105 protein-coding genes and 1 riboswitch (1 of these 106 running past the window's edge) are annotated in these 114293 nt (G+C 59.4%); of the genes, 70 read left to right on the top strand and 35 right to left on the bottom strand.

Translation table 11 applies throughout. The features are described from left to right. From BMY73_RS14210 to BMY73_RS14190, 5 genes are all read left to right on the top strand, one after another. Positions 1 to 887 carry the 3' portion of an AI-2E family transporter gene (locus tag BMY73_RS14210; protein WP_062380064.1) on the top strand. Its footprint begins 187 nt before the window's first position, so 887 of the gene's 1074 nt are visible here — the last part of the coding sequence; its start codon lies off the left edge, out of view; it ends in the stop codon at positions 885 to 887. 281 nt (positions 888 to 1168) lie between these two features. Continuing rightward, on the top strand, positions 1169 to 1873 hold the full coding sequence (gene hda, locus BMY73_RS14205) for a DnaA regulatory inactivator Hda (RefSeq protein WP_062380066.1): 705 nt from the start codon (positions 1169 to 1171) through the stop codon (positions 1871 to 1873). Between the two features lie 13 nt (positions 1874 to 1886). Beyond that, positions 1887 to 2663, top strand: coding sequence for an NAD-dependent deacylase (locus BMY73_RS14200; RefSeq protein WP_092407831.1), 777 nt, complete (start codon positions 1887 to 1889; stop codon positions 2661 to 2663). Between the two features lie 75 nt (positions 2664 to 2738). Then, positions 2739 to 3428, top strand: coding sequence for a C40 family peptidase (locus BMY73_RS14195; protein ID WP_062380069.1), 690 nt, complete (start codon positions 2739 to 2741; stop codon positions 3426 to 3428). Between the two features lie 88 nt (positions 3429 to 3516). Next, complete coding sequence (locus BMY73_RS14190) at positions 3517 to 4053, top strand: C40 family peptidase (protein ID WP_062380071.1); 537 nt, start codon at positions 3517 to 3519, stop codon at positions 4051 to 4053. A gap of 851 nt (positions 4054 to 4904) precedes the next feature. Here the strand turns inward: BMY73_RS14190 and BMY73_RS14185 are convergent. Next, on the bottom strand, positions 4905 to 6251 hold the full coding sequence (locus BMY73_RS14185) for a PQQ-dependent sugar dehydrogenase (RefSeq protein WP_092407829.1): 1347 nt from the start codon (positions 6249 to 6251) through the stop codon (positions 4905 to 4907). A 151-nt stretch (positions 6252 to 6402) separates the two neighbouring features. Then, positions 6403 to 6622, top strand: a riboswitch (cobalamin riboswitch). A gap of 109 nt (positions 6623 to 6731) precedes the next feature. Between BMY73_RS14185 and cobO the strand changes: the two genes are divergently transcribed. The 11 genes from cobO to BMY73_RS14130 all read left to right on the top strand — a co-directional run bounded on the left by cobO (position 6732) and on the right by BMY73_RS14130 (position 16484). Then, a complete protein-coding gene (cobO, locus tag BMY73_RS14180) occupies positions 6732 to 7343 on the top strand; it encodes a cob(I)yrinic acid a,c-diamide adenosyltransferase (protein WP_062380075.1) in 612 nt (203 codons plus the stop codon). Then, on the top strand, positions 7340 to 8641 hold the full coding sequence (locus tag BMY73_RS14175) for a cobyrinic acid a,c-diamide synthase CobB (RefSeq protein WP_092407827.1): 1302 nt from the start codon (positions 7340 to 7342) through the stop codon (positions 8639 to 8641). Before cobO ends, BMY73_RS14175 begins: the two co-directional genes overlap by 4 nt. A 99-nt stretch (positions 8642 to 8740) precedes the next feature. Then, the gene (gene bluB, locus BMY73_RS14170) at positions 8741 to 9391 is read left to right on the top strand and encodes a 5,6-dimethylbenzimidazole synthase (RefSeq protein WP_092407825.1); all 651 of its coding nucleotides are present in this window, start codon (positions 8741 to 8743) and stop codon (positions 9389 to 9391) included. Beyond that, on the top strand, positions 9388 to 10296 hold the full coding sequence (cbiB, locus tag BMY73_RS14165; protein WP_092407823.1) for an adenosylcobinamide-phosphate synthase CbiB: 909 nt from the start codon (positions 9388 to 9390) through the stop codon (positions 10294 to 10296). Before bluB ends, cbiB begins: the two co-directional genes overlap by 4 nt. Then, the gene (gene cobD / locus BMY73_RS14160; RefSeq protein ID WP_092407821.1) at positions 10289 to 11293 is read left to right on the top strand and encodes a threonine-phosphate decarboxylase CobD; all 1005 of its coding nucleotides are present in this window, start codon (positions 10289 to 10291) and stop codon (positions 11291 to 11293) included. Before cbiB ends, cobD begins: the two co-directional genes overlap by 8 nt. Continuing rightward, a complete protein-coding gene (locus BMY73_RS14155) occupies positions 11290 to 12768 on the top strand; it encodes a cobyric acid synthase (protein ID WP_092407819.1) in 1479 nt (492 codons plus the stop codon). The genes cobD and BMY73_RS14155 overlap by 4 nt, the downstream gene beginning before the upstream one ends. Beyond that, entirely contained in the window at positions 12768 to 13289 is a 522-nt protein-coding gene (gene cobU, locus BMY73_RS14150) for a bifunctional adenosylcobinamide kinase/adenosylcobinamide-phosphate guanylyltransferase (RefSeq protein ID WP_092407817.1), read from the top strand. The genes BMY73_RS14155 and cobU overlap by 1 nt, the downstream gene beginning before the upstream one ends. Continuing rightward, the gene (gene cobT / locus BMY73_RS14145; RefSeq protein WP_092407815.1) at positions 13286 to 14338 is read left to right on the top strand and encodes a nicotinate-nucleotide--dimethylbenzimidazole phosphoribosyltransferase; all 1053 of its coding nucleotides are present in this window, start codon (positions 13286 to 13288) and stop codon (positions 14336 to 14338) included. The genes cobU and cobT overlap by 4 nt, the downstream gene beginning before the upstream one ends. After that, positions 14335 to 14907, top strand: a complete 573-nt coding sequence (cobC, locus tag BMY73_RS14140) for an alpha-ribazole phosphatase family protein (RefSeq protein ID WP_092407813.1) — start codon at positions 14335 to 14337, stop codon at positions 14905 to 14907. The genes cobT and cobC overlap by 4 nt, the downstream gene beginning before the upstream one ends. Further along, the gene (locus BMY73_RS14135) at positions 14908 to 15642 is read left to right on the top strand and encodes an adenosylcobinamide-GDP ribazoletransferase (protein WP_092407811.1); all 735 of its coding nucleotides are present in this window, start codon (positions 14908 to 14910) and stop codon (positions 15640 to 15642) included. Positions 15643 to 15932: 290 nt separating this feature from the next. Then, complete coding sequence (locus BMY73_RS14130; protein WP_062380093.1) at positions 15933 to 16484, top strand: glutathione peroxidase; 552 nt, start codon at positions 15933 to 15935, stop codon at positions 16482 to 16484. A gap of 108 nt (positions 16485 to 16592) precedes the next feature. Here the strand turns inward: BMY73_RS14130 and BMY73_RS14125 are convergent, their stop codons facing one another. The 3 genes from BMY73_RS14125 to BMY73_RS14115 form a co-directional block, all read right to left on the bottom strand. Continuing rightward, the gene (locus BMY73_RS14125) at positions 16593 to 17891 is read right to left on the bottom strand and encodes an OmpP1/FadL family transporter (protein ID WP_062380095.1); all 1299 of its coding nucleotides are present in this window, start codon (positions 17889 to 17891) and stop codon (positions 16593 to 16595) included. Between the two features lie 139 nt (positions 17892 to 18030). Then, positions 18031 to 18522: a hypothetical protein gene (locus BMY73_RS14120; protein WP_062380097.1), complete on the bottom strand. Its 492-nt coding sequence runs from the start codon at positions 18520 to 18522 to the stop codon at positions 18031 to 18033. A 278-nt stretch (positions 18523 to 18800) separates the two neighbouring features. Next, entirely contained in the window at positions 18801 to 19025 is a 225-nt protein-coding gene (locus BMY73_RS14115; RefSeq protein ID WP_062380099.1) for a hypothetical protein, read from the bottom strand. Between the two features lie 259 nt (positions 19026 to 19284). On the opposite strand from BMY73_RS14115, the gene BMY73_RS27985 reads away from it, so the two are divergent. From BMY73_RS27985 to BMY73_RS28590, 3 genes are all read left to right on the top strand, one after another. Further along, positions 19285 to 19563, top strand: a complete 279-nt coding sequence (locus BMY73_RS27985; protein WP_139214227.1) for a hypothetical protein — start codon at positions 19285 to 19287, stop codon at positions 19561 to 19563. Between the two features lie 530 nt (positions 19564 to 20093). Next, the gene (rmuC, locus tag BMY73_RS14110; protein WP_162770499.1) at positions 20094 to 21458 is read left to right on the top strand and encodes a DNA recombination protein RmuC; all 1365 of its coding nucleotides are present in this window, start codon (positions 20094 to 20096) and stop codon (positions 21456 to 21458) included. Between the two features lie 255 nt (positions 21459 to 21713). Next, positions 21714 to 21836, top strand: a complete 123-nt coding sequence (locus tag BMY73_RS28590; RefSeq protein WP_256571180.1) for a PA1414 family protein — start codon at positions 21714 to 21716, stop codon at positions 21834 to 21836. 168 nt (positions 21837 to 22004) lie between these two features. On the opposite strand, the gene BMY73_RS14105 is transcribed toward BMY73_RS28590, so the two are convergent. From BMY73_RS14105 to speB, 3 genes are all read right to left on the bottom strand, one after another. Continuing rightward, positions 22005 to 22274, bottom strand: a complete 270-nt coding sequence (locus BMY73_RS14105; protein WP_092407809.1) for a hypothetical protein — start codon at positions 22272 to 22274, stop codon at positions 22005 to 22007. Positions 22275 to 22541: 267 nt separating this feature from the next. Further along, positions 22542 to 23921, bottom strand: coding sequence for a sodium:solute symporter family protein (locus tag BMY73_RS14100; protein WP_092407807.1), 1380 nt, complete (start codon positions 23919 to 23921; stop codon positions 22542 to 22544). Between the two features lie 212 nt (positions 23922 to 24133). Continuing rightward, entirely contained in the window at positions 24134 to 25084 is a 951-nt protein-coding gene (speB, locus tag BMY73_RS14095) for an agmatinase (protein ID WP_062380107.1), read from the bottom strand. A gap of 187 nt (positions 25085 to 25271) precedes the next feature. Here speB and BMY73_RS14090 point away from each other — a divergent pair, with 187 nt between their 5' ends. Both BMY73_RS14090 and BMY73_RS14085 read left to right on the top strand, forming a co-directional pair. Further along, complete coding sequence (locus BMY73_RS14090; protein ID WP_062380109.1) at positions 25272 to 26165, top strand: LysR family transcriptional regulator; 894 nt, start codon at positions 25272 to 25274, stop codon at positions 26163 to 26165. 12 nt (positions 26166 to 26177) lie between these two features. Further along, complete coding sequence (locus BMY73_RS14085; RefSeq protein WP_092407805.1) at positions 26178 to 26768, top strand: tRNA-uridine aminocarboxypropyltransferase; 591 nt, start codon at positions 26178 to 26180, stop codon at positions 26766 to 26768. Positions 26769 to 26771: 3 nt separating this feature from the next. Here the strand turns inward: BMY73_RS14085 and BMY73_RS14080 are convergent, their stop codons facing one another. The 3 genes from BMY73_RS14080 to BMY73_RS14070 all read right to left on the bottom strand — a co-directional run bounded on the left by BMY73_RS14080 (position 26772) and on the right by BMY73_RS14070 (position 29702). Beyond that, positions 26772 to 26996: a DUF6316 family protein gene (locus BMY73_RS14080; protein WP_062380111.1), complete on the bottom strand. Its 225-nt coding sequence runs from the start codon at positions 26994 to 26996 to the stop codon at positions 26772 to 26774. A 704-nt stretch (positions 26997 to 27700) separates the two neighbouring features. Next, positions 27701 to 28315, bottom strand: a complete 615-nt coding sequence (locus BMY73_RS14075; RefSeq protein ID WP_092407803.1) for an NAD(P)H-dependent oxidoreductase — start codon at positions 28313 to 28315, stop codon at positions 27701 to 27703. After that, positions 28308 to 29702: a class II fumarate hydratase gene (locus BMY73_RS14070; RefSeq protein WP_062380114.1), complete on the bottom strand. Its 1395-nt coding sequence runs from the start codon at positions 29700 to 29702 to the stop codon at positions 28308 to 28310. Before BMY73_RS14070 ends, BMY73_RS14075 begins: the two co-directional genes overlap by 8 nt. Positions 29703 to 29963: 261 nt before the next feature. On the opposite strand from BMY73_RS14070, the gene BMY73_RS14065 reads away from it, so the two are divergent. From BMY73_RS14065 to BMY73_RS14035, 7 genes are all read left to right on the top strand, one after another. After that, a complete protein-coding gene (locus BMY73_RS14065; RefSeq protein WP_062380116.1) occupies positions 29964 to 30497 on the top strand; it encodes a DUF2059 domain-containing protein in 534 nt (177 codons plus the stop codon). Between the two features lie 13 nt (positions 30498 to 30510). Beyond that, the gene (locus tag BMY73_RS14060; RefSeq protein WP_062380118.1) at positions 30511 to 30807 is read left to right on the top strand and encodes a BolA family protein; all 297 of its coding nucleotides are present in this window, start codon (positions 30511 to 30513) and stop codon (positions 30805 to 30807) included. 320 nt (positions 30808 to 31127) lie between these two features. Next, on the top strand, positions 31128 to 32108 hold the full coding sequence (locus tag BMY73_RS14055) for an oxygen-dependent tRNA uridine(34) hydroxylase TrhO (protein WP_092407801.1): 981 nt from the start codon (positions 31128 to 31130) through the stop codon (positions 32106 to 32108). 36 nt (positions 32109 to 32144) lie between these two features. Next, positions 32145 to 32747, top strand: coding sequence for a DsbA family protein (locus BMY73_RS14050; protein ID WP_162770500.1), 603 nt, complete (start codon positions 32145 to 32147; stop codon positions 32745 to 32747). 10 nt (positions 32748 to 32757) lie between these two features. After that, positions 32758 to 34572 carry an ABC transporter ATP-binding protein gene (locus tag BMY73_RS14045; RefSeq protein ID WP_092407857.1) on the top strand — a complete coding sequence of 605 codons (1815 nt, stop codon included), beginning with the start codon at positions 32758 to 32760 and terminating at the stop codon, positions 34570 to 34572. A gap of 272 nt (positions 34573 to 34844) precedes the next feature. Continuing rightward, the gene (locus tag BMY73_RS14040) at positions 34845 to 37310 is read left to right on the top strand and encodes an EAL domain-containing protein (RefSeq protein ID WP_092407799.1); all 2466 of its coding nucleotides are present in this window, start codon (positions 34845 to 34847) and stop codon (positions 37308 to 37310) included. Positions 37311 to 37347: 37 nt separating this feature from the next. Further along, entirely contained in the window at positions 37348 to 38145 is a 798-nt protein-coding gene (locus BMY73_RS14035; RefSeq protein WP_062380127.1) for an iron-containing redox enzyme family protein, read from the top strand. Positions 38146 to 38152: 7 nt separating this feature from the next. Here BMY73_RS14035 and BMY73_RS14030 read toward each other — a convergent pair whose 3' ends face one another. The 5 genes from BMY73_RS14030 to BMY73_RS14010 all read right to left on the bottom strand — a co-directional run bounded on the left by BMY73_RS14030 (position 38153) and on the right by BMY73_RS14010 (position 42925). Continuing rightward, entirely contained in the window at positions 38153 to 39079 is a 927-nt protein-coding gene (locus tag BMY73_RS14030; RefSeq protein ID WP_092407797.1) for a GGDEF domain-containing protein, read from the bottom strand. A gap of 244 nt (positions 39080 to 39323) precedes the next feature. Then, positions 39324 to 40070, bottom strand: a complete 747-nt coding sequence (locus BMY73_RS14025) for a YciK family oxidoreductase (protein WP_092407794.1) — start codon at positions 40068 to 40070, stop codon at positions 39324 to 39326. 85 nt (positions 40071 to 40155) lie between these two features. Beyond that, positions 40156 to 40827: an N-acetylmuramic acid 6-phosphate phosphatase MupP gene (gene mupP, locus BMY73_RS14020; RefSeq protein ID WP_062380133.1), complete on the bottom strand. Its 672-nt coding sequence runs from the start codon at positions 40825 to 40827 to the stop codon at positions 40156 to 40158. 3 nt (positions 40828 to 40830) lie between these two features. Continuing rightward, positions 40831 to 41529, bottom strand: coding sequence for a bifunctional 2-polyprenyl-6-hydroxyphenol methylase/3-demethylubiquinol 3-O-methyltransferase UbiG (gene ubiG / locus BMY73_RS14015; RefSeq protein WP_062380135.1), 699 nt, complete (start codon positions 41527 to 41529; stop codon positions 40831 to 40833). Between the two features lie 67 nt (positions 41530 to 41596). After that, the gene (locus BMY73_RS14010) at positions 41597 to 42925 is read right to left on the bottom strand and encodes a TRZ/ATZ family hydrolase (protein WP_092407792.1); all 1329 of its coding nucleotides are present in this window, start codon (positions 42923 to 42925) and stop codon (positions 41597 to 41599) included. A 215-nt stretch (positions 42926 to 43140) separates the two neighbouring features. Between BMY73_RS14010 and mtnA the strand changes: the two genes are divergently transcribed. The 15 genes from mtnA (at position 43141) to BMY73_RS13935 (ending at position 63549) form a co-directional block, all read left to right on the top strand. Then, entirely contained in the window at positions 43141 to 44217 is a 1077-nt protein-coding gene (gene mtnA / locus BMY73_RS14005; protein WP_092407790.1) for an S-methyl-5-thioribose-1-phosphate isomerase, read from the top strand. A gap of 304 nt (positions 44218 to 44521) precedes the next feature. After that, positions 44522 to 47314 (top strand): DNA gyrase subunit A, encoded by a 2793-nt coding sequence (gene gyrA / locus BMY73_RS14000; protein ID WP_092407788.1) that lies wholly within the window; start codon positions 44522 to 44524, stop codon positions 47312 to 47314. A 113-nt stretch (positions 47315 to 47427) separates the two neighbouring features. Continuing rightward, positions 47428 to 48513 carry a 3-phosphoserine/phosphohydroxythreonine transaminase gene (gene serC / locus BMY73_RS13995; RefSeq protein ID WP_062380143.1) on the top strand — a complete coding sequence of 362 codons (1086 nt, stop codon included), beginning with the start codon at positions 47428 to 47430 and terminating at the stop codon, positions 48511 to 48513. Beyond that, entirely contained in the window at positions 48513 to 49607 is a 1095-nt protein-coding gene (gene pheA, locus BMY73_RS13990) for a prephenate dehydratase (RefSeq protein ID WP_062380145.1), read from the top strand. Before serC ends, pheA begins: the two co-directional genes overlap by 1 nt. 17 nt (positions 49608 to 49624) lie before the next feature. Beyond that, positions 49625 to 50737 (top strand): histidinol-phosphate transaminase, encoded by a 1113-nt coding sequence (gene hisC, locus BMY73_RS13985; protein ID WP_092407786.1) that lies wholly within the window; start codon positions 49625 to 49627, stop codon positions 50735 to 50737. A gap of 40 nt (positions 50738 to 50777) precedes the next feature. Next, entirely contained in the window at positions 50778 to 52985 is a 2208-nt protein-coding gene (locus tag BMY73_RS13980) for a bifunctional prephenate dehydrogenase/3-phosphoshikimate 1-carboxyvinyltransferase (protein WP_256571182.1), read from the top strand. Continuing rightward, positions 52982 to 53671, top strand: a complete 690-nt coding sequence (gene cmk, locus BMY73_RS13975; protein WP_062380149.1) for a (d)CMP kinase — start codon at positions 52982 to 52984, stop codon at positions 53669 to 53671. Before BMY73_RS13980 ends, cmk begins: the two co-directional genes overlap by 4 nt. A gap of 121 nt (positions 53672 to 53792) precedes the next feature. After that, positions 53793 to 55478, top strand: a complete 1686-nt coding sequence (gene rpsA / locus BMY73_RS13970; RefSeq protein WP_062380151.1) for a 30S ribosomal protein S1 — start codon at positions 53793 to 53795, stop codon at positions 55476 to 55478. A gap of 360 nt (positions 55479 to 55838) precedes the next feature. Next, positions 55839 to 56138: an integration host factor subunit beta gene (gene ihfB / locus BMY73_RS13965; RefSeq protein ID WP_037011901.1), complete on the top strand. Its 300-nt coding sequence runs from the start codon at positions 55839 to 55841 to the stop codon at positions 56136 to 56138. A gap of 18 nt (positions 56139 to 56156) precedes the next feature. After that, the gene (locus BMY73_RS13960) at positions 56157 to 56396 is read left to right on the top strand and encodes a lipopolysaccharide assembly protein LapA domain-containing protein (protein WP_062380152.1); all 240 of its coding nucleotides are present in this window, start codon (positions 56157 to 56159) and stop codon (positions 56394 to 56396) included. Between the two features lie 225 nt (positions 56397 to 56621). Next, positions 56622 to 58055, top strand: coding sequence for an MBL fold metallo-hydrolase (locus BMY73_RS13955; RefSeq protein ID WP_092407783.1), 1434 nt, complete (start codon positions 56622 to 56624; stop codon positions 58053 to 58055). A 227-nt stretch (positions 58056 to 58282) separates the two neighbouring features. Continuing rightward, entirely contained in the window at positions 58283 to 59656 is a 1374-nt protein-coding gene (locus BMY73_RS13950; protein ID WP_092407781.1) for a phosphohexomutase domain-containing protein, read from the top strand. Between the two features lie 246 nt (positions 59657 to 59902). Continuing rightward, entirely contained in the window at positions 59903 to 60919 is a 1017-nt protein-coding gene (locus BMY73_RS13945) for an MraY family glycosyltransferase (RefSeq protein ID WP_092407779.1), read from the top strand. Positions 60920 to 61026: 107 nt separating this feature from the next. After that, positions 61027 to 63021 carry a polysaccharide biosynthesis protein gene (locus BMY73_RS13940; protein ID WP_092407777.1) on the top strand — a complete coding sequence of 665 codons (1995 nt, stop codon included), beginning with the start codon at positions 61027 to 61029 and terminating at the stop codon, positions 63019 to 63021. 198 nt (positions 63022 to 63219) lie between these two features. Next, on the top strand, positions 63220 to 63549 hold the full coding sequence (locus BMY73_RS13935) for a ComEA family DNA-binding protein (protein ID WP_062380161.1): 330 nt from the start codon (positions 63220 to 63222) through the stop codon (positions 63547 to 63549). Between the two features lie 93 nt (positions 63550 to 63642). On the opposite strand, the gene BMY73_RS13930 is transcribed toward BMY73_RS13935, so the two are convergent. Next, positions 63643 to 64440, bottom strand: a complete 798-nt coding sequence (locus BMY73_RS13930; protein ID WP_062380163.1) for an NAD(P)H-dependent oxidoreductase — start codon at positions 64438 to 64440, stop codon at positions 63643 to 63645. 84 nt (positions 64441 to 64524) lie between these two features. Between BMY73_RS13930 and BMY73_RS13925 the strand changes: the two genes are divergently transcribed. Next, positions 64525 to 65442, top strand: coding sequence for a LysR family transcriptional regulator (locus BMY73_RS13925; RefSeq protein WP_092407775.1), 918 nt, complete (start codon positions 64525 to 64527; stop codon positions 65440 to 65442). Between the two features lie 72 nt (positions 65443 to 65514). On the opposite strand, the gene BMY73_RS13920 is transcribed toward BMY73_RS13925, so the two are convergent. Further along, positions 65515 to 66231, bottom strand: coding sequence for an SDR family oxidoreductase (locus BMY73_RS13920; RefSeq protein ID WP_092407773.1), 717 nt, complete (start codon positions 66229 to 66231; stop codon positions 65515 to 65517). Positions 66232 to 66362: 131 nt separating this feature from the next. On the opposite strand from BMY73_RS13920, the gene BMY73_RS13915 reads away from it, so the two are divergent. Continuing rightward, entirely contained in the window at positions 66363 to 67292 is a 930-nt protein-coding gene (locus BMY73_RS13915) for a LysR family transcriptional regulator (protein WP_092407771.1), read from the top strand. A gap of 174 nt (positions 67293 to 67466) precedes the next feature. Here the strand turns inward: BMY73_RS13915 and BMY73_RS13910 are convergent, their stop codons facing one another. Then, positions 67467 to 68276 (bottom strand): phytanoyl-CoA dioxygenase family protein, encoded by an 810-nt coding sequence (locus BMY73_RS13910; protein ID WP_092407769.1) that lies wholly within the window; start codon positions 68274 to 68276, stop codon positions 67467 to 67469. A 555-nt stretch (positions 68277 to 68831) separates the two neighbouring features. On the opposite strand from BMY73_RS13910, the gene BMY73_RS13905 reads away from it, so the two are divergent. The 12 genes from BMY73_RS13905 (at position 68832) to BMY73_RS13850 (ending at position 82317) form a co-directional block, all read left to right on the top strand. Then, the gene (locus tag BMY73_RS13905; RefSeq protein WP_062380172.1) at positions 68832 to 69683 is read left to right on the top strand and encodes a transporter substrate-binding domain-containing protein; all 852 of its coding nucleotides are present in this window, start codon (positions 68832 to 68834) and stop codon (positions 69681 to 69683) included. Positions 69684 to 69691: 8 nt separating this feature from the next. After that, positions 69692 to 70339, top strand: a complete 648-nt coding sequence (locus tag BMY73_RS13900) for an amino acid ABC transporter permease (RefSeq protein ID WP_092407767.1) — start codon at positions 69692 to 69694, stop codon at positions 70337 to 70339. Then, positions 70336 to 70995: an amino acid ABC transporter permease gene (locus BMY73_RS13895; protein WP_092407765.1), complete on the top strand. Its 660-nt coding sequence runs from the start codon at positions 70336 to 70338 to the stop codon at positions 70993 to 70995. Before BMY73_RS13900 ends, BMY73_RS13895 begins: the two co-directional genes overlap by 4 nt. Positions 70996 to 71057: 62 nt before the next feature. Then, positions 71058 to 71810 carry an amino acid ABC transporter ATP-binding protein gene (locus BMY73_RS13890; protein ID WP_092407855.1) on the top strand — a complete coding sequence of 251 codons (753 nt, stop codon included), beginning with the start codon at positions 71058 to 71060 and terminating at the stop codon, positions 71808 to 71810. 64 nt (positions 71811 to 71874) lie between these two features. Continuing rightward, positions 71875 to 74259 carry a xanthine dehydrogenase family protein molybdopterin-binding subunit gene (locus tag BMY73_RS13885; RefSeq protein ID WP_092407763.1) on the top strand — a complete coding sequence of 795 codons (2385 nt, stop codon included), beginning with the start codon at positions 71875 to 71877 and terminating at the stop codon, positions 74257 to 74259. Then, positions 74256 to 75083: an FAD binding domain-containing protein gene (locus BMY73_RS13880; protein ID WP_092407761.1), complete on the top strand. Its 828-nt coding sequence runs from the start codon at positions 74256 to 74258 to the stop codon at positions 75081 to 75083. Before BMY73_RS13885 ends, BMY73_RS13880 begins: the two co-directional genes overlap by 4 nt. Beyond that, positions 75083 to 75562, top strand: a complete 480-nt coding sequence (locus tag BMY73_RS13875; protein WP_062380188.1) for a (2Fe-2S)-binding protein — start codon at positions 75083 to 75085, stop codon at positions 75560 to 75562. Before BMY73_RS13880 ends, BMY73_RS13875 begins: the two co-directional genes overlap by 1 nt. 23 nt (positions 75563 to 75585) lie before the next feature. Next, the gene (locus BMY73_RS13870) at positions 75586 to 76272 is read left to right on the top strand and encodes an SRPBCC family protein (RefSeq protein ID WP_062380191.1); all 687 of its coding nucleotides are present in this window, start codon (positions 75586 to 75588) and stop codon (positions 76270 to 76272) included. 361 nt (positions 76273 to 76633) lie between these two features. Further along, positions 76634 to 77899: an amidohydrolase/deacetylase family metallohydrolase gene (locus tag BMY73_RS13865; protein WP_062380193.1), complete on the top strand. Its 1266-nt coding sequence runs from the start codon at positions 76634 to 76636 to the stop codon at positions 77897 to 77899. A 16-nt stretch (positions 77900 to 77915) separates the two neighbouring features. After that, the gene (gene hpxZ / locus BMY73_RS13860) at positions 77916 to 79490 is read left to right on the top strand and encodes an oxalurate catabolism protein HpxZ (RefSeq protein ID WP_082060742.1); all 1575 of its coding nucleotides are present in this window, start codon (positions 77916 to 77918) and stop codon (positions 79488 to 79490) included. Continuing rightward, a complete protein-coding gene (locus tag BMY73_RS13855) occupies positions 79487 to 80710 on the top strand; it encodes an amidase (protein ID WP_062380195.1) in 1224 nt (407 codons plus the stop codon). Before hpxZ ends, BMY73_RS13855 begins: the two co-directional genes overlap by 4 nt. Continuing rightward, positions 80710 to 82317, top strand: coding sequence for a gamma-glutamyltransferase family protein (locus BMY73_RS13850; RefSeq protein WP_238591791.1), 1608 nt, complete (start codon positions 80710 to 80712; stop codon positions 82315 to 82317). The genes BMY73_RS13855 and BMY73_RS13850 overlap by 1 nt, the downstream gene beginning before the upstream one ends. Before the next feature lie 16 nt (positions 82318 to 82333). Here the strand turns inward: BMY73_RS13850 and BMY73_RS13845 are convergent, their stop codons facing one another. Continuing rightward, a complete protein-coding gene (locus BMY73_RS13845; protein WP_218190156.1) occupies positions 82334 to 82768 on the bottom strand; it encodes a MarR family winged helix-turn-helix transcriptional regulator in 435 nt (144 codons plus the stop codon). A gap of 509 nt (positions 82769 to 83277) precedes the next feature. Here BMY73_RS13845 and BMY73_RS13840 point away from each other — a divergent pair. Together BMY73_RS13840 and fabF are read left to right on the top strand one after the other, a co-directional pair. Then, positions 83278 to 84084, top strand: a complete 807-nt coding sequence (locus BMY73_RS13840) for an SDR family NAD(P)-dependent oxidoreductase (RefSeq protein WP_092407759.1) — start codon at positions 83278 to 83280, stop codon at positions 84082 to 84084. A gap of 42 nt (positions 84085 to 84126) precedes the next feature. Then, positions 84127 to 85401, top strand: a complete 1275-nt coding sequence (gene fabF / locus BMY73_RS13835) for a beta-ketoacyl-ACP synthase II (protein ID WP_092407757.1) — start codon at positions 84127 to 84129, stop codon at positions 85399 to 85401. 46 nt (positions 85402 to 85447) lie between these two features. On the opposite strand, the gene BMY73_RS13830 is transcribed toward fabF, so the two are convergent. From BMY73_RS13830 to dsbD, 4 genes are all read right to left on the bottom strand, one after another. Next, complete coding sequence (locus BMY73_RS13830) at positions 85448 to 86014, bottom strand: TetR/AcrR family transcriptional regulator (protein WP_092407755.1); 567 nt, start codon at positions 86012 to 86014, stop codon at positions 85448 to 85450. A gap of 125 nt (positions 86015 to 86139) precedes the next feature. Beyond that, the gene (gene dsbG, locus BMY73_RS13825) at positions 86140 to 86922 is read right to left on the bottom strand and encodes a thiol:disulfide interchange protein DsbG (protein WP_092407753.1); all 783 of its coding nucleotides are present in this window, start codon (positions 86920 to 86922) and stop codon (positions 86140 to 86142) included. Continuing rightward, the gene (locus BMY73_RS13820; RefSeq protein ID WP_092407751.1) at positions 86919 to 87758 is read right to left on the bottom strand and encodes a TlpA disulfide reductase family protein; all 840 of its coding nucleotides are present in this window, start codon (positions 87756 to 87758) and stop codon (positions 86919 to 86921) included. Before BMY73_RS13820 ends, dsbG begins: the two co-directional genes overlap by 4 nt. Further along, the gene (dsbD, locus tag BMY73_RS13815) at positions 87758 to 89491 is read right to left on the bottom strand and encodes a protein-disulfide reductase DsbD (protein ID WP_062380209.1); all 1734 of its coding nucleotides are present in this window, start codon (positions 89489 to 89491) and stop codon (positions 87758 to 87760) included. Before dsbD ends, BMY73_RS13820 begins: the two co-directional genes overlap by 1 nt. A gap of 245 nt (positions 89492 to 89736) precedes the next feature. Here dsbD and BMY73_RS13810 point away from each other — a divergent pair, with 245 nt between their 5' ends. Both BMY73_RS13810 and BMY73_RS13805 read left to right on the top strand, forming a co-directional pair. Then, positions 89737 to 90420: a response regulator gene (locus BMY73_RS13810; RefSeq protein WP_062380211.1), complete on the top strand. Its 684-nt coding sequence runs from the start codon at positions 89737 to 89739 to the stop codon at positions 90418 to 90420. Next, positions 90417 to 91745: an ATP-binding protein gene (locus BMY73_RS13805; RefSeq protein ID WP_092407749.1), complete on the top strand. Its 1329-nt coding sequence runs from the start codon at positions 90417 to 90419 to the stop codon at positions 91743 to 91745. Before BMY73_RS13810 ends, BMY73_RS13805 begins: the two co-directional genes overlap by 4 nt. A 91-nt stretch (positions 91746 to 91836) precedes the next feature. Here the strand turns inward: BMY73_RS13805 and BMY73_RS13800 are convergent, their stop codons facing one another. From BMY73_RS13800 to BMY73_RS13775, 6 genes are all read right to left on the bottom strand, one after another. After that, positions 91837 to 92673: a substrate-binding periplasmic protein gene (locus BMY73_RS13800; RefSeq protein ID WP_256571179.1), complete on the bottom strand. Its 837-nt coding sequence runs from the start codon at positions 92671 to 92673 to the stop codon at positions 91837 to 91839. 45 nt (positions 92674 to 92718) lie between these two features. Continuing rightward, positions 92719 to 93387 (bottom strand): amino acid ABC transporter permease, encoded by a 669-nt coding sequence (locus tag BMY73_RS13795; RefSeq protein WP_062380218.1) that lies wholly within the window; start codon positions 93385 to 93387, stop codon positions 92719 to 92721. Then, on the bottom strand, positions 93384 to 94025 hold the full coding sequence (locus BMY73_RS13790; protein WP_092407747.1) for an amino acid ABC transporter permease: 642 nt from the start codon (positions 94023 to 94025) through the stop codon (positions 93384 to 93386). Before BMY73_RS13790 ends, BMY73_RS13795 begins: the two co-directional genes overlap by 4 nt. Further along, a complete protein-coding gene (locus tag BMY73_RS13785) occupies positions 94025 to 94825 on the bottom strand; it encodes an amino acid ABC transporter ATP-binding protein (protein WP_092407745.1) in 801 nt (266 codons plus the stop codon). The genes BMY73_RS13790 and BMY73_RS13785 overlap by 1 nt, the downstream gene beginning before the upstream one ends. A gap of 62 nt (positions 94826 to 94887) precedes the next feature. Beyond that, positions 94888 to 96195, bottom strand: coding sequence for a M24 family metallopeptidase (locus BMY73_RS13780; protein ID WP_092407743.1), 1308 nt, complete (start codon positions 96193 to 96195; stop codon positions 94888 to 94890). Positions 96196 to 96265: 70 nt separating this feature from the next. Then, positions 96266 to 98302, bottom strand: coding sequence for an NADH:flavin oxidoreductase (locus BMY73_RS13775; RefSeq protein WP_092407741.1), 2037 nt, complete (start codon positions 98300 to 98302; stop codon positions 96266 to 96268). Between the two features lie 127 nt (positions 98303 to 98429). On the opposite strand from BMY73_RS13775, the gene BMY73_RS13770 reads away from it, so the two are divergent. The 3 genes from BMY73_RS13770 to BMY73_RS13760 all read left to right on the top strand — a co-directional run bounded on the left by BMY73_RS13770 (position 98430) and on the right by BMY73_RS13760 (position 100184). Continuing rightward, complete coding sequence (locus BMY73_RS13770) at positions 98430 to 99125, top strand: TetR/AcrR family transcriptional regulator (RefSeq protein ID WP_092407739.1); 696 nt, start codon at positions 98430 to 98432, stop codon at positions 99123 to 99125. 165 nt (positions 99126 to 99290) lie between these two features. Continuing rightward, positions 99291 to 99668: a termination factor Rho gene (locus BMY73_RS13765; RefSeq protein ID WP_092407737.1), complete on the top strand. Its 378-nt coding sequence runs from the start codon at positions 99291 to 99293 to the stop codon at positions 99666 to 99668. 84 nt (positions 99669 to 99752) lie between these two features. Further along, complete coding sequence (locus BMY73_RS13760) at positions 99753 to 100184, top strand: HhH-GDP family DNA glycosylase (protein ID WP_092407735.1); 432 nt, start codon at positions 99753 to 99755, stop codon at positions 100182 to 100184. A gap of 74 nt (positions 100185 to 100258) precedes the next feature. Here BMY73_RS13760 and BMY73_RS13755 read toward each other — a convergent pair whose 3' ends face one another. After that, positions 100259 to 101158: an NAD(P)-dependent oxidoreductase gene (locus BMY73_RS13755; protein WP_092407733.1), complete on the bottom strand. Its 900-nt coding sequence runs from the start codon at positions 101156 to 101158 to the stop codon at positions 100259 to 100261. Positions 101159 to 101265: 107 nt separating this feature from the next. On the opposite strand from BMY73_RS13755, the gene BMY73_RS13750 reads away from it, so the two are divergent. Further along, the gene (locus tag BMY73_RS13750) at positions 101266 to 102117 is read left to right on the top strand and encodes a LysR family transcriptional regulator (RefSeq protein WP_092407731.1); all 852 of its coding nucleotides are present in this window, start codon (positions 101266 to 101268) and stop codon (positions 102115 to 102117) included. Positions 102118 to 102131: 14 nt separating this feature from the next. Here BMY73_RS13750 and BMY73_RS13745 read toward each other — a convergent pair whose 3' ends face one another. Continuing rightward, positions 102132 to 103586 (bottom strand): MFS transporter, encoded by a 1455-nt coding sequence (locus BMY73_RS13745; protein ID WP_092407729.1) that lies wholly within the window; start codon positions 103584 to 103586, stop codon positions 102132 to 102134. A 244-nt stretch (positions 103587 to 103830) separates the two neighbouring features. Between BMY73_RS13745 and BMY73_RS13740 the strand changes: the two genes are divergently transcribed. Then, positions 103831 to 104589, top strand: coding sequence for an SDR family NAD(P)-dependent oxidoreductase (locus tag BMY73_RS13740; protein WP_092407727.1), 759 nt, complete (start codon positions 103831 to 103833; stop codon positions 104587 to 104589). A 151-nt stretch (positions 104590 to 104740) separates the two neighbouring features. On the opposite strand, the gene BMY73_RS13735 is transcribed toward BMY73_RS13740, so the two are convergent. Continuing rightward, positions 104741 to 106150, bottom strand: a complete 1410-nt coding sequence (locus tag BMY73_RS13735) for an alginate export family protein (RefSeq protein ID WP_092407725.1) — start codon at positions 106148 to 106150, stop codon at positions 104741 to 104743. Between the two features lie 3 nt (positions 106151 to 106153). Further along, complete coding sequence (locus BMY73_RS13730; RefSeq protein ID WP_371914978.1) at positions 106154 to 107071, bottom strand: glyoxalase; 918 nt, start codon at positions 107069 to 107071, stop codon at positions 106154 to 106156. A gap of 436 nt (positions 107072 to 107507) precedes the next feature. Here BMY73_RS13730 and BMY73_RS13725 point away from each other — a divergent pair, with 436 nt between their 5' ends. The 3 genes from BMY73_RS13725 (at position 107508) to BMY73_RS28325 (ending at position 110132) form a co-directional block, all read left to right on the top strand. Then, complete coding sequence (locus BMY73_RS13725; protein ID WP_092407721.1) at positions 107508 to 108797, top strand: serine/threonine transporter; 1290 nt, start codon at positions 107508 to 107510, stop codon at positions 108795 to 108797. 106 nt (positions 108798 to 108903) lie between these two features. Next, complete coding sequence (locus tag BMY73_RS13720; RefSeq protein ID WP_062380243.1) at positions 108904 to 109845, top strand: sensor domain-containing diguanylate cyclase; 942 nt, start codon at positions 108904 to 108906, stop codon at positions 109843 to 109845. Between the two features lie 110 nt (positions 109846 to 109955). After that, positions 109956 to 110132: a hypothetical protein gene (locus BMY73_RS28325; protein WP_175500180.1), complete on the top strand. Its 177-nt coding sequence runs from the start codon at positions 109956 to 109958 to the stop codon at positions 110130 to 110132. A 103-nt stretch (positions 110133 to 110235) separates the two neighbouring features. Here the strand turns inward: BMY73_RS28325 and BMY73_RS13715 are convergent, their stop codons facing one another. Next, the gene (locus BMY73_RS13715; protein WP_092407719.1) at positions 110236 to 111030 is read right to left on the bottom strand and encodes an SDR family NAD(P)-dependent oxidoreductase; all 795 of its coding nucleotides are present in this window, start codon (positions 111028 to 111030) and stop codon (positions 110236 to 110238) included. A 340-nt stretch (positions 111031 to 111370) separates the two neighbouring features. Here BMY73_RS13715 and BMY73_RS13710 point away from each other — a divergent pair, with 340 nt between their 5' ends. Continuing rightward, positions 111371 to 112153 carry a DeoR/GlpR family DNA-binding transcription regulator gene (locus BMY73_RS13710; RefSeq protein ID WP_092407717.1) on the top strand — a complete coding sequence of 261 codons (783 nt, stop codon included), beginning with the start codon at positions 111371 to 111373 and terminating at the stop codon, positions 112151 to 112153. 11 nt (positions 112154 to 112164) lie between these two features. Here the strand turns inward: BMY73_RS13710 and BMY73_RS13705 are convergent, their stop codons facing one another. Further along, on the bottom strand, positions 112165 to 113658 hold the full coding sequence (locus BMY73_RS13705) for a sensor domain-containing diguanylate cyclase (protein ID WP_092407715.1): 1494 nt from the start codon (positions 113656 to 113658) through the stop codon (positions 112165 to 112167). Between the last annotated feature and the right edge of the window lie 635 nt (positions 113659 to 114293).

The raw sequence follows: 114293 nt of genomic DNA, 5'->3' as shown, positions 1-114293 counted from the left end.
TGCTGTTCACGTTGATCTTCATGGGCTTGCTGCTGGTGCTGGTGCCGATGCTCGCCAAGCAGCTGTATCGCTTGTACGAACTGGCGCCGCAGATTCTCGACTGGTTGCAGCACACGGCATTGCCATGGACGCAGGCCAAGCTGGGCCTGGCGGACGGGTTCTGGAAGTTCGACAAGGTCAAGGCAGCGATTTCCGAGCACATGGGCCAGACAGGTGACATTGTCGGGATCGTGTTGTCGCAGGCCACGACGTCTACGCTCGCGCTGATCGGCTGGTTGACCAACCTGGTGCTGATTCCAGTGGTCTGCTTCTACTTGCTGCGTGACTGGGACGTGATGATGGCCAAGGTGCGCAGCCTGTTGCCGCGTCACCGCGAGAAGAAGATCGTGGCACTGGCCGACGAATGTCACGAGGTGCTGGGCGCGTTCATTCGTGGGCAATTGCTGGTGATGGTAGCGCTGGGCGTGATTTATGCGGCAGGTCTGATGCTGGTCGGGCTTGAACTGGGTCTGTTGATCGGCGTCATTGCGGGGCTGGCAGCGATCGTGCCGTACATGGGCTTCGTGATCGGTATCGGCTCGGCGATTCTGGCAGGCTTCTTCCAGTTTGGCGGCGACCTGTATCCGATGCTGGGCATCGTGGCGGTGTTCATGGTCGGTCAGGCGCTGGAAGGCATGGTGCTGACCCCGCTGCTGGTCGGTGATCGCATCGGGCTGCACCCTGTGGCGGTGATCTTCGCGATTCTGGCGGGTGGCGAGCTGTTTGGCTTCACCGGCATCCTGCTGGCCCTGCCAGTGGCGGCAGTGATCATGGTGTTGGTGCGTCACGTTCATGATGTGTACAAGGATTCAGACATCTATGGCGGGATGGAAGACCCGGATCTGTAATGTGCCGGGTCGGCGCTCAAGATTTTGTGGGGGCGAGCGTGCTCACGAACCCGACCCGGCGCACCCCCGCAGGTTTTGGAGTCGGCTGGCGGAGATGGGGGCTCGTCTTCACTATTAATGCCTTTCTTTCTCCCCGTAAACCGCGGCCCGGCCCGGCGTAGACGCAACCCTTTGATTTTGCAGGCGGTCTGGCGCATTGTGCCGTCCGCCTTGCGGGTATAAACTTTGCACACTTTACACAGAGGCCCCTTGGCGGTTCGTCACTGAACCGCCCAGCCAGCATGAAACCAGTTCAGCTGCCCCTGAGTGTGCGTCTGCGTGATGACGCCACCTTCATTAATTACTATCCAGGCGCCAATGCCGCTGCACTCGGCTACGTCGAGCGGCTGTGCGAAGCCGAGGCCGGCTGGACCGAAAGCCTGATCTACCTGTGGGGCAAGCAGGGAGTAGGGCGCACGCACCTTCTCCAGGCGGCGTGTCTGCGTTTCGAGCAGATGGGCGAGCCTGCCGTTTACCTGCCCATGGCCGAAGTCATTGATGAAGGCGTCGAGCTGTTCGACCACCTGGAACAGTACGAACTGGTCTGTCTGGACGACTTGCAGGCCGTGGTCGGCAAGCCGGAATGGGAAGAGGCCCTGTTTCACCTGTTCAATCGGCTGCGTGACAGCGGTCGTCGTTTGCTGATTGCAGCATCCTGTTCGCCCCGTGAACTGCCGGTCAAGCTGGCCGACCTGAAGTCGCGGCTCACCATGGCGCTGGTATTCCAGATGCGCCTGCTGTCCGACGAAGAAAAGCTCCGCGCACTGCAATTGCGCGCTTCACGCCGTGGGTTGCACCTGACCGACGAGGTCGGTCATTTCATCCTGACCCGTGGCAAGCGCAGCATGAGCGCGCTCTTCGACCTGCTCGAACAGCTGGATCAGGCGTCGCTGCAGGCCCAGCGCAAGCTGACCATTCCGTTCCTTAAAGAAACACTGGGTTGGTAGTGGGGCGCGTTCAATGAAGCAGCCCGTTGTCGATCCGGCCCTAGTGCGGCAGACGGCGGCGGCCCTGCGGCACGCCCAGCGTATTTTGATCATCACTGGCGCGGGCCTGTCCGCCGATTCCGGATTGCCGACGTACCGTGGCGTTGGCGGGCTCTACAACGGCCAGACCGACGACGGACTTCCCATCGAAATGGCGCTGTCCGGTCCGATGCTGCGTCGCGATCCTGCACTGTGCTGGAAATATATTGCCCAATTAGGCAGCGCTTGCCTGGGCGGACAGCCCAATGCGGCGCATTATGCGATCGCTCAATTGCAGCGACGCAAGCCTGAATGCTGGGTGCTGACGCAGAATGTCGACGGTTATCATCGCGCGGCAGGCAGTCCGCCCGAACGCCTGATCGAGATCCACGGGCAACTGGCACCGCTCTATTGTCAGTCTTGTGGCGCCAAAGATCCGCAGTTGAGCGAACATCTTCAACGACCATTACCGCCGTTGTGCGCACAGTGCCACGGTGTTTTGCGACCGCCGGTCGTCCTGTTTGAAGAGATGCTGCCAGAACTGGCATTGAACGTGCTGTATGAGGAGATGGCAAAAGGCTTTGACGCTGTTCTCAGCATCGGAACCACTGCCAGCTTCCCGTATATCCACGAGCCGATGCTGCGCACGCGGGTCGCGGGAGGCTTTACCGCCGAGATAAATCCCTCGTCGACCGATCACTCCATTCACATGGATGCGTTTCTGAGGTGTAGAGCCTTAGATGAGATGGAGGACCTGGTAAGTCACATTTGATTCGATTGAATTTGCAAATGATGACAATAGAAGGCATAGTCTCGGCTTCTTTACACCTTAGCCACGGTCGTGCCCATGCTAAATCGCTTCGCACCCCTCGTGCCTCTCGCACTCGTTTCGCTGTTGTTCGGCTGCGCGGCCCAGATGCCAGCGTCGCAACAGCAGTCGCAGAACCCGCAGTTCAAGGATTCTGTCACCGCGCAAACCGCTGCCAAACGTGCCGGTTATTCGACTTCCGTACTGGATGACGAAATCGCCACCGAAGACGAACTCGCCCAGTTCGCTGACAACAAGCCTTACCAGTTACCGGTACTGGCTGACAGCATCCTGGAGCGTGGCAAGTCGTTGATAGGGACCCGCTATCGTTTCGGCGGCACCTCGACCACTTCCGGTTTCGACTGCAGCGGTTTCATTGGCTACCTGTTCCGTGAAGAGGCTGGCATGAGCCTGCCACGTTCTTCGCGGGAGATGATCAACATCGATGCGCCCCTGGTAAAGCGTAACGACCTCAAGCCGGGCGATCTGCTGTTCTTCAGCACCGCGGGCCGCGGTCGCGTCAGCCACGCCGGCATCTATCTGGGTGATGATCAGTTCATACACTCCAGCAGCCGTCGCAGTGGTGGCGTTCGTGTCGACAGCCTCGACGACGCTTATTGGGCACGTACGTTTATCGAAGCCAAGCGCGCGCTGGCCATGGCACCTTCCAGGGTTCCGGAGACCACAACCGCGATGACCTCGACTACACTCAAGCGCCAACACCGTTAATACCGGGCGTGCAACCGGGAAAATCCTGATTGCACGCGGTTCCGGCTCCCGGCAGAGTAAGCCGCATCCCGCAAAGGTTGTTGTGTTTATGTCGTTTACGGTTCGCCTGGTTGTTGCTTCACTGGCTGTATTGCTGGCTGCATGTTCCAGCAATCCGCCGCCCTCCCGTCCCAAGGTCGTTTACAGGCCTGTGGTATCCGCTCCTTCCCAGTTTTCCTCTCCGGTCGCGGACGATGTGCTGGTGCGTGCCATTGGTCTGGTCGGCACGCCTTATCGATGGGGCGGCAATACGCCGGATTCCGGGTTTGATTGCAGTGGTTTGATCGGTTACGTGTATCAAGGCGCAGCGGGCATCACCCTGCCGCGTTCGACCCGCGACATGATTAACCTGCGCGGCCCGAATATCGATCGCAGCCAGTTGCAGACCGGCGATCTGGTGTTCTTTGCCACGGCCGGCGGGTCAACTGTCAGTCATGCCGGGATCTACGTGGGAGAAGGGCGCTTCGTGCACGCGCCGGCCACGGGGGGCACGGTCAAACTGGACAGTCTGGACAAGCCGTATTGGCAGAAAGCCTGGTTGAATGCCAAGCGAGTGATTACGCCTTCGAATCTGGCTCGGCAGTAAAGCCGGGTTAGGCGGTAAAGCCAGGCTGTATTGTCTGGTTTGCAGATCCGTTATCTGTGGTGGCGCTGCTTTGGCTTGGCCTGGGGGCCAAACTGTTCCGCCTTCGGCGGGTTACTTGAAAAGACACCAAGTAACCAAGTGTCTGGCTCCTGGCTTGGCTCCTCCTTCGTCGGAGTACCTTCACTCCGGCGACGCTCCGTGGGCCAGCGCTGAACGGACATCCATGTCCTTGCAGCGCTCTCGCGGCATCCCTGCCGCTCGGCCCACTGCGCGCCGCCTGCGTTCAGCCTGCACCCAAGTCGCGTTTTGTAGTGTCTGGACTTTCTCGGTATGAAGATCAAAAGCAGGAGCAGCTTGCAGTTCTGCTTTTGATTCTGCCGAAGGCGTAGGAGCTGCCGGGGTGGCGTTCCACCTTGTCCCGCGATCTGCCGGGAACCGGCAGCAAAACTGGTGCATGCGTCGTGTCTGATACAACCGGGTCGCCTGATTTTGCTGCCGCTACGCGCCAGATCGCGGGACAAGGTGGAACGCCACCCCGGACGCTCCTACAGTTTCGGCGTGAACCAGCAGCAGGCGGCATACCGCCAGATCGCGATCCTGGGTTTATCGAGACACTGAGTCTGCCCGCAGGGCAGGTTCGGTCAGGCACGATCTTTCTTCTGCCTGCAAGCCGTAGGAGCGTGGCTTGTCCCGCGATCTGCCGGGAACCGGCAGCAAAACCGGTACATGCGGTGTGTCAGGTACAACCGAATCGCCTGATTTTGCTACCGCTGCGCGCCAGATCGTCCGAGAGCGGTCCAGAGCAAGCTCACTCCCACAGGGGAAATGAGTTGCACAGGCTCGCTGCCCGCTTAAGGCGCTGTGGTCGATGCCTGAACCGTCCGCGCCGCTGTCACGCGCCAGATCTTGTTGCCGACGTCATCGGCGACCAACACCCCGCTATTGTTGTCGTTGACCACACCCACAGGACGACCCTGGGCTTTTTCGTTGGCGTCGAGGAAGCCGGTCAGCAGATCAACCGGTGTCCCGCTCGGCTTGCCATCCTTGAACGGTACGAACAGCACCTTGTAGCCACTGTGAGGTTTGCGGTTCCACGAGCCATGTTGGCCAACGAACAATCCTTCGTTGAATGGCGCCGGCAACGACTTGCCGTCCGCGAACGCCAATCCCAGCGAGGCGGTGTGTGGGCCGACCGCGAAATCTGGCGGTATCGCCTGCTGCACTTTTTCCGGGTTCTGCGGCGACACCCGGATATCCACGTGCTGACCGTAATAACTGAAGGGCCAGCCGTAGAATGCGCCGTCCTGTACGGAGGTCACGTAGTCGGGGACCAGGTCGCTGCCGATCTCGTCCCGCTCATTGACGGCTGTCCACAGTTTTCCGGTGTGCGGCTCCCAGTCCATGCCGTTGGGATTGCGCAGGCCTGAGGCGAAGATGCGGTGATTGCCGGTGGCGGCGTCGACTTCCCAGATCGCTGCGCGGCCTTCCTCCGCGTCGAGTCCGTTTTCACCCACATTGCTGTTCGACCCCACCGTGACGTACAGCTTGCTGCCGTCCTTGCTGGCGATGACGTTCTTGGTCCAGTGGTGGTTGATCGTGCCGCCCGGGAGATCCGTGACTTTCAGCGGCTCGCCCTTGATTGATGTCTCGCCCGGTTCGTAATTGAAGCGCAACAGACGGTCAGTGTCAGCGACATAGAAGTCATTGCCGACCAGGGTCATCCCAAACGGCGAGTTGAGGTGATCGATGAACACGGTGCGGGTTTCGGCGACGCCGTCGTGGTCTTTATCGCGCAACAGCGTAATGCGATTGGCGCTGGGAACGCCCGCGCCAGCGCGGCCCATGACTTTTTTCATGACCCAGCCGCGAATGCCTTTGCTGTCGTCTGGCTTGGGTGGGGCATTGGTTTCCGCCACCAGCACATCACCATTGGGCAAGACATAAAGCCAGCGGGGGTGATCGAGGTTTTCCGCGAATGCCGCGACCTGTGTCCCGGGAGCCGCGACGGGTTTGGCGCCGGCTGCCCAGCCGACCGCCGGGGCGATGTTCACGGTGGGGATCAGGGTCTTGTTCGGTTCCGGGAGCTTGGGGGACGGGCCGGTGCCGTCCGAGACCTGCAACCTGGACGACTCGCCGCACGCTGCGAGCCCTCCGGCGACCAACAGTAAAACCACCATCTGGGGTGTGAGCTTGAACATGATCGATCTCCGCTTGCTCGCAGTGAGGCATCAGGCAGTCATGCAAAGGCATGTACAGGAATAGAGGCGTGGCTGAGCGGTGGGTTCAACCGCTCGCTCAATTGCGGCATGGCGTGCCGCTTTGATTGACGCTCTGGAGTCAACCCTCTAACCTTCGCCGATTGTTTCAGGTGCCCGCGACCACGGTCGATCAACAGGGTGAAACAGGGAAGCCGGTGCGCGCATTTCACGCTCAATCCCGGCACTGCCTCCGCAACGGTAAATGAGTCAAGGTCACGCACGATGCCACTGTGTTCGTCGAACATGGGAAGGCGCGTGGCTTGTGTTTCAACTCATGAGTCCGGAGACCGGCCTGATCCATTCAACCAGCATCTCGGAGGGCGGTGCTCTGCGCGGGTCCGGACTTTGTCTCCTGGGCCTGCTGTCAGTCTTTGCCTGTGCCCTCCGTTTGCCACACATGCCCTCAAGCGGAGAGCTGAGATGAGCGAATCCCCCGAACGCGACGAACGCCACCTGGCGCGCATGTTGCGCAAAAAGGCAGTAATGGACGAGCGCATCGCCAGCGCCCCGAATGAATGCGGTCTGCTGCTGGTGTTGACCGGCAATGGCAAGGGCAAGAGCAGTTCCGCCTTCGGCATGCTGGCGCGGGCGATGGGGCATGGCATGCAGTGCGGCGTGGTGCAATTCATCAAGGGCCGCAATGCCACGGGCGAAGAACTGTTCTTCCGCCGCTTCCCCGAGCAAGTGCGTTATCACGTGATGGGCGAGGGCTTTACCTGGGAAACCCAGGACCGCCAGCGCGACATCGCCGCCGCCGAAGCCGCCTGGGCCGTCACCCGGCAATTACTCACTGACCCGAGCATCGGTCTGGTGATCCTCGACGAACTGAATATCGCCCTCAAGCACGGTTACCTCGACCTGGAGCAGGTCCTGAGCGATCTGCAGGCGCGCCCGCCGATGCAGCACGTCGTCATCACAGGGCGTGGCGCCAAGCAGGAATTGATCGACCTGTCCGACACCGTGTCCGAAATCGGCGTGGTGAAGCATGCGTTCCAGGCCGGTATCAAGGCACAGAAGGGCATCGAACTGTGAGTGAGCGCCTGCCTCGGCAATGCCCGGCGGTGTTGATCGCCGCGCCTGCGTCCGGTCAGGGCAAGACCACGGTCACCGCGGCCCTGGCACGTCTGCACCGCAATCAGGGACGCAAGGTTCGCGTGTTCAAATGCGGACCGGATTTTCTTGACCCGATGATCCTCGAGCGCGCCAGCGGCAATCCGGTGTACCAACTGGACATGTGGATGGTGGGCGAAGACGAGAGCCGTCGTTTGCTGTGGGAGGCCGCCGACGAGGCTGACCTCATCCTTATCGAAGGCGTCATGGGGCTATTTGACGGCACGCCGTCCAGTGCCGATCTGGCGAGGCATTTCGGCGTGCCTGTGCTGGGCGTCATCGACGGCACGGCCATGGCGCAGACCTTCGGCGCGCTCGCCTTGGGGCTGGCGCGTTACCAAGCGGATTTGCCGTTCGCCGGCGTCCTGGCCAACCGGGTTGGAACGGTGCGCCATGCACAGCTGCTTGAAGGCAGTCTGACCGAAGGCTTGCGTTGGTATGGCGCGCTGTCGCGGGAAACCGGTATCGAGTTGCCGAGCCGTCACCTGGGGCTGGTGCAGGCCAGTGAGCTGAATGATCTGGACGTGCGTCTGGACGCGGCCGCCGACGCATTGGCCAGCACCTGCGATGCGACGCTGCCGCCTGCCGTGACGTTCACTGCGCCTGATTTCGTACCGGCGGAACCCTTGCTGGCGGGGGTGTGCATCGCCGTCGCGCATGACGAAGCGTTTGCGTTCACCTATGGCGCCAGCCTCGATGTGCTGCGTGCGATGGGGGCTGAACTCTCGTTCTTCTCGCCGATTCGGGACACACGGATCCCAGACGCTGACAGTCTTTACCTGCCTGGCGGATACCCGGAGTTGCATCATGTGGCGCTGGGGCAGAACGTCCCGATGCTCGACGCGATCCGGGCTCACCATGGCGCGGGCAAGCCGCTGCTCGCCGAGTGTGGCGGCATGCTCTACCTGCTGAAGGCGCTGACCGATGTCGACGGCCAACGGGCGGAACTGGTGGGCTTGCTCGACGGCGAGGCGGTGATGCAGAAACGTCTGGCGGCCTTGGCGCTGCAAACAGTGGAACTGCCGGAAGGCACGCTGCGTGGGCACACCTATCACCACTCGCTGACCAGCACCGAGCTGACCCCGATTGCCCGAGGCGTCAGCCCCAACGGCGGTCGTGGCGCCGAAGCCGTCTATCGAGACGGCAGGCTGACGGCCTCGTACGTGCACTTTTATTTCCCGTCCAATCCCCAGGCGACGGCGGCGCTGTTCTTGCCATGAATCAGTGTTCGAGCTCCCAAGGGACATTGTCTTCCGGCCGAATCCCCAAACCCTGTGGGGGGCGGCAGTGCAGATTTTTACATCCGGGCAGACAGGCTCATGACTGACAACGCCTTCAGCGACGAAGAACGCGCGGCCGTTTACCGGGCCATTGCCGAGCGTCGGGACATGCGTCATTTCAGCGGTGGCTCGGTGCCGCCCGAGCAGTTGTCACGGCTGCTCGAAGCCGCCCATCACGCGCCCAGTGTCGGTTTGATGCAGCCGTGGCGATTCATCCGCATCACTGACCGTCAATTGCGTGCACGGATTCAGGCGCAGGTCGAAGAGGAGCGGATGCGCACAGCCGAAGCGCTGGGCGAGCGCTCCGACGACTTCATGAAGCTCAAGGTCGAAGGCATCAACGATTGCGCCGAAGTGCTGGTCGCTGCGTTGATGGATGACCGCGAGAAACACATCTTCGGACGACGTACGTTGCCGGAGATGGACCTGGCGTCGTTGTCCTGCGCAATCCAGAACCTGTGGCTGGCAGCGCGTGCCGAAGGACTGGGCATGGGCTGGGTGTCGCTGTTCGACCCGGTTTGCCTCGGCCAATTGCTGGAGATGCCAACCGGTTCAAAACCCTTGGCGATTCTGTGCCTGGGACCGGTCAAGGATTTCTACCCGGCGCCGATGCTGGTACTGGAGGGCTGGGCGCAGGCGCGTCCGCTGCAGGATCTGGTTTACGAGAACAAATGGGGAGTGAGTCCATGAGTGTGGCGTTGTTGAGCGTCGCCGGGGTTGCGCTGGATGCGCTGCTCGGCGAGCCGAAACGAAACCACCCGCTGGTGGCGTTCGGGCGTTACGCCGAGCGCATCGAGCAACGTTTCAACGCAGGCGGTCGCGGCTGGCGCAGCCATGGCGTGACGGCCTGGTTCATCGCTGTCGTTCCGCTGACCCTGCTGATCACCTTTTTCAGTTGGCTGCCCTACATCGGCTGGCTGGTGGAGGTGGCGGCGCTGTACTGCGCGCTCGGCCTGCGCAGCCTGGGCGAGCATGTGGAGCCTGTGGCTCAGGCATTGCGCGAGGACAATCTGGAAGAAGCCCGCCGTCGTGTGGGGTATCTGGTCAGTCGCCAGACCGCTGAGCTCGATGCCACCGAAGTCGCCCGCGCCGCCACCGAGTCGGTGCTGGAGAATGGCAGCGACGCCGTGTTTGCGGCCATCTTCTGGTTCGCAGTCCTGGGGGCGCCCGGCGTCGTGCTCTACCGTCTGAGCAACACGCTGGACGCGATGTGGGGGTATCGCAACGAGCGCTTCGAGCGTTTCGGCTGGGCCTCGGCAAAGATCGACGATCTGCTTAACTACATCCCTGCGCGGCTTGTGGCGTTGACTTACGCGCTCTTGGGTAAGACCCGGCTTGCCTTGCGCTGCTGGCGGACCCAGGCGCCGAAATGGGACAGCCCGAACGCAGGTCCCGTGATGGCGGCAGGCGCCGGTGCGCTGGGCGTCGAGCTGGGCGGTGCGGCGGTCTATCACGGCGAACTGCATCAGCGCCCGACATTGGGCGAAGGCGTAGCCGCCGACGCAACCTCCATTGACCGGGGTTGGCAACTGGTGCAGCGCGGCGTCTGGTTGTGGCTGCTGATCCTCTGTCTGGGAACTGAATTCTATGCTTGAGCATGGCGGCCGATTACGCGGTGCGGTAGCGAAGTACGGCATTGCCGAGGACGACTGGCTCGATCTGTCCAGCGGCATCGCTCCGTGGGCCTGGCCGATTCCTTCCATCCCCGCGTCGGCGTGGGCGCGTCTCCCGGAAACCGATGACGGTCTGGAGAGCGCAGCCCGGTTGTATTACGGCGCCCCCGACCTGCTTCCGGTCGCCGGTTCGCAAGCGGCCATCCAGGCGTTGCCGCGTCTGCGTCAGGCGGGCAAGGTCGGCGTGTTGTCGCCCTGTTACGCTGAACACGCCGAAGCGTGGCGCGGCAGCGGCTTCCTGGTGCGCGAGGTGCTGGAGCATGAAGTCGAGCGCTTCATCGATGCGCTCGACGTGCTGGTGGTGGTCAACCCGAACAACCCCACGGGCTTGAGCCTGCCACCGGAGCGTCTGCTGGAATGGCACGCGAGACTGGCGCAGCGCGGCGGCTGGCTGGTGGTGGACGAGGCGTTCATGGACAACACGCCGCAATTGAGTCTGGCGGCAGAAACCCAACGTCCCGGGCTGATCGTGCTGCGCTCGTTCGGCAAGTTTTTCGGCCTGGCGGGCGTTCGTCTCGGTTTTGTCCTGGCCGAGTCGCGCTTTCTCAAGGTGCTGGCCAGGCAGATCGGGCCGTGGTCGGTCAGCGGGCCGACGCGCGTGCTAGGGCAGGCGTGCCTGGACGATGCCGAAGGGCATCGCAGGCAGCGCGAGCGAACGGAGCAGGCCAGTCAACGGCTTGCGACGTTGTTGGCGCTTCACGGGTTTGCACCGCAAGGCGGCTGCGCGCTGTTTCAGTGGTTGATCACGCCCTTGGCCGCTGAGCTGCATGAGTTCTGTGCGAAACGCGGCATTTTGCTGCGCATCTTTCTGAACGCCGGGCCGCACAACAGCAGCCTGAGGTTTGGCCTTCCCTGTGAAGAAGCTGACTGGCAGCGACTGGAACAAGCCTTGAGCGAATTTTCCCGGGAGCGTGCATGAACACTCCGAAAACCGGCAAGACCCTGATGGTGCAAGGCACCACGTCGGATGCCGGCAAGAGCACGCTGGTGACCGCGCTGTGCCGCTGGCTGACCCGTCAGGGGGTGCGCACCGTGCCGTTCAAGCCGCAGAACATGGCGCTCAACAGCGCCGTCACCGCAGACGGTGGCGAGATCGGGCGCGCCCAGGCCGTGCAGGCCCAGGCCTGTCACCTTGAACCGCACACCGACATGAACCCGGTCCTGCTCAAACCCAACAGCGACACCGGCGCGCAAGTGATCATCCACGGTCGCGCGGTGACCACCATGAACGCCGTGGCTTATCACGATTACAAAGCGATCGCGATGAAAGCGGTGCTGGCGTCACATCAACGGTTGAGCGAACACTGGTCAGTGGTGATGGTGGAGGGCGCAGGCTCGCCGGCCGAAATCAATCTGCGCGCGGGTGACATCGCCAACATGGGCTTCGCCGAAGCCGTGGATTGCCCGGTTTTGCTGGTGGCCGACATCAACCGGGGTGGGGTGTTCGCCCATCTGGTCGGCACCCTTGAACTGCTGTCGCCCAGCGAACAGGCGCGGGTGAAAGGCTTCGTCATCAACCGTTTTCGCGGGGATATCGCGTTGTTGCAACCGGGCCTCGACTGGCTGGAACAGCGCACCGGCAAACCGGTGGTGGGTGTGTTGCCCTATGTGATGGATTTGCACCTTGAGGCCGAAGACGGCCTGGATCAGCGCCAGACCGACAAGGCCGAACAGGTGCTCAACGTTATCGTGCCGGTGCTTCCACGTATCAGCAACCACACCGATTTCGACCCGTTGCGCCTGCACCCGCAAGTGAACCTGCAATTCATCGGGCCCGGTCAGCCGATTTCTGCGGCCGACCTGATCATCCTGCCGGGTTCCAAGAGTGTGCGCAGCGACCTGACCTACTTGCGCCATAACGGATGGGACACCGCCATCAGCCGTCACTTGCGCTACGGCGGCAAGGTGCTGGGCATCTGCGGTGGGTTGCAGATGCTGGGCGAGGAACTGCACGATCCGCAGGGCCTTGAGGGCGCAGCAGGATCAAGTCCCGGCCTGGGATTACTGCCTATGAGCACCGTGCTGGAACAGGAAAAACAGCTGCGCAACGTGCACGGCCGCCTGACTCTGGAAGGTGCGGAGGTCAGCGGTTATGAAATTCATGCGGGCGTGACGACGGGGCCGGCGCTGGAGAACCCGTTGGTGCAACTCAGCGATGGCCGTTGCGACGGTGCACGCAGTGCCGACGACCAGGTGCTGGGTACCTATCTGCACGGGCTGTTCGAAAACCCGGCATCCAGCAGTGCGATGCTGCGCTGGGCCGGTTTGCAGAACGTGCAAACGGTGGATTACCACGCCCTGCGCGAGCGAGACATCGAGCGCCTGGCCGACCTGGTGGAAAAGCATCTGGATGGCCCGTTGCTGCGTGAACTCTGCGGACTGGAGCCAGCCTGATGCTGCAATTGATTCTGGGCGGCGCACGATCCGGCAAAAGTCGGCTGGCGGAAAAGCTCGCCAGCGACAGCGGGTTTGAGGTGATGTACATCGCCACCAGTCAACCACTGGACGGTGAAATGAATCAACGCGTGGCGCTGCACCGTCAGCGTCGGCCGGACCACTGGGGGTTGATCGAAGAACCGGTGGAACTGGCGCGTGTATTAAAGGAAAGCGCGGGGCCGGGCCGATGCCTGCTGGTGGACTGCCTGACCCTGTGGCTGACCAATCTGCTGATGCTGGACGATCCGCAGCGACTGGCGCAGGAGCGCGAAGCTCTACTCGATTGCCTGGCCGAACTGCCCGGCAAAATCATTTTCGTCAGCAACGAAACCGGGCTGGGCGTCGTGCCGCTCGGTGAACTGACCCGTCGTTATGTCGATGAAGCCGGCGCGCTGCATCAGGCGTTGGCCGAGCGTTGCCAGCGCGTGGTGTTCACCGTCGCCGGACTGCCCATGACCTTGAAAGGATCCGCACTATGAGTAATGCCTGGTGGCTCGCGCCCGCACGAGAAGTCGACGAAGACAGCCGCGAGCAGGCGCTGGCCCGACAGCAACAATTGACCAAACCGACCGGTTCACTGGGCCAACTGGAAGCGGTGGCCTTGCAACTGGCCGGTCTGCAAGGCCGTGTGAAACCGAGCGTTGGCAACGTCTGGATCGCGATTTTTGCCGGAGATCACGGCGTGGTCGCCGAAGGTGTTTCGGCCTATCCGCAGGCCGTCACCGGGCAAATGCTGCACAACTTCATCATGGGCGGCGCGGCGATCAGCGTGCTGGCCAGACAACTGTCCGCGCAACTGGACGTGGTGGATCTCGGCACCGTGTCGCCGCTGAATCTGCCCGGCGTCCGTCATCTCAATCTGGGGGCCGGGACTGCCAACTTCGCCAACGGGCCGGCGATGACCCAGGCGCAACTGGAGGCCGCGCTGGCTGGCGGCCGCGACAGCGTGCTTCGGGCCAAGGCGGCCAATACCGAGTTGTTCATTGGCGGCGAGATGGGCATTGGCAACACCACAGCGGCCAGCGCGGTGGCGTGCTCGCTGCTCAATTGCCCGGTAGCGTTGCTGGTTGGCCCTGGCACGGGGCTGGATGCACAGGGCGTCCAGCACAAGGCGAGGGTGATCGAACAGGCGCTGCAACTGCACGCTGGACAGACCGGGGACGCGTTGGGCAGCCTGCGCGCGATGGGTGGTTTCGAAATGGCGGCGCTCGTGGGCGCTTATCTGGCATGCGCACAGGAAGGTATTGCCGTGCTGGTTGACGGCTTCATCTGCACGGTGGCCGCGCTGGTGGCGGTGCGTATCAATCCTTCGTGTCGTCAGTGGTTGTTCTTCGGTCACCGTGGCGCCGAGCCAGGTCATCGCCACGTACTCGAAACGTTGCAGGCCGAGCCACTGCTGGAACTGGGGCTTCGACTGGGCGAGGGCAGTGGCGCTGCGTTGGCCGTGCCGTTGCTACGGCTGGCCTGTGAACTGCACAACGGCATGGCGACGTTCGCTGAAGCGGCCGTGGCGGACCGTCCGGCATGACCTTGCGCCTTGACCTGCTGCGTCACGGAGAGACAGCGCTCAGCGGCGGTCTGCGCGGCAGTCTGGATGATGCCCTGACCGACCTCGGCTGGCAGCAGATGCGTGCGGCGGTAACCGAGGCGGGGTCTTGGGATCGAATCGTGAGTTCGCCGCTGCAACGTTGCGCCCGGTTCGCTGAAGAGCTGTCGATGCGGCTGTCTTTGCCCTTGCACCTGGAAAGCGATCTGCAGGAGTTGCATTTCGGCGACTGGGAAGGGATCGGCACCGCACAATTGATGGAGACTGACGCTAAAGGTCTGGGCTGTTTCTGGGAAAACCCCTACACCTTCACGCCGCCCAATGGCGAACCCGTGTTGGCCTTTTCCGAACGGGTCCTGCGTGCGGTGGCGCGATTGCAGCTTCACCATGAAGGCGAGCGCATGCTGGTGGTGAGTCACGGCGGGGTCATGCGCCTGCTACTGGCTCAAGCCCGAGGGCTGCCTCGTGAACAACTGCTGCAAGTGGTCGTCGGTCATGGTGCCGTGTTCAGCCTGGATGTCGCGGCTGACGGCTCGTTGGCGGAGGTCTAGATGCTGCCGTTCTGGATCGCCTTGCAATTTCTCAGCAGCTTGCCGATTCGCTTGCCGGGCATGCCAGCGCAGAGGGAGCTGGGTAGATCGCTGTTGTTCTATCCGGTCGTGGGCTTGCTGTTGGGTTCCGTGCTGATGGCGCTGAATCTGCTGCTCGACGGCGCACCGCTGTTGCTGCACGCCGCCCTGTTGCTGGCGGCCTGGGTGTGGCTCAGCGGCGGTTTGCACCTGGATGGGCTGGCGGACAGCGCCGATGCCTGGCTCGGCGGATTCGGGGACCGTGAACGGACCCTGACGATCATGAAAGACCCTCGCAGCGGGCCGATCGCGGTGGTGACGCTGGTGATTGTATTGCTGCTGAAATTCACGGCGCTGGTGGCCTTGATCGAGGCTCACCACAGTCCGGGATTGCTGCTGGCGCCGGTCATCGGTCGGGCGGCGATGCTGGGGTTATTCCTCAATACGCCCTACGTGCGCGCGGGCGGGTTGGGCCAGGCATTGGCCGATTACCTGCCGCGGCCGCTGGGGTTCAAGGTGCTGGGGATCACTGCCATCGCCTGCGTGCTGATCGCCGGCTGGACGGGTGTAACAGCGGTGCTGGCCGCGACAGTCGGATTTTTCTGGCTGCGGCGACTGATGATCCGGCGCCTGGGCGGCAGTACAGGGGACACGGCCGGAGCGACGCTGGAGCTGCTTGAGGTGCTGGTCCTGGTGGTGTTGGCGCTGTCGGTCTGATCCAAATTCTGGTCAATCCGAGATTCGCCGCCGATTTTGGTAACGCCGCGATACCTGTAGGAGCAATCCGAGGTTACGAGGGTCTGGGCCGCACTCGGACGAACGCGGTAGGTCATACACCGGCGATGCTGCTGAGCCACCGCTTTCCGTCGGGATGCCGCTCAGACCAAGCTTGCTTCTGCAGCGGACGTTACGGGTGGGTACGTCGTGTAAATCACTCCGATCCGCTAGGCATCCGCGCTGGCAGGGAGTAGCGTGAGACAGACTTCCTGCCTTGAATGGACGCTGTCATGAGAACTCGCTGGATCTGTTTTCCCCTTCTGATGTTTGCCGTCAGCAGCGTTGCGATGGCCGCCGACTGCCCTCCGTTGTTGCAAGGCGAGCTGCCCAAGCTGCGGGCCAAACAGAATATCGACCTGTGTGAACAATTCGCAGGCAAACCGATGGTGGTGGTCAATACCGCCAGCTTCTGTGGCTTCGCCCCACAGTTCAAAGGGCTGGAAGCCCTTAATCAACGTTTCAAGGGGCAAGGCCTGGAGGTGCTTGGCGTGCCTTCCGACGACTTCAAGCAGGAATCCAGCGACGCCGCTGAGACCGCCAAAGTCTGTTACGTCAACTACGGCGTGACGTTCACCATGACCGAGCCGCAGCCGGTTCGCGGTTCCGATGCGATCAACCTGTTCAAGGTGCTGGCCGAGCAAAGCAATGCGCCGCGCTGGAATTTCTACAAGTACGTGGTAGACCGCAAGGGTCATGTGGTTGCCAGTTTTCCGAGCACCACCACGCCGGATGATCCGAAGCTGATCGCGGCGATCGAGAAGGCGATTGCGTCCAGGCCTTGAGTCTCAAGCGACAGGTTAATCCCCCCATAACGAAAAACCCCGCAGCCATCGCTGGCTGCGGGGTTTTCTGTATGGCGAACCGGTGATCTGCCGGTCCCGCCAACTGCATCAGAAGCGGTAGGTCAAGCCCACGCCGAAACCGTTGGCGCTGTTTTCATACTTGGCGTTGTACGTCTGACCCAGCGGGCTGACGTCGTGAACCTTGACGTCTTCTTCTTTCAGGTACGAATACGCGACGTCAATGGTGATGTCGTCAGTCGGGCTATAGCCAGCGCCCAGACTGAAGATGGTACGGTCGCCCGTCGGAATGCGTGGCGAGCGATTCTCGTTGTTGGTTGGCGACTGGTCGAACGACAAGCCGGTACGCAGTACCCATTGCTTGTTCAACTGGTAGGACGTACCGATGGCGTACGCCCAGGTGTCGTGCCAGTTTTGCTCTTCGGTGATGGTGCCGAACAGACGAGGTGCCAGAGCGCCACCGCTCACGCCCGAGTTCTTGACGGTGATGTCTTCCAGACGGCTCCAGCGAGTCCAGGTCGCGCCAGCGTAGAGCTTCCACGCGTCGTTCATCTTCTGCGTGACAGAGAAATCAACCGACTCAGGGGTGTCAAGGCTGAGCTTGGCGTCATAACGCCCTGCACTCAACAACGCTGGAGGAACGCCTGCACCCGGCGTGACCTCAGTGTGGCCTTCGAGTTTGTAGGTGACTTTCGAGTGGTAAGTCAGGCCCACGCTGGTGGTGTCGGTGGCCTGAACCAGGATACCGGCGTTGAAACCGTAACCGACGTCATCCCCTTTCACCTGAACGCGACCGTCGCCCGCCGGGCGACCGGTGATTGGAGCGGTTATGCCGCTCAGGTTCGGATTCGATTCCAGAGCACCGGAGATACGGTTGATGGTTGGACCGAAACCGATCGAAACCTTGTCGTTGAAGGCGTAGCTGATCGTCGGCTGGAAGGTGACGACCTTCACGATGCTCTTGCTGCCGAAATTACGGCCCTGGAAGCTGCTTTCGTAGTCGGTCACCAGACCGAACGGGGCGTAAACGCCCAGGCCGAAGGCCCAGTGATCATCGACAGGGTTGACGTAGAAACCCATTGGCACGGCGATGAACGGAACCATGTCGCCTTTGTTGGTACCGCTGCTTCTGCCGCTTGTATCGGAGATGTCGGTCTTGGCATCGATCGCAGCCACGCCTCCAGTCACTTGCTGGCGTTTGAGGCGCGACATGCCGGCCGGGTTGCCGTAAACGATACTGGCGTCATCGACAGAAGAGGAGCGACCGGCGAAACCGGTGCCCATGCCGCTGATGCTTTGTTCGTTAAGGGCAAAACCGGAGGCGAAAATCTGGGTGGAGGCGAGTGTAATGGCGAGACTGAGGCTGGATTTGATCATTGTTGTTTTCATTGTTAGAACTCCTTGTTGATCACCGCGCGGAAATTACCAATATTTTTCATAACGCGCTATAGGCTGAATCGCCCTAGATAGAGCAGTTTTTGTAGGACAATCTGAGAAAATAGCTGGGAACGTCAGCGAAACCGTCAAGTCACAAAATGGCCTGCTCGGTCTGAAACAGGGGGCTTACCGAGTGTTGCCAGGCCCTCGTGAAATCCTGAAGGCGGCCTTGCGGCTGAAATATCCGGCGCCAAATTCGGGCCATGCCCAGCAAATCATCTCCAGCGGGCAATGAGAGGTGGCTGGCTTCCACCATCAGCCAGGCAATCGCTGTGGAGTAACGCAGGTTGACGGTCAACTCCAGATCGGGGCCGCTCAGAAACGCATGCTGGCTGGCCAGGCCCCTGACCAGGCTGGCGAGGTCCGGGTCCTTCGCCAGGTATTCGTCCCAGACTTTGTAATGAAGGGTGTCGGAGATGCTGTAGAGGCCGTGCCCTCGTTGGGTGTCGAGCTTTGCACCCAAGGCGGACTGGCTGGCCGCAACCGCGAGCAGGAAGAATTCTGCCCCGGGATGGTGGCGGCCGAGATAGATCAGCGTGGGGCGGATCACATGACGGCACAGTTCACTGGCGGCGATTCCCATAACACCCTCGGGAAGTGATTGAGCCGGTGGACCCTGGTGCTTGGCAGCGGTGATCGGGGCGGGCCCACCGGAAGCGGCCCAGACCGCTTGACTTGAAGTGTAGTGTCATATTTGCGGTGTAAAGGGCTGTTTTTAAAATATTTCTCGATTTGTGCCACGCTTTATAGCGCGCCTGGCGATTAAGCTGCGGTCATTTTCATAAAGAAAACAGGCACAAAAAAGCCCCACCGTTTAAGGGTGAGGCCTGGATGCTGGATTTTTTCAGCCGACGAACGGTATCAGGCCGTCAGTGCCTGGCGCGTGCGGTCGATCACGGCCTGCAGCGGTTCAGCGCTGGAGTACTGATCAGGATACAGGCGCTCGCTGTGACGTGCGATTCCATGCTCGTTGACGATGGTGAAGCTGAAGCAGCCTTTGCGAGCAGCCATGATCAGGCAGTCCATGGGTGCGAAGGCGTTGGTGAGGGTGCGAATAGCGTTTTGAGTCTGGGTATGAGTAGTCATGTAAGGGTGTTTCCTGAATCGACACGCAATAAGAGGCGTGCAAAATAAAAACGTTCCAGTAAACGCGGACCGATGCTCGAATGCGAGTCAGGGCAGGGCGCAGAACCTGTCTGGAACAAAAGCAGCCAGTTGAAGCGCGGTTATCGTGTGGCGCTGGGCTGACTGGTAGGTACTTCGGAGGGCAGGCGACACAACAGGAGCAAAGGTTCGATGCTCGGGGTGAAGATCCTGATCAATTTGCAGGCTGGTTGAGCAGTCCATGACGCTTTTTCACACCTCCGATCATTCGGCAGGTTGTGCAGGTTCATGTCTGGAAACCATCGAGGTGATCGATCCCTTTTTTCAGTCCGTTTTTGCTCAGCAGCAAATCATGGCCAGGGGATTTGTTCGATCAGAATTGACTTTCAGCTTGGTACTAACGGCGGCGATGCTAACGGATTTGCCTTCACATGGGAAGGGCCTTACAGAAAAAAGCTGCCATTACCGGAGCAACGGGGCGATTGGCGGTTTGTTGAGCGCTTATAGAGCCTGGTCGTGAATGCCAAAGCGTCACTTATAGCGATTGGAAATTGACTTGTGCACATTAGGTCGATGACCTGCCATCTCACTGTCATATTCGCTCGTAACAGCCTGATTTCAGGCGGCGAATTATTAAGTCAATGAAAACCATCGCTTTTTTTTGTTGGTGAAAAAATCGTCAGTTTGAACGCAGGCCCCATTCTATCTGCGTTTGCGAGGGTTAAAGGGGCGTTGTCCACTGAGTTATCCACAGGTTCTGTGGATTGTCCCAAGCCGTTGCTCTAGTACGCGGCTTTGCGAAGGCGTACGGACGCGTACGACACTTTCTTCCTCGTCGCTCACCGCTCATGCTGCAATCGGTGAATCGGAGTCTGAATTCATTTCCGCTTCTGCGCATAATGCCGCCAGCATGAATTGTGGAGTCGGGAAATGTTTATGGCTTTGGACCTCACCAGCCTGCTGCTGGGTTTGGCCGCAGCGGCGGTGCCGTTGCTGGCACTGGCGTGGCAGCTGCAGCGGCGGGTGACGCTGCGTGAAGCGGAATCGGCGTTGCTTGAAGAGCGCCTCAGCACCGCGCAGTTGGCCCAGGACGGGCTTAATGCGCAGCTCGATGCCTGCCGGGATGAAATCAGCGACCTGGGGCAGGCCAATGCGGTCAAACAAGCGGATCTGGCAGCGCTGCGCAGAGAAGTGGAGTTGCTGCGTCAGCAGCAGGAAGCCGCGCGTCAGGCACAGGCGGACTGGTGGCAAGAGCGCAACGACAAGGAAACCGAGCTGCGCCGTCTGGATGCGCAATGCGCGTCACTCCATGCCGAGCTGCGCGAGCAGCAGGAGAGTCATCAGCAGCGCCTGAATGACCTGCAAGGGTCTCGCGATGAGCTGCGCGCGCAGTTTGCCGAGCTGGCGGGGAAAATCTTCGATGAGCGTGAGCAGCGCTTCGCCGAAACCAGCCAGCAGCAATTAGGACAGTTACTGAATCCGCTCAAAGAGCGGATTCAGTCATTCGAGAAACGTGTCGAAGAAAGCTATCAACAGGAAGCGCGCGAGCGGTTCTCGCTCGGCAAGGAGCTGGAGCGCCTGCAACAGCTCAATCAGCGCTTGAGCGATGAGGCCACCAATCTGACCCGCGCCCTCAAGGGCCAGAAAACCCAGGGCAACTGGGGGGAATTGATTCTCGAGCGGGTGCTGGAACACGCCGGCCTTGAGAAGGGGCGCGAGTACCAGACGCAGGTCAGCCTGAAAGGTCCGGATGGCGAGCGCTTCCAGCCCGATGTGCTGATCATGCTGCCGGGCGACAAGCAGGTCGTTGTGGACGCCAAGGTCAGCCTTACGGCGTATCAGCAGTATGTCTCGGCCGACGACGATGTGATCGCCCAGGTCGCCTTGAAGCAGCACGTCCTGTCGCTGCGTAATCACGTCAAAGGGCTGTCCGGTAAGGACTATAAACGGCTGGAAGGCCTGCACAGCCTGGATTTTGTCTTGCTGTTCGTCCCTATAGAAGCAGCTTTTTCGGCGGCGTTGCAGGCCGAATCGACCCTGTTTCAGGAGGCCTTTGATCGAAACATTGTCATTGTCAGCCCGACCACGCTGCTGGCCACACTCAGGGTCATCGACAGTCTTTGGAAGCAGGAGCGTCAGAGTCAGAACGCGCGGGAGATCGCCGAGCGGGCAGGCTGGCTCTACGACAAGTTTGTGCTGTTCATCCAGGATCTGGACGAGGTCGGCAATCGCTTGCAGCAACTGGACAAAGCGTATGGTGCGGCCCGTAACAAACTGGTCGAGGGACGTGGCAACCTTGTCAGCCGTAGCGAGCAACTGAAGCTGCTGGGTGCCCGGGCGAGCAAGAACCTCCCGGCGGATTTGCTCGAGCGTGCGATGACTGATGATGACGGGTTGGTGAAGTTGCCTGAGTAGGCCTGTGTGGGGCCAGCGCCCGCGTGCGGTGAGGTCAAAATCGCCATCGGTGTAGAGACCGAAAATGACGTCTGGTGCTTTACCGTTGGTCGCGTGACCTCGGGTTTTAACGGGTTTGAAATGTCCTAACATAAAGAAAGGGAAAAATTTCCTGCCGCGACACTCGGTAGCAGGCGTAAAGTGCGACTTACCACTATGATTTGCTCAGGCGGATCAGAAGTTGGCTGCCGGGTATTTCCCTGAAGGGGGCGTTATATGAACAGCAAATGGCAAGAATGGCTTCATGATGTGGGTGTCGCTTTGGGTTTGATCGAGCGGCCAAAATTGCAGCCTGTTCCTGTGCGAACCGATGATGAACGCCGTCGTCCGCGTCGCTGATTTCGGGCCGACCTCAACGTAACCGACAGCGGCGCTATCTTCCGATAGCCCGCTCAAGCTCCTGCTTGGGGGGTCAGGCGATCCGCCACGGATTGAGTCGGCGGCATGTTTGTTCACCTTCCATTCCTGGCGAAATCTAACGCATCTGCGTTTAGCGATTCTTCCTCCTTACATTGCCTTCTGGATCAAGTCGATCAGTCCCTGCAACGTCAATTGGCTATTGGCCGAATCACTGAAATGCGTGATATCGGACCTGACACTGTTTGGCAGAACGATTTTGAAATCGGTTTGCAGGGTGGTGAAGAACTCTTCGAAATCCTGTTCGTCCAGCTCCAGCTCGCTGAGTAGGGCGTCGTCCTTCTCCTGGATCAGAGACTTGTCGACAAGGATTTTTCCGAGTGTATCGATGACGTGCTGTCTGACTTCGTTACGGTCCATGGCAATCCCCCTGATTTGACGTATTCGAAAAATGACCCCGACTTCAAAAACAGAGGGTTGTGACGTAACTGTCTGGCGGTTGACGGCTCCTGAAGTGAACGCATCTTTACGGCGACTCGCCAGCACGCTGTCCTGACCAAGGCTAGTTCAACTTTCATGGCCGGAGCCGCCTTGGTCGTGCGGATTTTTTGTAACTGCGCATAAATAAGGGCGCTCTCAGGCGCCCTGATCTGTTTCAACCACGTCACGGCAAGGACGGTTACGCAATCACGCTGCGCGGGTCAACGCGACACTGCGTGTCGATACCAGGCTGACCAGTACAAAGCTCGCCAGGCCGACCGCCAGGCTGTAGTAGATCGGTGTATTGGCGTCCAGGCCATCCTTGAACATGAATGCCAGAGCCGTGATGAAGCCCAGGGTCATGCTGGTGATGGCACCCGCCGTGGTGGCGCGTTTCCAGTAGATCGCACCGATCAACGGGATGAGCATGCCACCGACGAGCAGGTTGTACGCCAGCGTCAGTGCGCTGATGACATCATTGACCACCAGCGCGATCGCCAGTACGACCAGCCCGGTCAGGGCCGTGAACAGGCGATTGATGCCCAGACTCGATTGTTTGCCGCCACGCAGCTTCGGCAGCAAGTCTTCGGTCAGGGTGGTGGACGCCGCGAGCAGGCCAGCACTGGCGGTGGACATCATGGCGGCGAGTGCCGCAGCGATGACCAGACCACGGATGCCATCTGGCAGTGCAGCTTTGACGATTGCAGCGAACGCGGTATTGACATTGCTCAGGTCGGGCAGCAAAACATGCGCTGCCATACCGATCAGTGCGCAGACCAGTCCGTAGACGATGCAGTAAATGCCGGCTACCGAACCTGCGTATCGGGCGACGTTTTCGGTACGTGCAGTGAACACCCGCTGCCAGATGTCCTGACCGATCAGGATGCCGAAGAAGTAAATCAGGAAGTAGGTGGTGATGGTGTCCCAGCCGATGGTGGTCCAGTTGAAGCTGGACGTTGGCAGCCTGGCGACCAGTTCGTCCCATCCGCCCACGCGGTACAGGCAGATCGGCAACAGGATGAACATCAGGCCGACGGTCTTGATCACGAACTGGACGATGTCGGTCAAGGTCAGTGACCACATGCCGCCGATGGTCGAATACACGACCACCACGCCACCGCCCAACACGACCGATAGCCAGAACGGGAGATCGAACAGCACCTGCATGACGGTGCCAATGGCGAGGATGGAGGTCACGCCGATCATCAATGCATACGCGAGCATGATGACCGCGCTGGCCTGGCGGGCCATCGGGTTGTAACGCTTTTCGAGGATTTGCGTCACGGTAAAGATACGCAGCTTGAGCAGCGGTCTGGCGAGGAACAGGTTCAGCGCGATGATTCCCGCGCCCAGTGCCGCACAGAGCCAGAAACCGGAAAGGCCATGCACATAACCCAGGCGAACGGTGCCGACAGTGGAGGCGCCGCCCAGAACAGTGGCGGCCATGGTGCCCATATAGAGGCTGGGCCCAAGGTTACGACCGGCCACCAGATAATCTTCATGGGTCTTGGCTTTGCGCATGCCATACCAACCCAACACCAGCATGCCGGCTGCGTAAATCAGCACCACACAAATATCTAAAGCCATGGGTGTCTCCAATCATTGTTTTTATAGTGAATCGCACTTCATCCGGCTGAGACGGCTCAGGCAGTCAGCGGGTGAAGGCTGCTTATCGTGTTGTGCCGCGATGAGCTTTTGCAGGAGCGCGCTCGCCCGCGATTGCCATTTGCCTGTGAAATATCTGGCACTGGCACACTGCGTTCGCGGGCAAGAGCGCTCCTACAGGTTCGGCGTGACTACTAGCGGTGCGTGACACCCGGCAGCACGCAGAGCATTTCGTACAGCAGATTGGCGCCCAGCAGCGAGGTGTTCCCGGTGGTGTCGTAAGGCGGCGAGACTTCTACCAGGTCGCAACCGATGAGGTCGAGACCCTGGCAGCCACGGATGATTTCGATGGCCTGAATGGTGGTCAGTCCGCCGATTTCAGGGGTGCCAGTGCCTGGCGCCCACGCCGGGTCGATGCCGTCGATGTCGAAGCTCAGGTACACCGGACCTCCGCCGACTTTCTCGCGCACTTCAGCCATCAACGGTTCCAGCGATTTGTGCCAGCACTCCTCAGCTTGCACCACCCGGAAGCCCTGTTTGCGGCTCCAGTTGAAGTCTTCAGCGGTGTAACCCTGTGCGCGCAGACCGATCTGCACCACGCGGTCGCAGTCCAGCAGGCCTTCTTCCACCGCGCGGCGGAAGGTCGTCCCGTGGGCGATCTTTTCGCCGAACATGTGGTCGTTGACGTCAGCATGGGCGTCGATGTGCACCAGACCGACCTTGCCGTGTTTCTTGTGGATGGCACGCAGGATTGGCAGGGTGATGGTGTGGTCGCCACCCAGCGTCAGCGGGATGATGCCGTGCTCCAGAAAGCCGTCGTACGCTTCTTCGATGATGCGCACGGCATCCAGCAGATTGAAGGTGTTGATCGCGACGTCGCCGATGTCGGCAACAGAGAGGGAATCGAACGGTGCGGCGCCCGTGGCCATATTGTACGGACGGATCATCACCGATTCGGCACGGATCTCGCGAGGACCGAAACGGGTGCCAGCCCGCAGCGACGTGCCGATGTCCAGTGGCACGCCAATGAAGGCGGCATCAAGACCCGCGGCCGATTGCAGGTGGGGCAGACGCATCATGGTGGCGATGCCGGCGAAGCGCGGCATTTCGTTGCCGCCCAGTGGTTGGTGGAAAATCTTGTCCACGGGATTGCCTCATCGGTGGGTGATCGGTAGGTGTCAGAAGCCGGTTGTGCTTTGCAGAAGCTGTGCCGATTCTGCGAACCGGGCGGCTTGCGAACAATCGCTGAGGCAAAATACTTAGTTCAGAAATTTCTGAAGTATCGGGTAAGCTTCGCGGATTGCTACCGCGACACCCTTTCCCGGACACATCATGGCCAACGCATTACCCGATCTCAAACTGCTGCGTATCTTCGCCTGTGTAGTACGCCATCAAGGATTTGCCAGCGCGCAGCAGGAACTCAATCTGTCGACGTCGGCCATCAGCACCTACATGAGCCAACTCGAGTCGGCATTGGGCATTGTGTTATGCCATCGTGGTCGCGGCGGCTTCAGTCTGACCAGCAAGGGCGAGTTGTTTCATCAGGAAACGTTGCGTTTGCTGAGTGAACTCGAAGGTTTCGAACACTACGCGGCAGCGCTCAAGGGCGAGCTGCGCGGGACATTGAACCTTGGCGTGCTGGACTCCACGGTCAGTGACAGGGCGCTGCCGTTTGCAGAGGTGATTGGTGCGTACAGCGAGGAGCATCCGGCCGTGCATTTGCACCTGTCGGTGATGAGCCCCTACGAGTTGCAACTCGGAGTACTGGACAATCGTCTGGACCTGGCCATTGGTTCTTTTTCCACGCGCATGAACGGTTTGCTGTATCAGCCGCTGTACAGGGAACAGCACTGGCTGTACTGCAGCAGCCGCCACCCGTTGTTTGCCGAGCGACGCATTCCTGAGCCGGTGATCACTCAGCAGCGCATGGTCGGACGTGGGTACTGGAGTCAGGCGGAACTGGCCCGGCATGGGTTCAAGCACAGTGCTGCCACCGTGGAGAGTATGGAGGCGCAGCTGATTTTGGTGCTTTCCGGCGCGTACATCGGTTATCTGCCAGAGCATTACGCACAATCCTGGGTCGATTCCGGGCATTTGCGTGTGCTGTTGCCCGCGACATTTGGCTATCAGGCGCCGTTCTCGATGATTCTGCGTCGCGGGCGCAGCCGCGAGCCTCTGATTCAGACGTTTCGCGACCTGCTCAAAGCGCAGCTCAACCCACTCTGAGAGGCCCTGGTCATGTCCCGTGCTCGCTGTGAGCGTTGCCTGCGTCCCGAGAATCATTGCTTGTGCGCGCTCATTCCCGCCCTCGACAGTCGCACCCGCGTGCTGATCCTGCAGCACCCCAGCGAGGTCAATCACGCCTTGAACACGGCGCGTCTGGCGGTGCTCGGGTTGAACAATGCCGAGTTGGTGGTGGGGGAGGTTTTTCACAATCTTGAGACGTTGCTCAATGTGCCGGGTTATCAGGCCCGGCTGTTGTTCCCGGGGGAGGCCGCGTCGGCGCTCACCGCCCGAACGGGCGACGTCGAGCCCTTGTTGCTGGTGATTCCCGACGGCACCTGGCGAAAGGCGCGCAAGCTGCTGCACCTCAATCCAGTGCTTGCCGCGTTGCCCCGCGTCACGCTGGAAAATCCGCCGCCCTCGCGCTATCGCTTGCGCAAGGTACCCGGTGTGGAGGCTTTGTCTACGCTGGAAGCGATTACCCATGCGTTGCACACGCTGGAGCCGGATCGTTCGTTCGAGTCGCTGCTAAAGCCGTTCGATGCCTTGATCGAGGGGCAGATTGCGGCCATGGGGGAGGAAACCTTTCGCCGCAATCATTCCTGAAAGTCAGCCATTGAGTGGGCCTGACGAGCTGTCGGTCTGTGAAGGTCGGGCACCCTGCATGCGCCGAATATAAGCTTCGGTTTCCCGCGCTGCGTCCTCTTTGTTGAAAAAAGGGCCTTCGAGGGTGTTTTCCCGGGTGCTGAAAAAATACAGGCCATTGACGCGGGAGACGCGGTCGCTGCGAAAGTGCACGGCGGTCTCAGGGTCTTGCTCACGCTTGCTTAACATAGCCTTCTCCGCGCTGGGGAGGATGGTCGGAAAACGATTCAGGACGGCTAAACCTGTGTCCGGCGGTCCAACAACTTATCCACAGCGTGAGACGGAAAAGTCGGCTGGCCGAGTGACACTTTACTCCGAACTGCAAGCGTTGGATGCAGTGCGGTCAGTCCGGTTCAATGAAATGAACGCCGAGACTTCGGCCGCCTGATTGCTCACGAGCACGGCCGGACAACGCAAGTGGGGGGGGAGCCGACTCGCTGGCGAACGACAGTGTGTCAGCAGCATCGACGGTGGCTGACAGCCCGCATTCGCTGCCCTCGTAACCTCGGACGTCTCCCACAGGGGCCGGGTTGATACTCGAATCTGTGTCCAGACCTCAGACCGGTGGGAGTGAGCTTGCTCGCGAAGGCAGTGGGTCAGCAGCATCGAAGGTGAAAGACATACCGCATTCGTCCGAATTGCGGCCCATACCCTCGTAACCTCGGAGGTCTCCCACAGGGACGGCGTCGTTGACAGCCAGGGGCATCCATCAGATCGCTGTCCGGGCCTCGGGCTTGTGGGAGCCGGCTTGCTGGCGAATGCAGTGGGTCAGCAGCATCGATGGTGGAGACATACCGCATTCGTCCGAATTGCGGCCCATACCCTCGTAACCTCGGACGCCTCCTACAGGTATTGCGGTCTAGTAAGGATCACTGGTTTTCAATAACGAAACGTCAACGTTTACCCAACGCTTCAGCCTGGTGAATCCATTGCTGGCGTTGTTCCTCAGTCGATGTGCGCACCGGGGAAAACTCCGTCAATCGAGTGGTCTTGATGCCGCAGAACTCCAGAATCGCCTTCGTCATCTGCCGATGCGCTGGGGCTTTGAGCACCCAGCGAAAGTAGCGTGAGGGCGTGTCCAGTGTTACCAGCAACTCGGCGGTCCGGCCCTTGAGCAACTCGTTGGCAGGATGATGACGGCCGTGGGCCTTGAAGGCGAAGCCGGGCATGAACACCCGGTCGAAGAACCCGCTGAGCAGACTGGGCAGGCCGCCCCACCAGACCGGGTACACGAACACCAGATGCTGGGCCCAGTGAATCTCGCGCTGGGCCTCCAGCAGGTCATGCTCCAGCGTCTGACTTGACTCATAGCCGCCGCGCAGCACCGGATCGAATTCCAGTTCTTCCAGCTTCAGCACGCGCACCACATGTCCCTGACTCCGCGCGCCGTGGGCATAGGCTTCGCCCAGCGCGTGGCCCAGACTGATGGTCTTCGGCGTACCGATGACCATCAGGATGCGTTTGCCATACCCTTCCAGCGGGGTGGCGCCGCTGATCGGCTCAGCCATTGCTGCCGGCCTCGAGCATCTTTTCCGGGCGAACCCAGGCGTCGAACTCGGCATCGGTGAGGAAGCCCAGCTGCAGAGCGGCTTCGCGCAAGGTCAGGCCTTCGCTGTAAGCTTTCTTGGCGATTTGCGCGGATTTGTCGTACCCGATGTGCGGGTTCAGGGCCGTGACCAGCATCAGGCCGCGCTCCAGGTGCTCCGCCATTTTTCCTGCATCAGGTTCCATGCCTGCGATGCAGTGTTCGTTGAAGTTGCGGCAACCGTCGCCCAGCAACCGGATCGATTGCAGCAGGTTGTGGATGATCACCGGCTTGAACACGTTCAACTGCAAGTGGCCCTGACTGGCCGCGAAAGCAATCGTGGTGTCGTTGCCCATGACCTGGCATGCCAGCATCGACAGGGCTTCACACTGCGTCGGGTTGACCTTGCCAGGCATGATCGAGCTGCCAGGTTCGTTGGCGGGCAATTTGACTTCCGCCAGACCGGCACGCGGCCCCGAACCCAGCAGGCGCAGGTCGTTGGCGATCTTCATCAGCGTCACCGCCAGGGTTTTCAGTGCGCCCGACAGTGCGGTCAAGGGTTCGTGGCCCGCGAGCGCGGCGAATTTGTTGGGCGCGGTGACGAAGGGCAGTCCGGACAGTGCCGCGAGTTCAGCGGCCACCGCTTCGGCAAAACCGTGCGGAGAGTTGAGACCGGTCCCGACCGCCGTGCCGCCCTGAGCCAGCTCACAGACGGCGGGGAGGGCCGCCCGAATGCTCTTTTCAGCGTAATCGAGTTGTGCAACGTAGGCGGACAACTCCTGGCCGAACGTGATCGGGGTGGCGTCCATCATGTGCGTGCGGCCGGTTTTCACCAGCTTCATGTGGCGCGACGACTGCTCGGCAATGCCCGCGGACAGTTCGGCGATGGCGGGCAGCAACTGCTCTTTTACCGCTTGCGCTGCCGCGATGTGCATGGCGGTCGGGAAGCAGTCGTTGGAGCTCTGCGAACGGTTGACGTGATCGTTCGGATGAACCGGAGACTTGCCGCCGCGACCTTTACCCGCCAATTCGTTGGCCCGTCCGGCGATAACCTCATTAACGTTCATGTTGCTCTGTGTGCCGCTGCCTGTCTGCCAGACCACCAGCGGGAACTGGTCATCGAGGCTACCCTCCAGCACTTCATCGGCGGACTGTTCGATCAGGCGCGCAATATCGGCAGGCAGGTCGCCATTACGGTCGTTGACGCGGGCAGCGGCCTTCTTGATCAGTGCCAGCGCATGCAGCACCGGCAACGGCATGCGTTCCTGGCCGATGGCGAAATTGATCAAAGACCGTTGAGTTTGTGCCCCCCAGTAAGCGTTTTCGGGGACTTCGATCGGACCTATGCTGTCGGTTTCGGTACGGCTCACTGGACTCACTCCTTAAGATCGTTAGCGCAGTTTAGTACCCGGGAAGCGGGTTCGGTTCCCGGCAGCGGCTGCGCGGCAAGAACACGAGCCGCCAGTGTGCGACAAAACACAGGATCTGGTCGTGTTATACCTTCGGATAGACCGATGCCGTGTGGCGGGGGATTTAACCGCTCGTAGCACCGGGGGTTGAGCGTAAGGCGAAAACGGGCGCAGAATGCTCGGCCTTGGGGTTCAGCCTCGCCTGCTAGATAAGGAAACTCGATGACCCGTCTTCGCGCCATCTGTGCTGCGGTCGCTCTGGTATGCGCCAGCGGCCAGGCCCTCGCCGCCACCGCCAGCCATGAAGCCAGCGCTGTAGCATTCCTCAAACTGGCCCATGCCGATCAGCTGGGTGCGCCGATTTACATGCAAGCGCAGCAAATGTTCGCCCAGCGTTTCGCCGAAACCAAAGCGCCTGACTCCAAGAAAGCTGTCCTGGAAAGCTATCAGGCCAAGGCCAATGCCGCGTTGGACAAAGCCATTGGCTGGGACAAACTGCAGCCTGACATGGTCAAGCTGTACACCGATAACTTCACCGAGTCCGAGCTGAAAGACCTGGTCGCCTTCTACCAGTCGCCTCTGGGCAAGAAAGTCCAGGCCAAGATGCCGCAGATCAGCCAGCAGTCGTTCCAGATGACCCAGGAAAAACTGCAACCTGCAGTGCCTGTGGTGACCGGTTTGCTGGAATCCATGACCAAGGAACTGGCACCTGCTGGCGCCAAAGGCGCCCCGGCTGCCCCTGCCAAGAAGCCATAAGCGAACTCACGACATGAGCATGCAACAGCGAATCGAATCCGCGTTGGCGGTCTTTCAGCCCGAGTACCTTCAGGTGCTCAACGAAAGCCACATGCACAGTCGTGGCTCGGACACTCACTACAAGGCCGTGGTGGTCAGCGAACAGTTCGCTGGCCTCAATGCCGTCAAGCGTCACCAGAAGGTCTATGGCCTGCTGGGCGGCTTGATGGGTGAGTTCCATGCGCTGGCACTGCACACCTACACCCCGGAAGAATGGTCGAAGCTCGGCGCTGCGCCCGCTTCGCCGACCTGTGCCGGTGGGCATGACTGAGCGGGTCCATAACCCGGTTTCGGCCCGTTTCGTGGATGAATGCGTTTTCCCCTGTGGAAGCGAATTCATTCGCGAGACAGTGCGCCAGTCCATGCATCCCTGTCGACTGCTCCATTTTTCGCGAATGAATTCGCACACAGGTCAGGTTCACGGCTGACGCGCCTCTGTTGATCTGCATCAATGCCCCGCTGATCCACCGCCCTGCCTGTTTCCCTCCGATTTTTGCTAGAATCCGCGCCGCGTTGCCGGGTCGGCACGCTTTCAAACTGAATTTTTCATCCGGTAGGCCCTTTGCGAGGGTCACCACCTGGAGACGCAACATGACCCAAACCGCCCCCATCGTCGTCGCGGCGCTGTACAAATTCGTCACCCTTTCGGACTACGTTTCACTGCGCGAGCCATTGCTCAAGGCGATGGTCGACAACGGCATCAAAGGGACGCTGCTGATCGCCGAAGAAGGCATCAATGGCACCGTTTCCGGCAGCCGCGAAGGCATCGACGGGCTGATGGCCTGGCTGAAGAACGACCCACGCATGGACGATATCGATCACAAAGAGTCGTATTGCGACGAGCAGCCGTTCTATCGCACCAAAGTCAAACTCAAGAAAGAAATCGTCACCCTGGGTGTCGCCGGCGTGGACCCGAACAAAGCGGTCGGTACCTACGTCGAGCCGAAGGACTGGAATGCCCTGATCGCCGATCCGGAAGTGCTGCTGATCGACACCCGCAACGATTACGAAGTGTCCATCGGGACGTTCGAGGGCGCGATTGACCCGAAAACCACCACGTTCCGTGAGTTCCCGGAGTACATCAAAGCCAACTTCGACCCGGCCCGGCACAAGAAAGTCGCGATGTTCTGCACCGGCGGCATTCGCTGTGAAAAAGCCTCCAGTTACATGCTGGGTGAAGGCTTCGAAGAGGTGTATCACCTCAAGGGTGGCATTCTGAAATACCTGGAAGAAGTGCCGCAGGAGCAGAGCCAATGGCGGGGCGACTGCTTCGTGTTCGATAACCGTGTGACGGTACGTCACGACCTGACCGAAGGCGACTACGATCAATGCCATGCCTGTCGCACGCCGATCAGTGCTGAAGACCGCGCCAGCGAGCACTATTCGCCGGGTGTCAGTTGCCCGCATTGCTGGGATACGCTGAGCGAGAAAACCCGTCGCAGTGCCATCGACCGGCAAAAACAGATCGAGCTGGCGAAGGCGCGTAACCAGCCGCACCCGATTGGCCGCAACTACCGTCTGCTCAATGGCAATGAAGCAGAGGCCACCGAAAAACAGATCAACGAGGCCTGACTCATGCACGCCCGCCTGCTCTACGTGATGGACCCGATGTGTTCGTGGTGCTGGGGTTTTGCGCCCGTCGCCGAGGCATTGGTCGAGCAGGCGAAGGCGGCGGGCCTGCCGTTGCATCTGGTCGTGGGCGGCTTGCGCACGGGCAGCGGGGCGGCGCTGGAGCCGAAGACCCGCCGTTACATCCTCGAACACTGGCAGGCGGTGCACGACACCACCGGCCAGGCGTTCCGCTTTGACGGCGCGTTACCCGATGGTTTCGTCTATGACACCGAACCCGCCTGCCGCGCCATCGTCGCGGCGCGCAGTCTGGCCCCGGACATCGCCTGGAAGCTGGTCAAGGAGATTCAACAGGCGTTTTACCTTGAGGGGCGCGATGTGACCAAGGGGTCTGTGCTGGCGCAACTGGCGGAAAAAGCCGGTTTGCCGCGCATCGAGTTTGCCGATGCCTTCGACGGCGCGCAGCAGCGTGCCGCGACGGCATCTGATTTCTCCTGGGTCCAGGACCTCGGCATCGCCGGTTTCCCCACGTTGCTCGCCGAACGCAACGGTCAACTGGCCCTGCTGACCAACGGCTATCAACCTCTGGAAACACTGGCGCCCATGCTCAGCCGCTGGCTGGAGCGCGCCGCCAGTGCCTGATTCCCACGATATAGAGCGCTCCAGCCACGCGGCTGACGCGGTACAGACGGATCGCCTCGATTGGCCACAGATTCGCCGTCTCGCCCTTCGGCACAGAAAAGCATTGTGGATCGCCAACGCAATCGCCGTATTGGCGGTGCTCTGCTCGGTGCCGATTCCTTTGCTGCTGCCTTTGCTGGTGGACGAGGTGTTGTTGGGGAAGGGCAACACCGCGCTGATATTCATGAATCAGTTCCTGCCCGCCAGCCTTCACAAACCTGTGGGTTACATTGGCTTGATGCTGATCGCGACCCTGTGTCTGCGGTTGGGTGCGTTGCTGTTCAACGTGATTCAGGCACGCCTGTTCGCCGGGCTGGCCAAAGACATCGTTTATCGCATCCGCGTTCGTCTGATTGAGCGCCTCAAGCGTATCTCACTGGGCGAATATGAAAGCCTGGGCAGCGGAACCGTGACTGCACACCTGGTCACCGATCTGGATACGGTGGACAAATTCGTCGGCGAAACCCTGAGCAAATTCCTCGTTGCGATGCTGACGCTGACCGGCACGGCGGCGATTCTGGTCTGGATGCACTGGCAATTGGCGTTGTTGATTCTGCTGTTCAACCCGCTGGTGATCTACGCCACGGTGAAGCTGGGCAAGCGCGTCAAGCACCTTAAAAAGCTGGAAAACGACAGCACCTCGCGCTTCACCCAGGCGCTGACTGAAACCCTGGACGCCATCCAGGAAATCCGTGCGGGCAACCGACAGGGTTACTTCCTCGGCCGTCTGGGCCTGCGGGCCAGGGAAGTGCGGGATTTTGCCGTCGCCTCGCAGTGGAAAAGCGACGCGTCGGGCCGTGCCAGTGGCCTGTTGTTCCAGTTCGGCATCGATATCTTTCGGGCTGCAGCGATGCTTACCGTGCTGTTTTCCGACCTGTCCATTGGGCACATGCTCGCCGTCTTCAGCTACCTGTGGTTCATGATCGGTCCCGTCGAGCAACTGCTGAATTTGCAATACGCGTTCTATGCGGCGGGCGGGGCGCTGACGCGTATCAATGAGCTGCTGGCCCGCGCCGATGAGCCCCAGTACGAAGGGCAGCTCAATCCTTTCGTGGGACGTGAGACGGTCGGCATTGATGTGAGTGGCCTGTGCTTCGGCTACAACGAGGAGCTGGTGCTCGATCATCTGAACCTGTCGATCACGCCGGGTGAGAAAGTGGCAATCGTCGGCGCGAGCGGTGGCGGCAAGAGCACGCTGGTGCAATTGCTGTTGGGTCTTTATAGCCCCAAGGCGGGGATCATTCGATTCGGCGGCGCCCGTCTGCAGGACATCGGACTCGAAACCGTTCGGGAACATGTGGCGGTCGTGTTGCAGCATCCCGCGCTGTTCAACGACACCGTCAGGGCCAACCTGTCGATGGGGCGCGAGCGTAGCGATGAGGCGTGTTGGCAGGCGCTGGAAATCGCTCAACTGGACGCGACCATTCGCGCCCTTCCTCAGGGGCTGGACAGTGTCGTCGGTCGATCCGGGGTCCGTCTGTCGGGCGGCCAGCGACAGCGACTGGCAATTGCGCGCATGGTGCTCGCCGACCCGAAGGTTGTGATCCTGGATGAAGCGACTTCGGCGCTGGACGCCGCCACCGAATACAACCTGCATCAAGCCTTGAACCGGTTTCTCACCGGCCGGACCACTCTTATCATTGCCCATCGCCTGTCGGCCGTGAAGCAGGCGGACCGGGTTCTGGTGTTCGACGGCGGCAGTATCGCCGAGGATGGCGATCGTCAGCAGTTGATCGCCGACGGCGGGCTCTATGCGCGTCTTTATGGGCACCTGCAACAGCTCTGATACATCCTGTCGGTTTTTTGCATAACCGGCCCAAAATGGCGTATCGCCAGTGGAACACGTCAATTCTTGGGCTATGCTTGACCCTTGCATGTCAAGTAAGTGTGAAAAGCGTCATATTTACGTCTCCGTCATCCGGTGGTAACACCTGAGGTCTTACACAAGATGTAAGTATTATCCCGCTGCATCGTGGAAATTAGCCGAGTCCCTTTCGGATCAGGAAGGTCACCTGAACGAAGGGAGCGAGTACTGGCAGTGCTGATGAAAGGGACACCATGAAGCAAAAGCGGATCCTGGAGAAGCCTCGTCTTCTCGGTATCGTTTGGCCATTTATCGCGGTGGTGCTGTTACAGGCGCTGCTCGGCTGCGTCAGCCTGTACATGATGTCGGCCGTGCGCAGCTATGTCGGTGGGGAGAGTCTCTGGTCCAAGGGCCAGAAGGACGCGATCTACTATCTGAACCTATACGCCAACAGCCGCGATGAGATCGACTACCTGAAATACCAGCAGGCCATTGCCATCCCCCAGGGAGGGCACGACCTGCGGGTCGCGATGGATCAACCGGTTCCTGACATTGCGCGCGCGACTGCAGGCATTCTGCAGGGTGGTAACCATCCTGACGATGCGCAGAGCATCATCTGGCTTTATCTCAATTTCCGGCATTTCAACTATCTGGAGAAGGCCATTGATCGTTGGAAGATCGGTGATGACTACCTTGTCCAGCTCGACGAGGTTGCCCGTGAAATGCACGCCCGCATCCTTGAAGGCAGTGCCACCAACAGCGATGTCATGGCCTGGCGGCAGCGGATCAGTGCGATCAACGAGGCCGTTACGCCCGCGGCCATGGCGTTCAGCGACGCGCTGGGCGAGGGGTCGAGGATTATCTTGAGAATCCTGCTGGTGGTGAACCTCGCCACGGCAGTGCTGTTGATTATCCTGGCGCTGCTGCGCACCCACAAACTGCTCGAGCAGCGCCATGCCTTTGCCATGGCGCTGCAGACGGAAAAGGAGCGGGCGCAAGTCACGCTGGAGTCGATTGGTGATGGTGTGATCACCACCGATGTCGATGGCGCGATCGCGTACATGAACCCGGCCGCCGAGCAGATGACGCACTGGAAAACCGAGCAGGCGGTCGGGCTTCCTCTGGCGGCGCTGTTCAATCTGCTCGACGAGAACGATCAGAAAGACAGCTCCACCCTGATCGAGCACATTCTCAGCGGCAAGTTGGGGGGAGGCAGTGAGAATTCCAAACTGATCCAGCGGCTCGACGGCAGTACCGTGTCGGTGGCGTTGGTCGGCTCGCCCATCCGCACCGAAGGCAAGGTCAGCGGCGCCGTGCTGGTGCTGCATGACATGACACAGGAGAGGCAATACATCGCCAATCTGTCGTGGCAGGCGACCCACGATGCCCTGACTGGATTGGCCAACCGTCGTGAATTTGAATACCGACTGGAGTTGGCGCTGAACGGTCTGACCTACCAGCCGGGGCGTCACGCGGTAATGTTCCTGGATCTGGATCAATTCAAATTGGTCAACGACACCAGCGGCCACGCGGCGGGCGATGAGTTGCTCAGGCACATCTGTGCATTGCTGCAGCAGGGCATTCGGGAGGGGGACACACTGGCCCGCCTGGGCGGCGACGAGTTCGGCATCTTGCTCGAGCATTGCTCACCGGAGGCGGCCGAAAAGATCGCCGAAGGGCTGCGTCAGACGGTTGAGAGCCTGCATTTTGTCTGGAAGGGCCGGCCCTTCGTGACCACCGTCAGCGTCGGTCTGGTTCATGTGTCCGACGTGCCCACCACCCTTGAAGCGTCGCTGCGCGCGGCTGACATGGCGTGCTACATGGCCAAGGAGAAGGGCCGCAATCGGGTACAGGTCTATCACGACGACGATTCTGAGTTGTCGACCCGTTTCGGAGAAATGGCCTGGATTCAACGCCTGCATATGGCACTGGAAGACAATCGTTTCTGCCTGTACTCACAGGAAATCGCTCCGTTGAGTCGCGATGCGGCTCACAGCAGCGGCCATGTGGAGATTCTGCTGCGGCTGCGCGACGAGTCCGGTCGCATGATCCTGCCGGACAGCTTCATCCCTGCCGCTGAGCGCTACGGCATGATGACCACGCTGGACCGTTGGGTGGTGCAGAACGTCTTCAAGATCATTGCCAATTGCCTGGCGGACGACCACCGCACCGGGCCTATGGCCACCTGTGCAATCAACTTGTCCGGCACCAGCATCGGTGACGATGCTTTTCTTGAATATTTGCGACAGCAGTTCCAGATTTACGCAATCCCGCCTGAACTTATCTGTTTCGAAATCACCGAAACCAGTGCGATCGCCAATTTGGGCAGCGCCATTCGGTTCATTAACGAACTTAAAAGTCTGGGATGCCGTTTCTCACTGGATGACTTCTGTGCAGGCATGTCGTCATTCGCATACTTGAAGCACTTGCCTGTGGATTATTTGAAGATTGATGGCAGCTTCGTAAAAGACATGCTCGACGATCCGGTCAACCGGGCGATGGTGGAAGTGATCAACCATATCGGGCACGTAATGGGCAAGCAGACGATCGCTGAGTTCGTCGAAAGCCCACAGATAGAGCAGGCGTTATTGGAAATCGGTGTGGACTACGCTCAGGGGTACGTTATCGAGCGACCGCAATTATTCACCTGCGAATGTCTGCACGCACGGCCCGCGAGGCAGACCCCCATGTTGTTCAGCGCACCCGGGACTTTTCGCTGAGCAACCCCCGACGTAACACAACATAAGGAGCTACACAGTGATCGATATGTTCATAAGAACCGGTCCGCTGATGGATGCCAGCAGTTACCCCGCTTGGGCACAGCAATTGATCAAAGATTGCAGTGAGGCAAAAGCACGCGTGGTAGGGCATGAACTTTATCAACGTATGAGAGATGGGCGGCTCAGTTCGAGAACCATGCGCCAGTATCTGATTGGCGGATGGCCTGTTGTTGAACAGTTTGCGGTCTACATGGCGCATAACCTGACCAAAACCCGTTTTGCCCGTCATCCGGGCGAAGACATGGCGCGTCGCTGGTTGATGCGCAATATTCGGGTTGAGCTCAATCATGCCGATTACTGGGTGAACTGGAGCGCGGCCCATGGGGTCACGCTGGAGGACCTGCAGGCGCAGCGCGTTCCGTCCGAATTGCACGCACTCAATCACTGGTGCTGGCATAGCTGTACTTCGGACCCGTTGGTTGTCGCGATTGCAGCCACTAATTACGCGATTGAAGGCGCGACCGGCGAATGGTCTGCTGTCGTGTGTTCACAAGAAACCTACGCCGATATGTTCCCGCCGGACCAGCGCAAGCGCGCTATGAAGTGGTTGAAGATGCATGCGCAGTACGACGACTCCCACCCTTGGGAAGCCCTGGAGATCATTTGCACGCTGGCCGGTAATAACCCCAGCGAGCAGTTGCAGGCGGACCTGAGAATGGCGGTGTGCAAGAGCTACGAGTACATGCACCTCTTTCTGGAACGGTGCATGGTGCTGGAGCAGCCGCAGGACGCAAACGCGCAGATGCGTGAGCCTCGGCTGGTGGCTCGCGCCTGAGCCGCTGTCAGCCTGCCATTTCCAGCCGGTTACGGCCTTGGCGTTTGGCGGCATAAAGGGCCGTGTCGGCGCGACGCAACAAGCTGTCGGGGGATTCCCCCGGCAGCAGCGTCGAGCAGCCCAGGCTGACGGTCAGTTCCACCGGCGTTCCATTGATCGGATACGTGAGTTGCAGTGCTGCGTTACGCAGGCGTTCGCCCACCAGCGCGGCTGACTCACGACCGGTATTGGTCAGCACGATCAGAAACTCCTCCCCGCCGAACCTGAACACCTGATCAATGTTGCGCAGACGATCCTTGATCGCGTCCGCAACGCCCCTCAGCACCACATCGCCCGTGGCATGTCCGTGGGTATCGTTGATCCCTTTGAAATGGTCGATATCCAGCATCAGCACCGAAAGAGGCTGCTGTTGGCGTTTGGCAATTTCAGCTTCCCGCGTCAATGACTGTTCCATGGCAATACGGTTGCCCGCGCCGGTCAACGGGTCGCGCAGCGCACTCAGGTTGGCGTTGCGGTAGAGCAGAGCGTTCCGCAGCGGGTAGAGCAGGGTGGCGAGCAGGGCTTCGAGCTGCGTCAGCTCGTGCTCGGCGAAGCGACGGTCACGGTGAAACGCCACTTCCCCCATTTGTTCTCCTTCATGCGTGATGCAGTAGCTGGCGTTGTGCCGCGAACGCTCCCCGAACTCCAGACGCAAGTCTGTTCCCACATGCGTGTAGTTCAGTGCCTTGAGAGGAATAAGCTGCTGCACACTGTGAAAGAACATGGCCAGAATCTTGTCCGTTTCGAGACTGGTTTGCAGCTGGCGCTCCAGCCGGCGCTGCAGTTGTTCATAGTCCAGCGGTTGATGCGCGAAGCCGTGCGCAGGTGCGAAGCCAAAACGTTGAAGCCTTGCGCTGTCAAAATCAATTGCGTTGGTTGTTGTCGGAAAACTCATGTTTTCGCTCCTGCGCCTCTCATCGGGCTTGATGTCGGTAGAGCGAAACGCGTGCCAATTCGTTCTCCGTTAAGGATCTTCATAAATATCAGAAACTTAGTTTCTTCAAGTGCGGCCGCTCGGGGCGTCCGCGCCTTGAAGTTGACTAACCTACCGGTTTACAGGCCAATGGACCACAAAGAGCTGACGGAAAACCGCCAAGGAGACGAAAGGCTGCCATCGAACCGGCGCGGGCCGATTGCGCTCACTTTTTCTGTGCGTCGAACGCCTGGCCGTTTACGCCTGCGCTGTCGGGGCCCATCAGGTACAGGTAGACCGGCATGATTTCTTCCGGTGTCGGATTATTCAGCGGATTTTCAGCCGGATACGCCTGAGCGCGCATATCGGTGCGGGTGGCGCCGGGATTGATGCTGTTGGCGCGAACCGATACGACGCCGTCAACCTCATCGGCCAGCGTTTGCATCAGGCCTTCCGTCGCGAACTTTGACACACCGTAAGCGCCCCAATACGCACGGCCTTTGCGCCCGACGCTGCTGGAGGTGAACACCACGGACGCGTCTTGCGACAGTTTCAGTAGCGGCAACAGCGTGGCGGTGAGCATGAACGTCGCGTTGACGTTGATGTGCATCACGCGCATGAAGTGCTCGCCGGACAACTGCTCGATCGGCGTGCGTGGCCCGATAATCGACGCATTGTGCAGCAGGCCGTCGAGCCGCCCGAATTCAGCCTCGATCATGGCCGCCAGCTCGTCGTACTGATGGGGCAGGGCGGTCTCGAGGTTGAAGGGTATGACGACGGGCTGCGGATGACCTTCGGCTTCGATCTGGTCATAGATAACCGTGAGGTTCGATTCTGTCTTGCCCAGCAACAGGACGGTCGCGCCATGGGCCGCATAGGCTCTGGCAGCCGCGGCGCCAATCCCGCGACCGGCGCCGGTCACCAGAATGACGCGGTCCTTGAGCAGTTCGGGGCGAGCGGAATATTTGAACATGGAGCCTCCTTTCAGTTCTCCCTAAACGCACGGTCGGCATACAGCTGTTTCTGCCGAAGGCGCAGGCGCGTGTTCAGACGCGATCTCAGCAACCGCACAACGCATTATCCAGCACCCGGCGTAATTCCAGCGGGTGATCCACCACCACATCCGCGCCCCAGTGATCCGGGTTGTCGTGAGGATGAATGTAGCCATAGCGCACGGCCGCGGTCTTGGTCCCCGCATCACGGCCGGACTCGATATCCCGTAGATCGTCGCCAACGAACAAGACACTGGCCGGGTCCAGGTCCAGCATTTTGCAGGCGAGCAGCAGCGGCTCGGGGTCTGGCTTGCTTTTGGTCACATGATCGGGACAAATCAGCACCGCCGACCGTTCGGACAGCCCCAGTTGCTCCATGATCGGCTGGGCAAAACGCACCGGCTTGTTGGTGACCACGCCCCAGATCAGCTTTGCCTTCTCGATGTCGGCCAGCAACTCGGCCATGCCGTCGAACAGTTTGCTGTGGACTGCGCACGCGTTTTGATAGCGATCCAGAAACTCCAGGCGCAGCGCTTCGAACTCCGGCTCGTTCGGCGACATCGCAAAGGCGGCCGAGACCATCGCTTTGGCGCCGCCGGAAATTTCATCACGAATCAGCTTGTCGTCGACCGGTGCAAAGCCACGCTCGGCCAGCATGGCCTGGCAGATCGCGATGAAGTCGGGGGCGGTGTCGAGCAGGGTGCCGTCCATGTCGAAAAGAACTGCCCTCAAGCGCATGGATCAGGCCCCCTTCAGCGTCTGGATCATGTAATTGACGTCGACGTCGGAAGCCAGTTTGTAATGCTTGGTCAGCGGGTTGTAGGTCAGGCCGATGATGTCCTTGACCTCAAGGCCTGCGTTGCGGCTCCAGGCGCCCAGCTCGGAAGGGCGGATGAATTTCTTGAAGTCATGGGTGCCACGCGGCAGCAGGTTCATGATGTATTCCGCGCCGATGATGGCGAACAGGTACGCCTTCGGATTGCGGTTGATCGTAGAGAAGAACACTTGACCGCCCGGCTTGACCATCTTGTAACAGGCACGGATGACCGAGGACGGGTCGGGCACGTGCTCCAGCATTTCGAGGCAGGTCACGACGTCGAACTGCTCCGGCATTTCTTCGGCCAGCGCTTCTGCCGTGATCTGTCGGTATTCGACGCTGACACCGGATTCGAGCTGATGCAGCTGGGCGACCGCCAAGGGCGCCTCGCCCATGTCGATGCCGGTCACCGTCGCGCCGCGTAACGCCATGGCTTCGCTGAGAATGCCACCGCCGCATCCCACGTCCAGCACCTTCTTGCCTGCCAGATTGACGCGCTCGTCGATCCAGTTCACGCGCAACGGGTTGATGTCGTGCAGCGGTTTGAACTCGCTGTTGCGATCCCACCAGCGATGGGCCAAGGCTTCGAATTTAGCGATTTCGGCGTGGTCGACGTTGCTCATGTGTGATCCCTCTAAAACTTGAATTCGGTATTCGGCCACGGCCTCTCGCCATGACAACGCTCAACAATCAGTCAGCGGCGGCGATGCGATTGCCCCATGCCCTGGCCGTTCGGGTCAGCGCTTCTTCGTCCATGCGTGTCAGACGCTTGTCTTGAAGCAATGGCTTGCCCGCGACCCAGACGTGGCTGACGCAATCTCGGCCGCTCGCATAAATAAGCTGCGAGACGGGATCGTAAATCGGCTGTTGCGCCAGCCCCGACAGGTCGAAGGCGACCATGTCGGCGGCTTTGCCGATCTCCAGCGACCCGGTAGTGCTTTCGATGCCCATGGCGCGTGCTCCGTTCAACGTGGCCATGCGCAAGGCGCGATGGGCGTCCAGTGCGGTGGCCGAGCCGGCGACCGCTTTGGCCAGCAACGCGGCCGTACGGGTTTCACCCAGCAGGTCCAGGTCATTATTGCTCGCAGCACCATCGGTGCCGACCGCCACATTGACGCCGGCCTGCCATAGACGCTCGACCGGGCAGAAGCCGCTGGCCAGTTTCAGGTTCGACTCAGGGCAGTGGATCACGCTGGAGTTGCTTTCGACCAGCATGGCCAGGTCTTCATCGCTGATCTGGGTCATGTGCACCGCCTGGAAGCGTGGGCCCAACAGCCCCAGCCGGTGCAGGCGGGCCAGCGGGCGCTCCTGACGCTGCTGAACCGCTTCCTGCACTTCAAAGGCGGTTTCGTGGACGTGCATATGAATCATCGCGTCGAGTTCGTCGGCGATGACCCGGATCTTTTCCAGATTTTCATCGCTGACCGTGTACGGCGCGTGTGGCCCCATGGCGATCTTGATGCGGTCGTGATGGGCCAGGTCGTTGAACAGTTCGACACCGATGTGCAGGGCTTCGTCAGCATTGCGAGCGCCGGGTATCGGGAAGTCCAGCACGGGGACCGTGATCTGTGCCCGAATGCCGCTGTTGTGAACCCGTTCGCAGGCGACCTTTGGAAAGAAATACATGTCAGAGAAACAGGTGATGCCGCCCTTGAGCTGTTCGGCAATCGCGATGTCGGTGCCGTCGCGGACAAAATCCTCGTCGACCCATTTGCCCTCGGCCGGCCAGATGTGGTCCTGCAGCCAGGTCATCAGTGGCAGGTCGTCTGCCAATCCGCGAAACAGCGTCATCGCCGCATGGCCATGGGCGTTGATCAGACCGGGGCTGAGCAGCATGCCGGGCAGTTCGCGGACCTCCCTGGCCTGTTGGCGCAAGGCTTCGGCCTTGGGACCGATGTAGGCAATGACGCCATCGCGAATCCCGATCCCGTGCTCTTGCAGGACGACGCCAGCGGGCTCGACCGGTACCAGCCAGTCCGGCAGAAGCAGGAGGTCGAGCGGAGCAGCGGCGTCGGGCATGGTGCGGGTATCCAGTGGCTTATAACGGGGACGGCGAAGTATACCCGAGCGTCTTGGCGGTCGGCTCGCTATAATCGGCCGCTTTTTCAGCTGCTGGCTATCTGGTTTCTGGTCATGCGGCCCTGCAGGCGTGAGCGTGCTTGCGATTGCCGACGTGCAGTTGGCGCAGGCACCGGTTCCTCAGGTCTCAACAAATTCATCATGTGGAGTGTGCAATGCGCGATCGATTACTGGCTGCGGAGAAGGTAAAGGCCATCGATTGGCGGGATGGCACGTTGTATCTGCTGGATCAGCGAATTCTGCCGTTCCAAGAGACCTGGCATTCCTATGACAGCGCTGCTGGCGTGGCTGAAGCCATCCGCACGATGGTCGTGCGCGGCGCGCCCGCCATCGGCATCAGCGCGGCTTACGGCATCGTGCTCGCGGTGATTGACCGTTATCAGGCCGGCGGCGACTGGCAGATGGCCCTTGAAGAAGACTTCGATCTGCTTGCCCATTCTCGCCCGACGGCAGTCAACCTGTTCTGGGCGCTGAACCGCATGCGTGAACGCCTGTATCGCCTGAAGGATCATGAAGATCCTCGCCCGGTCATGGAAGCCGAGGCCGTCGCCATCCACCTCAGTGACCGAGAAGCCAATTTGACGATGGCGCAACTCGGTGCGGAGCTGATCCGCAAGCATCAGGGCAACCTGCAGACCGTCCTGACTCACTGCAACACAGGCGCACTGGCGACGGGGGGATTTGGCACCGCACTGGGTGTGATTCGCGCCGCCCATATAGAAGGCATGATCGAGCGCGTCTATGCCGACGAAACCCGTCCCTGGTTGCAAGGTTCGCGTCTGACGGCGTGGGAACTGGTCAACGAAGGCATCCCGGTCACGCTGAACGCAGACTCTGCCGCCGCGCACCTGATGAAGACCAAAGGTATCACCTGGGTCATTGTCGGCGCCGACCGCATCACGGCGAACGGTGACGTGGCCAACAAGATTGGCACCTACCAGCTGGCAGTCGCCGCCATGCACCATGGTGTGCGTTTCATGGTCGTGGCGCCCAGTTCGACGATCGACGTGAATCTGGCCAGCGGCGAAGACATTCCCATTGAAGAGCGCGATGGCAAAGAGCTGCTCGAAGTTGGCGGCCAGCGCGTCGGCGCCGAGGTCGATGCCTTCAATCCGGTCTTCGACGTGACGCCGGCTGACCTGATCGACGCCATCGTGACTGAAAAAGGCATTGTCGAACGCCCTGACACCGTGAAAATGGCGCAACTGATGTGCCGTAAGCGCCTTCACTGAACCCGTCACCGTCAGCAATGCCGACCGTCGGGGACGCGCTGGCAGGCCCTGTAAGCGCTTCTCAGACGCCTGCTGGCGAAATGGCCTGTTTTCAGCGCTCTCAAAGGCTTCGTGCCTGACGGCGATTGTGGTAACATCCGGCGGTTTCCAAGGGGGTGCATTGCAGCCCTCTTTACTGCGCAAATCCCTGGCATAACTCGCTGATTTGTCGTAAGTCGTTGCCAGGCAACTGCCGGCAACGGCGAGCTTCGTTCATCCCGGATGGATGGTCGAGGTTTCACCAGAAAAAGGAATCAGGCTTCTCATGGGCGAACTGGCCAAAGAAATCCTCCCGGTCAATATCGAAGACGAGCTGAAGCAGTCCTACCTCGACTACGCGATGAGCGTCATCGTCGGACGAGCTCTGCCCGATGCGCGCGACGGCTTGAAGCCCGTGCACCGGCGTGTACTGTACGCAATGAGCGAACTGGGTAACGACTGGAACAAGCCGTACAAGAAATCCGCTCGTGTGGTCGGTGACGTGATCGGTAAGTACCACCCGCATGGCGACACCGCCGTCTACGACACCATCGTACGTATGGCTCAACCCTTTTCCCTGCGCTACCTGCTGGTAGACGGCCAGGGCAACTTCGGTTCGGTAGACGGCGACAACGCTGCGGCCATGCGATACACCGAAGTGCGCATGACCAAGCTGGCGCACGAACTGCTGGCGGACCTGCACAAGGAAACCGTCGACTGGGTGCCCAACTATGACGGCACCGAGCAGATTCCGGCGGTCATGCCGACCCGTATCCCGAACCTGCTGGTCAACGGCTCCAGCGGTATCGCCGTGGGCATGGCGACCAACATCCCGCCACACAACCTCGGTGAAGTCATCGACGGTTGCCTGGCCCTCATCGACAACAACGACCTGACCGTCGACGAGTTGATGCAGTACATTCCCGGCCCCGACTTCCCGACTGCCGCGATCATCAACGGCCGTGCCGGTATCGTCGAAGCCTACAAGACCGGCCGGGGCCGCATTTACATGCGCGCACGCTCCATTGTCGAAGACATCGACAAGGTCGGCGGCCGTCAGCAGATCGTCATCACCGAGCTGCCGTACCAGTTGAACAAGGCGCGGCTGATCGAGAAGATCGCCGAGCTGGTCAAAGAGAAAAAGCTGGAAGGCATCACCGAACTGCGCGACGAGTCCGACAAGGACGGCATGCGCGTGGTCATCGAACTGCGTCGCGGCGAAGTGCCTGAGGTCATCCTCAACAACCTCTACGCCCAGACCCAGCTGCAGAGCGTCTTCGGCATCAACATCGTTGCGCTGATCGACGGCCGTCCGCGGATCCTCAACCTCAAGGACCTGCTGGAAGCCTTCATTCGCCACCGTCGCGAAGTCGTCACCCGCCGTACCGTGTTCGAACTGCGCAAGGCGCGCGAGCGCGGCCACATTCTGGAAGGTCAGGCGGTCGCCCTGTCGAACATCGACCCGGTCATCGCGCTGATCAAAGCGTCGCCGACACCGGCTGAAGCCAAAGAAGGCCTGATCAGCACGCCGTGGGAATCGAGCGCCGTGGTCGAGATGGTCGAGCGCGCAGGCGCCGAATCGTCCCGTCCGGAAAACCTCGATCCGCAATACGGTCTGCGTGATGGCAAGTATTTCCTGTCGCCGGAACAGGCTCAGGCAATCCTCGAACTGCGTCTGCACCGTCTGACCGGTCTGGAGCACGAAAAGCTGCTGACCGAGTATCAGGAAATCCTGACCCAGATCGGCGAGCTGATCCGCATCCTCAACAGCTCCGTGCGCCTGATGGAAGTCATCCGCGAAGAGCTGGAACTGATTCGTGCCGAATACGGCGACGTGCGTCGCACCGAGATTCTCGATGCGCGTCTCGACCTGACTCTGGGAGACATGATCCCGGAAGAAGAGCGCGTCGTGACCATCTCCCACGGCGGTTATGCCAAGACCCAGCCGCTGGCCGTCTATCAGGCCCAGCGTCGTGGCGGCAAAGGCAAATCGGCGACAGGGGTCAAGGACGAGGACTACATCGCTCACCTGCTGGTCGCCAACAGCCACACCACGCTGTTGATGTTCTCCAGCAAGGGCAAAGTGTACTGGCTCAAGACCTACGAGATTCCGGAGGCGTCCCGCGCTGCCCGTGGTCGTCCGCTGGTGAACCTGCTGCCGCTGAGCGAAGGCGAATACATCACCACCATGCTGCCGGTCGATCTGGAAGCCATGCGCAAGCGGGCTGACGAGGAAGAGGCAGAGGGTGTCGAGTCCGATGTCGAAGACATCGAGAACGCCAACGAAACCGAAGAAGAGCGCAAGGCGCGTATCAAGGCTGCGGACAAGAAGAAGGCACCGTTCATCTTCATGTCGACCGCCAACGGTACGGTCAAGAAGACTCCGCTGGTGGCGTTCAGTCGTCAGCGCAGCGTCGGTCTGATCGCGCTGGAGCTGGACGAAGGCGACATCCTGATTTCCGCCGCGATCACCGATGGCGAGCAGGAAATCATGCTGTTCTCCGACGGCGGTAAAGTCACTCGCTTCAAGGAATCCGAAGTTCGCGCCATGGGCCGTACCGCCCGCGGTGTGCGCGGCATGCGCCTGCCAGAAGGGCAGAAGCTGATTTCCATGCTGATTCCGGAAGAAGGCAGCCAGATTCTCACTGCCTCCGAGCGCGGTTACGGCAAGCGCACCGCCATCACCGAGTTCCCTGAGTACAAACGTGGCGGTCAGGGCGTTATCGCCATGGTCAGCAACGAGCGCAACGGCCGTCTGGTCGGCGCGGTTCAGGTGCAGGACGGCGAAGAGATCATGCTGATTTCCGATCAGGGCACGCTGGTGCGTACCCGGGTCGACGAGGTGTCGAGTCTGGGCCGTAACACCCAGGGCGTGACCCTGATCAAGCTGGCCAAGGACGAGAAACTGGTCGGTCTTGAGCGCGTTCAGGAGCCTTCGGAAGTGGAAGGCGAAGAGTTGGAAGGCGAGGCGTTCGACGGGGAAGGGGTGGAAGGCGAGGTTGCGAACCTCTCCGATGCCGACGAATCTCCGAGCGACCTGCAGGCCGACGGCGCTGACGAAGAAGAATCGCAGGACTGATAGACGTTGTATTTGAGGGCCCTTCGCGGGCCCTCTTGGCTTTTGGCGCACCTGCAGCCTCGCCCGTTGGCTGCAGCAGCCGTTTCGAATTCAACGAGTTGATGAGAGTGGATATGAGCAAGCGAGCCTTTAACTTCTGCGCCGGCCCAGCCGCGCTTCCTGATGCTGTTCTGTTGCGCGCCCAGGCCGAAATGCTGGACTGGCACGGCAAGGGCTTGTCAGTGATGGAGATGAGTCATCGCAGCGAGGATTACACGGCCGTCGCCGAGAAGGCCGAGCAGGATCTGCGCGAGCTGCTGTCCATTCCCTCCAACTACAAGGTTCTGTTCCTGCAAGGTGGTGCCAGCCAGCAGTTTGCAGAAATCCCGCTCAACCTGCTGCCGGAAAACGGCACGGCCGACTACATCGAGACTGGCATCTGGTCGAAGAAGGCCATTGATGAAGCGCGTCGCTTTGGCAACGTCAATGTTGCCGCGAGCGCCAAACCCCTCGACTACCTGGCCATTCCTGGTCAGAACGACTGGAACCTCACCAGGAACGCTGCCTACGTTCATTACGCGTCCAACGAAACCATCGGTGGTCTGCAGTTTGACTGGGTGCCTGAAACCGGTGATGTCCCGCTCGTGGTCGACATGTCCTCCGACATTCTGTCGCGCCCGATCGACGTGTCGCAGTTCGGCCTGATCTACGCCGGCGCGCAGAAAAACATCGGTCCTAGCGGCCTGGTGGTGGTGATCGTTCGTGAGGACTTGCTCGGCCGCGCCCGCAGCAGCTGCCCGACGATGCTCGACTACAAGGTCTCGGCCGATAACGGCTCGATGTACAACACCCCGGCGACCTACTCCTGGTACCTCTCGGGCCTCGTGTTCGAGTGGCTCAAGGAGCAGGGTGGCGTCGAGGCCATGGAAACGCGTAACCGCGCGAAAAAAGAGCGCCTTTACGGCTTCATCGACAACAGCGACTTCTACACCAACCCGATCAGCCACAATGCCCGTTCGTGGATGAACGTGCCGTTCCGTCTGGCTGACGAGCGTCTGGACAAGGCGTTTCTGGCCGGCGCCGATGAGCGTGCGTTGCTCAACCTCAAAGGCCACCGTTCGGTGGGCGGCATGCGCGCCTCGATCTACAACGCATTGGGGCTGGACGCAGTCGAAGCGCTGGTGGCCTACATGGCCGAATTCGAGAAGGAACACGGCTAATGTCTGAACAGGAACTCAAAGCGCTGCGGGTTCGCATCGACAGTCTGGACGAAAAAGTCCTGGAGCTGATCAGCGAGCGGGCTCGCTGCGCCCAGGAAGTCGCGCGGGTCAAGATGGCCAATCTCGCCGAGGGCGAAGAGCCGGTATTCTATCGTCCCGAACGTGAGGCGGCGGTGCTCAAGCGCGTCATGGAGCGCAACCGTGGTCCGCTGAGCAACGAAGAGATGGCGCGTCTGTTTCGCGAAATCATGTCGTCGTGCCTGGCGCTGGAGCAGCCGCTCAAGGTCGCTTACCTCGGCCCTGAGGGCACTTTCACCCAGGCGGCGGCGCTGAAGCATTTCGGCCATGCCGTCATCAGCAAACCCATGGCCGCCATCGACGAAGTGTTCCGTGAAGTGGCTGCCGGTGCGGTGAACTTCGGCGTGGTTCCGGTGGAGAACTCCACCGAAGGTGCCGTCAACCACACGCTGGACAGCTTCCTCGAACACGACATGGTCATCTGTGGCGAAGTCGAACTGCGCATTCACCACCATTTGCTGGTGGGCGAGAACACCAAGACCGACAGCATCAGCCGTATCTACTCCCACGCCCAGTCGCTGGCCCAGTGCCGCAAGTGGCTGGACGCGCATTACCCCAATGTCGAACGCGTGGCGGTGTCAAGCAACGCCGAGGCCGCCAAGCGGGTCAAGGGTGAGTGGAACTCGGCTGCCATTGCCGGTGACATGGCGGCGGGTTTGTATGGCCTGTCGCGCATCGCCGAAAAAATTGAAGACCGTCCGGATAACTCGACGCGCTTCCTGATGATCGGCAATCAGGAAGTGCCGCCGACCGGAGACGACAAAACGTCGATCATCGTGTCGATGAGCAACAAACCGGGGGCCTTGCATGAACTGTTGGTGCCTTTCCATGAGAACGGAATCGACCTGACCCGTATCGAAACGCGACCTTCACGCAGCGGTAAGTGGACCTACGTGTTCTTTATCGATTTCGTCGGTCACCACCGTGACCCGCTGATCAAGGCGGTTCTGGAGCGGATCAGCCAGGAGGCTGTGGCACTGAAAGTGCTCGGTTCCTACCCGAAAGCGGTTCTCTGACAGAGGTACAGCGTTACATGAGCGGCGACTTCCTCGCGCTGGCGCAGGCCGGCGTGCAAAAACTATCGCCTTACGTTCCCGGCAAGCCGGTGGACGAACTGGCGCGCGAGTTGGGCATCGATCCGGCTCGCATCATCAAGCTGGCCAGCAACGAAAACCCCATGGGCGCGAGTCCAAAGGCGTTGTCGGCGATTGGTGATGCGCTGGCGGAGCTGACCCGTTACCCCGACGGTAACGGCTTCGACCTCAAGCAGCGCCTGTCTGAACGTTATGGCGTCAATGCAAATCAAGTGACGCTGGGCAATGGCTCCAATGACATCCTGGAGATCGTCGCCCGTGCCTACCTGGCGCCGGGGTTGAATGCGGTGTTCAGCGAGCACGCCTTCGCCATCTATCCGATTGTCACGCAGGCAGTGGGTGCTGATGCGCGCGTCGCCAAGGCAAAAGAGTGGGGGCACGACCTCCCGGCGATGCTGGCGGCCATCGACGGCAACACCCGTGTGGTGTTCATCGCCAACCCGAATAACCCTACCGGTACCTGGTTCGGGCCTGACGCTCTGGCTGATTTTCTCGCCGACGTGCCGAAAGACGTGTTGGTCGTGCTCGACGAGGCGTACATCGAGTACGCCGAAGGCGCGGAGCTGCCAGATGGCCTGAAATTCCTGGCCGCCTACCCGAATCTGCTGGTGTCCCGGACCTTCTCCAAAGCCTTTGGTCTGGCGTCCTTGCGCGTCGGTTATGCGCTGTCGTCGCCGGTCGTGGCGGATGTGCTCAATCGCGTGCGTCAGCCGTTCAACGTCAACAGCCTCGCGCTGGCGGCCGCTTGTGCGGCGCTGGAGGATACCGAGTACGTTTCCCAGAGCCGTCGTCTCAACGAAGCCGGCATGCAACAGATGGAAGACGGCCTGCGCAAACTGGGTTTGAGCTGGATTCCGTCCAGGGCCAACTTCATCGCTGTGGATCTGGGCCGTGAGGGCGCTTCGGTCTACGAAGGTCTGTTGCGTGAGGGTGTGATCGTGCGCCCGATCGCCGGTTACGGCATGCCGAATCACCTGCGCGTGAGCATCGGCCTGCCTTCCGAAAACAGCCGCTTTCTGGAAGCCCTGAGCAAGGTTCTGGCGCGTGGTTGATGTCATGGCTGATGTCACGGCAGTGCAACCGACGGCGCCTATCATCGGCCGCCTGGTGGTGGTCGGCCTCGGTTTGATCGGGGGGTCGTTCGCCAAGGGGCTGAAGGAAAGTGGCCTGTGTCGCGAAGTGGTCGGCGTCGATCTTGACCCGCAGTCGCGCACGCTGGCCGTCGAACTGGGTGTCGTCGATCGCTGTGAAGACAATCTTGCAACTGCCTGCGTCGGTGCGGATGTCATTCAATTGGCTGTGCCGATCCTGTCCATGGAAAAGCTGCTGGGCGTGCTTGCCCATATCGACCTTGGTGACGCTGTGCTGACGGACGTCGGCAGCGCCAAAGGCAACGTTGTCCGCGCGGCACGCGAGGCGTTTGGCGCGATGCCTGCGCGTTTCGTGCCGGGGCATCCGATCGCCGGTTCGGAACAGAGCGGGGTCGAGGCCTCCAATGCCCAGCTGTTCCGTCGTCATAAAGTGATTCTCACCCCGCTCCCCGAGACGGATCCTGCGGCGTTGGCCCTTGTGGATCGCCTGTGGTCGGCGCTGGGGGGCGACGTCGAACACATGGAAGTGGAGCGTCACGACGAGGTCCTGGCGGCCACCAGTCATCTGCCGCATTTGCTGGCGTTCGGGCTGGTGGATTCGCTGGCCAAGCGTAACGAAAACCTTGAGATTTTCCGTTACGCCGCAGGTGGTTTTCGTGATTTCACCCGAATTGCCGGCAGCGATCCGGTGATGTGGCATGACATCTTTCTCGCCAACCGTGATGCGGTGTTGCGCACGCTGGACACGTTCCGCAGTGATCTCGATGCGTTGCGCGATGCGGTGGACGCCGAAGACGGCCATCAATTGTTGGGCGTGTTCACCCGTGCGCGGGTGGCGCGTGAGCATTTCGGCAACATTCTTGCCCGTCGCGCTTACGTCGAAAAATCGGCGGCAGCGGATCTGTCATTCGTGGCGCAGCCGGGCGGCAGCGTTCGTGGGCAGATTCGTGTACCGGGTGACAAATCGATCTCGCATCGCTCGATCATGCTCGGCTCGTTGGCCGAGGGCGTCACCGAGGTAGAAGGCTTTCTGGAAGGCGAGGACGCGCTGGCGACCTTGCAGGCGTTTCGTGACATGGGCGTGGTCATTGAAGGTCCGCACCATGGGCGTCTGACGATTCACGGCGTGGGGCTTAATGGCCTCAAGCCTGCACCCGGTCCCCTCTATCTGGGCAATTCCGGTACGTCCATGCGTCTGTTGGCCGGTCTCTTGGCGGCGCAGCGGTTCGACAGCGTGTTGACCGGTGACGCCTCGTTGTCCAGGCGTCCGATGGCCCGGGTCGCCGAGCCATTGCGGCAGATGGGGGCCGTTATCGAGACGGCTGCCGAGGGGCGGCCTCCATTGACCATTCGCGGCGGTAAGGCGCTGACCGGCATCAGCTACGTCATGCCGATGGCCAGTGCACAGGTCAAATCCTGTCTGCTGCTGGCCGGGATGTACGCCGAGGGCACCACGACCGTCACTGAGCCGGCTCCGACGCGGGATCACACCGAGCGAATGCTGCGTGGCTTTGGGTATCCTGTGGCAGGCAACGGGGCGACAGCGTCGGTGTCCGCGGGTGGCCGGCTCACCGCCACACGCATTGAAGTCCCGGCAGATCTCTCTTCGGCCGCGTTTTTTCTGGTGGCCGCGTCGATTGCGCCAGGCTCCGACCTGTTGCTGGAGCACGTGGGTGTCAACCCGACCCGCACGGGTGTGATCGACATCCTGCGCTTGATGGGGGCTGACATTTCCGTGCAGAACCTGCGAGAAGTCGGGGGTGAGCCCGTGGCTGACCTGCGTGTTCGCGCTGCAAGACTCAAGGGCGTCGTCATTCCCGAGGCCCTGGTGCCGATGGCAATCGACGAGTTTCCGGTGTTGTTCATCGCCGCCGCGTGTGCCGAAGGTCGAACCGTGCTGCGGGGGGCTCAGGAATTGCGTGTCAAGGAGTCTGATCGTATACAGGCCATGGCCGACGGTCTGACAGTCCTCGGCATCAACGTTGAACCGACCGCAGACGGCCTCATTATTGAAGGCGGGCAGATCGGCGGCGGTGAAGTCGACGGGCAGGGCGATCATCGCATCGCCATGGCATTCAGTATCGCGTCGTTGCGTGCGGCAGCTCCGATCCGTATTCGGGACTGCGCCAACGTGGCGACTTCATTCCCCAATTTCCTGGCGCTTTGCCGCCAGGTGGGTATTCGTGTAGCGCAAGAGGGGCAATCGTGAAAGCTCAAGCTCCGGTCATTACGATCGATGGACCTAGCGGTTCCGGGAAAGGGACAGTGGCTGGCTTGTTGGCCAAACGTCTGGGTTGGTGCCTGCTGGATTCCGGCGCGCTCTATCGCCTGCTGGCGTTTGCTGCCCGCAACCACGGTGTCGACCTGACGAATGAAGAAGCGTTGAAGCTTCTGGCCGCGCATCTGGACGTTCAATTCGAGGCCGCCACCGACGACCACGGCCAACGCATCATTCTTGAGGGCGAAGACGTGACGCTGGCGATCCGTAACGAGCAGGTCGGCAGTGGTGCGTCGCAAGTGGCGTCCCTGCCGGCGGTGCGCGAAGCATTGCTGCAACGCCAGCGTGCATTTCAGGAGTTTCCGGGCCTCATCGCAGATGGCCGGGACATGGGAACCGTGGTGTTTCCGGCCGCGCCCTTGAAGATTTTCCTGACCGCCAGTGCCGAGGAGCGTGCGCGCCGTCGATATTTGCAGTTGAAGGCCAAGGGTGACGATGTTAGTCTGTCGAGTCTGCTAGATGAGATACGTGTTCGCGACGAGCGAGACACCCAGCGAGCGGTAGCCCCGCTCAAGCCGGCGCAAGACGCCATTCAGCTGGATTCCACCGAATTGTCCATCGAGCAGGTGCTTGAACGCATCCTGAGTGAAGTCGCACTTCGCGATCTCGCCGGATGACCAGGAAGCCATGTGGGAGACCAGTCATAGTCCCGCAGGCTTCCTTTCATATGAACGAAACCCACGTTGTCTGGAGCGTGGCAGATAGGCGGATTCTTCGCCTTTATCAACAGGAATTAAAATGAGCGAAAGCTTTGCAGAACTCTTTGAAGAAAGCCTAAAGACCCTCAATCTTCAGCCGGGTGCAATCATCACCGGTATCGTTGTCGACATCGACGGCGACTGGGTTACCGTACACGCTGGCCTGAAGTCCGAGGGCGTCATCCCGCTCGAGCAGTTCTACAACGACGCTGGCGAGCTGACCATCAAGGTCGGTGACGAAGTTCACGTTGCGCTGGACGCGGTCGAAGACGGCTTTGGCGAAACCAAACTGTCCCGCGAAAAAGCCAAGCGTGCTGAGTGCTGGATCGTTCTGGAAGCGGCTTTCGCAGCTGAAGAAGTGGTCAAGGGCGTTATCAACGGTAAGGTTAAAGGCGGCTTCACTGTCGACGTTAACGGCATCCGTGCGTTCCTGCCAGGTTCTCTGGTTGACGTCCGTCCAGTGCGCGACACCACGCACCTGGAAGGCAAAGAGCTGGAATTCAAGGTCATCAAGCTGGACCAGAAGCGCAACAACGTTGTCGTTTCCCGCCGCAGCGTGCTGGAAGCCGAGAACAGCGCCGAGCGCGAAGCTCTGCTGGAATCCCTGCAAGAAGGTCAGCAAGTCAAAGGTATCGTCAAGAACCTCACCGATTACGGCGCATTCGTCGATCTGGGTGGCGTCGATGGCCTGCTGCACATCACCGACATGGCCTGGAAGCGTATCAAGCATCCATCGGAAATCGTCAACGTTGGCGATGAGATCGATGTAAAAGTCCTGAAGTACGATCGCGAGCGCAATCGTGTTTCCCTGGGCCTGAAGCAACTGGGCGAAGACCCATGGGTTGCTATCAAGGCACGTTACCCGGAAGGCACTCGCGTAACCGCGCGCGTGACCAACCTGACCGACTACGGCTGCTTCGCAGAGCTGGAAGAAGGCGTGGAAGGCCTGGTACACGTTTCCGAAATGGACTGGACCAACAAGAACATCCACCCATCGAAAGTCGTTCAGGTTGGCGATGAAGTGGAAGTCATGGTTCTGGACATCGACGAAGAGCGTCGTCGTATCTCCCTGGGCATCAAGCAGTGCAAATCTAACCCATGGGAAGATTTCTCTGGCCAGTTCAACAAGGGCGACAAGATCTCCGGCACCATCAAGTCGATCACCGATTTCGGTATCTTCATTGGTCTGGACGGCGGCATCGACGGTCTGGTTCACCTGTCCGACATCTCCTGGAACGAAGTGGGCGAAGAAGCCGTACGTCGCTTCAAGAAGGGCGACGAGCTCGACACCGTGATCCTGTCTGTTGATCCAGAGCGTGAGCGCATCTCGCTGGGTATCAAGCAGCTGGAAAGCGATCCGTTCTCCGAGTACGTCGCTGTCAATGACAAAGGCGCTATCGTTCGCGGTACCGTTAAAGAAGTTGACGCCAAAGGCGCCATCATCACTCTGGCCGACGACATCGAAGCGACTCTGAAAGCGTCCGAAATCAGCCGTGACCGTGTTGAAGACGCGCGTAACGTTCTGAAAGAAGGCGAAGAGATCGAAGCCAAGATCATCAGCGTTGACCGCAAGAGCCGTGTGATCAGCTTGTCCATCAAGTCGAAAGACGTTGAGGACGAGAAAGAAGCCATTCAGAGCCTGCGTAGCAAGCCTGAAACCGCAGAAAACACGGGTCCGACCACTCTGGGCGACCTGCTGCGTGCTCAAATGGAAAAACAGAACTGAGTTCTGTCTGACCATTGAAAAAGGGCGACTTCGGTCGCCCTTTTTTGTGGGCGCAGTTTTTGTCAGCAGTGTCTTACGTCCAGCATGTTGACTGCGGGGCGCGTTTGTTCGTATGCCTTTCAAGGCACAGGTAGATCGACGGATACGGGCCAGGCGCGGGCAATCGCGCGTCTACCGTGGAAGACGATCATACGCTGCACACTCTCTCCAGGCCGCGATTCGCAAGGGCTACGCGATGTAATGGCTTCTTGCCTGAAATTCGTGTTCACATAACTCGAAACATGGGCTGTTCAAATCGTCGTGGTCATGCTAAAACCTTCAAAGCGCTTTACCTAGCTGCTTGAAAAAGAAGGGAAAAATATGACGAAGTCGGAGTTGATCGAACGAATTGTCACCCATCAAGGACTGCTCTCATCAAAAGATGTGGAGTTGGCCATCAAGACCATGCTTGAGCAGATGTCGCAATGTCTTGCCACCGGCGACCGTATTGAAATACGGGGCTTTGGCAGCTTTTCCTTGCACTATCGCGCGCCTCGCGTCGGCCGCAACCCAAAAACCGGGCAGTCCGTCAGCCTTGACGGGAAATTTGTCCCTCACTTCAAGCCCGGAAAAGAGTTGCGTGATCGGGTGAACGAAGAGGAGGAGCACGAGCTCCAATAGCCGTCAGAGGAGTACTCGATGCGCAATATCAAACGCCTGATTTTTTTTGTAGTCGTTCTGCTGATCGTGGCGACGACGGTCGTCTTCGTCCTGGAAAACCAGCAAAACGTAGCGCTGGTGTTCTTTGGCTGGTCGGCACCTGAGATGTCGGTTGCCGTGCCGGTGATCCTCGCATTGTTGGTGGGGATGGTGATCGGGCCGGTGCTGTTTTCAATTGCCCGGCTGCGCAAGCGAAACAAGCCGTCTCGCATGGCGTGAGGGCTGACGGCGTCCGCTGACCGCATCATCTCATCGTGAGCCTGTTCCTCAGGCCACGCAGCGCTAACACGACGCCACTCAGGTGGAACGCGTTTCTCTTTCGATTCGGTTCAACACCTGTTCCCAAGTGTTTCCGAAAAATCCCGCAAAACCTTATTGGCTGAACAAGGCGCCCAGTGCGACTAAGCTGCGCGGCTTTTAGTGCGCGGATCGAACGGGAGCTTCATGAATTATCCAGACATCATCCATCATGGTGCGGGCGAGGGTGTCACCGGCTCGTGTCATCAATTGCAGATGGATGCCGAGCACGGCCTGTTGATTGACTGCGGTTTGTTTCAGGGTCGTGAAGCTGATCTCAAGGAACGCTTTGGCGAATCTGCCTCGGTGATCAACTTCTCCCTGGCAACGATCAAGATGCTGATCGTGACGCATGTCCATGCGGACCATATCGGGCGTATTCCCCAATTGCTCGCTGCTGGCTTCAAAGGCCCGATTCTCTGCAGTGAACCCTCCGCAAAGCTGCTGCCATTAGTGCTGGAAGATGCGTTCAGGCTTGAGCATGGTCGTGACGAGCGTCAGATTGAGCGCTATCTCAGTCAGGTGATGGAGCGGGTGATTGCCGTTCCGTTCGACACCTGGTTCAACGTGGTGAATACGCCTGCACTCAATGGTCGAATCCGCTTGCAGCGCGCTGGCCACGTCCTTGGGTCGGCTTATGTCGAGATCGACGTCGAATACCCGTTGGAGCCGCGCAGCCAACGTGTGGTCTTTTCCGGAGATCTCGGCGCGTCCCATACACCGATCCTTCCCCGTCCGAAGTCCCCGGAACGCGCGGACGTGCTGGTGCTGGAGAGCACCTACGGTGATCGTCTGCATGAGGATCGGGCCACCCGACAAGAACGACTTGAGGCCGTCATCGACAGGGCGCTGGCTGATCACGGCACGGTGCTGATACCTGCGTTCAGCCTGGGGCGGACCCAGGAACTGCTGTATGAAATCGAAGACATCCTTCACCGCAGGTCGCTGTCGTGCTCAAAAGACGGAAACGACGCTGCGGATTGCTCGCTTCCCGTCAACTGGCCGCAGTTACCGATCATTCTTGATTCGCCTCTGGCCAGTCGGTTGACTCAGGTCTACCAGTCGTTCGATGACCTCTGGGACGACGACGCTCGCGCCCGGCAAGAGAGTGGGCGTAAGCCACTGCGCTTTGAACAGTTGATCACCCTCGATACGGCCGCCCAACACCATCAAGCCGTCAACTACCTCGCCAGTACTGGCCGACCCGCGATCGTCATTGCTGGCAACGGCATGTGCGCAGGCGGACGCATCGTCGATTATCTGAAAGCCATGCTGGGCGATCCGCGTCACAACGTGGTGTTCGTCGGCTACCAGGCGAAAGGCACGCCCGGCGCCGCCATTCAGCAGCATGGGCCCAAAGGGGGTTACGTCGAACTGGATCGCGAGCGATACGAGATCAAGGCGGGCATCGAGACGATGGGTGGCTATTCGGCGCACGCGGATCAACGGGGGCTGGTGGATTTCGTAACGGGCATTCCGGTGTGGCCGTCCGAGATCAAGCTGGTGCATGGTGAAGAGAGCGCCAAGCGGCGACTCAGATTGGTGCTGGAAGCAAAACAGCGAAGCTTGAAGTTGGCTTGATCAGTACGACCGTTGCGCTGCGATCCGATATCATGACGCGTTGGGCAGTAAAGTCATTGCAGCGTCCTAAAGATAATTATGTTTCCGTATATAACTAATCTTCTTTTTTACTGCCTAACCCTCGCCTCAAGCTGTTATGCGCGAGGGTAGCGTGCAGCCCGTGCGCCGGGCTGCTTCATACTGAACAGAGGAACCTTCGGGTTTTTTCGTCGCATAGGTTTTTACACATGAATCCCGACTATCCCGTTATTCAGACCCGTTGCTTCAAGGCCTACGATATTCGTGGTCAGGTCCCTAATGACCTGGACGCTGATATTGCCTACCGGATTGGGCGCTCCATGGTAGTGGAACTGGGTGCCAAAAATATCGTGGTCGGCAGAGACATGCGTCTCGAAAGCCCATCCCTGGCTCAGGCGCTGATGAACGGTATCCTTGAAGCGGGTGCCGATGTGATTGACATCGGGCTTTGTGGAACCGAAGAGGTCTACTTTGCAACCAGTCACTACGCTGCGGACGGCGGAGTGATGGTGACGGCCAGCCATAATCCGAAAGGTTACAACGGCATGAAGCTGGTCCAGCGCGAGTCTCGTCCCATCAGTGGCGACACCGGGCTGGACGCCATACGCCAACGGGTCGATGCCGGTGATTTCGGTGAAGTTGCGGCACAGCGTGGCAGCACTACGTCCGCTCCGGACAAATCCGCGTACATCAAACACCTTTTGGGGTATGTGGAAGGTGCGCAACTGCGTCCTCTGAAAATTCTGGCCGACCCTGGTAACGGTGCGGTAGGGCCTGCGCTCGAAGCGATCAAAGCACAGCTTCCATTTGAGTGGGTCATTATCAACGGAGAACCGGATGGCAATTTTCCAAATGGTGTGCCCAATCCGTTGCTTCCAGAGAATCGCAGCATCACGCGCGACGCCTTGCTCAAGCACGGTTGTGACCTAGGCCTGGCGTGGGACGGCGATTTTGACCGTTGCTTCTTCTTCGATGAGCGCGGCCGCTTCGTCGAAGGTTATTACCTGGTTGGGCTGCTGGCTGAGATGTTGCTCAAGCAGCATCCAGGTTCAAAGATTATTCACGACCCACGCCTGACCTGGAACACGATTGACCAGGTTCAGCTAGCAGGGGGAACACCGGTGTTGTGCAAGACCGGTCATGCGTTCATCAAGGAACGCATGCGCAAAGAAGATGCGGTCTATGGCGGCGAGATGAGCGCACACCACTATTTCCGTGACTTCGCTTATTGCGACAGCGGGATGATTCCGTGGCTGCTGGTGACGGCGTTGATGTCGGTGTCCGGAAAGTCCTTTTCTCAACTGGTCGATGAGCGCATGGCGGCATACCCATGCAGCGGCGAAATCAACTACAAGGTCGATGACGTCAAGACAGTACTGAACAAAGTGCTGGAGCACTATTCTCCTTTGTGCTCGAACATTGATAAAACGGATGGCATCAGTCTGGAGTTTGCCGAGTGGCGGTTCAATCTGCGGGGCTCGAATACGGAGCCGCTGCTTCGGTTGAACGTGGAAAGTCGCGGCGATGCGCAACTGGTAGAGGCCAAGGTCAAGGAAATTGAGGCGCTGTTGAAGGCTTCTTGATCGAGTCACCTGTCGCCCGTGGTCGAGACCATGGGCGACAGGTGCCCATTTTGATTTTCCCTTGGGCAGCGTTGTTTTCAGGCCCGCCCGTGGTATCTTTCGCGCGCTTTTTTGCCCTCCGCCGACGCTCTGGGCAAACCCCATCGGACGTGCGGCGCGCACTCAAATTCCATTGGTTACTCATGTAATCCTGATACCTCGGATCAGGACATTGACGTAAAGCCAGCCTTCTACAGCAGGACAAAAATGAATCGTTGGTGGTTCGCGGTCGTCGTTATCGCAGTCTCTTATGTGCTCACCTATTGCTTGCGGCGGTATGCGTTGCATAAAAGTTTGCTTGATATCCCCAATGACCGAAGCTCTCACACGGTCCCGACGCCGCGTGGTGGGGGCGTTGCGATCGTCGTAAGTTACCTGGCTGCCCTGGCGTATGGGTACGGCGCAGCGTTGGTTGACCAGTCGTCTTTCATGGCGCTGGCCGGCGCGGGTGTGTTCATCGCGGCACTGGGTTTTCTGGACGATCACGGACATATTGCGGCCCGCTGGCGACTGCTGGGGCATTTTACCGCTGCGGCGTGGGCGCTTTTCTGGCTGGGTGGACTTCCTGCAATTCAGGTATTTGGCACTGAATTGGATTTGGGTATCGCGGGTGACGTGCTGGCGGCTGTCTATCTTGTCTGGTTGCTGAACCTCTACAACTTCATGGATGGCATTGATGGCATTGCCAGCGTAGAAGCGATTACAGCGTGTCTGGGGGCGGCGATCCTCTACGCGTTGAGCGGTTTTCCGGCATTAATCGGACTGCCTGTTTTGTTTGCCTGTGCCGTGGCAGGCTTCCTTTTCTGGAATTTTCCCCCGGCCAAAATCTTCATGGGCGATGCGGGCAGCGGCTTCCTGGGCATCATTTTGGGCATTTTGTCGCTGCAGGCCGCCTGGATTTCCTCGCAGTTAATGTGGGCATGGCTTATCCTCCTCGGGGTTTTCATCGTAGACGCTACAGTTACCCTCATTCGTCGGCTCGTTCGAGGCGACAAGATCTATGAGGCTCACAGAAGCCACGCCTATCAGTTCGCTTCGCGGCGGTTTGGTCGGCATCTCCCTGTGACGTCCGCAGTCGGTGTAATCAATCTGTGCTGGCTATTGCCCTTGGCGTTGTGTGTAACACGCTTCGGGCTGGACGGCGCTTTGGGCCTGATTATTGCGTATGTCCCACTTGTCATCCTGGCCATCAGGTTCAAGGCTGGCACGCTGGAACACAATTGAAGGGATCCGGTGTCTCCTTCATTCGGTCAGATTGTCCGAGGGTGGCAGGAATCAACCGTCGGCGTCTGGGTCGATAGAAGGAATTTGAACTCTTGTTTGAGGGAAGCATGGACAGAGTACGCGTTTTGCTGCTGGGACTGCCCCGTCGTAGGAAGCGCATCATTCAGGTGGCGACCGACGTTTGCCTGGTCTGGTTTGCACTGTGGATGGCCTTTGTGGTTCGCCTGGGGGTTGATGACCTTATCAACCCGCTTGAAACCCACACCTGGTTATTTGTCAGTGCCCCCGTCGTCGCTATCCCGCTGTTCATCCGGATAGGCATGTACCGCGCCGTCATGCGCTATTTCGGCAATGACGCACTGGTTGCCATTATCAAGGCGGTCAGTCTTTCTGCATTGATCCTCGGCGTTGTCGTGTACCTGTACAGCAATCACCAGCACGTTGTGCCTCGCTCGGTGATGTTCAACTACTGGTGGCTGAGCCTGGTCATGATTGGCGGTCTGCGTCTCGCGATGCGCCAGTATTTTATGGGTGACTGGTTCGCTGCGGCGCAGCACATGCCGTTCAAGAACCGGGATGACGGCCTGCCAAAGGTGGCCGTTTACGGGGCGGGGGCAGCGGGCAATCAACTGGTGGCGGCGCTGAGAATGGGCCGTTCAATGCGCCCGGTGGCTTTCATCGATGACGATGACTCGATTTCCAATCGTGTGATCTCCGGACTGCAGGTCTACAAACCCAAGCACATCCAGCAAATGATCGACGTGACGGGCGCGCAGGAAATTCTGTTGGCGATTCCGTCGTCCGCGAGGACGCGTCGCCGGGAAATTCTGGGATTTCTGGAAAGCTTTCCCCTGCATGTCCGCAGCGTCCCGAACTTTTCGGACCTGGCCGCTGGCCGCGTCAAAGTAGACGATCTGCAGGAAGTGGACATCGCCGACCTGCTGGGACGCGACTCCGTCCCTGCGCAGGAAGAATTGCTGGAGCACTGCATCAAGAACCAATGCGTGCTGGTGACGGGGGCGGGCGGCTCGATCGGTTCAGAGTTGTGTCGACAGATCGTCATGCTCAAGCCTACGACCCTGTTATTGCTGGACCACAGCGAATTCAACCTCTACACCATTCTTTCCGAGTTGGAACGCCGTATCGAGAGAGAGTCGTTGAAGGTGAAGGTCTTACCGATCCTTGGCTCCGTGCGCAATCATTCCAAGCTGCTGGACGTCATGAAGACCTGGCATGTCGACACGGTCTATCATGCGGCCGCGTACAAGCATGTGCCGATGGTCGAGCACAACATCGCAGAGGGCGTCATCAATAACGTTGTCGGCACGCTGAACGCAGCGCAGGCAGCGCTACAGGCGGGCGTCGCCAACTTTGTGCTGATCTCCACTGACAAGGCTGTACGGCCCACCAACATCATGGGCAGCACGAAGCGCCTGGCCGAGCTGATCCTTCAAGCGTTGAGCCGGGAAGCGGCACCGGTGATGTTCGGTGATCGTGCGAACGTGCATCAAGTCAACAAGACGCGGTTCATCATGGTGCGCTTTGGCAACGTGCTGGGTTCGTCCGGGTCTGTGATTCCGTTGTTCCACCAGCAGATCAAGTCCGGTGGGCCATTGACGGTCACGCATCCCAAGATCACTCGTTATTTCATGACCATTCCAGAAGCGGCGCAATTGGTCATTCAGGCCGGTTCAATGGGGCAGGGCGGCGATGTGTTCGTGCTCGACATGGGCGAGCCCGTCAGGATTATCGAACTGGCCGAGAAAATGGTGCATCTGTCGGGCCTGAGTATCCGCTCCGAAAAGAACCCTCATGGCGACATCTCCATCGAGTTCACCGGTCTGCGGCCCGGCGAGAAGCTCTACGAAGAGTTGCTGATTGGCGATAACGTGGCGGTCACCAGCCATCCCATGATCATGAGCGCCCAGGAAGATTACCTGTCGTGGGATGCGTTCAAACAGAGCCTTTCGCAGTTGCTCAAGGCGCTGGATGAGGACGATTACGCCAAGGTCCGCCAGATATTGGGAGACACCGTGGCCGGATATGCTCCCGAGGGCGATATCGTTGACTGGATTCACCAGCAACGTCGTAGCGAGCCGTGAGGTTTTTAGCCTCCGAAATCTTTGCTAACGCACCTCTACCGCTCGTTCATAGGTCGTGATGCCCCGGTTTCAAAGGGGCTCAGGGCACCACATATCTCGTCACCTTTGCGTGTATTGACGCTTCCCGAGCATCGTCTAGGTTTGGGTGGCAGCTCAGGAAAAGCTGCTCCCCACTCACGATGTCATGGAGCATTACTCATGCGTAGAACCTATCTTTCCTCTCTGCTCTTTGCCCTGCTCACCAGTACTTCGATTGCCGTAACAGCCGCCCCCGCTGCTCCAGCGAACGCTGCGCAGCCCGTCGTTGCCTCGGCGGCCGTCGAGCAGGGCGCAAAGGTCAACATCAATACGGCCGGTGCAGAAACCTTGCAGAAGGAATTGTCCGGCATTGGCGCAGGCAAAGCGGCGGCGATCGTTGCGTATCGGGACGAGAACGGGGCATTCACCTCAGTGGATGAATTGATCGAGGTCAAGGGCATCGGCAAGGCTTTGCTGGATAAGAACCGTGAGAAGCTCGCCATTGATTGACGGATCCATGGCAAAAAAGACCGATCGGTGATCGGTCTTTTTTTTTGCCTCAGCGTTAACCTTAAAAAAGGGTCACCCTCTGACAGCGAAACGCTACCCCTCAGACGCCATGTCCTCATTCATATGGATTCCCAAGTCGTGACGTCCGGGCGCGAGATGGGGTTTCAGTGTCAATGCTGGAATTTCATAGTCCCCGGCATTCTGGCGACGAAATGGCAACGGCTTATCAACGAACAGGTTATCCAGCCGAGCCGCATAGGCCTTGCATAGCTGGTCGAACCGAGCAGCGTCCATTTTGCTGGTTTTATAGATCGGGAAGGGCGGCAAGACGGTGAACCCAGGATAGAACAGCACGCCATGCTGGATAGGGAACAGCAGATCATCCAGTGCACCGTTTACCCCTCGACCGCTGTAGTGGGACTCCCACCCGCCCATGCTGACCACCAACATCGCCCGCTTACCTGCCATGCTGCCTTCACCGTAGCGATCGCCCCAGTGGCTTTCGCTGTGTTCGCCGACACCGTAGGCAAATCCGTAGGCGTAGACGCGCTCCACCCAGCCCTTGAGGATCGCAGGCATCGAGAACCACCACAGTGGGAATTGAAAGATCACGGCGTCCGCCCATAACAGCTTGGCCTGCTCCTCCTCGATGTCTGCCGGTTGAGTGCCAGCGGCGAATACACGCTTCGACTCCATGGCTGGGTTGAACGGTTTTTCCTCGTCGTAGCCTGGGGCGTCGTCTGCATCGATGAGCGCTTTCCATCGCATAGCGTACAGGTCGGAGACCTTGACCTCGTGACCTGCGCTTTTCAGGTGATCGATTGCGAAATCCCTGAGCGAGCCATTGAGCGAACGGGGTTCTGGGTGGGCGTAGATCAGTAGTAGTTTCATGAAGGGCTCCGAGTGGATGTATTCCTCACGGTAGCGACGAACCCGGTATGATAGAAATGAATTTCCGAAACATATGGTATTTACATGCACAATACCTTACGTCGTCTGGATCTTAATTTGTTGGTCACGCTGGATGCGCTGCTGTCTGAGCAAAACGTTACACGGGCGGCGCGATTGCTCAACCTCGCTCAACCCACCGTCAGCCTGCAGCTGGGTCGGCTGAGAGAGATTCTGGACGATCCATTGTTGCTGCCCGGGCCCCGCGGGATGTCGCCGACCGAGCGTGCCCGTGAATTGCGCGGGCCACTGCGTGAAGCGCTGGTCGCTTTGGAAGGCGCACTGAGTCCTGATGTTACGTTTGAGCCCGCACTGTCCAATCAGACGTGGAGAGTGGCTGCCAGCGATTACGCAACGACTGCTTTGGTCTGGCCCTCGCTGACGCTGCTGAGGCGTCTGGCCCCACATACTCGCCTGGCGCTGTTGAACAAACATCCCGATAGCCTTGCCAATGATCTGGAAACCGGCAAGCTCGATCTGGCGCTGCACACGCGCGATGACGCTCCGCCCAAACTACGCCAGCGGTCTTTGGTTCACGAACGCTATGTACTGGCAGGACGGCGCGGTCATCCCGCTTTGGCGACCCGGCTATCGCTCAAAGCGTTCTGCGGTCTTGAACATGCCGTCATGTCACCGAATGGCGCTGGGTTCGTTGGGAGTACTGACCAGGCATTGGCGGCCAAGGGTCTGGAACGAAGCGTCGTGTTATCCGTGTCGAATTTCAACTCACTCGTCTCGGCACTGGCGCACAGCGACCTGGTGGCGGTGGTGCCGGAAAGACTGGTTCGAGATGAGCCGGGGCTTTGCGTCCAGGCACCTCCACTCGCCATCCCCGGTTTTGAAATGCTCATGTTATGGCCCGAACGACTGCACCGAGATCCCGGCCATATGTGGCTTCGCAACCTCATCGCCTCGACCTTGAATGCAACGCCGTACCCGGATTGAGGGCGTCCAGTTGGAGTCGATGCCAGGGATCGCGTATTACGTCAGCCCGGTGTGGAGCATTTGGATGAGTGGTCACCACGGGACGGTTTTCCCTTCCCGGTCGATATACCGCAGGCCTTGCTGACCTTGCTGTGAAAGTAGTGTACTGACGATCTTCGGGACTGTTTCCTCCAGGCTGAATGGGGCGCCTGGCCCTCCGAGTGCTGTACGGATCCAGCCTGGCGCCATTAACACCAAGGTGCGAGTGTCTTCAGCGTGTCGCGCAGCATAACTGCGCATATACATGTTCAGCGCAGCCTTGCTCCCACGATAAACCTCGTGGCCGCCTTTCTCGTTATTGCTCACGCTACCTTGTCCTGACGACATGATGCCGATCAGCCCGCTGGCGGTTACCAAAGATTGCAGGCTTTCGATCACACGCATTGGGCTCAGTGCATTCGTGATCATGACGCGAACGAAATCGTCGGTTGTCACTTCTGCAATCGTTTCGTTTTGGTTGCTGTTGGCAGTGCCCGCATTGACGAAGAGCATATCGAAGCGTCGTTCGGCCAGGCGGCCCCTTAGTGCTTCGATTTCATCGGGCCGGGTGATGTCCAGTGACTCAATCTCGACCCGCCCTTTGTATTGGAGGGCTAAATCATGTAACGGCGTTTTGGCGGTGCCGCGGATCGTCCCTATGACGTTCCATCCCCTCTCCAGGAACTCCGCAGCCATGGCATAGCCGATACCGCGTGAGGCGCCGATGAGGAGAAGTGTGCGGGACGGGGTAATCGATTTATTCGTGCACATCGTTCATGTCTCCCGTTCGTTGTAACCACCTTGACTCTAGGGGGCAGATACAAAAAGCGGAAGACGCAAGAAAATCACAATATAGTTGCATCAAACGCCCCATCCGACAGACCTTTCGAAACCGGACGTTCATGAGTGACCTTGATCTGAATCTTCTGTTGGCCCTCGATATGTTGCTTGCAGAATGCAGCGTAACCCGTGCCGCTCAACGGTTGGGTCTCAGCAGTTCGGCCATGAGTCGCACGCTTACACGTTTGCGCGCGGTCACTGGCGACCCTCTGCTGGTGCGCGCCGGACGAGGACTGGTTCCAACGCCACGCGCCATGGAAATGCGTGACCAGGTTCACGGGTTGACACGCGACGCCAAGGCTATCCTGCGACCCCAGGTCAGCGACGTTGATATGGCATCGGTCAAGGGTACATTCACCGTCAGGGCCAGTCCGTCATTCATGGAGTGGCTGTCTGGGCCTGTGGTCATGGCGGTCACCCAACTGGCACCCCACCTGTGCCTGAGGTTCGAAGCTCGCCCGCAGAAAGATGCGCAACCACTTCGAGAGGGCACGGTGGAGCTGGATATTGGTTTGCCTGGAACGTCAGCCCCGGAGATTCGCACCCGTTTTCTTTTTCGTGACACTTATGTCGGCGTCGTCAGAGCGGGACATCCGATCCTGGCGAGTCAAAAGGTCACGGTGCAGAGCTTTGCCGCATTCAGTCATGTTCTGGCTTTGCAAGAAGGAGACGGAATCGAATTGCTCACGCGTGAGCTTGAGTCCAGTGGGCTTGAGCGAAGAATTACAGTGATAGTCCCAGGTTATCCGGACGCAATGCGGATTGCCTGTCGATCGGAGTTAATCGCTGTCGTGCCTCGCTCCTGTCTGGGTAGCGAGCGTTTAGGGGGCTCCACTTCGGAGCTGATCAGCTTCGATCTGCCCGCGCCTCTCCCACGCTTCCACATATCGGCAATGTGGCATCCCCGGATGGACAGTGATCCGGTGCATCGCTGCCTGAGAAATTGCATCATTTCGGTGTGCCAGGAGGCCTTTCCTTTTGAGGAGCGCTAAGTGTAGATACAGGCGTTCACCCGGAAGATGACTTGCCTGGACGGTTAACAAGGGAAGGGGGCAGGCGGCCAGGGTCCAACGGTGCCGACCACGTCACGATGAGATGGACGTGGTTCGGGCTGCCGCGGAGATGATCAAGCGAGGCGGCGAATCTGCTGACGCGTCGAAGGGATATCAACCACCTTTGACTTCACCATCGCGGTATTGCCCCCACGCCTGGTGCAGTTGCGCCATGGACGCTGGATCATAGTCGCAGGTTGGAAGTGCCTCCTCGTCCCAGTGACCATATCGGTCCTCGCCTCGTACCAATGTCGCGCGTCGACGGCCAATGGTGGATGACACGTGAGTCGGAATGTAGAAAAACGCGAAGCCGATTCTACGATCATCTGTCCTGTTGGACCGCGAGCTGTGGGCGGTCCTTTCGTGGTGAATCGAGAACTCTCCAGCCGAGACAGGCATTTCCAGGCCACGGCTGTCGTCCACCCCGATGAGCGATTGTCCTTTGGCGAGCATGTTTTCCCTGGCGAAGGTTTCCTCGTGCTGATAGGAGGGCTCAAGGTGGGAGCCTGGCAAAATTCGCAGGCAGCCGTTCTCCGATGTTGCATCAGTGAAGCCTACCCAGACCGTCACCTCCTCATGCGGCGAAAGACCGAAGTACGTCGAGTCCTGGTGCCAGGATACATAGCGGGGATCGTTGGCATTTTTCGCAAATACCGATGCGCCGAACAGCAGGATATCCGGCCCGATCAGATCTTCAACGGCATCCAGGATGCGAGGATGGCGAGCCAGCTCAACGAATGCCGGGGAGGCAAGGTGGGCTTTGATCTTAAGCGAAAGATTTGCATCCGCCCCTACATGAGCTTCATAGGCTTCGATGCGTGCCCGGTATTCGGCAGCTTTCTCGGTGCTCATGGCGCGAAACGGAAAAGCATAGCCTTGCTCTTTGAAGTGTTCGACTTGTGCGGTGGTCAGATGTTTGGTCATAGGTGGCTCAATTGTCAGATGGGACGTTGGGTACCGAGCGACAGTGCATGTGATATGCCAGAACCCATCAACGCAAAAAGCTGAAAATTAAACCCAATTAAAACAATAGGTTATCACCCTATAAAAACACTTATAAAGAATGTGGTATGCCACGTAGAAGTGGGCGTTTCCTGGTTTCCTGATTTCAGGCAGGTCAAAGGATCACTCAAATATTTTGTTTTAAATCATGGTGTTAAATGTCAGATGGGAGAGGACTTATATGAAGTTGCTTCCAACGTGCTCCGTTGAGAAGCAATACGATCCATGGTTGGTTGCGTCCAATTGAGAGGCATACCACGTATTTTTTGGATTTTTTTGGTGCGCTTTATTGCCGCAAGGATGATCCCTGCTGATGCGGGTTCAGACATACAGCTCGGATCTTGAGGGAGTGGAGTCGTCCAGAGCGGTTTATTAAATATGTGGCATGCCACTTGCTTTGCTCTCGTTGGCGCTGCTTGCGCACCAAGCCCAGGTCTTTGATGGCCGAAATCCCAACGGACTCAGTAAGGAATCTCCATGACCGCTCTACTGCATAACTCCCGGACTTCAGTGCGAGTAAGAACGTCGCTGGTGGCGTTGGCTGTGGCAATGACGGCTGCTCTGTCGAATATGGCGATGAGTCATGCGGCGACGCTTGATGAGGTCAAAAGCCGTGGTTACCTTTCCGTGGCGACTGAGGACGACTATCGCCCTTTCGAATTTATGGAAGAGGGCAAGGCAACGGGTTATGACAACGAACTGCTTGCCTTGGTAGAGAAGAAAACCGGGATCAAGATCCGCCAGCAGATTTTGCCGTGGGCCGGGATTTTACCTGGGGTCACGACTGGCAAGTACGACATGGCGCTCTCTGCGGTACTGGTTACGACGGCGCGCAAAGCGACGTTTGATTTCACCTCTCCAACCGCGCAGAGCACCACTTATTTTGCAACCAAAAAGGGCAGTGCGATCGTCAAGGCAGAAGACCTTGCGGGTAAAACGGTCGGTGCGGAAACGGGCAGCGCAATGCTCACGGATTTGAAAGAGTTCGATGCAAAACTCAAAGCCAAGGGCAAAGGCTTGAAAGAAATCGTGGAATACCACGGTTACCCTGAGGCTTATCAAGATCTGGCAAATGGCCGTCTGGATGCCGTTGCGAACACGGATCTGTCGCTTGTGTCCCTGGTCAAGGAACGAGGAGACATGTTTGTGGTGGGGCAGCCGATCGGAGAGCCGACCTATCTGGCCTGGGCGGTGGCCAAAGGCAATACAGGGGTGCTCAATCTTGTCGATGCAGCGCTGCTGGATCTGCGCAAGAACGGTGAGATGTACCGGCTGCAGAAGAAATGGCTGGGTGAAAGCCATGAAAACATGCCAGTGAACGTGAACTGAGCCTCGCGATGACGGCATACGACTACTGGAGCATCCTGGTAGGTGCTCTATCGACGATAGGCGTGTCACTGGCCAGCATCGTTGTCGGTGTACCTGTCGGCCTTGGCCTGGCGCTGGTGCGCTGGGGCAAGGTGCCGTTCGCCCGGCAGGTTGTGTTTCTCTACGTCAGCATCATGCGTTCATGCCCGGCGGTCACGCTGATTCTGTTGATTTTCTTTGCCTTGCCTCAGTTCGGAATATCCCTGGCTCCCGCTGCGGCAGGGATTCTGGCCCTGACACTGTCCACAGCCGCTTTCAACTGTGAGGTCTGGCGCGGGGCGCTGATTGCATTCCCGAAACAGGAATACGACGCTGCTTTGGCGTTTGGGATGCGCCGAGGGCTGCGCCTGAGACACATCGTGTTGCCCCAGGTTTGGCGTTCCAGCCTGCCGGGCCTGGTGAATGAAATGACCATGCTTTTGAAGTCAAGTCCGGCAGTGGCTGTCATCGGCATGGTGGAGATCACGCGTGCCGCGCAGAGGGTCGGCGCTCGCACGTATGACCCGCTGCCCCCCTTCATTTTCGCGCTGCTGATATACGGGGTGATTGTCTACCTGATGATTCGTCTGCAGCGTCGTCTGGAGCGCGGTGGGCACGGCCGTGGAGCGGTTGCATGATCAATGACTTCATGACGATAGGGGGGCAATGGCCTGATATCTGGAGCGGTTTCCTCAACACGTTGATGCTCGTGGGTATTGCTGGCGTTGCATCGTTGATGTTCGGAGTAATGCTCACCCCGATGCTGATGAGTACCCGAGCAGGGGTTGCTCGCGCCGCCAACACCTTTTGTGACGCGATGCGCTGCGTACCTTTCTTGCTGTTCGTCTACGTCATTTACTTTGCTTTGCCGTCCATGGGAATTCGCCTGTCAAACTGGAGCAGTGGTGTTTTGGCGCTGGTGCTCTACAACTCTGCCTACATGGCCGTGCTGCTGAAAGGCGCCTGGCAGGACTTGCCGGTGGAATCCATTGAGTCCGCTCGCGCATTCGGGTTTCACGGCTTCAATCTGGTCAGAAGAATAATCCTGCCCCCCGTGCTGATGCGGGCCATTCCCAGCCTGGGCAACCAGTTGATTCAAATCGTCAAGGACAGCGCGTTCCTGTCGATCATCGCGGTTACAGAGCTGACCAGCGTGATGAATGCCATCCAGTCCACCTATTTCATTCCTTTCGCTGCGTTTCTCTCAGCAGTACTGCTGTATTGGGTGCTGTGCCTTTGCATCGAGATCATGACCAGCATTTTGACCCGCTACGCCGAGGAACGTCGAACGTGAATGCACTTCAGAACTCCCCCTGCGATGTGACCTCGCAAACGCAAACCAACGTGCTGCAACTCATGGGTATCTCTAAGTGGTTCGGTGACAACAACGTTCTCAAAGACGTGTCGCTGGAGGTAATGAGCGGTGATGTGGTTTGTCTTCTGGGCCCGTCCGGGTGCGGCAAATCCACCTTGCTGCGCTGCATCAACTGGCTGGAGCAACCCGACGCGGGGAATGTGATTTTGAAGGGGCAGCGCATGGGCGTGCACAAGGGCGGCCTCAAGATGAATGACGCCGATCTCGCGCAGATGCGCGCTCGAATCGGCATGGTGTTTCAGCATTTTGCGTTGTGGCCGCATCTCACGGTGCTGCAAAACGTGATGGAGGCGCCCGTCTTCGTTCAGAAACGTAATCGTGAGGAGGTTCATCAGGAGGCCGTCGCGCTGCTGGCCCGTGTCGGCCTCGCCAATAAAGCCGACATGTTTCCCTCGAAGCTGTCAGGTGGGCAGAAGCAGCGTGTGGGTATTGCCCGAGCGTTGGCGATGAAGCCTGACATTCTGCTGTTTGACGAACCGACCAGTGCCCTGGATCCGATGTTGGTGGGCGAGGTGCTGGAAGTGATTCGTAGTCTGGCCAGCGAGGGCGCGACGATGGTGATCGTCACTCACGAGATGGAGTTCGCACGGCAAGTCGCCAGTCGTGTGGTGTTCATGGACGGGGGTGACATCGTGGAAAGTGGCACGCCTGCAGAGTTTTTCGGCGCACCCCAAACGTTGCGGGCCCAACAGTTCCTGTCTCGGTTTCACAATGCTTCCGGTACGGGCCACTAATGATTTTTACCCAACAACAGGCATGTCGCGCCCTTCAGGTCGTCGTGCCATCGAGAGGCGAACCATGACTGTCCTGCCGCCAACATCCAGCCAAGGTATCGGTGCATCACTGCTGCGCAAGGAAGATGACCGCTTCATGCGTGGCCGGGGAAATTACATCGCCAACATTCGCTTTCCGGGGATGCGTGACGTTGCCTTTGTTCGTAGCCCGGTTGCACATGGGCGCATCCTGGAGATCGAGAAACCTGTTGGGCAGGAAAGTTCTGTCTACACCCTCGATGATTTGATCGGGGTGAAGCCCATCGTTGCCAATTCGGGATTGCCGGGGTTCAAGTCATCCGCACAGCCGGTCCTGGCGAGCGGGAAAGTCCGTCAGGTGGGCGAAATGATCGCAATGTGTGTGGCGGACACTCGTGCCGAAGCGGAGGACATCGCTGGCGCAACCTTTGTTGATTTTGATGAGCTTGCTGCCGTAGTGGATATGCTTGCCGCGCGCGAGCCGGGGTCTGCCCTTGTACACGACGAATGGGGGGACAACGTCTTCCTGAAAACGCATGTTGATGCCGATCTCTCCGAAATCCGCGCACGCGCCGCCATTCACGTTCATCGCGTCCTGCGCACGGCACGGCAAAGCATGGCGCCTATGGAGGGGCGAGGGGTGGTTGCTTACTGGGACAAGCGCCTGAGCCAGTTGGTGGTGTACACCGCCGCCCAGATGCCTCATATCAACCGTACGGGCCTGGCAGGCTGTCTGGGCCTGGATGAGGGCAGCATCAGGGTGATTTCCCCTGATGTCGGGGGAGGCTTCGGTTACAAGGGCATATTACTTCCGGAGGAAGTCTGCGTTGCCTGGCTGGCGATGCACCTGGATCATCCTGTGCGCTGGATCGAGGATCGCCGGGAGCAGCTGGTTGCAAACGCTAACTGCCGCGAGCACCACTATGACATTCATGCTTATGCCGACAGTGAAGGTCGGCTGCTGGCGGTCGATTGTGAAGCCCATGTGGATTCTGGCGCGTATTCGTCCTACCCGTTTTCGGCCTGTCTGGAAGCGGCCCAAGTGGCGAGCATTCTGCCCGGGCCCTACAAAATGGAGCGCTACCGTTGCCGAACCTGGTCAGTTGCCACGAACAAGCCGCCCATTTTGCCTTATCGAGGCGTGGCCAGAACCGGTGTGTGCTACGCCATAGAAACGGTGATGGATGCGATAGCGGTTGAAGCAGGTCTTGAGCCTTCGGAGGTGCGCTTGCGCAACCTCGTACTTCCCGAAGAAATGCCTTACGACAACATCACGCGCAAGCATTTCGACAGTGGTGACTACCCTGAGGCGGTGCGGCGTGCAATTGACGCGATCGACTTGCCAGCAGTGCGTGCCCGCCAGCAACGGGGAGAGTCCGACGGACGACTGATCGGTGTGGGAATGGCCGTATTTTGTGAGCAGGGAGCCCATGGCACGTCGGTGTATTTTGGTTGGGGAATTCCAATGGTGCCGGGTCGGGAACCTGCCACGTTGAGGCTGACGCCGGACGGGATATTGGAAATTCGGGTGGGCGTCCATTCTCACGGGCAGAGCATGGAAACCACGTTGGCGCAGATTGCGAACGAGGTTCTGGGCGTAGATCCGCAGCGCGTCCGGATTGTCCTCGGCGACACGGGGATGACTCCATATTCCACCGGCACCTGGGGCTCGCGCTCAATCGTAATGGCTGGCGGGGCCGTCGGCCAAGGCTGCAGGATTCTGCGCGACAGGTTGCAGCACGTAGGTGCGTATTTGCTCAAAGACCCGACTGACACCGTGACGTGGCTTGAAGGGGGGGCAGTGGGGCCATCAGGCCGTATTGATCTGAACGAGCTGAGTCGGATCTGGTATCTGCAACCGCAGCGGTTGCCTCCTGATACGGATGAAGGCGGGCTGGAAGTCCACACCACCTACCAGGCCCAGCGAGATACAGGAACCTTTAGTTACGCCTGCCATGCGGTTGTGGTCGCTGTGGATCCGCTGCTGGGAAAAACCGAAATACTCGATTACGCCATCGTCGAAGACGGCGGCAAACTGATCAACCCGATGGTTGTGGACGGTCAGGTATACGGTGGCGCGGCACAGGGCATCGGTACGGCGCTCTACGAAGAAATGGTTTACAGCAAGGAGGGTCAGCCCCTCGCATCCACGCTTGCTGACTACATACTGCCCGGCGCAACTGAAGTGCCATCTATCCGTATCGACCACATGGAAACGTTGGCGCCGTACACCTCCTTTGGGCAGAAGGGGATTGGCGAAAGCGGAGCCATCGGGTCTCCGGCAGCGATTGCCAATGCGATCAACGATGCATTGCGCCCTCTCGGCGTCGAGGTTTCTCAACTCCCGCTTTCTCCACGAGTCGTGTATGCCGCGCTGGCGGGCAGACGGAACAAGGCTGTGTCAGCTGGGCCGGTGGAGGCGACGTCATGAAGTCGGTGGCTTTTGATTACCAGCGCCCTGTAACCGCCGTCGACGCGGTGAGGTTGCTGAAGGCCAGTGACGGCATGGGTAAGCTTGTCTCGGGCAGTCAATCGCTCGGACCGATGATGAACCTTCGCCTGGTCCAGCCTGATCAGTTGATCGATGTTCGGCGTCTGGCGGAGTTGAACGGGGTTCAGGATGACGCCGACAGCATCGTTATTGGTGCCGCAACGACTCATGCCGCGATTGAGGATGGCATCGTCGCCGATGCATCCCAAGGCCTCATGCCGTTCGTGGCGCGCGGGATCGCGTACAGGGCCATCCGAAACCGAGGAACCCTCGGTGGAAGTCTGGCGCATGCAGATCCTGCCGCCGACTGGGTGAATGTGATGGCCCTGCTGGACGCCGAGGTGCTGTTGCTCGGGCCTGAGGGTGAACGTAGTGTCAAAGCTGACCACTTCGTTCTAGGGGCGTTTACGACACTTCTGGCTGAGGACGAAATCATTCGCGCCGTGCGCATTCCCAAAATCAGCAGTAACGCGCGGTGGAGCTACTACAAATTCAACCGCAAGACAGGTGAGTTCGCCGAGGCCATTGCCGCATTCCTCGATGACCCTTTGCGCGGTGTGCGACGGGCCGTTATTGGCGCTGTGGATGGGCCTCCTCAAGTGATCGAGCAGGCAGGGGAGCTTATTGATGCCTGGGCGGATCAACTCGCTGATCCATGGCTGATCGCAGCGGGCATCGAGCCTGGCACCTACGAATACCACATCCATCTCGTTGCACTTCAACGTGCGGCGCAACAGCTCTCGCGTCTGTCAGGAGCCTATTAATGACCCAGCTGAAACTCACCGTAAACGGCAAGGCCGTAGCTGCCGATGTCGAAGCGCGAACCCATCTGGCCGACTTCCTGCGCGAAGAGCGATTGTTGACGGGAACGAACATTGGCTGCGAGCAAGGTGTATGCGGGGCCTGCACCCTGATGATAGACGGTGCCCCCATGCGGTCTTGCATCGTTTATGCGGTGGCTTGTGACGGGGCTGAGATCCGCACCATCGAGGACTTCGATAACGATGACGTCATGACCCAACTGCGCGCTGCGTTTTCCGCGGAACATGCGCTGCAATGCGGCTATTGCACACCGGGGATGCTGGCCACCGCCAGGGACATCGTGCTGCGTATTCCTGACGCAGATGAGGTTCGGATACGGCATGAGCTGTCAGGAAACCTTTGTCGGTGCACGGGTTATGTCGGGCTGGTCAAGGCCATTGCCCGCGTCCTCAAACAACGGCGCGAGCGTCTGCCTGCCTAACCTTCTTGATGAGGTAACACGCATTGGATATTGAACAAAGCTTCAGCGTCCCATTCTCGCCAGATGTTGTCTGGAAGAGCTTTCACGACGTGGAGGGGATCGTCACCTGCCTTCCAGGTGCATCGCTCACTGAACCCCCGCACGACGATCAATTGAGCCTGGCGATGACGGTGAAACTGGGCCCGATTGTCGCTGCCTTTAAAGGCCAGGGTGCAATCGCACTGGATGAGGCCAGGCGCAGCGGTGTCGTGAGCGGGCAGGGCAGCGATCGCAAAAGTGGATCGCGGGTGAAAGGAACGGCGCAATTTGAACTGCTTGCTGACGGTGCAAGTGGAACTCGGGTCAACGTCGTGGTTGATTATTCGATAACAGGCTCCTTGGCACAGTTTTCACGGGGCGGCATTGTCCGTGAGCTGGCCACCCGGATGACGGAGGCGTTCGCTGAAAACCTCAAGTCGCGTCTGGAAGCGGCCAATGACACCGCCATCGCTGCCGATCCTGGCGCGGAACACGTACACGCGTTACCGGGGGGAGATTCAGGCGTCGAGCCTGTCCCCTCTGTCAGCCCGATCCCCGATAATGCGCGCGGTGCTGCCGAACCCCAGGCGCCGCTCGATCTTGGCAATATGTTTTGGGCTTTGCTGCTTGGCCGACTGCGGCGTCTGTTCGGTTTGAAAGAGAAGCGGCGCTGCCCGACCTGCGGTAAGTAAGAAAGCCTCCATCTCCATCCGTCCCGTTCTTGCGCAGCTACCACGTGAAATGGCGTGGTAGACCTTTTTATTCAGTGACTCTTGGACAACCGGGAACGATGAGCCCTGCCGCCCCTCCATCGCTCATCAATATAGGTGGTATGCCCCATAATGCGCGTGAGTGGTGCACTCTCAGGCGGGCAAGCAGAGCACGGTGAGAGTTGACTGAGAAAAGTTCAAAAAAAGAAGGTATGCCACGTATTTTTTTAAGAAATTAATTTGTTTAAATATAGGTAGATAGATCGTTTTAGAAGTTTTGTTATTAATGATTGGCACGCAGGTTGCCTCGTTTTCAGTACTCACTGACACGTTGAAGACACCTATGAAAAAAATCCTGTTGTTTGGCGGTCGCGTAATCGATCCCGCAAATTCAATCGACACCATCTGTGATGTTTTGATCGAGGGCGACCGAATCAAGGCGGTCGGGAAACTGATCGACACTGAGCAGGTTATCGGCGCAGAGCGGGTTGATTGTTCTGGCAAGTTAGTGCTGCCTGGGCTGATCGATACTCACAGCCACGTTTATCAGTACGTGACGGGTCGATTCGGGTTGAACGCGGATATGTGTGGCGTGCACTCCGGGGTGACGACCCTGATTGACCAGGGCGGTGCCAGTTGCATGACGTTGCCTGGGTTTCGCGAGTTCATCGTCGAGCCGGCCGAAAGTCGAGTGTTGTCGTTTCTCTCGGCCTATCTGGTGGGGGGGCTGGAGGGGCATTTCTATCCCGAACTCTATCGTCCCGAGTGTGCCGATGTCGCCGCAACGGTCAAGTCAGCGCTGGCCAATCGCGATATCGTCAAGGGCATCAAGGCCCACGCCGAGCTGGGTGGTTTTGCGCGTTGGGGGCTGGATGTAATGAAGAAAGCCTCCGAGATCGGCGAATTGACGTCTCTCCCGGTATACATCCATTTCGGCCAACTCTGGCCCCTGCCGGATCAACCCGCGTATGACGTCGATCCAGACAGTATTTTTCCGCAGGTGCTGGAGGTTCTGAAACCCGGGGATGTGCTGGCCCATCCGTTCAGCCGCCACCCGGGAGGGTTCGTTGAGCAGAACGGTCAGATGCACCCGTTGGTCAGCGAGGCTATCAAACGTGGCTTGAAGGTCGACGTCGGACACGGGTCCCACTTCAGCTACAAAATGGCCGCCAAGGTGCTCGGCGCAGGCGTCGTCCCGGATACGCTGGGGTCGGATATGCACGGATATAACACGACCGTTCCTGCGCCGGCGGGTACGCCGGATGAGCACCCGGACGAGGAGCATCTGTTCACAGGTACTTCTCGTTTCAGCCTGGTCTCCGCCATGGTCAGCATGATGGCCTTGGGGCTGAGCCTTGAGCAGGTGGTGCCGATGGTGACCAGCAATGCGGCGAAGCTGGCAGGCATGAGCGATGAGATCGGTAGCCTGGGTGTCGGGCGTGAAGCCGATGTCAGTGTGCTCTCCGATCAAGAGGGCGCTTGGGTACTGCGTGACAATGAAGGTACCGAGGTGATCGCCCGCCGGATGCTGCAGCCGGTGTTTTGTCTTCGTGCAGGCAAGCGGTTTGATGCATCGGCAAAAATCCTGCCTGTTCCGCGCGTAGCCTGACCGGAAGTTCGCAAGCATGAATGCAGAATCGATAGTGAATGATCAAGCCCTGACGTCGGCGCTCTCTCGATTGCAGGCCGTACGACCCGTCTGGAGCACTGTACGCAGTGCCAGGGACGCGCTGAATCTTGAACCGATGACGTTGCTGCATGCAGGCCCGCCTTTTGATGATCCCCGACAACCCAGTCCCCCTGTAATGTCGTCTGCCGTGCTGTGTTGTGTGTATGAGGGATGGGCAACCAACGAGATTGACGCGCAACGGTTGATCGCTGAGGGGCGCGTCAGGTTACGGCCAAGCCAGGATTATCGAGTCGTGACTCCGCTGGCCGCAGTCATTTCCCCTTCGTGCAGCCTGGTCGAAGTGATTGACGCCGCGGTACCGAATGGCCCCGGTTGTTGGTCGATGTTGAGCTCGGGGTTTGGGCCACAGATCCGCTTCGGCAGTCGTAACCCTGACGTTCTCAAACGTATGGCCTGGCGCGAAGAGCACCTGGCCCCCGTCTTGCGGGCGGCCTTGGATGCCACCCCGATTGACCTGATCCCTGTCGCGGTTGCCGGGCTTGCCGGCGGTGATGATCTTCACAGCCGGACGAGCGCCGCTACCGCGTATTTGCGCAACGTTCTAGCTACGTCGATGGACGACAGCGTCGTCGACAAGATGCTTGAAGAAACACCGCTTTTTTTTCTGACACTGTGGATGGCCGCCTGCTTTTTGATGCTGGATGCGACCCGTACCGGCAATGTGAATCACAAGGCCAGGCTTGTCGTGGCGTTAGCGGGAAATGGTTTCGACGCAGGCGTTCGTCTGGCCAATGATCCCGACCAGTGGATCATCTCCAAGGCCCATGTTCCTCAAGGCCCCAGGTTGGCGAACGAGGAGAACACGATCAGTCCCATGCTGGGAGACAGCGGCGTGATTGATGCCGCAGGCTTTGGCGCTCAAGCATGGTTCTACGCACGTGATGCCGCAAAGGATGTCGCAGGCTGGTTGCCTGCTCAGCCCGAACAGCGGCCATTATGGCTGGTTGGAAGCCATCCCGCGTTCTCCGCATTTGGATTGGGCTGTGCGATCGACGCCGGCCAGATCTCGAAAATGCTTCCCACGCCATGGGTATCGATCGCAATGCTGGATGCGTCTGGCCAGAAGGGCTTGTTGGGCCGAGGGGTCTGCAAAACCGATCCGGCGTTGTTCGGTGCCGGAATGGATGGGAGCCTTGCGATCAATCAACCCCAGACACTCTCTGATCTCAACACCGCCTTTGAGCGATACGAGCGAGCCCTTACGACAAATGACGTCGCGGTGCTCGATGAGCTGTTCTGGAAGAGCCCCGAGACGCTTCGGTACGGTGCAAAAGAGCACCTTTACGGCTATGACGCGATCCAGTCCTATCGTGCGGGACGCGCTGCGACGAATCTGGACCGTGAGATCCTGGAGCGCTCTGTCACGACCTTCGGCGCTGACTTCGCCGTGACCAACATGGTATTCAGTCGCATGGGCGAGGCCCGTCCTGGCAGGCAGACTCAGAGCTGGGTGCGTATTGATGGACATTGGCGTGTCGTCGCCGCGCATGTCAGTTGGATGGACGTATGAGCGGGCTCGTACAGGCGGGCCTGAATGGGGCGTTTATGGCCGATGGGTTTGGGGGCACTATTTCAATTGCCTCAGGCCTCGGCACTGCAGGTCTCAATGGCGTTCGTCTTGCCGTGAAGGATGTTTTCGAGGTCGAAGGCTTGACCTGCAGCGCTGGCAATCCGGTGTGGCTTGAGCAGCAACGACCTGCCAGTGGCACGGCACCTGTCGTCAGGCGGCTCCTGGCTGAGGGCTGCAAATGGGTAGGCAAAACCGTCACGGATGAATTGACGTATAGCCTGGCCGGCATCAACGCTCACTTCGGCGTTCCGGTAAATCCAGCGGCTCCGGACCGATTGCCGGGTGGATCTTCCTCGGGGTCGGCCGTGGCGGTTGCTGCTGGCGATGCAGATCTGTCGTTGGGTACGGATTGCGGTGGTTCTATCCGTTTACCTGCAAGCTATTGCGGACTGTGGGGCATCCGTCCGAGCCATGGTCGAGTGGCGTCCGACGGATGTTTTACCTTGGCGCCCAGTTTCGACACCGTGGGGTGGTTTGCTCGTGATGGAGGGACGCTCGCAGGAGCGCTCTCGATTCTGATGCATAGCCAGGTCAATACGCCGGCGAAAGTTGAGGGAAGGTTGTTGGTCAGCGAAGACGTGATGGACCTGCTCGACGAACCGGTGCGAATCGCTTTCGAATCCTGGCTTGATGAACAGGCCATTGCGCATGAACGCCTGCGAGCCGGAACGCTACCGCTGGACCGGTGGGCGGACGCCTTTCGTACCTTACAGGCTGCTGAAGTCTGGCAACAACACGGTGAGTGGGTCACGCAATCGATGCCGGCGTTCGGGGCTGACGTTGCGCACAGGTTCGCTGTCGCAAGTAAGGTCGACAAGGCTCAGGTCTATGCCGCCATCCAGGTGCGGGCAAGGGCCCAAGCCATGCTGGCGGGCTTGTTGCGCGAAAACTGTCAGATCCTTATGCCGCCTGTGCCTGGCCCCGCGCCATGGCTGGAAGAACCTCTCGAACGAATAGACGACATTCGTGTGCGCTCACAAAAGCTATTGTGCATGGCGGGCCTTGCGGGATTGCCGCAAGTCGTCATGCCATGGCGAAACGTTGAGGGTGCGCCGATCGGCATGTCGCTTTTAGGCGCCCGTTTTGCCGATGAGCTCACGGTCGAAAACGCGATCGATGTACACCATAAACATATCAATGACCCGGCGGGAAATCTCTGATGCCACATATCCCCAATCCAGTTCGCGGTTCGCGCGCAATGGCTGTCGCTCCCCATGCGCTGGCTTCGCAAAGTGCTTTGGCCGTCATGCGTGAGGGCGGTAATGCCGTGGAGGCGATGATCTCGGCGGCGGCGACCATTGCGGTGGTGTATCCCCACATGAATAGCCTTGGGGGAGATGGTTTCTGGCTGATCGCCAGACCGGGGGAAACGCCGCTCGCCCTGGATGCCTGTGGTCGCGCGGCTCAAGGTGCGAGCCTGGACAGTTATCGTGAACGGGGCCTTGAGCATATTCCGTTTCGAGGGGGATTAGCCGCCAATACGGTTGCCGGTACCGTCTCGGGCTGGGACGCAGCGTTCGATTGGCAGCGCAGAATGCTCGGGGGCAGTGTCCCTCTGGAGCGTCTGCTGGGTGACGCCATTGAATATGCGCGTAACGGGATTCCTGTGACAGGCAGTCAGAGCCGGTGCACGGAGGCCAAGAAGGCCGAGCTAGGCTCGGTGACAGGTTTCAACCAGACGTTCCTGGACAATGGATGCGTGCCACTGCCAGGACAACGATTCAAGCACCCACGGCTGGCTGACGCGCTGGAGCGGCTGGCCCATGCCGGGCTCAGTGACTTCTACGGTGGGGATCTGGCTCGTAACATGGCTTCGGAACTTGAGGCCGTGGGGAGTCCCCTGCGACTGGTGGATTTTCAAAGCCACCGCGCTGAGTGGCGCGACGCCTTGGTTCTGAATCATTCGCAAGGGCAGGTCTATAACTTCCCGCCACCCACACAGGGTCTGGTTTCGTTGTTGATACTAGGCCAGCTGGACAGGCTGCTCAGCCCGGACATGGACGCTTTGGGTGCGCCTTTCGTGCATGCTTGCGTCGAGGCGACAAAGCGTGCCTTCAGTGTCCGTGACCGTCATATCACCGACCCCGCGCACATGACTGAAGAGGCGCAGGGTTTCCTGACTCGGGAAAGACTGGAAGCCATGGCTTCGGCGTTCGATCCTGATCGTGCAGCGCCATGGGGCAAGGGAGTAGGGCCCGCGGATACGGTCTGGATGGGCGTCGTCGATCACGAAGGCGTATCGGTCAGTTTCATTCAGAGCCTGTACCACGAATTTGGCAGCGGTATCGTGCTGCCGACCTCCGGTTTGAACTGGCAGAATCGTGGCTGCAGCTTCTCCCTGGACCCTAACGCCCGAAACCCCCTGACGCCCGGGCGAAAGCCTTTCCATACGCTCAATCCAGCGATGGCGTACCTCAATGACGGTCGCACGCTTGTGTACGGCAACATGGGAGGAGATGGGCAGCCTCAATCTCAGAGCGCGGTGTTCAGCCGCATCGTCAATTTTGGTATGAACCCCCAAGCGGCGATAGACGCACCTCGATGGCTTTTGGGCCGTACATGGGGCAATGCCAGCGATAACCTGAAGCTCGAATCCCGGTTTTCCGACGCCTGCATTGCCGAATTGAAAGCCAAGGGGCATGACGTCGAAGTGCTGCTGGACTATGACGAAAGCATGGGGCACGCCGGCGCGATTGTGCGTCATCGCGATGGGCTACTTGAAGGCGGCACAGATCCTCGCAGTGATGGGGCAGTCGCAGCTTGGTAGGCGTGCGGGTCAACGATTACTCTTCAGCCTTGCCCAGCCGAAACGGCGCTATGCCTCGATCATTGTTGGCTTCTACCAGCTTGATCATCTGCAACAAGAACAACTGGCGCTGATCTTCCGGGATGCCCTCAAGCGTTCGGTCGTGCGCACGCTGAACGCTGGCGTCCATCTTCTTGAGCAGGTACAGGCCCTTGCGGCTCAGCTTGACCAACTTGACGCGACGATCCTGAGTGCTCTGCCGACGCAGCAATAACTCTCGGGCTTCCAGGCGGGGAATCACTTCCGCAACGCTGGTGCGCTCCAGTCCGATTTCCCGCGCCAACGTGTTTTGATCCATCTCGCCATGTGTGCCCAACGTGGTCATCAGGCTGTATTGGACAGGCGTGATGTTGTAGGTTCGAGTTTCGTCCTGGAACAAGCCGTAGTGGATTTGTTGTAACCGACGGATCAAGAATCCAGGCCTGCCCAGGAGGGCTGAGCGACTGATGGCTGCGTCAAGTTGAGCCTGAATGTCGTCATTGGATAGCTCGCTCATATCAGTCTGATCACACGTCTTGAGGATGATTGGCAGGTGGCCTGCATCATATCATTGAGCTCAACGGTGACACACCGCCCAAGCGGTTCCGAGGCGAGCAAAACCCCATGACTTCGAGTTTCCCTCACCGGCACCTGCCAACGGCTCCCCGCTGGAAAGTGCGCAATATGCGTGCGACTCCTCAAGAAGGGACGAGAGGGGTGGAGATTTAGCTCACCCGGTTCAGCGCCCGCCTCATGCAGCCAGTCTTCGATTTGAGCGCTTAACCTGCCGCGCTTCGGGGTTACCGGCACACCCGCCTGTGGCAGGCCAGGACATTCAGGCACGCGGTCCTTGACATAAAAAATGTCGACCATCATATTATGCTTAAATTACGGGCGTAATATGGCCCGGTTGCTACGCTCAATATCCACGGAGAAATGCTCATGAGCACCCTGAACACTCAAGGTACCGCCCTGATCACCGGCGCTTCGTCAGGCATCGGTGCCACGTACGCTGATCGTCTGGCAAAGCGCGGCTTCGATTTGATTCTGGTCGCACGCGATCAAGCGCGGCTGGAGACGCTTGCCGCCGAGTTGCGCTCGAAGACATCAGCCAGGGTCGAGGTGCTAAAGGCTGATCTGACTGACGCATCACATAGGTCGGCCCTCGAGCAGCGCCTGCGCAATGACGCATCGATCACCTTGCTGGTGAACAATGCAGGCGTAGCAACGAATGGCACGCTGGCAGAGGCCGACCTGGCCGAGGTTGATCGTTTGATTCAGTTGAACATCGTGGCGTTGACTCATTTGGCATCTGCCGCCGCTGCCGGTTTTGTTGCCCGGGGGCGTGGCGCGATCGTAAACATTGCGTCGGTCGTGCCGATGATTCCCGAGCGCTTTAACGCGGTATATGCCGCGAGCAAGGCGTATGTGCTGAGCTTGACGCAATCGCTTAACGCCGAGATCGGCCAGAGCGGTGTTCAGGTTCAGGCCGTGATGCCGGGCGCGACGCGTACAGAGATCTGGGAGCGCGCTGGCATGGATATCAATGCTTTTCCGCCTGAAATGGTGATGGACGTCAACGAAATGGTCGACGCGGCGTTGGCCGGCTTTGATCAAAAGGAACGTGTGACCATTCCATCGCTGTCCAATGCCGCAGACTGGGACGCGTTCATGAATGCGCGTCTGGCATTGGGTCCGAACCTGTCGTTGCAGCACGCTGCAGTCCGCTACAAAACGCCGGGTGCTTGAGTGCGCACCTGTGAATGTTCTGAAGGTTGAAAAGGTGAACGCATGAGCGAACGTCGCATCGTAGTGACGGGGATGGGGTTGGTGACGCCTTTGGGAACCGGTGTCGAGGCCGTCTGGCGCCGGTTGCTGGAGGGGCGTTCCGGCATCGTACAGTTGCCTGATGACACCGTGGCCGATTTGCCGGGAAAAGTCGGCGGACCCGTGCCGATGCTGGCCGACGATCCCGAGGCGGGATTTGATGCCGACGCCGCAGCGCCGCCCAAAGAGCAGAAGAAGATGGACCGGTTCATTCTGTTCGCGCTTGCGGCTGCCCAGCAAGCGGTGGCGCAGGCCGGATGGGCACCGTCGACCGATGAAGAGCGCGAGCGCACCGCGACCATCATCGGTTCTGGCGTCGGTGGCTTCGTGTCCATTGCGGACGCGGTGCGTACCACCGACTCACGCGGTCCCCGTCGTTTGTCGCCGTTCACCATCCCGTCGTTTCTGGTCAATCTGGCGGCTGGACATGTGTCGATCCAGCACGGTTTCAAAGGCCCGCTTGGCGCGCCGGTGACGGCCTGTGCAGCGGGTGTACAAGCGATAGGCGACGCGGCGCGGATGATTCGGGCCGGTGAGGCCGATGTTGCGATCGCGGGCGGTGCCGAGGCCTGTATCGACCGGGTTGCCCTGGGCGGTTTCGCCGCTGCACGTGCATTGTCCAGTGGCTTCAACGAGACGCCAGCACGTGCCTCGCGCCCGTTTGATCGCGATCGTGACGGGTTCGTGATGGGCGAGGGGGCCGGCATCGTCGTGATCGAAACACTGGAACACGCATTGGCGCGCGGCGCCAGGCCGATCGTGGAGCTGGTCGGTTACGGCACCAGCGCTGACGCCTATCACCTTACCGCGGGGCCTGAAGATGGCAGCGGTGCCCGGCGTGCGATGCAGGCCGCGATCCGTCAGGCGGGCATCAACCCTTCGGACATTCAGCATCTGAATGCGCACGCCACTTCGACCCCGGTTGGGGATAAGGGGGAGATGGCGGCGATCAAGGCGTTATTTGGGGATCAGAACGGGATAGCGGTGACGTCCACCAAATCGGCAATCGGGCATTTGCTGGGTGCGGCCGGGGGGATCGAAGCCATTTTTACCGCGCTGGCGATTCGTGATCAGATCGCGCCGATGACACTGAATCTGGAGAACCCGGACGAAGCGGCCGCCGGTATCGACATCGTCCACGGCAAGGCTCGTCCGATGAAGATCGAATACGCGTTGTCGAACGGTTTCGGATTTGGCGGCGTCAATGCCAGCGTGCTATTGCGTCGATACCAGGCTTGATGCTGTAAAGCAAAGCCCTTGTCAGCAACGGCAGGGGCTTTTTTTATCACGCTTCGCTGATTTGCTTCTGGAGCTGTGTACGCGTGGTTTCCAGAATCCGCTCAGCCAGTGCCGGGTCCTTTGCACTGCGCGCGAGCACCAGTGCACCGACCAGGCTCGACATCATCATCACGCTTTTGTCGCTGTTCTCCTTACCGGCAGGCATGCCCGCTTCCAGGGTCTCCAGCATGCGACCGATCAGCTCGTCGGTGATTTCGCTCGGCTGACCGCGCTGGCCCAGTTCCGACGACATGGTGGGCAGAGGGCAACCCTGTTCAGGTTCTGCGCGGTGCTGAGGCGACAGATAGAGGTCGATAAAGGCCTTCGCGGACGTGTCACCGGACAATCTGGCTTTACGCGACTCGTTCAACTGGTCCACTGCGCAACGCAGGGCTTTTTCGACCAGGTCATCCTTGGATTTGAAATGGGCATAAAAACCGCCGTGGGTCAGGCCCAGCGCCTTCATCAGCGGCTGCAAGCCGGTCGCGCCGATGCCGTCGCGCCGAAAGCGTGACGCCGCTTCGTGAAGGATGCGCTGATGGGTCTGGGCTTTGTGATCTTCGGCGTACCGCATTGAACGCGCCTCCCGACAATGGCTCTTGAAATGGTGATCGACATTTTTACACGTATGGGCTGTCGGTGCAGTATCCACTTTCCGGGCCAGTGTGCCATTGGTCAGAAGGTCACAGGTTCAGACCCTTACTTGGGCCCCATCATTTTGGCCAGTACTTCAGGTCGTGGCGCCCCTTGCTGTTGCTGCACATTGCCGTTTTCATCCTTGTAGAAGATCGACGGCGTGGCAGACAGCCCCATGTCTTCCATCAGTTTCATATTGGCGTCGAGCTTGGCCTGAATGTCCTTCGGGATTTTATCCAGGGCCTTAAGCGTGCTGCTTCTCCCGGCCTGCTCGTGCTTTTGCAGCGCGACTTCAGGGTTGGCGTCGGACAGCAGCGTTGCGGCCTTGGCGGCGCTGTCTTCACGAATGACCCCGACCATGATGTGGCGCAACTGCACCTTGCCCGACTTCACCCAAGGCCGTGCCTGCTCCCAGAACATATTGCAATAAGGGCAGTTGGCGTCACTGAACAGGTAGATCACCTTGGGCGCGTTCTTGGCGCCGTCGGGGATCCAGGTGCTGCTCTCCATCTGACTCCACATTGCCTTGGTCATGGGCTCATACACCAGTTTTTGCAGCGGTGCCTCGCTGAGGTCCTGTCCTTTCTCGTCGAACAGGTTTCCGGCCAGTACATGTTTGCCGTCGGGCGTCAGGTACAGCGCCATGCCCTGTTTCTGATACTCGGCGGCATAGCCCTTGAGACCGTCGGGCGCATCGAAACTGCCTTTGATGGTCACGCCTTTGGCTTCCAGGGATTTGATCGGGCCGGGTAATTCTTCGGCTTGCAGAAGAGTGCTCTGCATCGTGAGCGCACCGGCAGCGGCCAGCGCGCAAATGCGCATGAATCGAATGGAACGCGCCTTCATAGAGGGCTCCTTGGTAGGGCATCGGGTGTTGCCGTTTCGCTGAGGCTGTCCAGGGAATGCTGCAGACTCGCGTTGGAAAGTTCGCCCAGATGGCTGCTCAGAAGGCGGCCGTCAGGGCGGTAGAAAAGGGTGGTGGGCAACGCGGCGGAACCGGCCTGTTGCGCGAGCTCGCCATTGCCGTCGAATAGGACATTGTCCAGATGCAGACCCTGACTGGCGAAAAAAGTCGCGACGTCCCGGGGGCTTTCCGCCTGATTCACGAACAGGAACACCACCTCCGGATTGGCCTGTTGCGCCGCCTGCAGAACCGGCATCTCGCGTCGACAGGGTGGGCACCATGTGGCCCAAAGATTGACCACCAGAGGCTTGCCCCGATAGTGGCTCAGTTGTACAGGCTCACCCGCCGCATTGCGCAGGGTCAGGTCCGGCAACGGTGTGGTTTCGCGCTGTGCGCTCAGTCCCAAAGTGGCCAGCCACCAGAACAGCAACCCGCTCGCCGCGCCAAAGCCCATCGACTGACGCAGTGCTGGCTGCTTCCAGCCACGCAGGACGGCGCCAATCAGTGTCGCAATCACGCCGGGCCAGACCGAGAAACCGCCGTCACGGATGTCGAGGATGCTGAGCGGACTGTTTCGGTATTGCGGCCAATACGCGATGACAAACGCGAGCCTGGCGACCAGCAGGCCCAGTACGAAGAGGCCGAACAGCGTCCGTTCCGGGTTGACGCGTTGTCCGCGACCACTGATCCAGCCCACCCCTGTTGCCAGCGCCAGCGCGCCGAGCAGCACCAGATGATTCATCGCGAGGGCGAATGGGCCGAGAGACAAACTCAACATCAGCCGTTCTCCTGCGTGGTTCGCCATTGCTCAAGGAAACCCTTGTCGTCGACTTCACCGGTGATGCGTTGTGCCCGACGTTCACTGCCGTCAGGGCCCAACCACAGGATCGTGGGTGGGCCGGGCACCTGATAACGTTTGAGCAGGTCCCGGCTGGCATCGTTATCGGCGGTGACATCCAGGCGCAGCAGGCGCACGCCGTTCAATGCCTGGATCACATCGGCTTTACCGAAGACGTTCCTCTCCATGATCTTGCAGGACACGCACCAGTCGGCGTAATAATCAACGAGCACCCACTGTCCTTCCGCCCTCGCGGAGGCGAGTTCACGGTCCAGTACGGCGGGATCCTTGATTGTCAGAAAAGCATCGTGTCGTTCGCCGCCGACGTACGAAGGTGATCCGCTGAAGACCTTCAGTGGTTGCAACGGATCGTTCCCGCCACCGCCCGCGCCAATCAACATCATTGCACCCCATATACCCGTTATCAGACCGAGAGGGGCGCATAGCTGTGCAGCTCGCTTGAGCATGCGGGTTTGAAAGATCGCGTTGTAGGCGACGATCAGCAGCAGCGCGCCGAACAGCGCCAGCCAGTGAGACTCGGGCAGCAGCGAGCGAATCATGAACAGTGCGGTGCCTAACAACAGGAAACCGAAGATGCCTTTGACCAGGTCCATCCAAGGGCCCGGTTTGGGGAGGAAACGATTGCCGACTGTCACCACCAGCAACAGCGGCAAGCCAATGCCCAGGCCCATGACGAACAGCACCAGCGCGCCCTGCAGGGCGTTTCCGCTTTGCGCAATGTAGAGCAGGGCGCCCGCCAGAGGCGCGGTCATGCACGGTCCGACCATTAACCCCGATAAGGCGCCCAGTACGGCTGCGCCGACCAGGCTGCCGCCCTGACGCCGACGACCGGCGTTCTCCAGACGATCACGAAGAAAGCCCGGCAACTGCAGTTCGAAGAAGCCAAACATGGGCAGTGAAAGGACGACGAACAGGGCCGCAAAACTGCCCAGCAACCAGGGTTGCTGAAGCGTGGATTGCAAGTTCCCGCCCAGCAGCGCCGCGACCACGCCAAGCCCGGCGTAGATCATCGCCATGCTTAGCACGTAGACGCCCGCCAGCGCGAACCCCCTGCGCGGTCTGGCGCCACTCCCGACCACAACGCCCGCCAGAATCGGCAGCATGGGCAGGGAGCACGGCGTGAACGCCAGCAGCAGGCCCAAGCCAAAGAAGATCATCAGGCTCCAGCCCAGTGACCGTTCTTGAAGCGTGCTGGCCAGCGCCTGATCCTGCGCCTGGCCGTTGATGACGTCTGCTTGAGTCCCCTCCAGAGAAATGACCTGACTTTGCGGCGGATAACACAGGCCCGCGTCAGCGCAACCTTGCCAGCCGACCTTGACCTGACCGCGGGCAGACGCCGGAATCACCAGTTCCAGTCCCTGGCGATAGATCTGCTGTTGGCCGAAGTATTCGTCGCTGTGATCTTCGCCAGCAGGTAGCGCAGGCTGTTGGCTGGCGCTAAGGCCCTCGAATTTCAAGCGCTTCTGATAAAGGTAATACCCGTCTGCTATCTGCCAGTACAACCGCGTTTCGCCGGACTCCAGACGTTCCGAGCTGAACATGAAGGCCTGCCCGACCGGCAGGAAATCAGGCTTCTTGAAGAGGTCGCCGCCCGGCAGCGCGTGTGCCAGCCATGGGATTAACAGAAGGATCAACAGTAGCCACTTGCGCATACGCACACCTTACAGATCATGAATGAGCGAAGAGTGGCCAACGGTGATTAAGACGTTATTAACGATTCGATTGTTCGTTTTCATGCTTCCCTACAGCGCTGGTTCAAAACGCAGCCACTCGAAACAGGCTGACGCAAAGTGTGCCCCTGAGGCGTTAGCACGCACCGCGTCTGACGAGCTGGCATTGGTGCATAATCCGCCGTTAATCCCGCGTTGTTTCAATCGCCTTTTCTTCGAGGCCTGTCATGCACGTATTGCTCTGTGAAGATGATGACCTGATTGCCAGCGGCATTGTGGCCGGTCTGGATGCCCAAGGCTTGACCGTGGACCGCGTCGCCACTGCTGCGGCCGCACGGGCCATGCTGTCGGCAGCACATTTCGATGTGATGGTGCTGGACCTCGGTCTGCCAGACGAAGACGGGCTCAAGCTGCTGCGTCAATTACGCCATCATGGTACGGACATTCCGGTCCTGATCCTCACCGCTCGGGATACCGTCACCGACCGGGTCGATGGCCTGCAGGCGGGGGCCGACGACTACCTGCTCAAACCGTTCGATCTTCGCGAGCTCAGCGCGCGCCTGCACACGCTTGTCCGGCGCATGGCCGGGCGCAGCGTCAACGTCATCGAGCACGGCGCCCTGACCTACGATCCAAGCAGCCGCGAGACCCGTCTGAGTGGCCAGTCAGTCGACCTGTCCCGGCGCGAGCAGGCCTTGCTTCAGGCTTTGCTCAACAACCACGGGCGCGTGCTGTCCAGCGAACAACTCAAAGACTGTGTCTACGGTTTTGGGGATGAGGTCGAAAGCAACGCGCTCAACGTTCATATCCACCACCTGAGGCGCAAGCTGGGTGGCAGCATTATCGAAACCGTTCGTGGCCTGGGCTATCGGCTTGGCCCGGCCAGTGAACCCCCGGAGCAACAGGGATGATGAGTTTGAGAACACGCCTGAGCCTGATTCTGGGCTCGGCGTTCATTGTGATCTGGGTGTTGGCGGCTGCGTGGATGCTGCGTGACCTGCGCGCGCAGATGATGGCGTCACTGGATCAGCGACTCGAGGCCTCGGCGCGTATGGTTGCCGGGCTGCTGGAGCAGATTCAGATGCCCACTGATGCCGAGGGCCGTTCGTTGCGCGCTGGGGAATTGGGGATTCCCAACGGCATGGCCTGTCAGCTCAGCTCGTTGCGTGGACAGGTGCTGGCCAGAACCGACAGTTCGCCTGCCGAGCCGTTGAGAGCGGATTCCAGCGGTTTTCACGACCAGATGATCAACAACGAACACTGGCGCGTGTACACCATGATGCACGGCGACGTGCGGGTGAGCACCGCGGACCGCCAGATCGAACGCGACGTGCTGGGCCGCTCGGTACTGCTGGCCGCCTCGCTGCCGGTGCTGGTGGCGTTGTTCGGCAGTTTGATTCTGGTGTGGTTCGGCATTGGTCGCGGGCTTGCACCGCTCAATCGAATGCGTGATGCCTTGAACCGCCATAGCGCGGACTCTGTCGAGCCGCTGGATGTGCCCAACCTGCCGAGTGAGTTGCAGCCGCTGCTCAAGAGCCAGAATCAGCTTTTCCTGCGCATCGCCCAGACGCTTGAGCGCGAGCGCAGGCTGACCGGTGATGCGGCGCACGAATTGCGCAGCCCGCTGACGGCGATCAAGACCCATCTGCAAGTGGCGCGCATGACCGAGGGAGAGAAGCGCGACACGGCACTTGCACATGCCGAAGAGGGCGCGGACCGCATGCACCGCACCCTCGAGCAGCTTCTGTTGCTGGCGCGGGTGGAGGGCAGTCTTTCGTTCGACGATGGCGTGCAGTGTGATGCCGAGAAGGTTGCGCGGCTGGCGATTCACGATGCCTGCCACGGCGATGGCGAGCGTATCGAGCTGATTCTGCCGTCACGGTTATCCACAGCGCCCGTGGAAATGCCGGCGGCGCTGGCGGTCGCGGCCCTGCGTAATCTGCTGGATAACGCGTTGCGCCACACGCAACCCGGTGCGCGAGTGGAGTTGAGTCTGGAGACGTTCGACGGTCAGGCACATTTCCGGGTCCGTGATTATGGCCCCGGCATTCCGGAACCCGACCTGGACAAGCTGACCCAGCGCTTCTGGCGCAATGGCAAAAGTCCTGGCGCCGGGCTCGGGTTGGCGATCGTTCAGGCCATCGTTCAGCGGTGTGCGTGTTCGTTGAGGTTCGACAGCCGCAGCGACGGGTTGCGGGTGGCGTTGAGCATGCCGCTGCGGCGCATGCCAACCTGAGCACTTTCGCCGTTGCGCTTTGAACAACGTTTGAGTGAAGGGTGAAGTGGCTGGCTTTCGTATGAACGCCAGCCACTCTAGAAGCAGCGATTCACTCCACTAAACGAGGTGTGCCCACTTCAGACGCATCTTCAGATAAGCCGAAACTCTTCAGTATTTTTTTGATTTCACCACTTTTATGCATCGCATCGATATCGGCAGACAAGGCCTCTCCCAGAGCGGCGTTGCCTTTGGTGTAAGCGAATGCCGTCTGGCCAGGTTCCAATGAGGCCTTCACCCGGGAGTCGGGTTCGGACACCGTTATCGTGTAGCCGGAAAAGCCGCCTTTCTGCTGTGCAGCGATGGCGACTGCATAGCTGTCGGCACCCGCATCGAGGCGATTGGACGCCAGGTCTTGCGCCATCGCGACCGGGTTGGGATACAGCACCAGGTTATCCCCGAAAACCTTTTGCAGATCGGGAACCCATAAGTAACCCTGCACCGTACCGACACGTTTGCCTTCAAGGTCTGCGACCTTCGTAACGCCGTCTTTAGAGATAATGCCCATGACGTCCAGATAGATCGGAGCCGTCAGTCCCAGTATCTTGTTACGTTCGGCCGTCCGATACCAATCCCCAATGCCGACATCCGCCCGCTTTGCTACCACCGACTGGATCACCGCAGCAGGGTCGAGCGCAGTGGTCTTGATTGTCAGGCATTCCTTCTCTGCGATGCGTTTGATTATTTCGCCATCCACACCGCTCAGTTTGGTGCCCGCGCCCGGAATCGAATACGGCGGAAACGACCACGCCGCTACGGTCAGCACGTGGGGTGTCAGCGTCTCGAACGTGTGCGCGGGAACGCAGTCCGCGGCCACTACCTGAGACGCGGTCACGGTCAGGACGACCGAAAGAGCGAGGCGTTTCGAGTTCATTTTCATCGTTGCCATCGTATCCACCAGACGGGTTATTAAATTGAGAACAACCGGCAGTTATCAGCTTTGAGAGGACTGGTTCTTCGCCAGCCTTTTTTCCAGTGTCCCTACAATGAGGGTTGCGGGCAGGCACACTGCTGCGTACATCAGTCCCGCAAGTGTCAGAACCGGCATGTACTCGAAGGTCGCGGAGCCAATGGCAGAAGCTTTGCTCACCATTTCCGGCAATGCGATGGTGAAACATAATGAGGACGCCTGGAACATCATGATCGAGAACCCCAGAAGCGACGGAATCGCAATTTTCAGCGCTTGCGGAAGTATGACGAACCTCAACGAGTCCATCGTTGTCAGCCCAATGACTTCGGACGCCTCTTTTTGTCCGATATCGATCGCTTCCATGCCGCCTCGAATGATTTCACTTGTATAAGCGCCGGTGCAGTACGCGAGGGCAATGGCCGCAGCCCAAAAGGAGCTGAGCGTGATGCCAGCGCTGGGCAAGCCAAAGTAGAAATATTGAAGGAGTATCAGGGCAGGCGCCCCGCGTCCAAGTTCCACGAAGAACAGAGTCAACGATTTAATGACCATCGATCTGGACGACACGCCCACCGCAAACACGAGGCCAAGGCTGATGCCTATGATCAAGCTGATCGCTGTGACTTGCAGGGACAGGATGAAACCCTTCCATAAACTGGGAAACCATTCGGCCCACATGGAAACAATCGTGATCATCGGGCAATCCTCTGCGCTAACCTGAATCCAATCCACCGGGAAAAGAAAGCAATCGGCAGGCTCATTGCCAAATATAAGAGGGCGGCCATGGAGTAGATCTGCAGCCCTTTGAACGTCTGCTGCGTCGCCTGATACGCCTGGAAGGTAATGTCGTTGACACCAATGGTTGAAGCCACTGCCGAGTCCTTGAGCAGACCGATCAGGTAGGTCGCCGCGGACGGGATCACGATCCGGAACATCTGCGGAAAAATCACGTCTTTAAAACGCTGCAGAGGGCTCAGGTTTAAAACGTGGGCGGCTTCATATTGGCCGGGCGATATCGATCCCAACGCCCCTCTGTAGACCTCTGACATTTGTGCTGCCGTGATCAGCCCCAGACCCAGCATGGCCGCAGCCAGCGGCGAGACTTCGATAAACCCGCCGCCGATTCCGAAGAATATGAAGAACAGCCATACGATGGGCGGAATCGAACGCAGAATCAGGACAAGGTTGAGCGCAACAAACCTCAGTACCGGGGTTCTGGCACACCTCATTGCACAGAGTGGAGCGCCAAGCACGATACCTATGGCGAAGGCTCCCAGCGTGACGCAGATCGTCCAGAGAACCCCGTCCAGCAGGGCTGCCAGAATCTGGAGCATTATCGGTCCCTCACCGCGCGCAGGAACTTTATGACGCGATCATGTGTAGGAAACCGCATGACGTCCACGCTGGGTCCTTGCTCAATGATCCTGCCGTCTGCCATCACCACCACACGGTCGGATACGGTCTCGGCAAAGTGCATCTCATGGGTGACAACGATCATCGACATGCCTTCACGTGCCAACTCTTTCATGACGGCCAATACTTCCAGGCCCAGCTCCGGATCGAGCGCCGATGTCGGTTCATCGAACAGCATGAGTTCAGGCTCTAACGCCAGGGCCCGTGCGATCGCTATGCGCTGCTGTTGGCCACCGGAGCACCGCGATGGATAAAGTTTCGCTTTGTCTGCCAGGCCTACGCGATCCAGCAGCGTCATTGAACGCTCGTCGGCCTGCTTCCAGGAACGCCCCATCGTCCTGACCTGAGCGAGGCTGACGTTCTGCAGTACGGTCATGTGGGGAAACAGATTGAACGACTGAAAAACCATCCCGATCCTACGACGAAGTTTCAGCAACGCTGGGCGCGGCGTCGGCTGCTCTGCGTCGAGGACGATGTCATCCATGACCACTCGGCCTTTGGTGGGGGGTTCAAGCTGGTTGATACAGCGAAGCAGGGTGCTTTTTCCGGAGCCGCTTGGCCCGATGATCGCCACCACTTCGCCCTTTGCCATCTCAAAGGTCACGTCTTTGAGAATTTCATAAGGTCCGAAATTCTTGTAAAGAGACTCGACCTTCAAGAAGGGAATGTCTGGCCGTGTGACAGGTGCCGGGACGGAGGAAAGCTTTGTCGCTGCGCTCATTTCTGCTCATCCTGTTCGACTATCGAGTGCCTGCACTCCTCAGTTGAATGCAGAAGTCTCTTTTAACGATAGGTATCCACCAGCGGCGTACTCGACAGCTTGACCGCGCCGCTGGCAGAAATGAGTACCTGTTCTTCCAGCTTTACCCCTTCGCGGCCACCTTCTTCCCCGATGTAACTCTCGACCGAAACCACCATGTTCTCCTGAAACACGCCGTCGTAACCCCATTCGGAAAAGTCCACCGCATACGCCACGCTGGGGTATTCATCCACCAGTCCCACGCCGTGGAGCATCATCATGTAGCGGTTGTGTTCATACTTGTGCGGTACCGGCCAGCACTGCTCAGCGAAGTCCCGAAAGGTCAATCCAGGCCGCAGCAGCCCTGTGTTGTGGCTGATTTGGTCGGCGGCAGTCTGCATCAGCGAACGCTGGTAACCGGTAGGCGATTTTCCTGGGCACACAAAACTGCGCGAGATGTCCGAGAGGTAGCCTCCCGGGCCAACCATGTCGGTGTCGAAACACACCATCTCGCCCGCTTCGATGACTTTGTCAGTGGCATCCTGGAACCACGGGTTGGTGCGATGGCCAGAGCTTAAGAGGCGGCTTTCAGCCCACTCGCCCCCTTGGGCCACGTTAGTGCCATGCAGAATGCTCCAGAGCTGATTCTCGGTGATACCCGGGACCAGGCTGGCCCTCATCCGGGCAATGGCAAGATCACACACGCCCATCGATACTCTGTGGCTCTGGATCTCTTCAGCGGATTTGATCAGTCTCGCCTGTTCCATCAGCGGTTGGGCATCGAACAACTCAATACCCTGAGCCTTGATCTTCTCGGCGCCCCACGGGTCGCAACGGTCGACAGCCAATCGACAGTTGCCGCCACCGTGTTGTTTGACGAGGTCAGCCATTTCTTTGGCCCACAATGCCGCTTTTTCATCGACACGAGGCCCCGCCAGAAAGTACAGCCACGGTGTAGCGGGGCGTATCTCATCGATGGTCTCTACATGTGTGCTGTTGTGCTTGCTGCTGGTGAAGTCAAAAAGAATGACCGGCCCTTCGGTCGCAACGAACACATAGCGGCTGGGCGAATGCATCACCCAAAGACCGAGATTGTTAGTGTCGGTTGCATAGCGGATGTTCACCGGGTCTGCCAGCAGCACTCCCGCGTAGTCATTCAGCCTCAGCTGTTCTCTGATGCGCTCCAGGCGGTAAGTGCGAAGTTTTTTTCGATCGATCTCCGCGTAGGCGCCGAGTAATCCTGAGTCGACTCCCGCCAACGAATAACCACTGACACTGGGGTCATCTCGAAAGATGAGTTCGCTTTCATCCGCCACGGTTAAATTTTTCGCATGGAAAAGACCACTGTTCATGAAAACCTCGCACGGTGATAAACGATGTCAGGCACGCGCTGGCACTTAACAAAGTCAGTTTCAGTAATGGTTAAAGGTCTTTCACGATGCGCAGGGCGTCGTAGATGGCCGCATGGGTATTTCGGGCTGAAACAGCATCACCGATCCGAAACAGCTGAAAGGTCCCCTGTGCGTTGGTTTTGATGTTTTGTGGGTTGCCGGCGATCAAATCCATGTACTCCACCGCGCCTTCATTCACTGCCAGTGGCGCGAGTTCGAAGTAGAGTTCGTCGAGCGGAATCGTCCCGTGGTTGATGACGATCTGGTCGTACTCCTGGATTTTGTTGAGCTCGCTATAGTCCGTACCGATGTTTGCCCGCAAAGTGTCCCCGTTTCGCTCAACGGACTTTAGTCGGTAGGTCACGGTGAACACCGTGTCGAGCTTTTGAAGGCTGCGCATGTAGGGCACCAGGTTCATGCCCATGACTTCCGGTGCGAAGGCCCGGTCAGGCGTCATGACTTCAGTCCGCGCGCCAGACTTCGCGATGACCTCTGCCGCTTGCAGGCCCGCATGGTCGCCCGCGTCATCGAAGACAAGGACGTTCTTTCCAGGTTTGACGTCGCCGGAAATGATGTCCCACGTCGATACGACCAGTTCGTTACCCGCTTCGAGCACCTCCGTATGAGGCAGGCCCCCGGTCGCTACGATGACGACGTCAGGCGTTTCGTCCGTGATGATTTGCCTGTCCGCCCATGTGTTGAAATGAAACTTCACCCCCAGACGCTCACATTGCGCCATACGCCAGTCAATGATGCTGATCATTTCCTTGCGGCGTTCCGATTGCGCGGTGAGGCGCACCTGGCCACCCGGTTTGTCAGCGACTTCATAGACCACGACTTCGTGGCCACGCTCTCCCGCCACTCTGGCCGCCTCAAGGCCGCCGGGGCCGGCGCCGACGACGACGATCTTTTTCCTGACGCTCGCCTTGGGAATGTCATGGGGCATGGTCGTCTCGCGACCGGTCGCGGCGTTGTGAATACAGAATGCAGCGCCCCCATGGTAAATCCGGTCAAGGCAGTAGTTCGCTCCGACGCAGGGGCGGATGTCGTCTTCCCTGCCTTCGATGATCTTGCGCACGATGTGCGGGTCGGTCATGTGTGCTCGGGTCATGCCGACCATATCGATCAGTCCTGAAGCGATCGCATGCCGTGCGGTGGCAACATCCGGGATCTTCGCCGCATGGAACGTTGGAAAGCCTGTCAGCGACTTCACTTCTCCGGCAAACGCCAGATGCGGGGCGTTTCTCATCCCCTGGATTGGAATGATGTCGGTCAGCCCGGCGTCCGTCTCCAGATGACCACGAATGACATTGAGGAAGTCGACCATTCCGCTGTTTTTCAATTGCTGCGAGATGGAAAGGCCGTCCTCTTTGGTGATGCCACCGGGAATGATTTCATCGGCGGTATAGCGGATGCCAACGATGAACTCATTGCCGACGCGCTTGCGGATCGCCGTCAACACATCGAAGGTGAAGTTCAGCCTGTTCTCAAGCGATCCCCCATAAGGGCTGTCCAGGGTGTTGGTCAGCGGCGACCAGAATTGATCCATCAAATGGCCATAGGCTTGCAGTTCGATCCCGTCCAGACCGGCAGCGTGCATCCGCTCTGCCGCGTCTGCGTAGTCCTTGATGATGCGCTCGATATCCCAGTGCTCAATGCGTTTGGGGAACGAGCGGTGGGCGGGTTCGCGGCTGTGCGAGGAAGACACCGCAGGAAGCCAGTCCCCTTTATCCCATCGCGTGCGGCGCCCAAGGTGGGTGAGCTGGATCATCACGGCAGCACCGTGTTCATGGCACTCATCCACGAGGTCCTTCATCCAGCCAACGACTTCGTCCTTGTAAGCCAGAACGTTATTGAACACGGGCGGACTGTCTCTGGAGATGGCAGCCGAGCCCGCAGTCATGGTCATGGCGATGCCAGCCTTGGCGCGTTCGACGTGATAGGCGCGATACAACTTCTTGGGCATGCCGTCTTCTGCATAGGCCGGCTCATGAGAGGTGGTAATGATGCGGTTTCTGAGGGTCAGGTGCTTGAGCTGGTATGGCTGAAGTAGCGGATCGTTTTTCATTGGGGTCTCACACGCAGGTCATCAGGCTGAGACGACAATAAGACCCTATGTACAGTGGTGTCAACAGGGTGGTCGCTTGTGTACATTGCGGTTGCGACATCGCGCTGAGTGGTTGTAGGATCCCCGTATGACTACCTCCCCCCCGAATTCCGAAAACGTCCGTGGCTCCGTCGATACCTGGCTTGCCGCTGCATACGAAATCTTGATCGAATCAGGTGTGGACGCCGTTCGCGTGCTCCCTTTGGCGAAAAAGGTGAAGCTGGCGCGCACCAGTTTCTATTGGTATTTCGAAGACCGTGAAGCACTCCTCACTGCCTTGATAGAGATGTGGAAGGTCAAAAATACGAACAACCTGATCGCCCAGACTCAGGCGTACGCCGAATCGATAACCGAAGCGATCCTTAACGTGTTTGATTGCTGGTTGAACGCCAGTATTTTCGACTCTCAACTGGAGTTCGCGATGCGAAGCTGGGCGTTGCAATCCGAGGAAGTCGCCAGACACATTGCCGAAGCGGATGCGTTACGGGTGCAGGCGTTAGGGGGCATGTTCGAAAGGTTTGGCTATAGCGCTCATACTGCGGCCACGCGCGGTCGTGTGATTTACCTCGCGCAAATTGGTTATATCGGCATGAAGACGGTGGAAAGCATTGAAGAGCGGTTAGCACACGTACCGGAGTATTTGAAAATGTTTACCGGCGTGGAACCAGAGGCTCGGGATCTTGAGCGATTTCTCCGTCGCAATGGGTTCAGCCTGTTGTCGATTCCTGACTACGAGTCATCCCTTCAACCTGACGGCATCCCGCCTCAGGCACCTGCAGCCTGAAGGTTCCCGCGAGTTGGGTGGGCCTGCAAGGTGATCACGTGCAGGGCACGTGGGCCTGGAAAAATCCGATGAACTTTCCTGACAAAATTCGCTTCCTTATTGGGACAGGAGCGAAGGCTCACTCGCGCCTTCGTGCATAGAAGTATCGGCGTAGAGGTATTTACCATGGCACGTGGAAGCAAAGATAAGTACACCGACGATCAAAAGCGCAAAGCCGAGCACATCGAAGAGAGCTATGAGCGCAAGGGTACGCCCAAAGGTGAGGCCGAGGCTCGCGCCTGGGCAACGGTGAACAAGCAGTCGGGAGGCGGTGAAAAGGCTGGTGGCTCGGGCAAAAAAACGTCGCACTCGACGAAGGAACGGGCCAAAACTGACTCGGGCAAACGAGCCGCGCAGACACGCAGCGGCCATGGGCGCGACTCCAAGGCTTCACTTGAAACGCAGAGCAAGGAAAGCCTCATGAGCGAGGCCCGAAGTCGCGGTATCTCTGGACGTTCGAAAATGACCAAAGCGCAGTTGATCGACGCGCTGAAAGCGAAGTGATCGCTGATCGACGCAGACTTCGCTCAGGCGATTACGTGGAGGCATTTGCTTTAACCCGAATTCGCCTTCCCAAACAGGTGAGTCATGAGCAAAAACATCAGCGCAGCAGACTTGAACATTCATCTGGATAAAGGCGATGAACAGGCGTTGTTCAAATGGTTGATAGCCAGCTTTTTAATGGGCAAACGGATTCGCTCGGGGATTGCCGCTGAGGCCTACAAGGTCATCATCGATAAACATCAGCGGGATACGCCGAGAAAACTTGCCGCGTGCACGCACGGGGAGTTGGTGAGAATGCTGGGTGAGGGCGGTTATGCCCGATATGACGAATCGACCGCCGAGCGTTTGCTCAAATTGAGCAGAAAACTGAACGAAGAGTACGGCGGAAAGATCATGAACATTCGGCAGGCCAGCGAAGATCGGGCAGCGTTTGAAAAGCAGTTGGCTGCGTTCGAAGGCATTGGCCCGAAAACCGTCGAAATTTTCATGCGTGATGCGTTGAAGATACTGTTCTGAGCGGGGCGCCAGGCGTCCGCCGTCGCCCAGCGCCTGCCCTCACCGAGCCTTATTGACGCCGCCGATGAGATCGATCACCGGGGCGCACTCACTGCTCCCCTGACCTCGGAGCCATCGGCTGCTCGGGTAACCGTCTCGGTCGCAAAAATCGACCAGTCCTTGTGCCCCAGCCCTCGGGTCACGGCCGCCGTCATGTTTGCCCGGACCGCATTGGCTGCGGGCAATTCCAGATTTACGCGGTGGGCTGCCTCAAGGGCCAGGTTGATGTCCTTGAGCCCCAGCAACAATGTGAAGCCCGGCTCAAAGGAATCGTTGACGATGTTCTGTCCATAGCGTTGATAGCTCGGCGAGGCAAACAGGGTCTGGGTCATGAGGTCAATGAACGTGGCCGGGCTTAGCCCATGACGCCCGGCCAGGGCGCTGGCTTCGCCCAAGGACTGGATGGCCTGGGTGATCATCATGTTCCCGGCGATCTTGGCAATGCTTGCGTGCACCGGATCATCACCCAGACGCCAGGTCTTTTTACCCAGCACATCAAAGAGGGGCTGTACCGTCACAATCGCAGTGGGCGACCCGGCCGCCATGATGTTCAATTCGCCCTTTGACGCCACCGCGGGCACGCCAAAGACCGGCGCCGCGACCAGTGCAATGCCGTTCGCGTGATGAATCGCTTGCAGCTCGTTCATGAGCGGGGGAGAGAGCGTCGACATCACCACATGGACACAGCCTTCTTTCGCCGTTCCCAGGGCTGAGGAGGCTAACAGCACGGCTCTGACGGCGTGATCGTCGGCGAGCATGCTGAAGGTGACGTCCTCCCGGAACGCCTCGGCCGGTGTGGCGAGGACGCGTACGCCTTCCAGAGCGGTGAGCGCTTCCCGAGTGCGATTCCATGCCGAGACGCGATGCCCTGCCTTGAGAAGGAGGGGAATCATGGCGCGCCCCATGCTGCCTGTTCCAATAAACCCGATGTTCATGTTGAAGCCTGCGATGCTGTTAATGGCTTCAAAGTATGTGGCTCAGGGGATTGCTGCGGGACTGCCATTGTTGCAACCTCAGCGTTCATTTTTGTACGGGGTGAGGCATGGACTGGAGTGACATGCGGGTCTTCCTGGCGATTGCCCGCAGCGGCTCGCTCGGTGGCGCCGCCCGGCAGTTGGGGGTGAGTCACCCGACGGTCGGGCGGCGCCTGCAGGTGCTTGAACAAACCAGCGGGCAACCTTTTTTTCTACGAACTGCCCAGGGACTGGTGCTCACCGACACCGGCGAGAAGATCCTCAGTCTGGCGCAGGACATGGAACTCAGCGCCCTGGCCATCGAGCGTCGCCTGGCGGGGCATGGCGATCAACCGGAAGGCCTGTTGCGCATATCCTCAGCCGATTGGTTCGCCTGTCATGTGTTGTCGCCGGTCCTCAGCGAACTGGCGCAACGCTACCCGTTGATCGTCCCTGAGGTCATCGCCGGGCATCGGCTATTCGACCTTGCCCGCCGGGATGCCGACATCGCCTTCCGGATCGTGCCCTTCACCGAACCGGACATCGTCCAGCGCAAGCTGACAACGCTGCCGTACGGGCTCTACGCCGCTTCGCAGGCCCCGGCGCCGCCCCCGGATGGCGAAGGCCTGGGCCTTATCCTGATGAATATCGCCCAGGCCCATTACCCGGACGTGCAATGGCTGCAGCAGCGCTATCCGAAGGCCCGCACCGTGTTTACCAGCAGCAGCCGCACGGTTCAGGCGCAGATGTGCGCGAAAGGGCTGGGCCTTGCCGTATTGCCACGCGTCCTCGGCGACTCGGTGTCGGGACTGCGACGGCTGGATGAGGACGAGCCGCCGCCAGGACGGGACATCTGGATGGGCTATCACCAGGACATGCGCCAGATGGACCGGCTGCGGGCGCTGGCCGACCTGGCCTCCAGCATGATCGGCGCGGGTTAGCGCGTTACAGCTTGTCAGTTCGACCGAATGGCCGACGCCTCCGGCACCTGCGCCGGCTGCCTCGCTAACGTCAGGCTCACCGCGGCTCCCACGGCCAGGCAGGCCGCAATGCACACGACAGAGACCGTGAACGCGTGAGTGATGCTGGCCGCTGTCGCCTGTTCCCCCAGCAAGGTATAGAAAACGCCGCCGATCAACGCGACGCTCAGCGATGTGCTGATTTGCAGCGTCGCGCTGGTGATGCCGGCGATCATCCCGGAATAGGCTGGCGCGACCCGACCCGTCACCATGCGCATCAATGTCGGCAGGGCCAGACCTTGCCCAAACCCGATCAGGAACAGGATGGCTGTCAGGGCGGTGAGGGGCGGGGCAAGGGTGGTCGGCGTCACTGACACAAGCCAACCCAGCCATAGAAAGCCGAATACTTCCAGCCCCATGCCGACCGGGTTCACGTAGTCGCCAAGCATGCGTCTGATTGGGGGGACCGACAATGGGCCAACCAGGAATCCCGCGCCGAACGGCAGGAAGATCAGGCCGGCCTGGAGTGCGGTCATGTGCAGTGCGCCTTGCATGTACCTTGAAAGCAGCAGGAAAAAGACACCCATGGCGTAGAAGCACAGCGCGACCAGTAACGCTCGGCCCAGGCCAGGCGCTTTCAGTGCGGCGGGGGCGAGGACAGGCGTCCCGCCGGCGAGGTGCAGACGGGTTTCGTACCGCCAGAACAACACCGCCAGCACGGGCGCTGCGGCGAGCATCAGCCACGCCCACATCGGCCATCCTGCCTCGCGGCCTTCGATCAACGGCACGACCAACGTGGTCAGGGTGAGCATCGACAACGCCGTGCCCACCAGATCCAGCTTGCTCGCATGCAGTGCACGGGTTTCTTTAAGCACAGGGATGCCGAACGCGATGACCAGCAACGCGATGGGCAGATTGACCAGAAATATCGCGCGCCATCCCATGCCCAACACGTCGATTGCAATCAAAACGCCGCCCAGCGCCTGTCCGATCACGGATGCCAGTCCAAAGACCGCTCCGTACAGACTCAATGCCAATGGCCTTTCCGACGCCGGGAAAATCGCTTGCACCGAGGCGAGCGCCTGAGGCGCCATCACGGCGGCGGTCACGCCCTGCAACGCGCGTCCAAGGATGAGGATCCAGGGCGTCGTCGCCAGGCCGCACATCAGCGACGCGGCAGCGAAGCCCAGCAGGCCCAGGAAAAACATCCGACCGCGACCATACAGATCACCGAGTCGCCCGCCGGTAATCAGCGTCACGGCATAGAGCGTCGCGTAGGACGAAATCACGAGCTGCTCGGCAGAGGACGCGGTGCCCAAGTCCTCCTGTATCGAAGGCAGCGCGACGTTGACGATAAAAAAATCCAGGGGTGGCAAAAACGCACCGACCAGCAAGATGGCGAACATCAACCAGCGCCGGGGCTCCGGCGCTGCGATTTCGAGTTGAGACATGACAGGCATCCTGTGTGGAAACTCAGGTTTCACGACGAATGAACGGCCGGGTCCTGTCGAGCAAGCGTTTCGCCCGCTCGTGCCAGGCCGGTGGGTCCCAATTTAGGGGATCGCGCCTGGTCTTTCGCCTCACAAAAATGCACGGCCATCGTTCATTCGTGTCAGTGCCGCGCTGCTCCGATGACGGTCACCATGGACAAGGTCGATTCAGACGACACTTTTATCAGCGACTGAGGAGTCAGACATGTCAGGTAAATTCAGCGATCAGGTTGCTGCGGTGACCGGCGGGTCCACGGGGATCGGATTTTCCATCGCACAAGCCTTGATCGCCGAGGGCGCCAAGCGCGTTTACATCACCGGAAGGGCAGCGGACACGCTGGAGGCGGCGGTTGCCGAACTCGGCGACAAGGCCGTCGCGGTGGTGTCGGATGTCTCGCGTCAGGCGGATCTCGACGCACTCAAGGCGACGATCGAAGCACGGAACGACCGGCTGGACGCTGTATTCGCGAATGCCGGGATCTGTGAGAAAAATCCGGTCGGAGAAACCAACGAGGCCGCTTACTACGCCATGTTCGACGTCAATGTCAAAGGTGTGTTCTTCAGCGTCCAAACGCTTCTGCCCTTGATGAAAGACGCGTCGTCCATCGTTTTGACCGCTTCGATCTGTTCCAGCAACGGCATGGAAGGATTGAGTCTGTACAACGCTTCCAAGGCGGCGGTGCGATCGTTTGCACGCACGTGGGCCAATGAACTCAAGCACCGCAAGATCCGCGCGAACGTACTGAGCCCCGGCTTCACCCGCACACCGCTGATGGACAACGGTCTGAAAATGAGCGAAAGCGACATTGCCGCGCTGCGCCAACATGTTGAGCAAATCACGCCATTGGGCTACATGGCACAACCTGAAGAGATCGCCAGTGCGGCATTGTTTCTGGCCTCCGACGACGCTAGATACGTGAACGGCGTGGAGCTGATGGTCGACGGTGGATTGTCACAGATCTGAGGTCTCATTGCGCTTCAACAGTGACGCCTTCAGTGTCGGCGTGCAATCCATTGCAGGACGTCCTGTTCGAGTGTTCTGGAAACGTTGTCAGACCCCTCGCCCGAAGTTCTAAGGGGCAAGGGTGTTCTTCCGGCCCAGAGGCAGCTTCCGTTCACCAGGAGAACTTCAACTCGACGCCCAGGTAATTGCTGTCATGGCCTCCGGCATCGCGCACCGTCTGTCCGACGTCGTAGTGAACCGCTTCGATGGCGCCGCTCAGATTGCCGGTGAACGCGTAATCGGTGCGCAGCTGACCATACGCGCCCGTCCAGCGACTGCCCTGTCCGGCTGTCCCGGCCACCGCGATGTTCGGCTGCGTGTACACGGCGTCCTTGGTGGTCTCGCGCCACTGCAAACCCATTGCAGTCTGCACGCTCAGCTTGGCGATGGGTTTGACAGTAATCGACGGCTTCACATGCAGGATGTTGGCGTAGCCGGTATAGCCGCCCAGGGAAAAGTAATAGCCGTTGGGAAACAGCGGATTGAACGTCCCCACCGTGCCATCGCCGTTCTGCCTGTCGCCCGAGGCGGCATCCAGTTGCAGGCCGATTCGAGGCGTCCAGGTCACGTCGGAAAAGGTGTAACCCACGCGGCTGCCACCCGCCCAGGCACGGATGCTCTTGGAACCGACTGAACCTGTCTGGCCCATTGCTTCCAGATCCCAGTCATAACCCTCGGCCGCACCGGCCAGGCGGGCGTCTAAGATATTCCGGTGTTCGGCACCGGTGGCGTCCAGGTAACTCGCGTCGTCACGTTCATACAGCCCGACATAAGCCGACAGCTCGTTGCTGCCACCCACCAGACGCTCGGCCCGCAGCATGTGGAAACGAAATTCGTGGTTGGAACGGTCGTCGAAATGCCGCTCGTCCTGGTATTGCACAGGCCGGCTGGCAATCGCGATGAAGCGCCACAGCCCGGTTTCCCAGTCCGCCCACAAGGCATCGAAGGACTGCCGCACGTTCGGCCCGTCGCGTGAAGAAATGAAACGCTGCAAGTCGAAGGCAAAATCCTGCCGACCGACACGCGCCTTGAACGTATTGTCGCCCAGCTTCCTGGTGTATTCGAGAAACGCCAGGCGCAGGTCGGTGCGGTTCTGGTCTGCGCCGCCGAGGGTGGTCTTGTCGTAGGCGCGCACGTCTTCGAGCTGGGTGAACAGCCGCCAGTTCTCGTTGAAATGCAGATCGGCATGGACCTGAAAGCGCTGCAACAGATAGGCATCGCGAGCGACATTGCGGGTGCCGAAAGCGCTGGCGTCGTTCATCTCGAAACGCTCACGCAACGTGCTGCCCAGCGACAGATAGGTCTGCGGATCGTCGGTGGACAGCGAGATATATTTCAGGCTGTCCAGCGGTTCGGTTCTGAGCGTCGGATCGGCCAGTACCGACCAATCCTCCTGCCAGCGATTGGTCTTGATCGCCGGCCTTGTTTCGGCGGTAGCAGCACTGGCGTGGGGGCTGACCAGAGGCAGCGCCACGACCAGACAGACACCACTCAGACCTGTGGCAAATCGGATACTGGCCATCGGTCAACCGGCTGTTGCGAGCTGATGAATTTCAGCCACGTAACCGCCCGGGAACTCAACCAGCGCAGCCGTGCGACCCTGGCTGTTGACCGGCTCGACGATCACTTTGACGCCCGCTGCTTTCGCCTTGTTCAGGGTGTCCTGCAGGTTGCTGACTTCATAGCCGGTGTTGTCATGGCCAAACGGATACGGCAAGTGGCCATCGGTGGCGAGCACGACCATTTTGCCAAACGACGACTCGATGCGGATGCGATGGTAAGTCCCGTCAGCGCGACCGATTTCAGCGCCTGGCGCTTTTTTGTCGTCGCTTACAACTTTGCCGTGGGAGAACGCGAGGAAGGATTTGACGAACGCCGCGGCGCGATCATTGGAGACGTACACGCGGTTTTCCGGAATGCTCTGGAACGGCGCGTAATTCGGCACTTTGGTGTGCCAGTAAAGTTGCATGTTCACGCCGCCCGGCCACTGCACCACGGCGTCACGGCCGATGGGGTCCGGGAAATCCGAAACGATCACATCAGCACCGGCCATGCGCGCTTGCTTGATCGCCAGGTCCATGTCCTTGACCAGATAACCATTGCGTTCCTGGCCGAACGGGTGCGGAATCGGGGTCTTGAAACCGAACAGGGAAACGGTGCCCACTGGGGTCTGGATCAGCTGCGAAGTGGTGCTGCTCGGCACCGGAAGCACATTGACCACGACCTGTGGCGTGCTTTGCCCGCCAAAGGTGGCCGTGAAGCTCTGAACGAAACGATCGACATCCGCTGGCGCGACGTACACATGGGTGGTGTCGTATTGCGGGGCTACCGCAACCGCTGCCGCTGCCGACTGAGCGAACGCTGCCGTCGGGGCAACCACCGCAGCCATCGGGCCGGCAAGGCCGAACAGCGTGGCTGAAATCATCAGTAATCTTGCGCGCATGCACATCATCTCCGGGAAAGGGCAGACACCATCGTCCGCACGCTGACCTGAAGAGGATTGAATAGACGTGCTATTTGGCGGATTGGGCATGATCGGAGGCCTGTGCCCCACAGATTCATTGGCCTTTTAAGGAAGAAACTCAGTTCTATTTGTGGTCCTGTTACTGACGTGACTTAACGGGACGGGTCCGAAGGCATTCCAGATGATTGTGAAAAAATTCAAAAAATACTGAAAACCTACGCGGTCATCTTGTCGCCGTTCGCGTGAGAAACCTCCGAAACGACGACCATCCCTCCGACAACCCTTTGATTCTGTTCCCTAATCCCGGACAATCGCGCCCCTTTCCCTGTAGAGAACCGGTCAGGGGCGCAGACTGCCAAGCTTTTCGATGCGCTTTTGACCTTGTAGCTATCACCGGCAACGGAGAATCGACCGGATGAATGAACAGGCCAACAGCGTCGAACCACGTATCGACGCCGCGCCCGCGAGCGTGACGACGGAATTGACCGCATGGAACCGCCACGACACCACCTGGATGCTCGGGTTGTTTGGCACGGCCATCGGCGCCGGCACGTTGTTTCTGCCGATCAACGCAGGCATCGGAGGATTCTGGCCGTTGCTGATCCTCGCTTTGCTCGCGTTCCCCATGACGTTTTACGCGCACCGCGGGCTGACCCGTTTCGTGCTGTCCGGGCGTGCGGGTGCGGACATTACCGAAGTCGTCGAGCAGCATTTCGGCAAGCAGGCCGGCGCGCTGATCACCTTGCTGTATTTCTTCGCCGTGTTCCCGATTCTGCTGATCTACAGCGTCGCGCTGACCAACACCGTCACGAGCTTTCTCGAACACCAGCTTCACGTTGAGCCGCCGCCACGCGCGGTGCTGGCGCTCGTGCTGATTCTGGGCCTGCTGGCCGTGGTGCGGTGTGGCGAGCGACTCATCGTCAAGGCCATGAGCCTGATGGTCTATCCGTTCATCGTCGCGTTGTTGTTCCTGGCGGTGTTCCTGATCCCCCACTGGACGGGCGGCATTCTCTCCACTGCGTCGAGTGTGCCCGCGCCTTCGGCCTTTGTGCACACGTTGTGGCTGGCGATTCCGGTGATGGTCTTCTCCTTCAACCACTCGCCGATCATTTCCGCGTTCGCGGTCGATCAGAAGCGTCAGTACGGTGAGCAGGCAGAGCGGCGTAGCTCTCAGATCCTGGCTCGCGCACACGGGCTGATGGTCGTCATGGTGCTGTTTTTTGTGTTCAGTTGCGTGCTGACCTTGTCGCCGGAGCAACTGGCCGAGGCCAAGTCGCAAAATCTGTCGATCCTGTCGTACCTGGCCAACCACTTCAGCAACCCGACCATCGCGTTCGCCGCACCGTTGATTGCGTTCGTGGCGATCACCAAATCATTTCTGGGGCACTACATCGGCGCCAGCGAAGGCTTGAAAGGACTGATCGTGAAAAGCGGTCATCGTCCGTCGCCACGCTGGCTGGACCGTCTGACGGCTGCGTTCATGCTGGTGGTCTGCTGGCTGGTGGCAACGCTTAACCCGAGCATCCTGGGCATGATCGAAACCCTGGGTGGTCCGGTGATCGCCGCGTTGCTGTTCCTGATGCCTATGTACGCCGTGCGCAAAGTGCCGGCCATGCGTCAGTACGCTGGCAAGCTGTCCAACGTGTTCGTCGTGGCGGTCGGTCTGGTCTCGATCTCGGCCCTGGTGTATTCGCTGCTGCCGTAAATGTGCCGACCGTCCGGAACCTGATTCACCCCACGGTCCTCGCTTGCGCGGTATGGATGATGGCAACATGATGTTGCCATCTTCTTGCTCTCTGGATACCGCAACCATGAGTGACGAATCTCTGCCTCAAGGCACTGACAGCGATGTCTATAAAACCCTGCTCGAGTCGACCAAAGCCATCCCCTGGCGGATCGACTGGGCCAGCATGACGTTCAGTTACATCGGCCCGCAGATCGAGCAATTGCTGGGCTGGGAGCAGGGCAGTTGGGTGGGCGTCAACGACTGGGTCGAGCGCATGCACCCGGACGATCGTGATTACGTGGTCAACTTCTGCGTGTCGCAATCGAAGGCCGGTGTCGATCACGAAGCCGATTACCGCGCATTGACCAAGGACGGCGAATACGTCTGGATCCGCGACGTGGTGCATGTGGTGCGCAAGAACGGTGAAGTCGAAGCGTTGGTCGGTTTCATGTTCGACATCAGCGAGCGCAAGAAAACCGAAGAGCATCTGGTGCGTCTGCAGAAACAACTGGAGGCGTTTTCCTATCAAGACGGCCTGACAGGCATTGCCAACCGGCGCATGTTCGACACGGTGCTTGAGCGTGAATGGGGCTTTGCACAGGAAACCAGACAACCGATATCGCTGATCATGATGGATATCGACTACTTCAAGCAGTACAACGACCACTACGGCCACATCAAGGGTGATGAAGCGTTGCGTACCGTCGCCAAGACGTTGTCGCAGGCGGCCAATAACCCGCGTGATTTCATCGCCCGTATCGGCGGCGAAGAGTTCGTCTGGTTGCTCCCCGAAACCACCCAGGACCAGGCACGCAGGGTGGCGGAAAAATGCATGCAACTGGTTCGTCAGCAGCAGATTCCTCATGAAAAATCAGAGGTGTCACCGTTGTTGACCCTCAGTCTGGGTGTTGGCACCGTCGTCCCCTCCGCCTTGGAAAACGCGGTTTCGTTCATCGAGAAGGTGGACGCCCTGTTGTACGTCGTCAAACGTAACGGACGCATGCGCGCCGAGTACGCTGAATTCTAAGGCGTTCGCTTTGTTTTATGACCAGCGGGTCGTGAATCGACGAGTGGTTCACTGAGCTGGTCTATAGTTTCCCGGCGCTTACGCGCATCTTTGGACAGGGAGGCTCAAACATGGCTGACAACTCCGTTGTATTGACGAGCGCTGAGGTTTTCGACTCGTCCGTGTCGTTCAAACCTACTGACTTTCCCCGTCTTGGGAGGGCCAGAGCGGAGTCAGGCAATTTCGAGCTGAGCGAACTGAAACCCTGGTTCACGCTTGTGGACGACGAGGAAGAAGAGGAGGAATAAACACTTTGATACCGCCGAGAAAGACCAGGGGTGTCACTGATGTGCGCCTCTGGTCTCCCGTATTGCAGTCAAATTCCCTTCCTTTCATCCCCGCCCTGATGACTTACGCGATGGTGTCGACCACGCCGCCGTCCACGCGCAACGCCGCTCCGGTGGTTGCTGACGCCTGTTTCGATGACACGTAGACCACCATGTTCGCCACTTCATCGACGGTGGCCGCGCGCTGAATGATCGAGCTGGGGCGATGCGCCATGACAAACGCTGCGGCGGCTTCTTCCAGCGACTCACCGGTTTTTTCGACCTCTTCCTTGAGCATGTCCGCCACACCTTCGGACAAGGTCGGACCGGGCAATACGGCGTTCACCGTAACGCCAGTGCCAGCCATGCGTTTGGCCAGGCCGCGCGAGATCGACAGGTTGGAGGTCTTGGTAAAGCCGTAATGGATCATGTCGGCCGGGATGTTCAGGGCTGACTCGGACGAAATGAAGACAATGCGGCCCCAGCCGCGCTTGGCCATGTCGTCCGCATAAGCGCGGGACAGACGCACGCCAGACATCACATTGACGTCGAAGAAGCGTTGCCAGACGTCATCAGGTGTTTCAAAGAAGTCCTGTGGACCGTAGATCCCGACGTTGTTGATCAGAATGTCGACCTGCGGCACCGCCTTGACCAACGCTTCACAGCCCGCAGCGGTGCCGACGTCAGTCGCCACGCCTCGCAGCATCGCGCCGGGGACATCCTGCTTCAGCCGACTCACCGCCGCGTCCACCGCCTCCTGCTTACGCCCATTGACGATCACTTCGGCGCCCGCTTCAGCCAGACCTTTGGCGATGGCATACCCGATGCCCAGCGTGGAGCCCGTTACCAGCGCCGTTTTACCGGTCAAATCGATGTTCATGTTCGATGTCTCCGTGAGGTCGAAAGAATGATGGAGTGCTGCAATCTGCTTGGGCTCAGGCGAGTGTAGGCTGGATCGGGCAGAGCGCTTTTCTGATTTGTCCCGCGAAGGGCACTGATCGTTCCCACGCTCCGCGTGGTAACGCCTTCCTGACGCTCTGCGTCAGTCCTTTCAACGCGGAGCGTCGGAAGATGCATTCCCACGCGGAGCGTGAGGAACGATCAAACGTTGACGGCGGCTTCCACCGATATAGCCCGGTCAGCCTGATTGACTTTCCCGCAGACACGCACGCATGATCCTGCTCGTTTATGATCGATTCAGCCTGTTGTCGAGGTCTTTTATGTCAGCCAATCCCGAGGCCTTTCCAGGCGAGCGTCAGCGTCTGATCACCGAGCGCCTGGCCGTGCACGGTCGGGTGATTGCCGCCGATCTGGCGACTGAGTTCAAGGTGTCCGAGCATTCGATTCGCCGTGATCTCGGCGCGCTGGCCGCCGCAGGGCTGTGCAAGCGGGTGTACGGCGGGGCGATTTCGCTGGCGTCGGACGGGCCGCTGACGGCGCGCATCGAGCAGGAACCGAACCGCAAACGCGCATTGGGCGTGGCGGCGGCCGGGCTCATCAGTGCCGGACAGCATGTGTTCATCGACGGAGGGTCGACCAATCTGGCGATCGTGCGAGCCATCGATCCGCACAGCGCGCTGACCGTGACCACCAATTCGCCTGTGCTGGCGGTGGAGCTGATGAAGTTACCGCAGGTGGAGGTGATTCTGCTGGGCGGTCGCCTCAGCCCGATTGCGGGAAGCACCTACGGCTTCACGACGATTCAGCAATTGGCGCACTTCAACTTTGACCTCTGTTTCCTGGGCGCTTGCGCGCTGGACGCCGTCAAGGGCGTGACCGCGTTCGACATGGATGTGGCCGAGTTCAAGCGGGCGGTGGTGGCGCGCAGCGGGCAGGTGGTGGTGGCGGTGATCAATGAGAAACTGTCGAGCATCGCCCACTATCAGGTCGCGCCGTGTGAGGACGTCGGGGCGCTGGTGGTCGAGCATGATGCGCCAGCGGACAGGCTGGAGCTGTTTCGCGGTAAGGTCGCTCATATCGTCAAGGCGCAGCCGGGTTCCTGACCGACGCTCTGCTAGGTTTTCGTTGCGCCTTGCCAGATTTCGGTCCGGTTACGTCCTTCATGCTTGGCGATATACAGCGCCGCATCCGCGCGTTCCACGAAGGTTTCCATGGTAGGGCATTCTTGGACCTGACAGCCGTAGACCCCCAGGCTGATACTGACGATGCCGCTCGGATTACCCTGATGCTCGATGGCGCGTGCCAGCACCGCCAGGCGAATTTTTTCCGCGAGTAAATAAGCGCCGGGCGCTTCGCTGTACGGCAGGAAAACGGCCATCTCTTCACCACCGTAGCGCACCGCCAGATCGCCGGTCCGGTTGAGGTTGCCACGAATGCACTCGGCCACGGCGACAATGCATTTGTCGCCCGCGACATGGCCGTAGTTGTCGTTGTAGCTCTTGAAGAAATCGATGTCGATCATGATCAGGCTCAACGGGTGCTGGTTGGGCTGGCCTTTGGGGAACTCGAGTCCGAGGATTTCATGGAAGTGACGTCGATTCGCCAGTCCGGTGAGGCTGTCTTGCAAGGCCAGTTTCTCCAGCGAGTGGCTGGCGATTCTGAGTTGTGATTCGGCGTTGAGACCGAACCGAATCTGCTGAAAGAGCAGCACACCGAACAGCAGGTTGGCGACCACGATGCACACAATAATTGCCAGCGAGCGCCACGCGTACTGCCGCCACTCGTCGAGCACTTCATGTTCCGAGAGGCCGGCCATGGCCATCAGCGGGTATCGGTCCAGACGTTTGTAGCCGTACAGCCGTATCTCGTGGTCGAGGACCGACGCCACCGTTGCTGTGCCTTCATAGCGCTCTTTAAGGTGTTTACGAAACAACTCCCCGTCGGCGATGGAGGCACCGCGCACGTTTTCCAGCGATGGCCGGCGCGCCAGGACGGTGCCGTCCGCCAGCGTCAAGGTAATCACCCCCCGATTGCCGATGTCGAAACGGTCGAAGAACCGATCGAAATACGCAAGCTCGATGGTCGCCAGTACCACGCCAGCAAAATGACCTGCCGAGTCGTTAACCCGTCGCGAGATGGGAATGATCCAGTCGTTAGTGGTGCGGCTGCGAATGGGTTGGCCAATATGCGGCAGGTTGCTGTCGATGGCTTTGTGAAACTGGAAATATTCGCGGTCGGTGTTGTTGGCGCCGGGGGGAGTGTGGTTCAGCGAGGTGGCAGCCCAGTTGCCGTCTTTGTCGTAGATGAACAAGCCCTGAATCTGCTCGACGCTGGCAGCAGTGGCGTGCAGGTAGTCGTGCATACGCGAGCTCGTGGCCGCGCCGAAGCCGTCGTAGGCCAGGCGTTCGACGATACCCGCCACCGGAATATCGGCCTGATTGAACGTGTCGTCGGCTTGCTGTGCCATCGAACGCGAGAGGTTGGCCACGTTGGTATTGGCCATCTTCAACTCATGGGTGCGCGTCTGACGCAACTGCCACAGCGTGATGCTGGTGATGGACAGGCACACCAGCACGGTAAAGAATCCCGCCAGCCACAACACAGGCATGCGCTTAAGACGCCTGTTCCTGGCGTCGAAGTCCGTTCCTTCTACTTGTCTCAATCCCCACCCTCACTGACGCCCACGATTTCAGACCCACCGTGTGTGACGAATGCTCCCTGATCCGTGGCACACGGTATCGCACAACAGCGACCGTCTGACACAGAGAGTAGGACAAGTCGGGGATTTTGAACGCAAAACTGTCGCCAGAGATGAGGCTATGGAGCGTCGGAACAATCAGCTTGCTCGCGAGGGGAGTGAGCCAGTTTCATCAAAGGTGAATGACAAACCGCATTCGTCAGCAAGCTGACTCCCACCGGTTTTATGTTCATTCAACGATTGAGGCGTTGAATCTAAACAGCGCAAAGCGCGCTCTGGCTTTTGATCTTCATACCGCAGCAGGCCAGACACCACAAAGCGCGACTTGGGTGCAGGCCAAACGCCGACGACGCGTAGTGGGCCGAGCGGCATGGATGCCGCGAGAGCGCCGTCAGGACATGGATGTCCGTTCGGCGCGGGCCCACGGAGCGTCGTCGGAGTGCGGGTACCCGACGAAGTCGGGCCTAACCAGGAGCCGGACCCTTGGCTGCCTCTTGAAACAAAGAGGGGGGTCCTTTCAAGTAACCCGCCGAAGGCGGAACAGT

Source organism: Pseudomonas sp. NFACC02, assembly GCF_900110765.1.
Taxonomy (GTDB): domain Bacteria; phylum Pseudomonadota; class Gammaproteobacteria; order Pseudomonadales; family Pseudomonadaceae; genus Aquipseudomonas.
This window is presented reverse-complemented; position numbering and strand designations above follow the sequence as displayed.

What these genes read in the sequence shown, in the direction of transcription:
- hda (WP_062380066.1), top strand. Translation starts at nt 1,169, where the DNA reads ATGAAACCAGTTCAGCTGCCCCTGAGTGTGCGTCTGCGTGATGACGCC.
- BMY73_RS14200 (WP_092407831.1), top strand. Translation starts at nt 1,887, where the DNA reads ATGAAGCAGCCCGTTGTCGATCCGGCCCTAGTGCGGCAGACGGCGGCG.
- BMY73_RS14195 (WP_062380069.1), top strand. Translation starts at nt 2,739, where the DNA reads ATGCTAAATCGCTTCGCACCCCTCGTGCCTCTCGCACTCGTTTCGCTG.
- BMY73_RS14190 (WP_062380071.1), top strand. Translation starts at nt 3,517, where the DNA reads ATGTCGTTTACGGTTCGCCTGGTTGTTGCTTCACTGGCTGTATTGCTG.
- BMY73_RS14185 (WP_092407829.1), bottom strand. Translation starts at nt 6,251, where the DNA reads ATGTTCAAGCTCACACCCCAGATGGTGGTTTTACTGTTGGTCGCCGGA.
- cobO (WP_062380075.1), top strand. Translation starts at nt 6,732, where the DNA reads ATGAGCGAATCCCCCGAACGCGACGAACGCCACCTGGCGCGCATGTTG.
- bluB (WP_092407825.1), top strand. Translation starts at nt 8,741, where the DNA reads ATGACTGACAACGCCTTCAGCGACGAAGAACGCGCGGCCGTTTACCGG.
- cbiB (WP_092407823.1), top strand. Translation starts at nt 9,388, where the DNA reads ATGAGTGTGGCGTTGTTGAGCGTCGCCGGGGTTGCGCTGGATGCGCTG.
- cobD (WP_092407821.1), top strand. Translation starts at nt 10,289, where the DNA reads ATGCTTGAGCATGGCGGCCGATTACGCGGTGCGGTAGCGAAGTACGGC.
- BMY73_RS14155 (WP_092407819.1), top strand. Translation starts at nt 11,290, where the DNA reads ATGAACACTCCGAAAACCGGCAAGACCCTGATGGTGCAAGGCACCACG.
- cobU (WP_092407817.1), top strand. Translation starts at nt 12,768, where the DNA reads ATGCTGCAATTGATTCTGGGCGGCGCACGATCCGGCAAAAGTCGGCTG.
- cobT (WP_092407815.1), top strand. Translation starts at nt 13,286, where the DNA reads ATGAGTAATGCCTGGTGGCTCGCGCCCGCACGAGAAGTCGACGAAGAC.
- cobC (WP_092407813.1), top strand. Translation starts at nt 14,335, where the DNA reads ATGACCTTGCGCCTTGACCTGCTGCGTCACGGAGAGACAGCGCTCAGC.
- BMY73_RS14135 (WP_092407811.1), top strand. Translation starts at nt 14,908, where the DNA reads ATGCTGCCGTTCTGGATCGCCTTGCAATTTCTCAGCAGCTTGCCGATT.
- BMY73_RS14130 (WP_062380093.1), top strand. Translation starts at nt 15,933, where the DNA reads ATGAGAACTCGCTGGATCTGTTTTCCCCTTCTGATGTTTGCCGTCAGC.
- BMY73_RS14125 (WP_062380095.1), bottom strand. Translation starts at nt 17,891, where the DNA reads ATGAAAACAACAATGATCAAATCCAGCCTCAGTCTCGCCATTACACTC.
- BMY73_RS14120 (WP_062380097.1), bottom strand. Translation starts at nt 18,522, where the DNA reads ATGGGAATCGCCGCCAGTGAACTGTGCCGTCATGTGATCCGCCCCACG.
- BMY73_RS14115 (WP_062380099.1), bottom strand. Translation starts at nt 19,025, where the DNA reads ATGACTACTCATACCCAGACTCAAAACGCTATTCGCACCCTCACCAAC.
- BMY73_RS27985 (WP_139214227.1), top strand. Translation starts at nt 19,285, where the DNA reads ATGACGCTTTTTCACACCTCCGATCATTCGGCAGGTTGTGCAGGTTCA.
- BMY73_RS28590 (WP_256571180.1), top strand. Translation starts at nt 21,714, where the DNA reads ATGAACAGCAAATGGCAAGAATGGCTTCATGATGTGGGTGTCGCTTTG.
- BMY73_RS14105 (WP_092407809.1), bottom strand. Translation starts at nt 22,274, where the DNA reads ATGGACCGTAACGAAGTCAGACAGCACGTCATCGATACACTCGGAAAA.
- BMY73_RS14100 (WP_092407807.1), bottom strand. Translation starts at nt 23,921, where the DNA reads ATGGCTTTAGATATTTGTGTGGTGCTGATTTACGCAGCCGGCATGCTG.
- BMY73_RS14090 (WP_062380109.1), top strand. Translation starts at nt 25,272, where the DNA reads ATGGCCAACGCATTACCCGATCTCAAACTGCTGCGTATCTTCGCCTGT.
- BMY73_RS14085 (WP_092407805.1), top strand. Translation starts at nt 26,178, where the DNA reads ATGTCCCGTGCTCGCTGTGAGCGTTGCCTGCGTCCCGAGAATCATTGC.
- BMY73_RS14080 (WP_062380111.1), bottom strand. Translation starts at nt 26,996, where the DNA reads ATGTTAAGCAAGCGTGAGCAAGACCCTGAGACCGCCGTGCACTTTCGC.
- BMY73_RS14075 (WP_092407803.1), bottom strand. Translation starts at nt 28,315, where the DNA reads ATGGCTGAGCCGATCAGCGGCGCCACCCCGCTGGAAGGGTATGGCAAA.
- BMY73_RS14065 (WP_062380116.1), top strand. Translation starts at nt 29,964, where the DNA reads ATGACCCGTCTTCGCGCCATCTGTGCTGCGGTCGCTCTGGTATGCGCC.
- BMY73_RS14060 (WP_062380118.1), top strand. Translation starts at nt 30,511, where the DNA reads ATGAGCATGCAACAGCGAATCGAATCCGCGTTGGCGGTCTTTCAGCCC.
- BMY73_RS14055 (WP_092407801.1), top strand. Translation starts at nt 31,128, where the DNA reads ATGACCCAAACCGCCCCCATCGTCGTCGCGGCGCTGTACAAATTCGTC.
- BMY73_RS14050 (WP_162770500.1), top strand. Translation starts at nt 32,145, where the DNA reads ATGTGTTCGTGGTGCTGGGGTTTTGCGCCCGTCGCCGAGGCATTGGTC.
- BMY73_RS14040 (WP_092407799.1), top strand. Translation starts at nt 34,845, where the DNA reads ATGAAGCAAAAGCGGATCCTGGAGAAGCCTCGTCTTCTCGGTATCGTT.
- BMY73_RS14030 (WP_092407797.1), bottom strand. Translation starts at nt 39,079, where the DNA reads ATGAGTTTTCCGACAACAACCAACGCAATTGATTTTGACAGCGCAAGG.
- BMY73_RS14025 (WP_092407794.1), bottom strand. Translation starts at nt 40,070, where the DNA reads ATGTTCAAATATTCCGCTCGCCCCGAACTGCTCAAGGACCGCGTCATT.
- mupP (WP_062380133.1), bottom strand. Translation starts at nt 40,827, where the DNA reads ATGCGCTTGAGGGCAGTTCTTTTCGACATGGACGGCACCCTGCTCGAC.
- ubiG (WP_062380135.1), bottom strand. Translation starts at nt 41,529, where the DNA reads ATGAGCAACGTCGACCACGCCGAAATCGCTAAATTCGAAGCCTTGGCC.
- BMY73_RS14010 (WP_092407792.1), bottom strand. Translation starts at nt 42,925, where the DNA reads ATGCCCGACGCCGCTGCTCCGCTCGACCTCCTGCTTCTGCCGGACTGG.
- mtnA (WP_092407790.1), top strand. Translation starts at nt 43,141, where the DNA reads ATGCGCGATCGATTACTGGCTGCGGAGAAGGTAAAGGCCATCGATTGG.
- gyrA (WP_092407788.1), top strand. Translation starts at nt 44,522, where the DNA reads ATGGGCGAACTGGCCAAAGAAATCCTCCCGGTCAATATCGAAGACGAG.
- serC (WP_062380143.1), top strand. Translation starts at nt 47,428, where the DNA reads ATGAGCAAGCGAGCCTTTAACTTCTGCGCCGGCCCAGCCGCGCTTCCT.
- pheA (WP_062380145.1), top strand. Translation starts at nt 48,513, where the DNA reads ATGTCTGAACAGGAACTCAAAGCGCTGCGGGTTCGCATCGACAGTCTG.
- hisC (WP_092407786.1), top strand. Translation starts at nt 49,625, where the DNA reads ATGAGCGGCGACTTCCTCGCGCTGGCGCAGGCCGGCGTGCAAAAACTA.
- rpsA (WP_062380151.1), top strand. Translation starts at nt 53,793, where the DNA reads ATGAGCGAAAGCTTTGCAGAACTCTTTGAAGAAAGCCTAAAGACCCTC.
- ihfB (WP_037011901.1), top strand. Translation starts at nt 55,839, where the DNA reads ATGACGAAGTCGGAGTTGATCGAACGAATTGTCACCCATCAAGGACTG.
- BMY73_RS13960 (WP_062380152.1), top strand. Translation starts at nt 56,157, where the DNA reads ATGCGCAATATCAAACGCCTGATTTTTTTTGTAGTCGTTCTGCTGATC.
- BMY73_RS13955 (WP_092407783.1), top strand. Translation starts at nt 56,622, where the DNA reads ATGAATTATCCAGACATCATCCATCATGGTGCGGGCGAGGGTGTCACC.
- BMY73_RS13950 (WP_092407781.1), top strand. Translation starts at nt 58,283, where the DNA reads ATGAATCCCGACTATCCCGTTATTCAGACCCGTTGCTTCAAGGCCTAC.
- BMY73_RS13945 (WP_092407779.1), top strand. Translation starts at nt 59,903, where the DNA reads ATGAATCGTTGGTGGTTCGCGGTCGTCGTTATCGCAGTCTCTTATGTG.
- BMY73_RS13940 (WP_092407777.1), top strand. Translation starts at nt 61,027, where the DNA reads ATGGACAGAGTACGCGTTTTGCTGCTGGGACTGCCCCGTCGTAGGAAG.
- BMY73_RS13935 (WP_062380161.1), top strand. Translation starts at nt 63,220, where the DNA reads ATGCGTAGAACCTATCTTTCCTCTCTGCTCTTTGCCCTGCTCACCAGT.
- BMY73_RS13930 (WP_062380163.1), bottom strand. Translation starts at nt 64,440, where the DNA reads ATGAAACTACTACTGATCTACGCCCACCCAGAACCCCGTTCGCTCAAT.
- BMY73_RS13925 (WP_092407775.1), top strand. Translation starts at nt 64,525, where the DNA reads ATGCACAATACCTTACGTCGTCTGGATCTTAATTTGTTGGTCACGCTG.
- BMY73_RS13920 (WP_092407773.1), bottom strand. Translation starts at nt 66,231, where the DNA reads ATGTGCACGAATAAATCGATTACCCCGTCCCGCACACTTCTCCTCATC.
- BMY73_RS13915 (WP_092407771.1), top strand. Translation starts at nt 66,363, where the DNA reads ATGAGTGACCTTGATCTGAATCTTCTGTTGGCCCTCGATATGTTGCTT.
- BMY73_RS13910 (WP_092407769.1), bottom strand. Translation starts at nt 68,276, where the DNA reads ATGACCAAACATCTGACCACCGCACAAGTCGAACACTTCAAAGAGCAA.
- BMY73_RS13905 (WP_062380172.1), top strand. Translation starts at nt 68,832, where the DNA reads ATGACCGCTCTACTGCATAACTCCCGGACTTCAGTGCGAGTAAGAACG.
- BMY73_RS13900 (WP_092407767.1), top strand. Translation starts at nt 69,692, where the DNA reads ATGACGGCATACGACTACTGGAGCATCCTGGTAGGTGCTCTATCGACG.
- BMY73_RS13895 (WP_092407765.1), top strand. Translation starts at nt 70,336, where the DNA reads ATGATCAATGACTTCATGACGATAGGGGGGCAATGGCCTGATATCTGG.
- BMY73_RS13890 (WP_092407855.1), top strand. Translation starts at nt 71,058, where the DNA reads ATGGGTATCTCTAAGTGGTTCGGTGACAACAACGTTCTCAAAGACGTG.
- BMY73_RS13885 (WP_092407763.1), top strand. Translation starts at nt 71,875, where the DNA reads ATGACTGTCCTGCCGCCAACATCCAGCCAAGGTATCGGTGCATCACTG.
- BMY73_RS13880 (WP_092407761.1), top strand. Translation starts at nt 74,256, where the DNA reads ATGAAGTCGGTGGCTTTTGATTACCAGCGCCCTGTAACCGCCGTCGAC.
- BMY73_RS13875 (WP_062380188.1), top strand. Translation starts at nt 75,083, where the DNA reads ATGACCCAGCTGAAACTCACCGTAAACGGCAAGGCCGTAGCTGCCGAT.
- BMY73_RS13865 (WP_062380193.1), top strand. Translation starts at nt 76,634, where the DNA reads ATGAAAAAAATCCTGTTGTTTGGCGGTCGCGTAATCGATCCCGCAAAT.
- hpxZ (WP_082060742.1), top strand. Translation starts at nt 77,916, where the DNA reads ATGAATGCAGAATCGATAGTGAATGATCAAGCCCTGACGTCGGCGCTC.
- BMY73_RS13855 (WP_062380195.1), top strand. Translation starts at nt 79,487, where the DNA reads ATGAGCGGGCTCGTACAGGCGGGCCTGAATGGGGCGTTTATGGCCGAT.
- BMY73_RS13850 (WP_238591791.1), top strand. Translation starts at nt 80,710, where the DNA reads ATGCCACATATCCCCAATCCAGTTCGCGGTTCGCGCGCAATGGCTGTC.
- BMY73_RS13840 (WP_092407759.1), top strand. Translation starts at nt 83,278, where the DNA reads ATGAGCACCCTGAACACTCAAGGTACCGCCCTGATCACCGGCGCTTCG.
- fabF (WP_092407757.1), top strand. Translation starts at nt 84,127, where the DNA reads ATGAGCGAACGTCGCATCGTAGTGACGGGGATGGGGTTGGTGACGCCT.
- BMY73_RS13830 (WP_092407755.1), bottom strand. Translation starts at nt 86,014, where the DNA reads ATGCGGTACGCCGAAGATCACAAAGCCCAGACCCATCAGCGCATCCTT.
- dsbG (WP_092407753.1), bottom strand. Translation starts at nt 86,922, where the DNA reads ATGAAGGCGCGTTCCATTCGATTCATGCGCATTTGCGCGCTGGCCGCT.
- BMY73_RS13820 (WP_092407751.1), bottom strand. Translation starts at nt 87,758, where the DNA reads ATGTTGAGTTTGTCTCTCGGCCCATTCGCCCTCGCGATGAATCATCTG.
- dsbD (WP_062380209.1), bottom strand. Translation starts at nt 89,491, where the DNA reads ATGCGCAAGTGGCTACTGTTGATCCTTCTGTTAATCCCATGGCTGGCA.
- BMY73_RS13810 (WP_062380211.1), top strand. Translation starts at nt 89,737, where the DNA reads ATGCACGTATTGCTCTGTGAAGATGATGACCTGATTGCCAGCGGCATT.
- BMY73_RS13805 (WP_092407749.1), top strand. Translation starts at nt 90,417, where the DNA reads ATGATGAGTTTGAGAACACGCCTGAGCCTGATTCTGGGCTCGGCGTTC.
- BMY73_RS13800 (WP_256571179.1), bottom strand. Translation starts at nt 92,673, where the DNA reads ATGGCAACGATGAAAATGAACTCGAAACGCCTCGCTCTTTCGGTCGTC.
- BMY73_RS13795 (WP_062380218.1), bottom strand. Translation starts at nt 93,387, where the DNA reads ATGATCACGATTGTTTCCATGTGGGCCGAATGGTTTCCCAGTTTATGG.
- BMY73_RS13790 (WP_092407747.1), bottom strand. Translation starts at nt 94,025, where the DNA reads ATGCTCCAGATTCTGGCAGCCCTGCTGGACGGGGTTCTCTGGACGATC.
- BMY73_RS13785 (WP_092407745.1), bottom strand. Translation starts at nt 94,825, where the DNA reads ATGAGCGCAGCGACAAAGCTTTCCTCCGTCCCGGCACCTGTCACACGG.
- BMY73_RS13780 (WP_092407743.1), bottom strand. Translation starts at nt 96,195, where the DNA reads ATGAACAGTGGTCTTTTCCATGCGAAAAATTTAACCGTGGCGGATGAA.
- BMY73_RS13775 (WP_092407741.1), bottom strand. Translation starts at nt 98,302, where the DNA reads ATGAAAAACGATCCGCTACTTCAGCCATACCAGCTCAAGCACCTGACC.
- BMY73_RS13770 (WP_092407739.1), top strand. Translation starts at nt 98,430, where the DNA reads ATGACTACCTCCCCCCCGAATTCCGAAAACGTCCGTGGCTCCGTCGAT.
- BMY73_RS13765 (WP_092407737.1), top strand. Translation starts at nt 99,291, where the DNA reads ATGGCACGTGGAAGCAAAGATAAGTACACCGACGATCAAAAGCGCAAA.
- BMY73_RS13760 (WP_092407735.1), top strand. Translation starts at nt 99,753, where the DNA reads ATGAGCAAAAACATCAGCGCAGCAGACTTGAACATTCATCTGGATAAA.
- BMY73_RS13755 (WP_092407733.1), bottom strand. Translation starts at nt 101,158, where the DNA reads ATGAACATCGGGTTTATTGGAACAGGCAGCATGGGGCGCGCCATGATT.
- BMY73_RS13750 (WP_092407731.1), top strand. Translation starts at nt 101,266, where the DNA reads ATGGACTGGAGTGACATGCGGGTCTTCCTGGCGATTGCCCGCAGCGGC.
- BMY73_RS13745 (WP_092407729.1), bottom strand. Translation starts at nt 103,586, where the DNA reads ATGTCTCAACTCGAAATCGCAGCGCCGGAGCCCCGGCGCTGGTTGATG.
- BMY73_RS13740 (WP_092407727.1), top strand. Translation starts at nt 103,831, where the DNA reads ATGTCAGGTAAATTCAGCGATCAGGTTGCTGCGGTGACCGGCGGGTCC.
- BMY73_RS13735 (WP_092407725.1), bottom strand. Translation starts at nt 106,150, where the DNA reads ATGGCCAGTATCCGATTTGCCACAGGTCTGAGTGGTGTCTGTCTGGTC.
- BMY73_RS13730 (WP_371914978.1), bottom strand. Translation starts at nt 107,071, where the DNA reads ATGCGCGCAAGATTACTGATGATTTCAGCCACGCTGTTCGGCCTTGCC.
- BMY73_RS13725 (WP_092407721.1), top strand. Translation starts at nt 107,508, where the DNA reads ATGAATGAACAGGCCAACAGCGTCGAACCACGTATCGACGCCGCGCCC.
- BMY73_RS13720 (WP_062380243.1), top strand. Translation starts at nt 108,904, where the DNA reads ATGAGTGACGAATCTCTGCCTCAAGGCACTGACAGCGATGTCTATAAA.
- BMY73_RS28325 (WP_175500180.1), top strand. Translation starts at nt 109,956, where the DNA reads ATGGCTGACAACTCCGTTGTATTGACGAGCGCTGAGGTTTTCGACTCG.
- BMY73_RS13715 (WP_092407719.1), bottom strand. Translation starts at nt 111,030, where the DNA reads ATGAACATCGATTTGACCGGTAAAACGGCGCTGGTAACGGGCTCCACG.
- BMY73_RS13710 (WP_092407717.1), top strand. Translation starts at nt 111,371, where the DNA reads ATGTCAGCCAATCCCGAGGCCTTTCCAGGCGAGCGTCAGCGTCTGATC.
- BMY73_RS13705 (WP_092407715.1), bottom strand. Translation starts at nt 113,658, where the DNA reads ATGCCTGTGTTGTGGCTGGCGGGATTCTTTACCGTGCTGGTGTGCCTG.